We start from the raw sequence: 115,343 nt of genomic DNA, 5'->3' as shown, positions 1-115,343 counted from the left end.
CTCACCAAGAAAAACAATCAGCCTATCAATATCCTGCTTGCCGTAGGAGAATTGGAGCAGCATCATAAAAGCCGGATGAATGATAATGCAAGGAAGCTTTATGAGCGGCTGGCCGTTTTATCTGAACAAGGCATACGGGCAGAATTTTGCGAGTTTTCAGGAGAAGGACATATTTCAGTTCTTCCTGTTTTGGTCAGCAGGGCGCTGCGTTTTGCGCTTCACCCTGACGGACCGCATCTATCAATGGGCTGAGACATACTCAGCCTTGCCTTTAAAAAAATATTTGTCACTGAAATTATATTTGACTGTCACATGACATTTGGATATGATTATTTTTATAATTGATAATGATAATCATTATCAATGGATTGCGTTTTTCAAGGCGCAGCAGTCTTTTTCGCTGGATGTCTGTTCGGCATTTAGAGCGAAGAAAGGAATTGATGATATGAATGCAAAGAGTATAGAGGGAAAAATTGCTTTTATAACAGGGGCTGCCCAAGGAATAGGCGAAGCTGTTGCGCGGACGCTTGCCAGTCAAGGCGCACATATTGCGGCAGTTGATTATAATCCTGAAAAGCTGGAAAAGGTTGTGAGCAGCCTCAAAGCAGAAGGCCGCCATGCAGAAGCTTTTCCTGCGGATGTGAGAGACAGCGCGGCGATTGATGAGATCACGGCGCGCATCGAACGTGAAATGGGGCCGATTGATATTTTAGTGAATGTAGCGGGTGTCCTTCGCCCGGGACTGATCCATTCGCTTAGCGATGAGGAATGGGAGGCGACGTTCTCAGTGAATTCGACTGGCGTATTTAACGCCTCGCGTTCAGTCAGCAAATATATGATGGACCGAAGATCGGGTTCGATTGTAACAGTCGGATCGAATGCTGCCGGTATACCAAGAACATCTATGGCGGCATATGCGTCTTCAAAGGCTGCGGCTGTGATGTTTACGAAATGCCTTGGCCTTGAGCTTGCAGAATACAATATTCGCTGCAACATTGTATCTCCCGGATCAACGGAAACAGACATGCAGTGGTCATTATGGGCCGACGAGAATGGAGCGGAGCAAGTCATAAAAGGATCACTTGAGACATTTAAAACAGGGATTCCGCTCAAAAAACTAGCCAAGCCTTCGGATATTGCGGATGCGGTGCTCTTTTTGGTTTCTGGCCAGGCAGGGCATATTACGATGCATAATTTATGCGTAGATGGCGGCGCGACCTTAGGCGTGTAACTGAATTTAAAGGAGGTTCATGAGAATGTTGGATCAAAACGTTATAACAGAAACAAAAGCGGAGCATTTGCTTCATGAATATCAGCCGGGCGCCTTTTTCTTAGCGTCTCCTCATCGTGTACTGTTAGCGAAAGGCATATGTGAAATCGTACCGGAGGCAGACGGGCAAAACCAAATGGAAACCCTTTCTGGCCGAATTGCAGAGGCGTTACGTCAGGCAAAACAATCAGGGCAAAGCCGGCCGCTTGTTGTCGGGGCCGTTCCTTTTGATCAAGTAAAAGCAGCGCGGCTCGTTGTACCTGAAGAAGTGCGCTGGTCAGGACCGCTTCAATTTGATCATGAGGAAAAGGAACAGCAGGCTGGGCATACATACCACATAAAGCCTGTTCCTGAACCTGAGGATTATAAAAATGGTGTTGAACAAGGGCTGACACGCATTGCCGATGGAACACTCAGCAAAATCGTCCTGTCCAGATCGCTGCATTTGACATCGCCTGAACCGATTCAGACGGATGAATTGCTTCGCCATCTGGCTCAGCATAACTCGCATGGCTACACGTTTGCCGCAGACGTGTCCAGTCAGGAGGAAACGTCTCCCCGCCGAACATTGCTCGGAGCAAGTCCGGAGCTTCTCGTTTCAAGGATGGGAACACAGGTCGTTTCCAACCCATTAGCCGGCTCAAGGCCGCGCAGTAATGATCCTGTTGAAGACCAGCGCCGGGCAGCTGAATTGCTTTCTTCCGCAAAGGATCTTCATGAGCACGCGGTTGTCGCTGACGCGGTTGCGGCAGCGCTGAGACCTTTCTGCCGGACGCTGGAGGTTCCGGAGAAGCCTTCACTGATCAAAACGGAAACGATGTGGCACCTGTCCAGCGTGATTAAGGGAGAGCTTTCCGACCCGTCTGTAACCGCACTTGAATTGGCGGCGGCTCTCCACCCGACGCCAGCAGTCTGCGGAACACCGACTGATCTTGCAAGAGAAGCGATTCTCAGCATTGAACCATTTGACCGCGGTTTCTTTACCGGCATGGTCGGATGGTGTGACGATGCCGGTGACGGAGAATGGATCGTGACCATCCGTTGTGCAGAAGCAGAAGAACGCTCTCTCCGCCTGTATGCTGGAGCTGGTGTTGTGGCCGGTTCAAAGCCCGAGGACGAGCTTCAGGAGACGTCCGCAAAGTTTCGGACAATGCTGCGGGCAATGGGCGTGGATCACATATGAACAGAATGAATTGCTGGAGGGATGCAACATGCTGAAAGGATTTACTCCTTGGCCTGATGAGTTAGCTGAGACCTATCGAAAGAATGGCTGCTGGGCCGGCGAGACGTTTGGAGATTTGTTAAGAGACCGGGCAGCCAAATATGGCGACCGCATTGCGATTACATGCGGGAACACCCATTGGAGCTATCAAGAGCTTGACACAAGGGCTGATCGTTTGGCTGCCGGATTTCAGAAGCTCGGCATTCAACAGATGGATCGTGTCGTAGTGCAGCTGCCAAATATCAAAGAGTTTTTTGAAGTTATTTTCGCGCTATTCCGTCTGGGGGCGCTTCCAGTCTTCGCACTGCCTTCTCATCGAAGCAGTGAAATTACATATTTTTGCGAGTTTGCTGAAGCGGCTGCATATATCATTCCCGACGCTTATTCCGGTTTTGACTACCGTACGCTTGCCAGACAAGTTCAAAGCAAGCTGCCGACTTTGAAACACGTCATTGTCGCAGGTGAGGCAGAGGAATTTTTGCCGCTGGAGGATTTGCATACAGAACCTGTAAAACTGCCTGAAGTCAAATCTTCGGATGTGGCGTTCCTCCAGCTTTCTGGCGGGAGCACCGGGCTATCGAAACTGATTCCGAGGACCCACGATGACTACATATACAGCCTGAAGCGGAGTGTGGAGGTCTGCTGGCTCGACCACAGCACGGTGTACTTGGCCGCGCTGCCGATGGCACACAATTATCCGCTGAGCTCACCCGGCGTTCTCGGCGTATTATACGCTGGAGGAAGAGTGGTATTATCTCCTTCTCCAAGTCCAGATGACGCATTTCCTTTGATTGCACGGGAAAAGGTCACGATAACCGCTCTTGTTCCGCCTCTTGCGATGGTATGGATGGATGCGGCATCCTCACGCCGTGATGATTTATCCAGCCTTCAAGTGCTGCAGGTCGGCGGTGCCAAGTTTAGCGCTGAAGCCGCGCGCAGGGTAAAAGCTGTTTTCGGCTGCACGCTGCAGCAGGTGTTCGGAATGGCAGAGGGTCTCGTCAATTATACGAGATTGGATGATCCTGAGGAGATCATTGTCAACACTCAAGGAAAACCGATGTCCCCATATGATGAAGTGCGTGTTTGGGATGATCATGATCGCGACGTAAAACCTGGTGAAACAGGACATCTGCTGACACGGGGACCATATACAATTCGAGGTTACTATAAGGCGGAAGAGCATAATGCCGCTTCATTTACTGAGGATGGTTTTTACCGTACGGGTGATATCGTCAGGCTGACACGAGACGGCTATATTGTCGTTGAAGGCCGGGCGAAGGATCAAATTAACCGTGGAGGAGAAAAGGTTGCGGCTGAAGAGGTAGAAAATCATCTGCTGGCGCATCCGGCTGTCCATGATGCGGCAATGGTCTCCATGCCTGATCAATTTCTTGGCGAAAGATCTTGTGTGTTCATTATTCCCCGAGATGAAGACCCAAAAGCCGCAGAGCTTAAAGCATTTTTGAGAGAGCGCGGACTGGCGGCATATAAAATCCCTGACCGAGTTGAATTTGTCGAATCCTTTCCGCAGACAGGGGTAGGAAAGGTAAGCAAAAAGGCTCTTCGTGAAGCCATTTCCGAGAAACTTCTTGCAGGGTCAAAAAAATAAATCAACAATTTGAAAGGAAGTGTTCATATGGCTATACCTGCCATTCAGCCGTATCAAATGCCGACAGCATCTGATATGCCGCAAAACAAAGTATCATGGGTGCCTGATCCGAATCGGGCTGTCTTGTTAATTCACGATATGCAAAACTATTTTGTCGATGCTTTCACAGCAGGAGCGTCTCCGGTAACAGAGCTTTCAGCGAATATACGAAAGCTGAAGAATCAATGTGTTCAGCTTGGGATTCCTGTTGTCTATACCGCACAGCCGGGAAGCCAAAATCCGGATGACCGTGCGCTGCTGACAGATTTTTGGGGCCCGGGATTAAACAGCGGTCCTTATGAGGAGAAAATTATAACCGAGCTGGCACCAGAGGATGATGATCTTGTGCTGACAAAATGGAGATACAGCGCGTTTAAGAGAACGAATCTGCTTGAAATGATGCGCAAAGAGGGACGCGATCAGCTGATCATTACAGGAATTTACGCCCATATCGGCTGTCTTGTTACAGCATGTGAAGCATTTATGGAGGATATTAAAGCCTTTTTTGTGGGAGATGCAGTTGCTGATTTTTCATTAGAAAAACATCAAATGGCGCTGGACTATGCGGCTGGACGCTGTGCGTTTACCGTGATGACTGACAGTCTTCTTGATCAGCTGCAGAATGCGCCGGCAGACGTTCAAAAAACGTCAGCAAACACTGGCAAAAAGAATGTGTTTACATGTGAGAATATCCGTAAACAAATTGCTGAGCTTCTACAAGAAACACCGGAAGACATCACAGATCAAGAGGATTTGCTCGATCGTGGTCTTGATTCGGTAAGGATCATGACATTGGTGGAACAATGGCGCCGTGAAGGGGCAGAGGTGACTTTCGTGGAATTGGCTGAACGCCCAACGATCGAAGAATGGCAGAAATTGCTCACAACCCGCAGCCAGCAAGTGCTGCCAAACGCGGATTATTTATAAAAGGAGGGTAAACAAACGGATGCCTGATACAAAAGATCTTCAATATTCTTTGACCGGGGCGCAAACTGGCATATGGTTTGCTCAGCAGCTTGATCCGGACAATCCAATCTACAATACAGCGGAATATATAGAAATCAATGGACCAATCAATATTGCTCTTTTTGAAGAAGCTTTGCGGCACGTGATCAAGGAAGCGGAATCGCTGCATGTCCGCTTCGGTGAAAATATGGACGGGCCTTGGCAGATGATAAACCCGTCTCCGGATGTACAGCTGCACGTCATTGACGTCAGCTCTGAGCCTGATCCGGAAAAAACAGCATTAAACTGGATGAAAGCTGATTTAGCAAAGCCGGTTGATTTAGGGTATGACCCTTTGTTCAATGAAGCTCTGTTTATTGCCGGGCCTGATCGTTTCTTTTGGTATCAGCGCATTCACCATATAGCGATCGACGGCTTCGGTTTTTCCCTGATAGCCCAACGTGTGGCAAGTACATATACTGCGCTTATAAAAGGACAAACAGCTAAAGGCCGTTCCTTTGGGTCTCTCCAGGCCATTTTGGAAGAGGATACAGATTATCGCGGATCAGAGCAGTATGAGAAGGATCGTCAATTCTGGCTGGACCGTTTTGCAGATGCACCTGAAGTTGTGAGCTTGGCTGATCGGGCGCCAAGAACATCTAACAGTTTTCTTCGTCATACGGCATATCTGCCTCCGTCTGATGTAAACGCGTTAAAAGAAGCGGCGCGCTATTTCTCAGGAAGCTGGCATGAAGTCATGATTGCGGTGTCAGCTGTTTATGTGCACCGTATGACCGGCTCTGAGGATGTTGTGCTCGGCCTGCCCATGATGGGTCGGATAGGGTCCGCGTCACTGAATGTACCGGCTATGGTGATGAACCTTCTCCCGCTCCGGCTGACGGTAAGCTCTTCGATGAGCTTTTCTGAACTGATTCAGCAAATTTCCCGGGAAATCCGCAGTATTCGGCGACATCATAAGTATCGCCATGAAGAGCTTCGGCGCGATCTGAAATTGATAGGAGAAAATCATAGATTATTTGGCCCTCAAATCAATCTTATGCTGTTTGATTACGGTCTCGACTTTGCCGGCGCCCTGGGCACAACGCATAATCTTTCAGCCGGTCCTGTTGATGATCTATCAATCAATGTATATGACAGAACAGACGGCAGCGGGCTGCGAATTGATGTTGATGCGAATCCCGAGGTATACAGTGAGTCTGATATTAAGCTTCATCAGCAGCGTATCCTGCAGCTGCTGCAAACGGCTTCTGCCGGAGAGGACATGCTGATTGGGCAAATGGAGCTTCTGTTGCCAGAGGAGAAAGAAAAAGTCATTTCTAAATGGAATGAGACGGCAAAATCCGAGAAGCTGGTCAGCCTTCAGGACATGTTCGAAAAGCAGGCAGTTCTTACGCCAGAACGTATCGCTCTCATGTGTGATGACATTCAAGTCAACTATCGAAAGCTCAATGAAGAGGCAAACCGCCTCGCGCGTCTGTTGATCGAAAAAGGGCTTGGTCCGGAGCAATTTGTCGCTTTGGCTCTGCCGCGTTCCCCTGAGATGGTGGCCTCAATGCTTGGTGTGCTCAAGACTGGTGCGGCGTATCTCCCCCTTGATCCGGAGTTTCCAGCCGACCGCATTTCTTACATGCTGGAGGATGCGAAACCTTCATGCATCATAACTACTGAGGAAATAGCAGCCAGTCTGCCTGATAACCTGGCTGTACCGGAGCTTGTGCTTGATCAGGCTGTTACACAGGAGATTATAAAACGCTATTCGCCGGAAAATCCGGATGTATCGGTTTCTCTTGACCATCCCGCGTATATCATCTATACCTCAGGATCAACAGGAAGACCGAAGGGAGTCGTTGTGACACAGAAGAGCTTAAGCAATTTTCTGCTGTCCATGCAGGAGGCATTTTCTCTAGGAGAAGAAGACAGGCTGTTGGCTGTGACGACTGTCGCTTTTGATATTTCAGCATTGGAGTTATATCTTCCGCTGATTAGCGGAGCGCAAATTGTGATCGCAAAGAAAGAAACGATCCGTGAGCCGCAGGCATTAGCTCAAATGATTGAAAATTTCGATATTAACATCATGCAGGCGACACCGACACTGTGGCACGCTTTGGTAACGAGTGAACCTGAGAAACTTCGGGGGCTTAGAGTGCTTGTAGGAGGCGAGGCGCTGCCGAGCGGTCTTTTGCAGGCGCTTCAAGACCTTCATTGTTCAGTCACGAACTTATACGGTCCCACTGAAACAACGATTTGGTCTGCCGCAGCTTTTCTTGAAGAAGGGCTGCAGGGCGTTCCTCCGATTGGGAAACCGATTTGGAACACGCAGGTGTATGTGCTTGATAATGGATTGCAGCCGGTGCCGCCGGGCGTTGTCGGAGAGCTTTATATTGCAGGCACCGGCTTGGCCAGAGGTTATTTCCATCGCCCTGATTTAACGGCGGAGCGCTTCGTTGCAGATCCATACGGACCGCCGGGAACTAGGATGTATCGGACCGGAGACCAGGCCCGCTGGCGTGCCGATGGGTCTTTGGATTATATCGGGCGGGCGGATCATCAAATCAAAATTCGCGGATTCCGAATTGAACTTGGAGAAATTGATGCCGTGCTTGCCAATCATCCGCACATTGAACAGGCCTCGGTTGTCGTACGGGAAGATCAGCCGGGAGACAAACGATTGGCGGCTTATGTAGTCGCTGATGGTGCTATTGATACTGCAGAGCTTCGTCGTTATATGGGGGCTAGTCTTCCTGATTATATGGTACCGTCGGCGTTTGTGGAGATGGACGAGCTGCCATTAACACCTAATGGCAAGCTTGACCGGAAAGCACTGCCGGCACCAGACTTCAGCACATCTGTCAGTGATCGGTCCCCGCGGACTCCTCAGGAAGAGATATTGTGTGACTTGTTTGCAGAGGTTCTCGGTTTGGCACGCGTCGGTATCGATGACAGTTTCTTCGAGCTTGGGGGCCATTCTCTTCTTGCAGCCCGTCTGATGAGCCGCATTCGCGAGGTAATGGGAGCCGAACTTGGTATCGCCAAGCTCTTTGACGAACCGACAGTAGCCGGACTCGCTGCCCATCTTGATTTGGCGCAGAGTGCACGTCCCGCTTTGCAGAGAGCTGAGCGGCCTGAAAAGATCCCGCTATCATTTGCCCAGCGCCGGCTATGGTTCCTGCATTGTCTGGAAGGACCGAGTCCTACTTATAATATTCCGGTTGCTGTCCGTTTGTCAGGTGAGCTGGATCAAGGATTGCTGAAAGCGGCACTTTATGACCTCGTCTGCCGTCATGAAAGCCTTCGGACGATCTTCCCTGAATCACAGGGGACATCCTATCAGCATATTTTAGATGCCGATCAAGCCCATCCTGAGTTACATGTTACTGAAATTGCTGAGAAGGAGCTTTCTGATCGGCTTGCCGAAGCTGTACGCTACAGCTTTGATCTTGCAGCTGAACCTGCTTTTCGTGCCGAGCTTTTTGTGATCGGTCCTGACGAGTACGTGCTGCTTCTTCTCGTCCATCATATTGTCGGGGACGGCTGGTCCTTAACACCGCTGACCAGAGACCTTGGGACAGCTTATGCGGCTCGCTGCCACGGACGATCTCCCGAATGGGCGCCTCTTGCTGTGCAGTATGCAGACTATGCGCTTTGGCAGCAAGAACTGCTTGGAAACGAGGATAATCCAAACAGCTTGATTGCCGGTCAGCTTGCTTTCTGGAAAGAAACCTTGAAAAACCTGCCTGATCAGCTTGAACTGCCAACCGATTATTCACGTCCGGCTGAGCCGAGTCATGATGGAGATACGATTCATTTTCGTATTGAGCCCGAGTTTCACAAGCGATTGCAGGAGCTGGCTCGCACAAATAGGGTGAGCCTGTTTATGGTGCTTCAATCCGGTCTCGCCGCTTTATTGACAAGGCTCGGGGCGGGCACCGACATTCCGATCGGCAGTCCGATCGCGGGACGGAATGATGATGCGCTGGGCGATCTTGTAGGGCTGTTTATTAATACATTGGTGCTCAGAACTGATACGTCCGGTGACCCAAGCTTTCGTGAGCTTCTAGACAGAGTACGGAAAGTGAATCTGGCCGCCTATGACAATCAGGATCTGCCGTTTGAGAGACTTGTAGAGGTGCTCAATCCGGCTCGTTCGCGTGCGACGCATCCTTTATTCCAAATCATGCTTGCGTTCCAAAACACACCGGACGCTGAACTGCATCTTCCTGATATGGAGAGCAGCCTGCGAATCAACAGTGTCGGTTCTGCCAAGTTTGATTTGACGCTGGAAATCAGTGAAGATCGCCTTGCTGACGGGACACCAAACGGGATGGAAGGACTGCTTGAATACAGCACTGATCTTTTCAAGCGGGAAACTGCTCAGGCTCTTGCTGACCGATTGATGCGCCTGTTGGAGGCTGCCGAGTCTGATCCTGACAAGCAAATCGGAAATCTGGATATTCTTGCACCAGAGGAACGCAGCAGCATGGTGACTGATTGGCAAAGTGTATCTGAAAAGATTCCGCACGCATGTTTGCCAGAGCAATTTGAGAAGCAGGCTGCTTTACGTCCTGATGCCATTGCCGTTGTATATGAAAATCAGGCACTGAACTATGCAGAGCTGAATGAAAGAGCAAACCGGCTTGCCCGAATGCTGATTAGTGAAGGTGTCGGGCCGGAGCAATTTGTGGCATTGGCACTGCCCCGATCGTTGGAAATGGCTGTCGGCCTATTGGCGGTGCTAAAGGCCGGGGCAGCTTATCTCCCTCTTGATCCGGATTATCCGGCTGATCGAATTGCTTTTATGCTAAAAGATGCAAAGCCTGCGTTTATCATGACGAACACTAAAGCTGCAAATCACATTCCGCCAGTTGAAAACGTGCCGAAAATCGTGCTGGATGATCCCGAGCTGGCAGAGAAACTAAACACGTACCCTGCAGGTAATCCAAAAAATAAGGATAGGACTCAGCCGCTTTCGCCTTTGAATACGGCATATGTCATTTATACATCCGGCTCAACAGGTGTTCCAAAAGGTGTAATGATTCCTCACCAAAATGTAACACGTTTATTTGCAGCGACTGAGCACTGGTTCCGTTTCAGCTCAGACGATATCTGGACCATGTTCCATTCCTATGCGTTTGATTTTTCGGTGTGGGAGATCTGGGGTCCTCTGCTGCATGGCGGACGTCTTGTGATCGTGCCTCACCACGTCAGCAGATCGCCAGAAGCGTTTTTGCGCCTGCTTGTCAAAGAGGGGGTGACTGTTCTGAACCAGACACCGTCTGCTTTCTATCAGTTTATGCAGGCGGAACGGGAACAGCCGGATCTCGGACAGGCACTCAGTCTGCGCTATGTCATTTTTGGCGGAGAAGCGCTTGAACTCAGCCGTTTAGAGGATTGGTACAACCGCCACCCTGAAAATAGACCGCAGCTTATCAATATGTATGGGATTACAGAAACGACGGTGCATGTGAGCTATATCGAATTAGACCGAAGCATGGCAGTTTTACGGGCAAACAGCTTGATCGGCTGCGGCATTCCCGATCTTGGTGTATACGTGCTGGATGAACGCCTGCAGCCGGTTCCGCCGGGTGTTGCCGGAGAGCTGTATGTATCAGGAGCGGGGTTAGCACGAGGTTATCTAGGCCGGCCTGGTTTAACATCTGAACGCTTCATAGCTGATCCGTTCGGTCCTCCAGGCACCCGGATGTACCGCACTGGGGATGTGGCCCGCCTCCGCGCTGACGGTTCCCTCGACTATGTCGGCCGTGCAGACCATCAAGTGAAAATTCGGGGATTCCGAATTGAATTGGGAGAAATTGAAGCTGCACTTGTTCAGCATCCGCAGCTTGAAGATGCGGCAGTGATCGTTCGTGAGGATCAGCCGGGAGATAAACGGTTGGCAGCTTATGTCATCCCTTCGGAAGAAACATTTGATACGGCGGAACTGCGCAAATATGCTGCGGAGAGACTGCCGGATTACATGGTGCCTGCTGCCTTTATGACGATGAAAGAATTGCCGCTGACACCGAATGGAAAGCTTGATCGTAAAGCGCTGCCCGCTCCGGATTTCGCAGCGGCAGTGACAGGACGAGGACCGAGAACGCCGCAGGAAGAAATTCTCTGTGACCTCTTTATGGAGGTGCTTCACTTGCCGCGTGTCGGCATTGATGACCGTTTCTTTGATTTAGGCGGACATTCCTTGCTTGCTGTACAGCTCATGAGCCGCATTCGTGAAGCACTCGGCGTTGAACTCAGCATCGGCAACTTGTTCGAAGCACCTACTGTAGCCGGGCTCGCTGAAAGACTTGAAATGGGATCAAGCCAAAGCGCTCTTGACGTTCTGCTGCCGCTCCGAACAAGCGGAGACAAGCCTCCTTTATTCTGTGTTCATCCAGCAGGGGGACTCAGCTGGTGCTATGCCGGTTTGATGACGAATATAGGAACGGATTATCCGATCTACGGCTTGCAGGCACGGGGAATCGGGCAGCGCGAGGAGCTTCCGAAAACACTTGATGACATGGCTGCCGATTACATTAAACAAATCCGAACGGTTCAGCCGAAAGGCCCGTACCATCTGCTAGGCTGGTCTCTGGGCGGGAATGTCGTTCAAGCGATGGCGACCCAGCTGCAAAATCAAGGAGAAGAAGTTTCCCTATTGGTGATGCTGGATGCCTATCCAAACCACTTCCTTCCTATAAAAGAGGCGCCGGATGATGAGGAAGCGCTTATTGCCCTTCTGGCGTTAGGCGGGTACGATCCGGACAGCTTAGGGGACAAACCGCTAGATTTTGAAGCAGCGATTGAGATTCTTCGCAGTGACGGCAGTGCGCTTGCGAGCTTGGATGAAACGGTCATTTTAAATTTGAAGAATACGTATGTCAATTCTGTCGGCATTTTAGGCTCCTATAAGCCGAAAACCTTCCGCGGAAATGTTTTGTTTTTCAGATCAACAATCATTCCTGAATGGTTTGATCCGATTGAACCTGATTCGTGGAAGCCTTATATTAACGGACAGATTGAACAAATTGACATCGACTGCCGTCATAAAGATTTATGTCAGCCGGAACCTCTGGCTCAAATCGGCAAGGTTCTCGCTGTCAAACTGGAAGAGTTGAATAAATAAGGGAGGAGAAATAGAATGGCTAATCCTTTTGAAAATGCGGATGGCACGTATTTGGTGCTGATCAATGAAGAAGGCCAATATTCCCTATGGCCCGGTTTTATAGATGTGCCGAGCGGCTGGACAGTCGTTCATGAGCAAAAAGGGCGTGAAGCTTGTTTGGACTATATCCAATCGCATTGGAGCGATATGAGGCCAAACAGCCTAAAGACTGTTGAAAATGTGTAATCGTATCAAAAAGAGACTGCTCGCCGCAGTCTCTTTTTCTAATCTTACGCAGACGTTTGGGTATGATCACAATCTCTGACCGGGTTTCCGTTTTCATCGGTACACCAAGATTGGGATAAAAACGCTAAAAACACAGCGGCCCACTGATCTGCAAACTGAATCAGAATACCCCCGTCATGCCAAGAGCCGTTGTCTTTTTTCCAGCGCGTATCCATTGCATTCCCTTGATTCATATGGATATTGTGCATTCCGTTAGTCGGGGTAAAGCCGAATATTTTATCTGCAGCCTGTTCAGGGCCGAATTTTGAACCGAATATATAAACCGGCGCTTTCTCATCTTGTGCTTTCTTCATATAGGTTTCAATAAAATCATTTAAATCATTATCAGGTCCTGTGATTTCATGAGGCAAAGGCTTCATTTCCCGCGGGTCAAACAAATTGCCCCGCACATAATCCAGTGCCACTTCACGGTTTGCTTCATTGATCCTTGTATATCCATACGGCATGTTCGGAAGGATGGTAATTGAGCCCGAATCAAACTGATCGTCAGCCAAATACAATACTTCAGATTCCTCAGAACTGGACATCACATTGATGGCGCACCTGTAATACGTATTCTCTTCACCGAGCATTTTGACTTGGAAATGAGGACTGTCATCATCTGTTTCCCGCTTCATGTCTAAGACTATGCCTTTTAACACGCCATATTGCTGAACAGCCATATGAATCCTCCTTTATGATCAACTTCATAGTCATAATTCGTGAAATGGTCTCTTTTTTCCTTTTAAAAAATAAAAAAGCCTGCAGAAATCTTTCTGCAAGCTCAATGTGAATTAAGCACCCGCCACAGATGATTCATCCTGTAAAGCTTTCTCGGCAGGAATATACTCATAGCCTAGATCTCTTGCTACAGCTTCATAGGTCACGTGTCCGTTAGCGGTGTTTAAACCCGCTCTCAGTGCCGCATTGTCTGTGAGCGCTTTTGCTGCCCCTTTGTTCGCGATTTGCAGCGCGTATGGAACAGTAACGTTAGTCAGGGCGATTGTTGATGTACGAGGGACTGCGCCCGGCATGTTCGCTACAGCATAATGCACAACCCCGTGTTTTTCATATGTTGGCTGATCATGTGTTGTGATATGGTCGACAGTTTCGACGATGCCGCCTTGGTCGATCGCTACATCAACAATGACTGAACCGGGTTTCATTTGTTTTACCATTTCCTCAGTGACAAGAGTCGGAGCTTTAGCACCCGGAATTAATACCGCGCAAATGAGGAGATCCGCTTCCGCCACAGCATCAGCAATATTGACCGGATTAGAAATTAACGTTTTAATCTGATGGCCGAAGATGTCATCAAGCTGGCGCAAGCGGTCTGCGTTTAAGTCAATGATCGTCACATCTGCACCGAGTCCGACAGCCATTTTGGCCGCGTTTGTGCCGACAACGCCTCCTCCGATAATTGTTACTTTTCCGCGGGAAACGCCAGGCACCCCGGCAAGCAGAATGCCTTTTCCGCCTTTAGGCTTTTCTAAGAATTGAGCGCCGATTTGCGCCGCCATTCTGCCCGCAACCTCTGACATTGGCGTCAGAAGAGGCAATGTCCGGCCTTCACTGACCGTTTCATATGCGATGGCAGTTACTCCTTTATCCTTCAAGGCCTGTGCAAGCTCAGGCTCAGCTGCTAAATGAAGGTACGTAAACAGCACAAGTCCTTTGCGGAAATAAACATATTCTTCCGGCAGCGGTTCTTTTACCTTCATGACCATTTCGGCGTCCCAGACCTGCTTCGGATCAGCAATGATTTCCGCTCCTGCTGACTCATAGGCTTCATTTTCAAATCCGCTTCCAAGGCCCGCGCCTGTTTCAACCAGCACCCGGTGGCCGTTTGAAATGAGCTGAGAAACGCCCCCGGGTGTTAATGCGACACGGTTTTCATTGTTTTTTATCTCTTTAGGAACCCCTATGATCATATCTGTCTCCTCCTGTATCTGTGATATTTTTAGTGTAGCTTGATATTTTGGAAAATTCTTTGTTTGATTAAGAAAATAAAAAAACATGGATTTGTGAAATTTCACAAATCCATGTGCCGAAGTTTGATATCTAAATAGATGGTGAATTTTTGATTCACATTTTTCAAATCAATTTCAGCGATCTGGCTGATCCGCTTGAGTCGGTAATTCAACGTATTAACGTGTATATTTAACAGCTTGGAAGCGGTATTCACGTTGCTGTCCGCTTCAATAAAGCGCTCTAGCGTCTCTACCAGATTTGACTGGTGATCCCGGTCATATTGTTCCAGTTTGGAAAGCGAGTAATTATAATGGCCCGCCTGTTTCCGTTTTTCATATAAGACATCTAAGTATTGATAAATGCCTAACTCAGAAAAGCTGAAAAGATGTTTGGTCTCTTCAGTGAACCGTTCCTTCGTTTTTAAGACGGACAATGCTTCCTGATAGGAGCGGGAGACAAAAGAAATAGAGTTGTATATTCCGCCAAAAGCGATAGAAACGTCTTCTATTTTATACCGCTCCTTCAGCTGTTTTTGCGTACTTAAAGCAAACTGTTTTAAATCTTGAAAAGGATGATCTGTTTTGGGTGAGGTTAATATAATAAGTTCATTGGAATCTACGGTCGCCAGCAGCACGTAAACCTGCTGGGTCGTTTCCTGTAAATATTGCAGCTGCTGTTCGATTTTTTCAGTCAGCTCGCCATTTATGCGGATGATCATAACGGAAAACTCTGAAGGAACAACCATTCCAAGCTTATGGAACCCATCCGCCATATCATCCTCCTGATGGATGTGTCCGGTCAGCATTTTCCAGAAAAATTCTTGGCTGCGTTCTTCATTTTTCGTTTTTCTGATTTGAAGTTTGAGAAGCTTGTTTTTCACTGCTTTTGCTGCCATTTGCAATGTCAGCAGATCTTCATCGGACAATGTTTTTTGGATCTCAAGCGCCCATATGAAGCCAAGCACTTGATTGTTTTTCCAAATCGAAATAGCGACGCGATTGCTCAGCCCGACTTCATCAATTTGCTTGACTCTGATCGGCTGGTCCGTTTTTAAGAGAGCTGGAATTGTCCCGTCTTTCCACAGCTTGTTAATCACCTTCTCCGGTACCCTTCTGCCAATAATGGTAGACGTCCGGGCAGGGTCTGTGCAGTCGCTGTGTGTACTGTAGGCAAGCAGCTTGTGGTTAACATCCTCTATGGTGATCGGGCACCGCAGAACGTCGCTGATATGATCAGCCACATCTTCAAGTCTGTCAAAACTATATTTAAACGGATCATTCGGCATGGTCATAAATCTCCCTACTTTTCGTGCTTGATTTCTCTTTGACATCTCATCCCCTTCCTTTTATTATGATTGTTGTTGTTTGTGAAAATCAACAACAAAGAACAGAAGCAAAAAAACAATTTCATGAGAGAAACGTTCTATATACAATTGGCGGTGTAATCGCCTTTTTGCAGGACAGTTGTATGCCTCATATAACGACAGCTTATCCTATTAATCTTCTAAGAAAGTCATCGGAGGCGAGACTAATTAAGGAAAGAAAAAACTGAACCTTTCAGAAATGGTGCTGTAGCATCAAATTTTCTGAAAGGTTTTTTTTGGGAGTTGGAGCGTTATTTGGGTCTTTTGGATTATTCGGAGAATGAAGAGAAGATTAAGAAAATAAACCTATTTACTTTACAGTATATGTCATTTTTAAGTGATTCGGGATAAACCATTGGACTCATTTTGTAAAATTAAAACATATTTGTTTGACTATGCCGAAAAACTGTTTTTATAATAATGACGTTCTAAAAATAAGTGAATTAGCCCATATTTAGGCTGATGGCACAGGAGGTAATGAGGAATATGGCAGGATTAATTCGTGTCACACCCGAAGAGCTAAGAGCGATGGCGAAGCAATACGGCGTTGAAAGCCAAGAAGTATTAAATCAGGTTGATCGTTTAAACCGAATGATCTCTGATTTGAAAAGCATGTGGGAAGGTGCTTCAAGCGAAGCGTTCGCAGATCAATACGAGCAGCTCAAACCTTCATTTATCAAAATGTCAGATTTGCTTCAAGATGTGAATCAGCAGCTTGATCAAACAGCAAATACACTTGAGTCTACTGACCAAGACATCGCAAATCAAATCCGCGGATAACAGTATGAAAGGGAAGGAGCGCCTGATTCAAAAGAAGACGGCGCTCTTTCTATGTAAGGGTGATCCTAAATGTATATTGATATTACAATAGATTTGAAACATTATAACGGCAGTGTCTTTGATCTCAGATTGTCAGATTACCACCCGGTGAAAAAAGTAATTGATATTGCTTGGCAGGCCCAAAGCGTATCTATGCCTCCGCGCGAAGGGCACTGGATCAGAGTGGTGAACAAGGATAAGGTGTTTTCCGGAGAATGCAAGCTGTCTGATTGCGGCATTACAAACGGAGACCGGCTTGAAATATTATGAAAGGATCTGGTTGAATGTCAGGTAAACAAAAATCATATTTAGAAAACCAATTAGAAGCTGTTGCCGAGAAAACAGATGCCGGCTATACATTTACCTTTCAACGGGAAAAAATAAAGCTTCTCGACGGTCTTGAAGCTAACGTGATCAAAGATATAAATCCATTTTTTCATAAAGAAATCGATGTGACGGATGATGAAGTAATCATCACAATCCAACCTCCCTCCTCCTATAAAGCATTCCGCTTCATGAAAGCTAAGGATAAAAAAAGTAAATGGCAGTTTGCCTATCAGCTTGTTCAAGCCGTACAGCAGCACAATCTGTCTAGGCTGAATTTGATTGTCGCTCCTGAAAACATTGTATTCGATAAAGGGCTTACGCCTTATTTTCTCCATTATGGAGTAAAAGAAAGCATTCCTCCTTACGAGCGTGATGAGGAAAGAGTATGGCAGGAGCTGAAAGCGGCAGCGGCTTTGGCAGTTGACGGCGCTTTTGCGTTTGAAGACTACCTGAAATTCAATGAAACGCTGACGTTTTCCGCAGAGGCAAAGGCGATATTAGATGCTGAATCCTATGATGATTTGCTCGAGCTGATTCAAACCCATATTGATGAGCTCGAAGCCAAAGCAAAAACATACATACATATCCCGAGAAAGAAGTGGAACATCCAGCGATATATCGGCCTGGGGCTCATTGTTTTGCTTGTACCGGCACTTATTTATTCGATGTACGCCTTATTTTTCGCGCAGCCAAAGCACCAGGCGATAGTGGACAGCAACCGTGCGTTCTTAAACAAGCAGTACAGTGAAGTCATCAGCACACTGTCCAAGTACGATGCGGAAAGCCTGCCTGAATCGGTGCAGTATCAGCTGGCGACGTCCTATGTTGAGGTCGAAAACCTGGGGAGTGCAAAAACCAAAAATATAGAAAATAATTTAGTCACCCTTCAATCAGACCCTCAGCATTTCTTATATTGGATTGATTATGGTCGAGGAGAATACAAAGAAGCGATCAGTATCGGCCGCAAGCTGGAATACAATGATTATATTTACTTTGCCCTAGCTAAATATAAACAGCAGCTTTTATCTGAGGATACAAATGATGAAGACATACAAAAAGAACTTGACTCAGTAAATAGTGAGCTTGAAAAAGCGCAAAAAGAACGTCAAGAAAATAAACAGTCTAATTCTGAAACATCGTTAGTCGATACAAGCGAAGAACAGACACAAACAGACGAAGAAAAACAAGCAGAAGAGAAAGCGGCAGAAGAAAAAGCCGCAGCCGAGGAAAAAGCGAAAAAAGAAGAACAGAAGAAAAAAGAAGACGAGAAAAAAGAAACAGAAAAGAAAGATGAGAAAAAAGATGACAAATAACGTGAGACATGAAGCGCAGGTCATCGCATGCTGCCATTCGGCCGTAAGGGGGTTCGCCATTTGAGTCTATTATGGGTTTTTTACCAAAATAACGTTCAAAAATTAAATCTGTCTAACCTCCCGTCGTCTCATCCGGTGACCATAGGGCCTGATGTGAAGGATTCTGTTACGATCAGCTCCATTCCATTTAATAGCGGAGTCATTTCTCTTCAAAGAAAGGAATCCGGCGGCCAATACGAAGTTTTCCTGGGAAATGATTGTCTCGGCACGATTGAGACGGATATATCATTTACTCTCCAAACGGATCAGCAGGATATACGCTTGATATTGACGGGCAGTGAACCTGAGAAATCCGTTTATTTTACGGGAAATCGGGATGAAATTGTATGTTCCTCAGAAAAAACGAATGCAGATATTTATCTGAATCCGCAAGATTTTGCATTTGCAGAACAAAGCACGTTTTCTTTGCTTCGTGCAGGCGGCAGCTGGTCGGTCCGCCCTGAAAGCGGAACGATCTTCTTGAACGGAGAGAAAATCAACGCCAATACGCCGCTCAAGCCGGGGGATGAAATATTCTGGAACTTCACGCAAATGAGGGTGACGGAACAAGACCTTTTAGAAATTGTTCATTATGCCCAGTTTGAAACAGCGTTAACAGAAACGGTCAAACCGAGTACAGAGATGCAGAAAAAATATCCGCAGTACAGAAGAACGCCGCGGATGGTATACGATCTGCCGGATGACCGCGTTTCTTTCAGTTTTCCCTCTCAGGAGAGCGATCAAACCAACAGAGGGCTGTGGCTCGTCATCCTGCCTCCGCTTGTGATGCTGATCGTGATGGGCGTAGTTGCCATCATCCAGCCGCGCGGCATATTTATACTCGTTTCTTTGGCCATGTTTATGATGACTCTCATTACCTCGACAGTGCAATATTTCCGGGATAAAAACCAGCGGAAAAAACGCGAGGAAAAACGGGAGCGTGTATATAAGCTTTACTTAGACAATAAGCGGAAAGAGCTTCAGGCACTTGCTGAAAAGCAAAAGCAGGTTCTTGAATTTCACTTTCCTTCATTTGAACAAATGAAATACTTAACAAGTGAAATCAGTGATCGGATCTGGGAAAAATCACTTGAAAGCAAGGATTATCTCCAGCTGCGGCTTGGGACGGGAACAGTTCCGTCAAGTTATGAAATCAATATGAGCGGCGGAGACTTGGCGAATCGTGATATCGATGACCTCATGGAGAAATCGCAGCACATGCAGCGCGTCTATAAAGATATCCGCAATGCGCCGGTGACGGTCGATTTGGCAGAAGGTCCGATGGGGCTTGTCGGTAAATCGCAAATTGTGAAAAATGAGATTCACCAGTTGATCGGACAGCTGTCGTTCTTTAACAGCTATCACGATTTGCGTTTTGTATTTATTTTTCATGAAGAAGAGTATAAAGACTGGGAGTGGATGAAGTGGCTTCCGCAATTTCAAATGCCCCATATTTATGCAAAAGGATTTATTTATAATGAGCAAACCCGAGATCAGCTCTTGTCTTCACTTTACGAATTGATCAGAGAGCGTGATCTCGAAGATGACAAAGAAAAACTGCAGTTCAAACCGCATTTTGTATTTGTCATCACGAATCAGCAGCTGATCTCTGAGCATGTCATTCTCGAATATTTAGAAGGACAGCATGAGCATCTGGGCATCTCGACAATTGTCGCGGCGGAAACAAAGGAAAGCTTGTCGGAAAACATTACAACTCTTGTCCGCTACATTAATGAGCATGAAGGCGACATTTTAATACAAAAGAAAAAAGCGGTAAGAATTCCGTTCCGTCTCGATCATCATCAGCGTGAGGACAACGAACGGTTCTCACGCACGCTGCGGACGCTGAACCACCAGGTCGGCATTACGAATTCCATTCCGGAAACGGTATCGTTCCTGGAGCTTTTTCATGCGAAGGAAGTAAAAGAAATCGGCATTCAGCAAAGATGGCTGACAAGTGAATCGTCGAAGTCGCTGTCAGTGCCGATCGGCTATAAAGGGAAAGATGACATTGTGTATCTGAACCTTCACGAAAAAGCACACGGTCCGCACGGCTTGCTTGCGGGGACAACGGGATCAGGGAAAAGTGAATTTCTCCAGACCTACATCTTGTCACTTGCAGTGCATTTTCATCCGCATGAAGCGGCTTTCTTACTAATTGACTATAAAGGCGGAGGAATGGCGCAGCCGTTCCGCAACATTCCCCACCTCCTCGGCACGATCACAAATATTGAAGGAAGCAAAAACTTCAGTATGCGTGCGCTTGCTTCCATTAAAAGCGAGCTGAAAAAAAGGCAGCGCCTGTTTGACCAGTATCAAGTCAATCACATCAATGACTATACAAAGCTATACAAGCAAGGGAAAGCAGAAGTGGCGATGCCTCACTTGTTCTTAATTTCTGATGAGTTTGCCGAGCTGAAAAGCGAGGAGCCTGATTTTATCAGGGAGCTTGTCAGTGCCGCGCGTATCGGACGAAGCCTCGGCGTTCATTTGATTTTGGCGACACAGAAGCCAGGCGGCATCATCGACGACCAGATCTGGAGTAACTCGCGCTTTAAAGTAGCGCTCAAGGTCCAGGATGCCACCGACAGTAAAGAAATTTTGAAAAACAGCGATGCCGCAAACATTACCGTAACAGGCCGCGGCTATTTGCAGGTCGGAAACAATGAAGTGTATGAGCTGTTCCAATCTGCATGGAGCGGGGCGCCTTACTTAGAGGAAGTCTACGGTACCGAGGATGAAATCGCGATTGTCACAGATACGGGTCTGATCCCGCTTTCTGAGGTTGATACCGAAGATAACGCGAAAAAAGACGTTCAAACCGAAATCGAAGCTGTAGTTGACGAAATTGAACGCATCCAAGATGAAATGGGAATCGAGAAGCTGCCAAGCCCTTGGCTGCCGCCGCTTGCGGAACGTATTCCGCGCACTCTTTTCCCTTCAAACGAAAAAGACCATTTCCACTTTGCGTATGTCGATGAACCTGATCTGCAAAGACAGGCGCCAATTGCTTATAAGATGATGGAAGATGGAAATATCGGCATCTTCGGCTCTTCGGGCTACGGAAAATCGATTACAGCCGCAACGTTCCTGATGAGCTTTGCGGACGTATATACACCTGAAGAGCTTCATGTCTATATCTTTGATTTCGGAAACGGAACGCTGCTGCCATTAGCGAAGCTCCCGCATACCGCGGATTACTTCCTGATGGACCAGTCAAGAAAAATTGAAAAGTTCATGATTCGCATCAAAGAAGAAATTGACCGCCGTAAACGTTTGTTCCGGGAAAAAGAAATCAGCCACATCAAAATGTACAATGCACTGAGCGAAGAAGAGCTCCCGTTCATTTTCATCACCATTGACAACTTTGACATTGTCAAGGATGAGATGCATGAGCTTGAATCGGAATTTGTCCAGCTTTCCAGAGACGGACAAAGCTTGGGTATCTACTTTATGCTGACAGCAACGCGGGTGAATGCTGTCCGCCAGTCATTGTTAAATAACTTGAAAACAAAGGTTGTCCATTATCTCATGGATCAATCAGAAGGATATTCCATTTACGGCCGTCCGAAATTCAATCTTGAGCCGATTCCGGGACGCGTCATCATTCAAAAGGAAGAGCTTTATTTCGCGCAAATGTTCCTGCCTGTTGACGCCGATGATGATATCGGCATGTTCAACGAGCTGAAATCAGACGTACAGAAACTTCAAGGGCGATTTGCTTCAATGGAGCAGCCGGCACCGATTCCGATGCTGCCTGAGAGCTTGTCTACGAGAGAATTGTCTATCCGCTTCAAGCTGGAACGCAAGCCTTTATCTGTACCGATCGGGCTTCATGAAGAAACAGTCAGCCCAGTCTATTTTGATTTAGGCAAGCATAAGCACTGCCTGATTTTAGGCCAGACTCAGCGCGGGAAAACAAACGTCTTAAAAGTAATGCTCGAACATCTGATTGATGATGAAACTGAAATGATCGGCCTGTTTGACTCGATTGACCGCGGCTTATCTCATTACGCGAAGGAATCAGATGTTTCATATTTGGAAACGAAAGAAGATATTGAGCAGTGGATTGAAACAGCAGAAGACATTTTCAAAACAAGAGAGGCCATGTATGTAGAAGCCGTCCGCCAAGGAGACACGCAAAATCTGCGATTCTCACAAGTGGTGCTGATGATTGACGGGATAACGAGATTCCAGCAGACGATTGATACGAGAATACAAGACCGTCTCGCTAACTTCATGAAATCATACGCTCATCTTGGGTTCAGCTTTATCCCGGGCGGAAATCACAGCGAATTCTCAAAAGGCTATGACTCCTTGACGACTGAGATGAAGCAAATCCGCCACGCGATTCTGCTGATGAAAAAATCTGAGCAAAATGTCATTCCTCTCCCGTACCAAAGACAGGAGCCTGAGATTCAGCCGGGCTTCGGATATGTTGTGGAAAACGGGAAGGAGCAAAAAGTTCAAATTCCTTTATGTTCTGCTGAAAGGGAGAGTGCTAGATGACAGAACAACGAAAAAGCTTGATCAAGTTAATTTCCGCCGTCATCATCATTTTGCTGCTGCCGGTGTTGTTTTTCCGATTTATCGGAGACGACCCAACGAAAAAAGCAGTCAATTCCACCCGGCAAATCGCGGTGGTGAATGAAGACACAGGCGTATTGAGTGATGAGGTAAAGTCTGATGAAGAGGACAAATCCGCCCAGTTCGGCAAGGAAGTAGCGGCCGTTCTGGGTGAACGTCCTGATTATTCGTGGACGGTCGTAAACCGAAGCGCGGCCGAGACCGGTCTCGCTTCAAAGAAATACGATGCGATTGTCTACATTCCCTCAGACTTCTCAAAAAACATTTTGAGCTATGACAAAGACCATCCTCAAAAAGCAACGCTCGAATTCAGCATTCAAGATAACCTTAATGCGGTTAACAAAGAAAAAGTTCAGCGTGAGCTTGAGGATGCCCAAAAGACAATGAACAAAAAAATGTCGGCCTTATACTGGAATTTTGTTTCACAAAAAGTGGACAACATCAGAGGAGAATTTGACAAGATCGTCAATAAAGAATCTGAATTCCAGAATGTCATGTACAACTTTTACAAACCAAGCTCTAATGATTTAGCAGGTGAAATCAAACAGCAAAAAGACTTAATCGATGAGCTGAAGAAATCAATGAATGAAGCGCAAGGCACGACAAAAGAAAAAGCTTCTACAGCGGAAGAAGCCAAAAATACGCTGAAAGAATTCATTGATACAGTTGAAAGATACAAAGAATATCAAGAAAATCAGAAAAAGCTGCTTTTGGCAGCCCAAGATTCAACACAGCAGCAAATCCGGACAGGTCTGGATGCCATCCAGGCACAGCAAAAGGCGAATCAGTTCAGCGAACGCATGAGCGGATTGGCAACTGGGATTGGCCAAGCGAAGTCACAGCTCGGACAAACCAGCAATGTGCTGGCAAACGCCCAGCAAATTAGGGAAGGGCAAGTGTCCCAGCAGGAACTTGGCATGGCAAAAATCCAAAGTGATTTAATCGAACAATATCAGGCCGCATCAAGACAGGCTGCACTAAATCAGGTGTATGAATTGCTTGTCCCGGCACGTCAGGCATTGACAGTTGCGAAAGGGGACGACCCAGTCATAGACGATGGTTCTGACAACAATGATAAAGATAAAGACCCTAAAGAAGAAGATCCTGAAGAACTCAAAATTGATCTTGAAAAACAGCGTGAAGAACTGAAAAATATAGCTGCTGATGTTCAGGATATTTCAGACAATCTGAAGGAGCCTGAAAAAGAGGACCCGGGAACAGACAATCCATCGACTGACAACCCGAACAATCCCGATGACGGAAGTAACACAAATCCCGATGATACAAAGGGAGACACCGGAAACAATGATAACAGCAGTGATACCGGTAATGACGGACAAACGGACGGCAGTACTCAGGATCAAGACCAGCAGAAGGGAACTGACGGTCAGGTGCAGAACGGCGATGCCTCTGATGGTGCGTCCGACAGCGGACAAACCGAAACGGGCACATCTGCCGAACAGACTGCTTCATCTGACTCAGCCCTTCAATTTATCAAGCTAGCAAATGAAGGCGGAACCGGAGATACGGGAGATACGATGGAGCCTGGTGACCAAGATCAACCAGGAAACGACGACATTTCTGATATCGCCAAAGCAAAAGAACAGCTCAGCAAAGCGTCTGAGCGAATCAAGCAAATTGAAGAAGAGCTCAAAGAAAAAGAAACTGCTCATAATGAAGAGTTGAAAAAGAAGTTAGAGGAACTAACAGAGCAAATGAATGGTCTCACTGATGAAATTGATGACCTGAAAGACAAAGTGAAAAAGCTCGAAGGTAAACTTGAAAATCTCGAAGCGAAACGGAAGCGGGAGTTTGAAGGGATTTACAGTGCGATTCGCGAGCTTGAAAATAAAGATCAGCTTCAATTCTCAGGAGAAATCAATACAGAAAGCATCTCCGCTTTAATGAGATACTATAAATATTTGTCTGTTTATGACTCTGTATTATCCGGTACGATTGACAGTGCTGCAAAAGCCGGCGCCATTAACGGCCAGCAGGGCAACGTCAAATCAGTCCTGGCTCTCTCACCTGAAGAATCAGCCAGCTGGGAAGCTCTCAAAAACAACACGATGCAAACTGATGAAGACATTAACAGCTTCATCGACGGAATGACCAAATTTGCGGATGACTACAGCGGCTTTATTCGTGACTCTCAAGCAGGTGTTCTCGACGAACTGACGAAAATCTCTGAAAGTGCCGCAAAAGCGTCAGAACAGCTTGTAACGGGCGCAACACAGGAATCTGCGACGTTCAGCAACGATGGGCTGTCTGGCACCATGGCACTGAGTGTCCAAGATACGGTCGGCCAGGAAGTGCTGCAAATGTCAGACATGATGGGTTCATTGTCTGATCGCCAGTCAGGCATCATTGATTACACAACCAACATGCAGCAAAGCGTCAATGATGTTCAAGCGAAAGCCGACACCTTAAACAACAACTGGGGGAAAAATGTAGCCTCCACTAAACTCGTGCGAAATGACGTATACGGCATACTCGGAAACACATTAGTAGACGGGCAAAACAATGGCTATGTATATGATTACTTAGCGAATCCGCTTAAAATCAGCGGAGAGGTTCCGGAAGAAAAAATTCAGACGGTACCTCCGGTTGTCATCCTTGTCATTGTGTTGATCAGCAGTCTGTTAATCGGCTATTTCAGCTCGTATTACCAAAACGCACCGCTTCTCGTCAAAGGAGCGTTATTCGGAATTCTGAATATCCTTGTCGGACTTATGATCAGCTTGTTCGGTTTGAATATTTATTCACTGCCGGACGATCAGACGATTAAGTGGTCGGTGTTTACGATTCTATTGCTGGTCGCAAGCTCTGCCTTCATCCGGACGGCATTCAGATTCGGATCAATCCCTGGCTGGGTTGCTTCAGCGGCAATGATTCTATTCTATGTCGCACCGCTTATTGATTTGATCATGCCGAACTTTACATTTGAAGATCCGGTTTCGAAAGTATATATCGACATCCAGTACGGTACTGGGCACTTGTTTACAATGGGAATAACAGTTCTGCTGATCATTACGGTGATTGCCGCGGCTCTGCCGCTGATTATCCGGCTGATGGCTGAACACACAGTAGAAAGCGATGAAACGTATGAAGCGTAATCGCAGCATGGAAAAGGGGATCATGATTTGTATGCTCTCCTTTTCCCTTTTCATACCCTCTGCAGCTGCTGCCCAAACTGAAGAAAATACAGATGTCGCGCCAAACCAGTATGAGAAAAAAGACATTGAAATCGATACGAATTATTTGCATGAAGATACCTACTATGAAGAAAAAACAGAACTGCCTGAGGAACAGAAGGATATCACTTTTGATAAACCGAAGGACAAGGATGCCGAGCTGATAAAAGATTTGTTTACATCAACAAATGCCGAGGATTCCAACACGATTGCGGCCCAGTCGAAACAGCTTGGAATTACATTTGCAGAAAAACCAATAACAAAGACATCATCAACGGAAACAGAAGATGAACAAGAAACATCATCATTGCTGCTGCCGATGATCTATGTCTTACTGATCCTGCTCGGAATTGCAGGCATCGTGTTCCTCATCCCAAAAGTCACAGCGCAGGAAAACAAGAAGGCGTAGGCCGCGTGCTTGTGTTGTGTAAAAGAGGTGCCGTACAATAATAACGGAAAAGGAGGTTTCCAATGGAACTTTATATCATCACCGGAGCGTCAAAAGGGCTGGGTCAAGCCATTGCATTACAGGCTTTAGAAAAGGGGCATGAAGTCCATGCCTTATCCAGAACGAAAACGGATGTCTCTCATGAAAAACTAACGCAGCATCAAATAGACCTCATCAATCTCGAAGAAGCTGAACAGCAATTTGAAACATTGCTCTCATCCATCGATCCAGATCGTTATTCTGGTATTACCCTTATTAATAACGCCGGAATGGTAACGCCGATCAAACGTGTCGGCGAAGCGTCTCTTGACGAGCTTCAGCGCCATTATCAGCTGAACCTGACTGCGCCCGTGCTTTTGAGTCAGCTGTTTACAAAACGGTTTGCTTCATACAGCGGCAAAAAGACGGTTGTCAACATTACTTCAGGAGCCGCCAAAAATCCATATAAGGGATGGAGCGCGTATTGCAGTTCAAAAGCCGGGCTCGACATGTTTACGAGGACATTCGGATTTGAACAGGAGGATGAAGAGCTGCCGGTGAACATGATTTCGTTCTCACCTGGAGTGATGGACACTGAGATGCAGGCCGTCATCCGTTCTTCATCGAAAAAGGATTTCCACCACATTGAACGATTCCGGAAATTAAATGAAACAGGAAGCCTTCGCAGTCCGGACTTTATTGCCGGCACGCTGCTTTCTTTACTAGAAAAAGGGACGGAAAACGGCCGCATTTATGATATTAAAGAGTTTTTGTAGAGCAGATATTTTCTGCTCTTTTTTTTATACAAAAGGCTGCAGCCAGCGCATTTTATTGAACAGCCGCATATACTGACTGAAACGCTGCTTTTAGGGTATAACAATGATGATAAGAAGATCAAAATGATGTGACATAAGAATTGAGTTTCTCTTCAAATTATGTTAGGATTCTAAAAATATCTAAAGGAGGGGTTTCCATGAGAAAGGTTACATTAATGGATGTTTTCACCCATCCAATTGCACAAAAATATCTTCAGCGTTCCGGCGTGGCACATGCGATTGCCTGCGCTTATCATGCATACAGGCTGTCTGTGAAGGCTGACATTAATCCTGATTTAGCAGCAAAAGCGGCACTGCTTCATGACATCGGCCATTATGAATGGTATACAGACGGAAAGTGGGATTATGAGAAATACAAAAGAAATGACATTCATGCCATTAAAGGGGCGGAACGCGCGCATAAGCTTCTGATTCGGCTTGGCGAGGAACCGAAAGCGGCAAAAGAGATTGCACTAGCCATTTTGCTTCATACAGATTCCTATTTGCCTGAAGGCGAATTAGATAAAAACACGCTGCAGCAGATTGTCAAAAAAGCGGACGAACTGGATGAAGAGCCGGGCGGCCACCATCATTACCGCCAAATTGATCCTTCAACCGCACGAAAAAAAATAGAAAAGCTGGACCAATTAATCGATCAAGCCCAGACATCCGTGATAAAGCCTGTATAAGTACGGAACAGCGCCCAGCTTTCTTCGCTGTCTCCGCTTCATCGATACTTCCTTTACACCCGCTTCCAAACGTATTCTCCTAAAATCTCCGCACCCCTTTGTTTTATCAGGTAAGCCTGTGTCATTATCCATAAGCGCGGCATAAGCTGAGATAAAACACACAAAGGGGATAAAAGTATGGTCAACCAAGGTAGTCCGCAACTGGTCTCTTTAGTCGATCCTTATGTCTATCAGACCATTAAAAAGCTCATCGGCTCAAGGTTCGTTATACAGACAGTACGAGATACGGTCAGAGGCAGACTGATCGATGTAAAACCTGACCATATCACAATTGAAGGAGCCCGAAATTCTGTTTGTTTGATCAGAATCCAGCACATGATTTCCGTCACCCCAGATTACAGTGAGCGGGTCTAACAGTGCTTGCGCATGAAAAATAGGCGTACACCGGGACGTCCTATTTTTCAGTTAAGCGCTGTAAAAACGCACTATGATACATTGTTCCATCAAGGTCAAAGCCGGCAAATTCCTGATAGTCACCATCTGAAAAACAGAAAGTGACACCGTACACCGTATAGCAGGAACGGACTGAAGCATGCTGGCAGACCCGAAAATGATAACCGTCTGAATCTTTTACATATAGCCGGGATTTCCCGGCAAATGGGGCACAGAGGTGTGCTGCCTCACCAAAACATTCGAATCCGGCGATTTTGCCGTCTTGGCTGATATCCAGCAGGAGACAATCATTGACTCTGAGCTCCTCAGTCCGTACATTCCTGTTCTTTTTCGGAGGAAGAACATAGATATAAGCCAGTTCTGAATTTGTATCGTATGTCACGGCCTTCATCACCAACACTCCTTTCATTATATTAAGAGTTCTGATATGAGTTCATTTTTGTTACAATGATGGGGTATAAGTTCTTTTATCTGACAGACAAAGAAAAACTAGGAGGAACAAAGCTTGTTGAAATCAAAAGTCCATTTTTGGACATTGCAGATTTTATTTGTTTTGCTGATTATTTTTGTAGCAACAAAAGTTTCATTTGTATTTCAGCCGTTTATTGTTTTTATCTCAACATTGTTTTTCCCGATGCTAATTGCGGGAATTTTGTATTTCATATTTAATCCGGTGGTCCGCCTGCTTGAGAAAAAAATTCCGCGGACATTATCCATTCTATTGATCTATTTACTGTTTATCGGTTTGCTTGCATTTATTTCAGCGTCAGTCGGACCTATCATCACCTCACAGGTGACAGGGCTGTTTAACAACCTTCCTGATTATATAAAACAGATTCAGGCGCTGACAAAGGATTTGTCCCATTCTCAATGGTTTACCTGGATGATGAACCAGGATTATGTATCGATATCAAAAATTGAACAGTCATTGACAAGTTTTCTCCAAAACCTGCCGCAAAATATCACGTCCAGTTTATCTGCGGTGTTTGGCGTCGTGACAAACATCACGCTTGTTATTATTACTGTTCCATTTATCCTTTTTTACATGCTGAAAGACGGACACCGCTTTCCGCATTTGGCAGTAAAAATTCTACCGGCTTCTTATCGGACAGAAGGCTTAAAGATTTTTAAAGATTTATCCGATACGCTTGCGGCATATTTCCAGGGGCAGCTGTTAATCTGTCTTTTTGTCGGAACAGCGTGTTTTATCGGCTATTTAATTGCCGGACTGCCGTATGCCCTGATTCTTGGGATTGTCATGGCGATTACCAATATCATTCCCTATGTCGGGCCTTTTCTCGGTGCCGCGCCGGCTGTCATTGTCGGTTTTATGGACTCGCCGGCCAAAGCGCTGTTTGCGATTATTGTGGTCGTCATCGTTCAGCAGCTGGACGGAAACCTGCTGTCTCCTCTTGTGATCGGAAAGCGGCTGAATACCCATCCGCTTACGATTATTTTGCTATTAATCGGAGCGGGAAGCTTCGGCGGAATTCTCGGCATGATTTTAGCGGTGCCGGTTTATGCGGTAGTGAAGGCGTTCTTCCTGAATATTGTCCGCTTGATCAAGCTGCGCCAGCGGTCACGACTCGAGGAAAACGCAAAGCCAGCTGAATAGGCGGGCACCATTAGCGGCTCTTTGCATATGATGCTGTAAATCAATGCGGAGGTGGGGAAATGCCTGCAATTGTGGGGCCGATTTATATCATGTCAGTTACGGGTAATGCCGCGGCAAGCTTTGGAGACGTATTTGCGATTTCGCCCAAAAGCGTCGCTCATTCAGGGGCGGGGTCAGGCGCTTTTCAGCTTGGTGATTTTGTGAAGATTAACAACCAAACGAGTAAAACTCTTTTCAAAGATGCCGATATCACTGATGAAACAGTTTCGTTTAACGGGTAACAGCCTTTTCACAAGAGGCTGTTGCTTTTTTATTGTATAATATGGGTAGTCTTTGAATAGAGAGGTCATGTTATGAAAATCAGAAAAGCAAATATCAATACGCAAACCGGAATGATCACGGACGTGTATCTGCATGAAAACAGAAAAGAACTGCGCACGCTTGTAGCGGTACCGCAGCTGGAGTGGAGCACGATCATTTCCTATGAAGAAGATAAAGCAACTCTGCCTGAACGGCTGGAAGCGTCGTTGCGCCGGCATACAGAGGAAACCCCTGCTGGTGAGCTGGCCAAAAAAATCATTCATTGGGTAACAGAAATGTAAGCGGCGCTTGAAAGTTTAGCTCCTGCCTGATCAGGTGATAATGAAGACAAACAAGACGGGAGGACAGGCTTTTGAGTGAAGATAAAATGGATCTGTATTTGCAGCAAGGAATGTATGGGCCTTTGGAGACAAAGCCTGACGAGCGCCATTTGTTTTTAGGCTCTTTAAGAGAAAGAGTCGTTTTGGCACTGACGAAAGGACAGGTGCTTAGAAGTAAACCGTATAAAGAGGCGGAGCACGAGCTGAAAAACAGCCATAACGTCACCCTTTTGGTTAATGGAGAGCTTCAGTATCAGTCTTACTCTCCTTATATCCAAATGGCGAACCGGTACGGAGTGCCCTTCAAGATTGTATCTGATCTTCAGTTTCATACGCCTTTAGGTCTCGTTATTGCGGCTGACATCGCTGTGAATCGTGAATTGATATATATTCAGGACGACATTTATAATCGGTCAGTGCTGAAATCTTAAGAGACAAACGGACCGTTTGTCTTTTTGTTCATGGCAATTCACTTACAACTGGAGATAAGATATAATGTTCTCATACTGATGGCGGGGAGGCCGGCTATGAAAAAAGCACTTATTTGTATTGATTATACGAATGATTTTGTGGCGAGTGACGGAAAATTGACCTGCGGGGAGCCCGGCAGAATGATTGAAGAGGCGATCGTCAATTTAACTGAAGAATTCATCACAAACGGTGATTACGTCGTATTAGCAGTAGATTCTCATGATGAAGGGGATCAATATCACCCTGAAACCCGTCTTTTTCCTCCGCATAATATAAAAGGCACGGAAGGAAAAGATCTGTACGGAAAGCTTTTGCCTCTATATCAGAAACATGAACATGAACCTAATGTTTACTACATGGAAAAAACGAGATATTCTGCTTTTGCGGGAACTGATTTAGAGCTCAAACTCAGAGAGCGGCAGATTGGCGAACTGCACCTTGCCGGTGTCTGCACAGATATTTGTGTGTTGCATACAGCTGTTGACGCATATAACAAAGGTTTTCGGATTGTTGTGCATAAACAAGCTGTTGCCAGCTTTAATCAGGAGGGGCACGCATGGGCTCTTTCCCATTTTGCAAACAGCATCGGAGCGCAAGTGGCAGAGTAAGGAAGGGGAAAAACAGTGTTAGAGTACGGATTTAAAGATGACAGCCTGTCATTACATACAGACCTTTATCAGATCAATATGGCGGAAACGTACTGGAGAGACGGCATTCATGAAAAGAAAGCGATTTTTGAGCTGTTTTTCAGAAGGCTTCCGTTTGAAAATGGCTATGCCGTATTTGCGGGCTTGGAAAAAGCCATTGAATACTTGGAAAATTTCAAGTTTACGGATAGCGATTTGAGTTATTTACAGGATGAACTCGGGTATCATGAAGATTTTATTGAATATTTGCGCGGCTTATCTTTTACAGGTTCACTTTACTCCATGAAAGAAGGAGAGCTCGTTTTTAACAATGAGCCGATTATGAGGGTGGAGGCACCCCTGGTAGAAGCGCAGCTGATTGAAACAGCTTTGCTCAACATTGTGAACTATCAAACATTAATCGCAACAAAGGCTGCCCGGATTAAAGGCGTCATTGGTGATGAAGTTGCGCTTGAATTCGGAACAAGACGGGCACACGAAATGGATGCGGCCATGTGGGGAGCGAGAGCAGCCTTAATCGGCGGCTTTAGCGCGACAAGCAATGTAAGAGCCGGAAAGCGCTTTAATATCCCGGTTTCCGGCACACATGCGCATGCGCTTGTGCAGGCTTACCGCGATGAATATACAGCTTTCAAAAAATACGCGGAAACACATAAGGATTGCGTTTTCTTAGTTGACACGTATGACACGCTTCGTTCAGGCATGCCGAACGCGATTAGGGTTGCCAAGGAATTCGGCGACCGCATTAATTTCATTGGCATCCGTCTGGACAGCGGCGATTTGGCGTACCTGTCAAAAAAAGCCCGGAAAATGCTTGATGAAGCAGGATTTACAGATGCGAAGGTGATTGCTTCAAGCGATTTGGATGAGCACACCATTATGAATTTAAAGGCTCAGGGAGCGCGCATTGATGTCTGGGGTGTCGGTACGAAGCTGATCACTGCCTATGACCAGCCGGCTCTCGGCGCAGTTTATAAACTCGTTGCCATTGAAGAGGACGGGAAAATGGTTGACACGATCAAAATTTCGTCCAATCCTGAAAAAGTGACGACACCGGGCAGAAAGAAAGTCTACCGCATTATTAATCAGTCCAACCATCATTCTGAAGGCGACTATATTGCGCTTTATGATGAGCAGGTGAATGATCAGAAGCGGCTCAGAATGTTCCACCCGGTTCATACATTCATCAGCAAATTTGTCACGAATTTTTATGCGAAGGATCTTCATGAGCTGATTTTTGAGAAGGGTATTCTTTGCTACCAAAACCCTGAGATTTCAGACATACAGCAGTATGTGCAGGATAACCTCAGCCTTCTTTGGGAGGAATATAAGAGAATCAGCAAGCCGGAGGAATACCCGGTTGATTTAAGCGAGGACTGCTGGAGCAATAAAATGCAGCGGATCCACGAAGTGAAAAGCAGAATTGAAGAAGAGCTTGAGGAAGAATAAAGAAAAACTGGCCTTTCATTCGCGAAGGGCCAGTTTTCTTTATGTATATATTATTTTTCATGTTTAGACAATTTTCGTCAAATTATTTGATATACTTAGGGGTGAAAGCCGCGCGTATTGTAAGGGGGATAAATCAATGAGGGTGTTTGTTGCAAGACAGCCTATTTTTAATAGAAAAGAACAGGTTGTTGCTTATGAACTGCTGTATAGAGAAAGCGAAGAGAACGTGTATAGCGCTAAAGACGGCGATCAGGCAACAACAGATTTGGTGATCAACAGCTTTTTAAACATCGGAATTGAGAAGCTGACGGAAGGGAAACGCTGTTTTGTTAATTTTACGGAAAGCCTGATGTTTTCAAATCTTCCCACCTCCTTCAATCCGAAACAGCTTGTCATTGAAATCCTTGAAGATATACCGATCACGCCGGCCCTCATTTCTAGATGCAAAGAATTGAAAAAAATGGGGTATATGCTGGCGCTTGATGATTTTTATGCAATAAACCCGCAAGATGAGGACTTACTGGAAAAACTCATGAGCTATATTGATATATTGAAAATTGATTTTCTCAAAACAACACGAATGGAACGCAGAACAATTTTGCAAACCTACGGCTGCCGCGGCCTGATTTTTTTAGCGGAAAAAGTAGAGACCCGAAAAGAATATAAACAGGCGGTCCAAGACGGCTTTCAATTATTCCAAGGCTACTTTTTCAGCGAGCCGCGCATCATCAGCGGGCATGACCTATCGACTCATTTCTATTCTTACTATGAACTGCTTAACGAACTGAGCAAAGAGCAGCCTAACATAAAGCGTGTGACAGAGTACATAGAGCGGGATTTATCACTGTCCTATCAGATTTTAAAATTTTTAAACTCATCCCACAGCCGTTTGAGCCAGAAAATTGAAAGCATTCAACAGGCCATTATGTTGCTGGGATTTAATGAAATCAAACGGTGGATATATATCCTTTCCTTTAAGGATTTAAGCAGGAAAGGCCATTCCAGCAAGCACGAAATCATTAAGATTTCTTTGATAAGAGCAAAGCTTTGCGAACTGCTGGCGAGAAAGACATCCCGGCCGCAGCCTGCTTCTTATATGCTGATCGGAATGTTTTCTCTCATAGACACCCTCCTGCATAGAGAAATAGAGGAAATTGTTCAAGAATTGCCTTTAAAAGATGAAGTCGGGCAAGCATTATTAGGCCATCAAAACGACTACTACCAAATGCTTGAGCTTGTGAAATTAATTGAAAGCAACAACTGGGACACTTGCTCGGAATTAGGCAATCAACTCGACAAAGAAGAAGCGTATGAATGTTATTTAGAGGCTCTGGAATGGTGTCATAATCTTATGGACGCAAAATGATTGCGGTCCTCTGACCACCGCAAAGCAAGAATCATTCGGCTTTGCGTTCCGATAAGGCTGATATAGATGCCGTCGGGATTAAAGACCGTATCTACTTCATGCCGGACGCCCATTTGTTTGATCAGGCGCTTAATGGTTTGTTTATCGGACTGCTCGGCTGCGGTCAGAATGCGGCGCGAGAGCTCCCGCGAGCCCGCAATGCGGCCGAGAACGAGCTGGGCATCCGCAAATATCCCTGCGGCCTGCTTCGCTGAACGGATAAAGGTATCAATATTGTTGGCAGGAGCGGGCGGACGGCGTACCTCATACGGATACACGTAAAACCAGGGATAACGATATCTCATGGGAGCACCTCACAAAAAAAAGGATGTTTCTATATGTATAGATCCCTAATTGCCGAATATGACAAAGCGAAAAGGCCACAACTTTAGCGTTGCGGTCTTTTTCGGTGTTTGTCGGTCAGGAAACGCCAAGAATCGCATATTCAATTTTGAAAATACGGTATGAAGGACTATAGTCTTACTTAGTAAAAATGCGAAACACGTTAAAATCAAGGGAATTAAGAATCTTTCTCAATTTGAGCACATATAAACGCTCTTTCGCATAGAAAGATAGTCCCGTTCTTGTTGTGATTCCTTTGAGTATAAGGACCTATTGATATTTGCGGTGTCACGCAGGACTTTTTTGCATACTTTTCGGTGAAAAATAAGCCGAAAGCAGATACACTATTAGTAACAGATCAAATACCTAGGACTCGTTCACCATACACAATTCATTGATCTTTCAAAAAAAGGAGTGTGGAAACGATGGAAAAGAAACTTGAAGAAGTAAAACAATTGTTATTCCGACTCGAACTTGATATTAAAGAAACGACAGATTCATTACGAAACATTAATAAAAGCATTGATCAACTCGATAAATACAATTATGCAATGAAAATTTCGTGAAAAAGACTTGGAAACAAGTCTTTTTTTTCGTTCTACCGATACAATAAATGGATAAAGTATTATATGATTGTTAAAAAACGAAAAACCTGCTGTCCTTTAAATGTCCCATTTAGTAAAATGGAATGGGAGGGGGGAAGTCGTTATTGAGCAGATATGTTTAGATTCTGTCCGGATCAAGGAGAAAATGAAGGAGATTGTAAGCCAAAAAATAATGAATCAGGACTTGGAACGATATCTTCAGAATTTTATTGAGTCTAAGGATACGTTTGAGTTTGCCGATTTGGCTCTTCATCATTATTTAGCTTTTAACGGTCAGGACCAAAAAGCAATCGAATTGCTAGCTGCCGGAATTGAATTGCTTATACTCTCATTCGATATTTATGATGACTTAGAGGATCAAGATAATGGAAGTGCTGTCTGGATGAAGATTGACTCGTCAATCGCTTTAAATGCAGTTACAGCTCTTTACACCCTAAGTATACAAGTGATGTGTCAAGCTAGTCATGAACCAGAATTTTCACAAGAGATATTGAATTTTGCGTTACAATCAATTCAAGGCCAGCATGATGATATTGTGAATGCGCCGCAAACGGAAGAAGCCTGTCTTGAAATGATCAAAAATAAATCAGGAGCGCTAACGGCATTGCCCTGTGTAATGGGAGTAATGCTGGCAACAGGCAAATACCATCCCATTGTAGCTTCATATTCTTATGAACTTGGGATTATTGCACAAATCGAAAATGATTACCGAGGTTTATATTATTTAAATAACGATTTTATTCAGAAGAAAAACACATTGGCATACTTATACTTAAATAAACGTTTTAATGCAGCTTCTGCAGAAATCTTGAGTTGGTATGAAAATGCTGAGTTGTTCTTATCATTGAATCCCAAACATATAAAAGAAAAATTAACTGAGGCAGGCGTCGTGCAATATTTACTTGTAATGAAACACTTGTCATTACAAAAACTAAAGAAAGAAATTGCTAGATTAGAATTGCAAGAGAATAAAATAAAAAAATTACTAACAGGAATCATAAAATAAAGGAGGATTTATATGCAGGAAATAGTCGGATACTTAGTAAAAAATCCAGAAGTTTTAGATGAGGTCATGGAAGGCAGAGCCTCTTTATTAAATATAGATAAGGATCAATTGAAAAGTATAGTTGATGCCTTTAGAGGGCTGCAAATTTATACTAATGGTAATTGGGTTCCTTCGTGAGGCTTTATTAAATGAAGGCATGGTACAACAAAGTTTCAATTTTTTTGATTTTAGTTAGTTTAGTCTATGTAACTTATTTAACGTATATAAGTTCGAGTAAACTTTTAGTTGGTGCAGCAGTAGCCGAAAATCAAGACAATGAAGTTGTCATAACAAATATTGAGGAATTTTCTACGGCTTATTACTCAGGCATACAAAAAGGGGACGTCATCAAAAGTATCAATAATCATAAAGTTAAGCGTCCTCTTGAAGTTCAAAAATATAATTCAAACCATGTGAGATCAATAGTCGTCGAGAGAGATGGAGAAAAGGTTAAAATTAAGCCTGATTTAATGAATGATGGGAATTTTACTACTTTTGTGATCCCATTAATATTTTATATAGCCTGTCTATTTTGTTGTTTCTTCATTCTAAAAATAAATGAATCGAAAAAACTACTCTCTGCTTTGATTTTAATCATTTTCTTGTTATCTGCTTCTTTAGCATACTTAAGTGCGGGTGGATCTGCAAAGGGAGATTGGTTAAGCAGATGTATAATGGTATTCACTTTAACATCTGTAATGTTTAATTATCTTCTTTTCTTGTATCAGTATTTTAAAGAACTGGGCACTGTGTTATTTAACAAAAAAGTTTTTATATTATATGCAATTCCAGTACTAAATCTAGTTTTTGAATTGTTGCGAACTCAACTTTTTTTTAGACATTATGTGCCTAAAATAAATTTACTTTCGTTCTTTATTTCATTTATAATTGTGAGCGTATATTTTGGATCTATTTTAATTAAAAGTAAGGATACTGAACAAGCACATATTTTAAAAGTTCTTACCATAATTAATATCTTATCTTTTTCGCCGTTTTTGTTTTTATATATAATACCTTATGTATTCTTAAGCACTGATGGGATTTCTTCTTTTGTAGCTGCTTCATTTATGTTCCTAATACCATTTTCTTTGGTTTATCAATTTATGACAAATAAAATTTATAATGTGGATTTTATTTTAAGCAGGTTAAAATATTATGGAATATTAGCATTAACGCCCACAATTATTTTAGTTACGGTATTCGAGTTAATAGGAAATCCAGCTGGAGATTTCTATTATTTCAGACTGGCGATTCTTATGTATATTATTATGGTGGCGGTCTTTTATTATAAAGAAGTACTTGATTTCAGATTTAGATTAAAAAGGGTTTCGGAAAAATTCAATTATCAAGACAGTATATATAAATTTACGCAGTTGATTAGAGATTCAACTTCTTTGACCCAAGTATTTGAGGAACTGAAAACCACGATACTTGAGGTTTCGCTTGTAAGCCGAGCCCATATTTATGAGGTTTCAGTTGATGGAAGTATTAAACTCTATGAAGAACTTAATCAAAATTCATTTGAAAAAGTCTATGAAAAAGAATTTAGAAAAGTAACATCCGAGATAGGGAAAATCGTTGAATTTAATAAAGGTTTTGTCATGAAGATAGGTGAACGCGGTGGTAAATCATTTGTGATGCTTTGTTTATCTAAAATGAATACGCCTCGTCTCACACTCGAAGAACTTTCTTGGCTGAAAACTTTGGCTTTTTATACAAACGTATCGATCGAAAACGTCATGAAAATCGAAGAACTGATGAGTCATTTAGAAGAAATAAAACAACAAGAATCCAACCCCGTATGGCTCAAAAAACTCATGTACACGATCGAGGAAAAACAACGCTCGGATCTCGCCCGCGATCTCCACGATTCGGTTCTTCAGGATTTGATTTCCTTAAAACGCCAGTGTGAGCTGTTTTTGGGTGATTTCAAGAAGGATGATAATCCGTGCCGTGAAGAGGTGCAGGACAAGCTTGTACAGATGAATGAGCAGATGTCTGATGTGATTTCGATGACGAGGGAGACGTGTCATGAGCTGCGGCCGCAGCTTCTGTATGATCTTGGATTGGTGAAGGCGTTGTCGAAGCTGGTGGCGCAGCAGCAGGAGCGGGTTCCGTTTCATATCCGTTTAAATACCGGCAGATTTACGGCTTCCCTTGATCTGGATTCGCAGCTGAATTTATACCGGATCATTCAAGAGTTTCTGTCTAATGCGGTTAAGCACTCTCAGGCGACGGATGTGCTGATTATGCTCATTAGTATTCAAAACAAAATCGTTCTTCATTATGAGGACGATGGCGTTGGGTTTGATCAGGAAAAGAATACTGAGCATTCCATGAGCATGGGGCTTTCTGGCATTAAGGAGAGAGTCAGGGCTTTAGATGGGCGCCTTCGGATTGAAACAAGTGAAGGAAAGGGCTTTAAGGCTGATATTGAAATCGAATTGTAATGGATTTATAACGGAAACGACTTGGCACAGGCCAAGTCTTTTTTATAAAATGGAAAAGAGTGAGTAAAAGGGAGGAAAACATGAAAAAGATACTAGTGATTGATGACCATCCGGCTGTCATGGAAGGCACCAAGACAATTTTGGAAACGGATTCGAATTTGTCTGTTGATTGTCTCAGTCCTGAACCGAGCGAACAGTTTATCAAGCAGCATGATTTCTCGTCATATGATCTCATTTTAATGGATCTGAATTTAGGCGGCGAGGTCAATGGGATGGAGCTTTCTAAACAGATTTTACAAGAGAATCCTCATTGTAAAATTATCGTGTATACCGGTTATGAGGTCGAGGATTATTTCGAGGAAGCGATTCGTGCGGGTCTGCACGGTGCCATCAGCAAAACGGAATCTAAAGAAAAGATCACCCAATACATATACCACGTACTCAACGGAGAAATTTTAGTCGATTTTGCTTACTTTAAACAGCTGATGACTCAGCAAAAAACAAAGCCGGCTCCTTCCTCTCAAAAAGAACAAGATGTGCTCACACCTAGAGAATGCCTGATTCTTCAAGAAGTTGAAAAGGGATTTACAAACCAAGAAATCGCAGATGCCCTTCATTTAAGCAAGCGGTCCATTGAATACAGCTTGACATCGATTTTCAATAAGCTGAATGTCGGTTCACGGACGGAAGCGGTTTTGATTGCGAAATCAGACGGTGTACTTTAAATGTTGGGGGTGTAGATGATGGATACGAAACACACATTGCTTGAAGCGCTTGGTATAGAGATTGTTGAAAACACAGCGGAACGATGCGTTGCGGTCATGCCGGTGGATCATCGGACGGTTCAGCCGTTCGGATATTTGCATGGGGGCGCTTCAGTGGCCCTGGCGGAAACAGCGGCGAGCGCAGGTGCACAGAACTTGATTGATCATTCAACACAGGCTTGTGTCGGTTTGGAGATTAACGCCAACCATTTAAAATCTGTAAAGGAAGGAACGGTAAAGGCGATAGCCGAGCCCGTTCACATAGGCAGAACGACGATTGTCTATCACATTCACATATATGACGAGCAAGAGAGGCTGATCTGTATATCCAGATGCACGCTGGCTGTCATCAAGAAATAAAAAAACAGCCGGAACTCTGCCTGTCCGGCTGCTTATTTTTATAAATAAGAATCCTCTTTTCGTTTAATCACAAAGTTTCTGATTCCGTTATAGTCATCCTGTACGCTTCTCTCATCAAGCTTGACGCCGGAGTTATACGCAGCACGGCAGATCAAGTGCCCGCCGATCGGCGACGTAATAAAGATAAAGAGAATCCCAAGCAGGATTTTAGCGGAGAGCTCCCCCGTCACAAACCACAAATAGAAGAAGACACCGAGCAGAATCATATTGACACCTAATGTTGAGCCTTTAGAAGCAGCATGAGCGCGTGTAAACACATCGGGAAGGCGAAGTACGCCAAATGAAGCAATGAGGCATACAAGAGCTCCCAGCAATATGAATACAGCCACAACAACTTTAGCGGTTTCGATCATTTTCGATAATCTCTCCTTTCTCCAGGAACTTGGAAAATGCTATCGTTCCGATAAACGATAAAATCCCCAGCAGCAAAATAATATCCAAAAACGCACTTGTTTTCAGCAAAATGGAGACAAGCGCCGTGATTGCGATCAGATTGATGCCGATTGCATCCAGAGCCACGACCCGGTCAGGCACAGTCGGCCCTTTAATGACACGAATGACATACAAAAAGGTAGACACTGCCATAATGCCGAGCGCGATTTGCAGGATCAGCGTAAACATCACCGGCTCACCTCCTGTATGGCTTTTTCAAATGACTCCCGAATGTCAAAAATCGCTTTTTCCGCATCCTCGATATCCATTGCATGAATATAAAGTATTGTTCTGTCATCTGAAATATCCATCACCAAGGTTCCCGGCGTTAATGTAATGAGCAGAGAAAGCAGGGTGATTTCCCAGTCCTTCGTCAGTTCAGTTTTAAAAGCAAAAATACCCGGTCTGATATTCAGTTTTGGAGATAAGACTGATTTCATCACACTGACATTGGCAAGGTACAGTTCCTTTATAAAAATGAAACAGAGCTTGATGATAGAAATCAATTTCCATAGATAAAACTGGCGAGTGAAAAAGCGCCGGAAGAAAAAGAGAGAGAGCATGCCCAGAATATAGCCTGTAATGAATCCTGCGGCGCTTGGACTGTTGCTTAAGAACATCCAGCAAAAAGCGAGAAACACATTTAATAAAATTTGAAATGCCATGCGATCTACTCCTTCAGAACAGCTTCGATATATTTTTCCGGATTCAGCAGCGTCTCGGCCGCTTGATCAACGTAAGGCGACACCCATTCTGTACCCAACCCGAAGAGAAGAGACAGCAAGAGAAAAATAGCTGCCGGATAAAGAAGTCCTTTAGCTGTTCGATGATTTGGTTTTGGCGTTTCTTTTTCTTCGCCCCAAAACGCATGTATAAAGATCCTCAGCACAGAGTACAGTACAAGCAGACTCGAAAGCAGAATCAGCATGGATATCGTAAATTCACCTTCTGCGAAGCCGCCCTCTGCAATTTTAAATTTGCCGACAAATCCGCTCAGTGGCGGAATGCCTGCAAGAGAAATAGCGGAAATGAAAAACATCCATCCAAGAACAGGATAGCGTTTGATCAGCCCGCCCATTTTATGCAGGCTCGCGGTTCCAGTCAATGCGATCAGCGTACCTGCCAGCATGAACAAAGCGCCCTTAATCAGCATATCGTGAATCAGATAGTAGATCGCGCCCTGAATGGATGCGGGGGTGTGTACTGCCACACCGAACAAAATCACGCCGACAGCGGTAATAATGTTATAGATCACAATTTTCATGACATTCGAATAAGCGAGTGAACCGATCACACCGAAAATCACAGTCAGCGCCGCCAGCCAAATCATCAGCTGATGGGTAAAGGCTGTATCGTGAATAAAAATCAATGTGAAAACCCTCGCAATCGCATATAACCCGACTTTTGTCAGCAAAGCCCCGAACAACGCGGAGATTGCTGCCGGTGGCGCGTAATAAGAGCCTGGAAGCCAAAAGTAGAGGGGGAAAATCCCGCCCTTCATGCCAAATACCAAAAGCAGCAGGACACCAATCACAGTGATCAGCCCGGTTTGTCCTGTTTCACTGATTTTCACGCTAAGATCCGCCATGTTTAACGTGCCGGTTACAGCGTATAAAAAGCCGACCCCTATGACAAACAGGGCAGACGACACGATATTAAACACAATATATTTAAGGGATTCCCGCAGCTGAATTTTTGTGCCGCCTAATACAATCAGCATATAGGAAGCAATAAGCAGAAGCTCAAAAAATACGTACATATTAAATAAATCGCCTGTTAAAAACGCTCCGCTGACGCCGGCAAGCAAGAACTGAACGCCGGAGTAGTAAAAGGAGCGCTCCCGTTTTTCACCGACAGAACGGAAGGAATAAAGCCCAACCAATAAACCGATGACCGCTGTTGTGAGAACGAGAAGGCTGGCGAATTGGTCTGCGGCAAGCACAATGCCGTACGGCGCTTTCCATCCGCCTAGGCTGAGTGTCTGGATGCCTTTTGTGAAGACAGTCTGTACAAGTATGCCGCTAATCACAATCCCGATGGCCGATGCCGCCGTGCTGAAGATTCTCATGAGCATAAGATTCTTCGTCATGAAAATCAGAAGAATAGCCGACAAAAGCGGAATCAGGATTGGCAAAATAACAAAATTATTCATGTTGATCATTTCCCCTCATTTGATCCATATCGTCCGATTTCAATTCCTGATAAGCGCGAAAGGCCATGACGAGGATGAATGACGTAACGCCAAAAGAAATGACAATTGCGGTCAAAATCAGGGCTTGCGGAAGCGGATCGACAAATGATTTGGCATGCTCGCTCAAAATCGGAGCGGCGCCTTTCTTTAATCCTCCCATAGTCAAAAGCATTAAATGAACGCCATGGCTTAACAGTGCTGTTCCGATAATGACACGAAGCAGGCTTTTAGACAGCAGCAAATACGTAGCAGCCATAAAAATAATACCGGCTAATACAGCCATTAAGATTTCCATTATTCTTCCTCTCCAATCGTTTGAATAATGGTCATCGTTATGCCTACGACAACAAGATAAACGCCTAAATCAAATATCGTCGCTGTGGCGAGCTCCGTTTTCCCAAGGATCGGCAGCTGAAAGTATCCGAATGTGTGGGTTAAAAAAGGAGCCCCGAAGACAAAGGAGCCAACGCCTGTTAATACAGCGAGCAGAAGGCCGGCTCCCGCGACATAAATGAAATTGACCGGCAAAAGGGAACGCACGGTTTTTAAATCATATGCCAGAAGCAAGAGAACGATGGAAGAGGACGTGATCAGTCCGCCGACAAAGCCTCCTCCGGGCGCGTTATGCCCTGATAAAAATAAATAGAAAGAGAAAAGCAAAATGATAAAGGATACAAGCTTTGTCGCAGTTTGAAGAATCAAGTCATTTGTTTTTTGTTCATTCACCGCTTTTCCCCTCCTCTTTTACTTTTGTTTTAATCATGCTGTAAATGCCGAGAGCGGCTATCGTTAATACCGTAATTTCAAACATTGTATCAAATCCCCTGAAATCAACAAGAATGACATTGACGACATTATCCCCTCCGCCGAGATCGTGGCTGTGTTTGACAAAGAAGGACGCAATGCTGTCTTTTGTCCGCTGGCTTGAGGATGCGATACCGAGCAGAGTAACAATAATACCGACGCCTAAAGAAATGATAAAATTCGTCATCCGGAACGTTCTCGTTTTTGTTTTCAGCCTCAGTTTCGGCAAATGGTAGAAGCAAAGCAGAAACAGTGCCACAGAAATCGTTTCAATGACGAGCTGAGTCAATGCCAAGTCCGGCGCTCTGAAAATGACAAAAAACAATGCAAGCGTATAACCGACAACACCGAGTGCAATGATCGCCGTCAGTCTTGACCTAGCAAAAACAGTCGCCACTGTGGCGCTGATCATGACAAGCGTCAAAATGATTTCGTATACACCGATTTTAGCCATGCCTTCCGTTTTAAATGAAAATCCGCCTTTAATGGCAAAAGCTCCGCCTATCAGAATGATGAAACCAGCGAAGATATACAGCAAATAATCTCTTAAAAACCCGGTCATATATTGTTTTGTGACCCGGTAAGAGCCTTTCTCCATCAGAGTCAAAAGCTTATCGTATAACCGGTTGAGTGTGAGTTTCGAAGGAAACAGTTTATAGATTCCTTTCCACTTATTCAGCGACAAATAACCAATTGTTCCGATCACAACAATACCCGCAGTCATGAGCAATTCCGTTGTAACCCCATGCCACTGTGAAATGTGAACGTGGAATTTCTCATGGCCGGCAAGCAGTGTCGGATAGATTGAGTTCATCGCAGGCTCTATCAGGCTGTACGACAATATATTCGGGAAAAAGAAGAGACTGACAGCCAAAGCGACAAGAATGACTGGTGGTACGAGCATGCCGACAGGCGCCTCGTGAGCCGGTTTTTCAAGCTGCTCAGGCTGGTAATTTCCTCTGAATGTTTTAAACAGCAATTTCATGCTGTAGATAAACGTAAATACACTTCCGATCCAGGCGAAAAGAGGGAACAGAATGCCCCATGTCTGCACGTTGAACAGGTCAAAATGTGTCACGCGAAGCATGCTTGTGAAAAACATTTCTTTACTCAAAAATCCGTTAAACGGCGGTAAGCCGGCCATTGAAAATGTCCCGATTAAGGAAATGGTAAATGTAATCGGCATAATCGCCATCAGGCCGCCTAGCTTCCGGATATCCCGTGTGCCTGTTTCGTGATCGATAATCCCGACTGCCATAAACAAGCTTCCTTTAAAGGTTGCGTGGTTGATCAAATGGAAAATGGCAGCCATAGCGGCAACTGTATAATATTCTGTATGTCCGTAATGAAGGGCCGCAGCACTGACTCCGAGCATGGAGATGATCATGCCGAGCTGGCTGACGGTTGAAAACGCCAAAATCGATTTTAAATCAGTTTGTTTCACGGCATGGAATGAACCCCAAACCATCGTAAAAAGGCCAACGAGGGACACGATCCAAAACCACTGAGCTGAAAAGGCGAAAATAGGACTGAATCTCGCAATCACATAAATGCCGGCTTTTACCATAGTAGCTGAATGGAGATAAGCGCTGACAGGCGTCGGAGCTTCCATCGCGTCAGGGAGCCAGATGTAAAAAGGAAATTGCGCTGATTTCGTAAAAGCCCCTAATAAAATGAGAATCATAGCCGGGATAAACAATTCGTGGCCGGCAATTAATTGAACCTGATGAACCATCTCTCTAATACTGAAGGAATCCGTTATCAAATAAAGGAGAATAAATCCGCCGAGCATGCACAGCCCGCCGCTGACCGTAATCAAAAGTGATTTGGCTGCGCCATAGCGCGACTTTTCCCGCTTATACCAATAGCCGATCAGCAAAAAGGATGAAAGGCTTGTAAGCTCCCAGAACATGTAGAGAACCATGACATTGTCTACTAGAACGACGCCGAGCATGGCGCCCATGAACATCAATAAGTAGACATAAAAGGGCCCAAGCTGTTCTTTTTCTTTCGATAAATAAAAAATGCTGTAAAGAGTGACCAAAGAGCCAATGCCTGTGATCAGTAAAGCGAATAATAACCCGAGGCCGTCTATATAAACGGTAAAGTTAATGCCGAGTGACGGAATCCACTCTAATACCGATCGAAGTGTTTCTCCAGATTGTGTCATCCTGATCATTGGGAGAAAGTATATAAACAGCAAGACGGGCAAGATCAACACAAACCAGCCCGTATGCACTCTTTTTGCGTATTTTGCCAAGAAGGGAATGATAAAAGCAAATAAAAAAGGCGATAAAATAGCAAGATGTAAGAGCTGCAAAGATAAGACCTCCTTTTCTCGTTCTCAATTGAAAAATGCGCTATGTATGAAATATACGGTCAAACGACCTAGTCCAAATTATATCGCACTTTTCTGCAAGCTGCCACGCTTCGAACTGCTGTAATGGGTTTTTATGAGTTCTTTTGACCTCAAAATAAGTCTAACAAAAAAGAGGTTATTTGTATATTTAAAATCAATCCTGATCAAGCTGAAGGAAAGGAGCTGGTCATGTGAAAAGAAAAGTCGTGATGTGCTCAGGTTTATTCTGCTCAGTATTTGCAGGGGCATTCATGTTGAATCAATATGACGGGCGCAGCGGTGTGGCGGCTGGTGATGAGTGGGAGCTGTATTTACTGGAGCACCACCTGTCAGCCAGAATGAGTGAGACGGAATCAAAGGATCTGCCGTTTGGTCCCCGAGAGTATATTCGGATTGTGAATAAATAAAAAAAGAGTTCCGCATAAAACGGAACTCTTTCTGTTTATGAAGTGAAAAAACGAAGCAGCACTGTCGCGCAAATAACTGTGCCTGCACCGCCGAGACGGGTTGAAATTTGGGCAAACGGCATAAGGCCCATTCTTCCTGATGCCGATAAAATGGCAACATCACCCGTTCCGCCGAGGCCGCTGTGGCAGCAGGTAACGATTGCGGATTCAACCGGATACATGTTCATCAGCTTGCCTACGAAATATCCAGAACCAACCATCGCGATAACAACTGAAATACAGATGATGACAAACGGAATAGAAATCACAGACGCTACGTCATCCAACGGAATAAAGAGGATGCCGAGACCGACCATCAGCGGCCATGTAAAGCTTGAAGAAATAAACTTATAAAGCTGGTAAGCGCCTTCTTCCATTTTTTTCGGAAGAATATTCGCATACTTGACAGCCGCAGCTGAAATAATCATTAAGATCGCGCCCGGGATGAAGATGAATTTCTCCAATAACCCGCCAAAAATAAAGAATGTACACGCGAGCAGAACTCCCGCTCCCATTAGCTTAAAATCAATTTTTGCTTCGGCTTCTTTTTGATTGAAAATCTCATTTGCTTTTTTAGATTTTACGAGACGTCCGTTCCCATTTAGATCTGGACGCTTATCGCCAAGCTTTTTCATTAAGGCTGCACATATGATAGCAAAAACGTTTCCTATAATTGCGGCTGGCACCAGCTGAGACACAAATACATCAGCCGATGAGCCCAGTATTTGTGAATAGGCGATTGAAAGCGGCAAAATTCCTTCACCTATTCCCCCGGCAATAATCGGGACAACAACAAAGAAAAAGGAATCATAGGCACTATAGCCAAAAATAAATCCGACAAGGATGCCGGCTGCAACGGCCGCGATCGTTCCTGCAACCAGTGGAACGAACATTCTGATAAACCCCTGTATTAAAACAATTCTGTTCATACCGAGGATACTTCCCACAACAAGGCAAGCGATATAGAAATAAAGGAAGTTAGACGTTTTCATCAAGTTGGTTACAGCGTCTAAAGATGTTGAATTCAGTACATTGTAAAAGACTAAAAATGAAGGAACAAACAAAGATAAAATAGCAGGGCCGCCAATATCCTTCAATATCGGTATGCGTTGGCCTATGTCTCCGAGAAACACACCAAGAATCATAATGATGGCAAACCCGCCAAGCATATTTGCCGGCAGCTCATTGTAATAGGCTGCAAGAATAATAATAACAGCTAATACTGTGTATAAAGGCAGAGGAATCACACCGATTTCCCAAGACCAGATTTTTTGAAACAGGTTTTTCCCCTGTGAGTCTTTTTGCTCAGGTGAAATTGTCCCCGTTTTTGGAATTGCTCCCATGTCATACACCCCCATGTATTGTTTGTTACAGTCTACAAGAAAGCGTTAACACTTCATATTTTTTTAAGTTAAAAAACTAATAAACAATTAAATTAAGGGGGTCTTTTGGATTAGAAAAAAATCCCTGAGAATCGTCTTCCCAGGGGAAAATGTTTTATCTTTTTCCTTTAATATAGGGCACGCCATTGGCTTTTGGCGCATCTGCCCGCCCGATAAAGCCGGTTAAAGCGAGAATCGTTAAGACATAAGGAGCCATCAGCATATACACATTTGGTATGTCTTTAAAAAGAGGGAGCAGCGATCCAATGATGCTTAAGCTTTGGGCGAATCCGAAAAACAGGGCGGCCCCCAGTGCTCCGATCGGATGCCATTTTCCGAATACAAGCGCTGCCAGGGCGATAAAGCCTTGCCCGGAGATGGTAGAGTGCGTGAAATCAAGCGCAATTGTGGAGGCATATACGCCGCCGCCGAGACCGCCGAACAATCCGCTGATCATCACGCCGATGTAGCGCATTTTATATACGTTGATTCCCATCGTATCGGCCGCCATCGGATGCTCTCCGACAGAACGGATACGAAGGCCGAACGGCGTTTTGAACAAGATAAACCAGGAAATAAAAGCAAGTGCTATTGCAAGAATAGACGTATAATAGACATCCGAAAAGAAGATCTTTCCCAAGACGGGAATATCGCCCAAACCGGGGATTTTCGTCTTATAAAAAGGCTCTGGAATTTTGTCTGTCTGCGCTTTGCCGTAGATCAGTTTGACGATAAATAAAGTTGCCCCAAGCGCCAGCATGTTAATGGCGACACCGCTGACTGTCTGGTCGGCGCGAAACGAAATCGCCGCTGCCGCGTGAATCAGTGAAAACAGGGCGCCTGCTGCCATGGCGGCAAGGAGCGAAAGCCAAGGTGCGGCGGCACCTAATTCCGGACCAAAAAATAAATTAAATAACACGCTGGTGAACGCCCCGATAATCATGAGGCCTTCTAGGCCGATATTCACAACACCTGATCTCTCGGAAAACACGCCGCCGAGAGCAGTTAAAATAAGCGGGGCCGCATAGACGAGTGTGGCAGGGACAATGATAGATAAAATCTGCACAATGTCCACTTAGTTCCCCCCCTTTTTCTTCAATTTGCCCATGACGAAACGAATCGCATAGCTTGAAGCCACAAACAGAATAATAATGGCAATCACAATATCAACGACCTCTGATGGAACGCCTGATTCAATCGGCATATTTAATGCGCCGATTTTCAGCCCGCCAAGCAGGCATGCCGCCAGTACAACGCCGACGGCTGTGTTTCCCCCGAGAAGAGCGACAGCGATACCGTCAAAGCCTACGCCGGTAAATGCGCCTTTCACTGCTGCGTATTCGAATGTCCCTAGGCCCTCCATGGCTCCGGCAAGGCCTGCAAAAGCGCCGGAGATAAGCATGGAGGTCATGATATTCTTCCGCACGCTCATGCCGGCATACTGGGAAGCGTGCTGGTTAAACCCGACCGCCCGGAGCTCAAATCCCTTTGTAGTTTTGTTGATGATAAACCACATGATAACTGCTGCGAGAAGGGCAACGATGATTCCCAAATGCAGCCGTGAGTAATCGGTGATCTGTTCAAGAAAAGGAGAGCGGAGGGAGGCGGATTCGTGAATTTTCCCCGTCTTGTCCTGATGATCTGTCAAGACGTTTGAAATGATGTAATTGGTCATGTGCAGCGCGATATAATTCATCATAATGGTGACAATGACTTCATGAACGAAAAATCGCGCTTTCAAAATACCGGGAATAAACCCCCATAATCCTCCTGCAGCTGCTGCTGTAATCAATGCGAGCGGCAAGTGAATATATGCCGGTCCGTCAAACGCCGTACCGACCCAAACCGCTGCTGTCCAGCCGACGAGCAGCTGGCCCTCGACGCCGATATTAAAGAGTCCGGTTCGGAATGCAAAGGCGACAGCCAATCCGGATAAAATATAAGGCGTAATTTGCCGGATGGTTTCTCCGACATAATAGATCTCTCCGAATATCCCATTCCACAAAGCCGAATATCCGCTGGCCACACTGTAGCCGCTCACAAGCATAATCAACGCGCCGGCCGCAAGACCAAGTATGATTGCGATGAGCGGCACGAGTAAATGAGAGAGTCGTTTAACCATTTGCTTTCCCCGCTTCCTTTTGCGTGCTTCCTGCCATCAAGAGACCAAGCTCCTGTTCAGTGGTTTCCTGCGGATTAACGCTGGCGATAATGCGTCCTTCAAAAATAACGGCGATTCTGTCACTGAGATTCATAATTTCTTCAAGCTCAAACGAGAGGAGAAGAACGGCTTTCCCGGCATCACGCTGCTCAATGAGCTTTTTATGGACAAATTCAATCGCTCCGACATCAAGGCCGCGAGTCGGCTGGGCGGCAATTAATAAATCAGGATTTCGGTCTATTTCCCGCCCGATAATCGCTTTTTGCTGGTTTCCGCCTGACAATGCCCGAGCGTGTGTATATTCATCCGGCGTTCTGACATCGTACTCAGTGATCAGGCTGCGTGCTTTTTTGTACATTTCGCCTTTATGTAAAACGCCCAATGCTGAATACGGCTTTTTGTAATAGCTTTGCAGCAGGATATTCTCTCCGATTGGAAAATCAAGGACGAGACCGTGTTTATGGCGATCCTGAGGGATATGGCCGATCCCGGATTCAGTGATTTTTCTTGGCGTCAGGTTTTGGATCTGTTTTCCGTTTAAGGTGATTGTTCCTGAATCTGTTTTGCGGAGTCCTGTCACCGCTTCGATCAGCTCAGATTGCCCGTTTCCGTCGACGCCTGCTATGCCGACTATTTCTCCCGCTTTGACTGAAAGAGACAAATCTCTGACTGTCTCTATTCCGCGGGTATCCTTTACAGTTATGCCGTCAATCGCAAGCACTTCCGCTCCCGGCTGAGCAGCTCTCTTTTCGGTTTTGAACGATACCTCACGGCCGACCATTAGACTGGCGAGTTCGTCTTGGTTTGTATCACGGACATCAAGGGTTTTGATGCCTTTTCCTTTACGGATAACCGTAACGCGGTCACAAATCTCCATAATCTCTTTCAGCTTATGGGTGATTAAGATGATGGACTTCCCTTCTTTGACCAGGTTCTTCATAATTTGCATCAGTTCCTTAATTTCATGAGGCGTCAAAACAGCCGTCGGTTCATCAAAAATCAGAATGTCGGCACCGCGGTAGAGGGTTTTTAATATTTCCGCGCGCTGCTGCATACCGACTGATATGTCAGCTGCTTTTGCTTCAGGATGGATCTGCAGGCCGTATCGATCGGAAATGTCCTGCACCTCTTGGCCAGCACGCTTCCGGTCAATTCTGCAAAACTTCTTTGGCTCCTTCCCGAGAATAATATTTTCAGCAACTGTAAAGGTGTCAACAAGCATAAAGTGCTGGTGCACCATTCCAATTCCAAGGTCATTCGCTTTGTTCGGGCTGTTGATGTGCACCTTCTCGCCGCGCACCCGAATCTCACCCCGCTCCGGCTGATACAGCCCGAAAAGGACATTCATCAATGTTGATTTCCCCGCTCCGTTTTCACCGAGCAACGCGTGTATTTCGCCTTTTTTGACTTGAAGATTGATATTGTCATTGGCGACGATACCTGGAAACGCCTTGCGGATATTGAGCATTTCAATGACATATTCCATTGATTGACCGCTCCTTTATTTCAAAATAAAAGAAAAACAAGGGATAAGGGCTCGACCTCCTTATCCCTGCGATTCTTATTTAGCTTTAAAGGTTTTCAGCTCTTTCTCAGTTGCCGGGACTTCCAATCCGTCGATGATTTTTTTCTTCCATTTATCGACCGCTTTGATCACATCATCCGATAGATTTTGTTTAGATGGAGAAATGCCGACTCCGTCTTGATCAAGCCCGTAGGTAAGTGTTTCGCCGCCCGGGAACTTTCCGTCACTCGCTTTTTTCGTTACATCTTCAACGACTGTATCTACTTTTTTCACCATGGAAGTGAGGGTGACGTTATCATCTGTTCCTTCTACCTGGCCTTCTGCGTATTGGTCTTTATCGACACCGATGACCCAGACATCGCGTTTTGGATCTTCTTTCTTCAGGTTTTTCGCTTCAGTAAAGACGCCTGTGCCAGTGGCGCCCGCAGAGTGATAAATAACATCTACGCCTGATTTATACATGCTTTCGGCGGTTGCTTTGCCGACATCGGCTTTATCGAAACCCCCTGCGTATTTCACTTCTACAACGGCTTTAGGGTTAACTGCTTGCACGCCGGCACGGAAGCCGACCTCGAATTTTTTGATTAACTCTGATTCCATGCCGCCTACAAAGCCGATTTTTCCTGATTTGCTTGATAGGGCTGCGGCCACTCCGACGAGAAATGAGCCTTCCTGCTCTTTAAACGTAATACTTGCGACGTTGTCTTTATCGACAACAGCATCTATAATCGCAAAGTTTGTATTTTTGCGCTGGTCAGCAATTTCGCTGATTGAATCCTCCATTAAGTAGCCGACGCCGTAAATTAAGTCAAAATTCTCACGCGCCAATTTATTTAAGTTCGTTGTATAGTCTGCATCTGATTTGGATTGAAGATAGTCGTAACCGTTTTTGCCTTTTTTCAGCCCATTCTCTTTCCCAAAGGCTTGGATGCCTTCCCAGGCTGATTGGTTGAAGGATTTGTCATCCACTCCGCCTACGTCAGTAACCATCGCCACACTGAATTTGTTTTTGCCTTCGCCGGAGCCGCTGCTTTTTTCGCTGTTTCCGCATGCTCCTAATATGGTGCCTGCTGCGATCACAAGTGACATCGCCAATCCGATTTTTCGTTTATTCAAGATATAACCCCCCAGAAAAATTTGGTTCAAAGCTGATCCGGCCAGTCATATGATGGGCTGTCCTGAACAATTTCTTAGAATCGATAAAATTTTCTGATAATAACAAATGGAATGCGCTGAGACAGTTCTATTCTTCCCTGAATAAGCGTGGTGTGAGTATTTCCTTCGAAAGGTGGGGAAGAGAAGGATGCGGAAGGCGTTCCGGGCGGAAAACCGTGACATCGTTTTCTGAAGTAAGACTTATGACTTAGTTTTTCGGGATCAACTTACCAATCATAATTTATCATTTAACTAATAAGAAATAAATAGAATTTCGCATAATTTTTTAAAAAGTATCTATTTTTAGAATTGTTTGCTTAAAAATGTTGAAAGGCCTTTTGTTATTCTTGTATAACTTATCAACAATAGAATCAAGCATCTTGGCAAGAGATATGACAGAAAAAATGCACTGCTCAAAGCAAGCAGTGCGTTTTCTTATAGATATTGCTTTATTCCGTTAAGGTTACTGTTGTTGACGTTGTACTGAAACACAGGTCTTCCGATCGTTCCGTACGCCATTTCTACATTCAGAACCTGTATATCTTCAAGAAACTTTAAGTATTTTCGTATGGATACTTGAGAGATTTCAGTGTGCTTTGCCAAGTCTTCTGTCGTAAAAGATTCATTTTCAAATGACTGGATACTGGACCAGATCAGCTTCAGCGTGCTTTTTGTCAGGCCTTTAGGAAGCTGCACTTTTTCTGTTGCTTCTTTCTTTTGAAAAAGCTCGGCGTCCAGTTCTTTTTGGCTCATGTTGCGATGGGTTGAATACACCTTTTGTTTTCGTCTGTAATCAGACAGAGCCGTTTGGAATCGTTCAAATTCAAACGGTTTGATTAAATAATCAACAGCTCCGTACCGAAGTGTTTTCTTGATCACGTCAAGCTCGCTGGCCGCTGAGATGACAATCACGTCAACCGCTTCATTTTGGGCTCTCAATTCCGTCAGCAGTTCCAGCCCGTTTTTTCCCGGCATATAAATATCAAGCAAAATGAGGTCGATATGATGCTCGCCTAAAATATGCAGAGCGCTTTGAAAGGAAGAAGCGATGCCTTTCAGCTGAAAGCCATCTATTTGGCTTAAGTATCGTTTATTTAATTCACCCACCATGGGGTCATCTTCAACTATTAGTACATTAATCATGATTTTCCTCCTTCGGTTCGTACGGGATGCGAATACTGAATGTCGTTCCTTCATTCTTTTCGCTTGTGAGGATCATTTGGCCTTTTAAATTTTCGATGCTTTGCTGTGTGAAATAAAGGCCGAATCCCCGGTTTTTGCCCTTTGTTGAATAGCCTTGTTCAAATACTTTGGCTTGGTCTTCTTCAGACATGCCTGCTCCAGTATCGGTAATTTCAATATCAAGTATGCTGTTATGGAAGCGCATGGACATGGTGATTTGTTTTTTCGGCATATCGGCAACAGCGTCTAAGCCATTGTTGATGAGATTTCCGATGATTGTAATAAGTTCATGGATGACAGAAGGGTCTGCCGCGTTCGGGATGACACCGTTGCATTCAATATCAAGATTTGCGCCCTGCTCACGTATAAAGCTTTGCTTTCCAAGCAGAAAACCGGCCAGTACGGAGCTTTTGACATCATTTATAATTTCACTTGTTTCTGATTTTTGCTGTATGGCTATATCTTTAATATAATCTCCAAGATCATCATACTCTTTCAGCTGGACGAGACCTAATATCACATGCAGTTTGTTCATAAATTCATGAGACTGCGCTCTCAGTGCGTTTGCATACATTTTAACACCGGAAAGCTGTTCAGCTAAATGTTTTACCTCGGTCTTGTCGCGGAATGTTGCAATCGCTCCGACAGTTTGTCCTTTCAGCTGGATAGGAACTTCATTAAACACAAGCTCCAGCCCGTTAATGCGGACGTCTCTGTCTTGAAGAGGTTTTTTTGTCTCAATGACCTTTTTCAAGCGGCTTTTCGGCAAGATGTCATCTACATCCTGATCAATGGGATTTGTGTTGATGCCCATTTTGACGAATAGACGCTTTGCTTCCGCGTTGGCAAGTTTAATTTTGCCATGTTCATCGACAGCGAGTATTCCTTCCTTCGTCGATTCCAGCATCGCGCTCCGTTCTTCAAGCAGAGTCGCAATTTCATAAGGTTCAAGTCCGTACATGATATTTTTCACCGTACGGGCGACGATAACAGCTCCGATCACACCGACGAAGATGCTGACGCAAATAATAAAGTAAAGCGGCCGTAAGCTATGGCTGATCACTTCATCAATTTCATTTACGGTGATGCCGACCGCGACTGCACCGACCTGTTTTCCATTCCCTGCGTAGACAGGGACGAACGCTCTCTGCGATTTCCCGAGCGTGCCAGAGGCTGTGCTGATATGGACATGCCCTTTTAATACCTCGGACTCATCACCGCCCCTGAATTTTTTCCCGATTTTGCTCGGGTCAGGATGAGTTTTGCGGATACCGTTCATATCCATGACGACAACAAATTCCGTGCCGGTGATTTTCTGAACCCGCTTTGTGTAGCTCTGCAGTTCCTTTTGTTTTTTTCCGTTTTCTAAAGCAGCGGCTGTCATCGGCGCCTCAGCTACCATTTCAGCAGTCTGCAGCGCAGTGGCCTTTTCCTGATCTCTAATTCGTTTAGTGGTTTGGGCACCGACTGTAAAAAACGTAATGAGCAATGCGATTAATACAACGATACAAACAAATATGGTGAGTCTGGTTTGCAGTTTTAATGTTTTTTTCATATAAAACTTCCTTACGTTTTATGATTCCTGCGTACTACTTTACTCTCAAAATGCTGCTTTGTGAAGATTTGGGACCGTAATTCGTAAAAAGGAGAAAAAATGGAATAATTTATCTTGTCAATGTGTTTTAAGTCCTCCATAATAAATGAGGTAGATTATAGAAAGGGACTTTTTTATATGAAAAATACTTATTTGACAGGATATTTTCCGCTGATTGCGATCCTGCTTTTTAGTTCGTCCTTATCCATCTCAACTTCACTTTATGCGTTGAAGATGCTGTCTTCATTTGGAATGTATGATGGAATGCTCGATTATTTTTCAGAGAAAGGAATCAGGCTTGCGTTATTTGCTGCCTTTGCACTTTTATATTTTATGGTTCTGTCCGCTCTGAAATTGATTGCAAATACCGTGACCGAGCTGTCATTGCTGTTTTTTGCTAATGATCCGGAAGGGAACAACCTGAAAAAACTCAGAATGGGTTCCATGATTTATTTGGGCGGCGGGATTTTATCCTTTGTGCTCTTGCAAAATGTCATTTGGATTGTGATCTGGTTTGCGGTTGTCACGCTCGCTTACTTTGTGTTTACCGTATACCGGATTTATTCGACGCTTTCTCTCATGTCATTAGTCGGGTTCATTCTATTGGAACTGCTGTTTTGGTTTACCTTTGTTATCGGTATTCTGTTCATATTTATCAAGCTTTATAATAGCATAATGGCTAGCTTACCTGTGTAAGCTAGCCATTTCAGCGTTTGGTGGTCAGATTTGCGCTTCGTGCTCTATACGCAATAAAACGGCGGCTACATTCTCTGGTTTATGCCGTTTCACATCCAATGCTCGCTCTTCATCGACTTCAAAAGTTTTCAATCATGCTGAAAAGATGACAAAATCCTAAAACGAAGCCGTTTTAGGATTTTGTCAACAATCTGTGATGGCTAGCTTCCTAGCCATTTTTTATTTACGGTAAAAATCTTTTTTTAATAGAAGGGGAGGGGAGCATACATTCATTTTTTTTGCCAAACCACTTATAGCGGTTGTTGGCAATGAAAGAATAGACCATATCTCTGACAGGCTTCGGCACTGCGAAAAACAGGACGAAGAGCCGCCATGGGCCTCGCAGATGCCTGAAAACCTTAATGGCTGCAGTTGACTTTGTGTGCACTTGGCCGTCTTCAATAAAGACAAAGCTGTCAAACTGATCAGTCGGGAGCCCGCTTTTTTTCAGCAGGCTCTGCCCTGTTTCCGACTGCAGCGATGTGAAAGAAATCAATCCGTCCGGATCACGTTTAATGATAAATTGCACGGCGCCATTGCATAAATTGCAGACACCGTCAAACAGCAAAACGCGATTTGGAATTTGTTCTGAAGTCACCCCATATCCCCTCCGATCCTTTAATAAGCCGCTTGCAGCGTTCCTTTCCAGATGGAAAGCTGAGGGCTGATGCTGTGAAGATATTCAACGCTGGTCGGTGTATCCTTTCCGACCCAGACACCCATTGTATACGTATCAGTCAGGCCGACAAACCACATATCGTGATAATCATTTGATGTTCCGGTTTTACCGCCGATGTAAGGCGCATTGAAATATGCTTTTTTCCCTGTTCCGCTTTTCACAACGGAAGACATCAGTTTTTTCAGCTGCATGTTCGTGCGGACGCTGAATATTTGAGTCGCTTTATCATTCCATTTATAAAGCGTTTTTCCTTTAAGGTCTGTCACCTTTGTAATCGCATGGCTCGGCGTATAGCTTCCGCTGTTGCCGAATGTCGTATAAGCCTTTGTCATCTCAAGAGGCGTCATGCCGTTTGTAAATCCGCCAAGCGCCGCCGGAAGAAGATAGTCGCTGTCGACAAGTTTGGCAAAATGATACGGCTCAATATAACTGAATGCCTTTTGGATGCCGACGCGGTCGAGCATTCTAATAGCTGGGGTATTATATGAATTTTTAAACGCCGTATCAAGCGTCACTGTGCCGTAAGTGCGGTTATTGTAGTTTTGCGGACAGTAGTCTTTGCTGCAAAACTTGCTGGCATCAATGGTGCTGCTTGTTGTCGCGCCGGTTTGTTCAATATAAGGGCCGTAATCAAGAAGCGGCTTAATGGATGAACCCGGCTGCCTGTACGCCTGGTAGGCGCGGTTAAAGTCATATTTTTGATAGTTTTTCCCACCGGATAGAGCGATGATTTGATGCGTCTGGTGATTAATCACAGCCGCTCCGCCCTGTACGTCCGCATATGGGAGCTTGGAATTCATTTGTGCCACAACTTGATTTTGCATGTACGGATCAAGCGCAGTATAAATTTTCACGCCGTCTTTCATCAGCGTGCTGACTCTTGCGGACAGCTCGTTCTCGATCTTTTCTTTTTGTTTTCCTGATGCTTTTTGAAGGCGTTTATCAAAGCCTTCTGATTCAGACACCAGCTGAGTGAATTCATCATTGACGTAGGAAACGTAGTCAGGATATTTGTCTTCTCTTTTTTCAACATCCAGTTTGATTTTTTGTTTTACGGCTTTTTTCAGCTCTTTGTCCGTAATGACCCCGGCATCTTTTAGCCCTTTAAGCAAACGTTCTTGACGGCTTTTCGTGTAGTCAAAATGCTTGAGAGGATCATATAATGTAGGGTTATTAGGTATAGCACAGATAAAAGCCATTTCTCCCACTGTGAGAGATTTCAGCGGTTTGCTGAAATAGAATTGAGCTGCTGAACCGACGCCGTAAACACCGTTGTTGAAATAAATGGTATTTAAGTAAGCTTCAAGAATTTCATTTTTCGTATATTTTTTCTCCAGCTGATAGGAATACGCGAGCTCTGTCAGCTTGCGGCTGAAGGAGCGTTCGTGGCTCAAATACAAGTTTCTTGAAAGCTGCTGTGTGATGGTGCTGGCACCCTGGTCAATTTTCTTGTCTTTTACGTTAGAAGCAGTAGCCCGCACCATTCCCATAAAGTCAAAGCCTTTATGCTCGTAAAAATGGCGGTCCTCAGATGTTAAGAAAATCTGTTTGACTTCCTCGGGAATCTTGTTAAATGGAACGAGCACACGGTTTTCGTGGTCGCTAACGATTTCCGAGACAAGGGAGCCGTCCCTGTCATACATGTAGCTGTTCTGAACAAGGCTGATATCTTTCAGATCAATATTTTTATCAAGCACCTGATCCAGGGACTTCATTTGTTTTACTTCTTTTCCGGAAGCGATAACTGTAAATGCAAACAATGGGATTATGCAAAGGAGCAAAATCCATCCGATTATTTTTCGTAACATGGTCACTCTCTTTTCTCCTAAATTCTAGCCATATCGTACCATTCTTTTGAGATTACGAGAAGGTTAAATTTAGAAGATTCCTCAGTTTTTTCTCGGAATCAGCTTGCTTTGGCATAAGAATCTTTCCGAAGTTTCTGCATGATCCAAAGCATGCAGGCGCCGGCGAAAAAGAGAAACGCCGTGACGTAAAAGGTGGCCGAAATGGTAAAATGGCTCGATATGATTCCGCCGAGCAGAGGCCCAAGCACGTTTCCTAAAAAGCGAAAGCTGACATTGTAGCCGAGAACTTCACCTTGAATGCTGCCGGGAGCCTGAACGCGGATCGCTGCCGTAATGCATGGCAGCAAACCGCCCATCGCCATTCCGAATAAAAATCTGAAAACAAGGAGCACGCTGAGTGAGGACGCGAGCGCCTGCGGAATAAAAAAGAAAGAGGCGGCGAGCAAAAGTCCGATTAAAATGCGGCGATGGCCGTAGCGGTCGCCCAGATCACCCCATTTTCTAGCCAGCAGCAAACTTCCGAGCCCCGTTGCTGAAAATGCCATGCCGGAGAAAAAGGCAAGATTGACAGGTCCGTGCAGCTCATTTACATATAAAGCGAGCAGAGGCTGGATACTGAAATTGCCTGTTTGAATCAGCATGGTTAACAGCATCATGACCCACAGTGCGGGCTGGTGAAAAATATAGGAGAGCACTTCTTTTCTCGAGTAAGACGTACGTTTGGCTGTTTTCTCTGCAAGAGGCTTTTCTTTGACACCAAATAACACGAGAAGAACAGACGAGAAAATCACAAAGGATGTGATAAAAAAGGTATACGTAAAGCCGAAACGATCAGCAAGCATGCCTCCCAAAAGCGGGCCGAACAAGCTTCCGGACACTTGCCCCATTTGCAGCGTGCCAAGTGTTTTGCCGGCTGAGCTCTTCGGAGTCTGTGCCGAAATCATCGCAAGAGAAGTCGGGATGAATCCGGTTACAAGACCCATTGCCATACGCAGAAAAAACAATTGGTACACCGATGTAACAAAGCCCATGAAGAAAATGCTGAGGGCAATGCCCGTTCCGGTTGCCATAAGGATTTTCTTGTATCCGCGTTTGTCTCCGAACCGTCCCCAAAACGGGGATACCAAAAACGCCATGAGAAATGTAATGCCGAACACATAGCCGCTCCACCTTTGCACAAAGCCGTTTGAAAAAGAGCTGAGCGTCTCAATGTATAAGGAGAGAAAAGGAACGATCATCGTTGTGCTAGCGGAGACAAAAAAGTTCGCCAGCCACACAATGACAAAGTTTTTCTTACGGATAGAAATAACATCACCTTCTTATTATTTCGGGTTCCTTACTAATTATAAAGAAACGATTCACAATTTAAAAGAAACGAAGCGGCTGGGAAAATTCATTATTTTTAGAAAATGAAGAAATGTCGAGAAGGGGAATTGATATACTATAAAGATAGCATTTTCTGATCGGAGGAAAGGCAGGTGTAAAAAGGTGACGACAAACAGCTTACTCATTATTGATTTCGAATTTACAATGCCTGATGGAAAGTACAGTCCTCAAAACTTCTTCCCGGAAATCATTGAAGCCGGAATTGTAAAGTCGATTGATGATGAAGTGGTTGAGACGTTTTCTAGCTATGTTAGACCGAAAAAGTTCCCGAAGCTTACGAAACGCTGCAAATCATTTTTAAAAATAACCCAAAAACAGGTAGACGAAGGAATGAGATTCGAGGATTTCATCCGTAAACTAAACGAGCTGGATCCTGAGAAAAACAGCACAATTATTACGTGGGGAAACATGGATATGAAAGTGCTGAAGCAAAACTGTATGTTTAACCATATCCCTTTCCCGTTTAAGGGAGAAATGAGAGATTTATCGCTTGAATACAAAAACTTTTTTGGAGACCGGACATTGACGGGTTTATGGAAAGCTGCCGAAGAGTATGGAGATTCCGGAACCGGCACCCATCATAAAGCGCTTGATGATGCTCTCACAGCATATAAACTTTTTAAGCTTGTTGAGCAGGATAAGCAGTATCTCGAAAAGCCGAAACCGCCCACAATCGGCGAAAGAATCGATTTAACCGAACTGTTCAAGCGCGCGACGTGAAAAACCCAATCTTTTGTCAGACTGGGTTATGGCCGGTTAAAATATTCTTTTTCTAAAATGTCCAGATTATGAAGGGAGCGCTTTGCCCACTCCGAACCATCCTCATTCAATTTGGCTCTCAGCTGTACTGTCGCCTCCCGCAGAGATTCGGTATAATCCGGCACTTCACCGTCATAAGGCTTCACCATATGGTGGGGGATATTGGTCTGTTCACCATATGCGAGCGCTTTTCTCTCATGAAAAAATGGCACATCCGCCTGTTTTGGATGATGAAGGTCTCCTTGAGAGGGATGGGTAAGAACCGCTTTCACTTTCACTAAATAGTGCTGCGGCCTGCAAGCCGTGATTTCTCCTATGTATACACCTGTTTTGTAAAATCCTTTAACGATAGAGCCTGTCTCAAACGTGCTCATCTGTCATCACCTCGCATTCATTCTATTAAAGTTCCAATCGATTTGCTAGTGAGGAAGATCAGCGGGAAGCTTAATGGTCACCGTAGTGCCTTTTTGGAAGCTGCTGTTAAATGAAATGGTCCCGTGATGATGTTCAATAATGGAAAAGGTTACGGTGAGGCCGAGTCCCGTTCCGTTCGTTTTTAAGGAATAATAAGGTTCGCCGAGTTTTTGCATTTGATGGTCTGTCATCCCGACCCCATTGTCTGTGATGTTAATCATGATCGTATGGCCGTTTCTTTTGGCTGATATGTGGATCACACCCTTCCCGTGAGGAACCGCTTCAATACTGTTTTTCATCAGGTTGATGACAGCCTGCTTCAGCTTTGTTGCGTCTCCGTATATCAAAAGGTCCGGTTCTGTTTCAGCCTCGACGGTTACTGACTTGTAATTGGCGTACGACACCATAAGGGAGCTTGTCTCTTTGATAAGGGCTGATAGGTCAAAAACCTCTTTTTCGTATAATTGCTGTTTGGCCATATCGAGATAGTTTGTAATAATGCCTTGCGCCCGGTCAAGCTCTGACAGTACAAGCTTTTTGTAATCTGCACTCGACTTGTTTTGTAGGGTTTCATCATTAAAAAGCAGCTGGACAAACCCGCGGACAACTGTCAGCGGATTCCTGACCTCATGGGCGACGCTCGCTGCCAGTTCACTCACAATCGTCATTTTTTCAGAATGGATAAGCTGTGAGCGCAGGGCGATATTTTCGGCGATGCTTTCGATAATATAGATGCTTAATAGAAGAACAATGGAGCGGAAAAGCCCTGAGACTGCCGCCTCGCAAACGAAAATTCCTGATTTTTGAAAATTTAAAATATTCAAGGCGGAAAGGATCCAGCTTGAGGCGAAAAATAGGAAAATCTCCACGCAGCTGATCAATAAAGACAGCAGCAGTTTTTTCGCTTTGGACATGAATGGCCATTTTTTCTGAAATAAGATTGGGATAATGATAAGAAAAGGCAGCAAAGTGAAAACAAACATTGCGGAAGGTTCGTAAAAAAGCAGTTCAAAACATAGGACAGATGCGGCGACTGTAAGTCCGGAAGCGGTACTAATGTAAAATAAACAAATGATAACGGGAATCATCTGAAGGCCGTATTGTATGTAGTCCATTTCATGAATCGGGAAAATAATGCATAAAACGGAGGCGCCGCAGGCGAAGAGCGTGACCAAACCGCTGTTTATTTTTGGCACAAGAATCGCAGGTTTTCCAAGCCAAAACACTTGGTAAAGAAGAATAGGAAACAAAATAAAGCAGATGTGCAGAAGATAGTCTTTTAGAATTTCCATTCGTGTGAAATCCTTTCGTATAAAATATGAATCTATTATAACACTAAATATTAGAAGTAAAATATAAAATTCCTTTATTAAGAACGCCTTTACAAGTGAAGACGTAAAGGCGTTTACAGCTATATTTACGATAATGCGGCTTTGATGCGGCGCAGACCGTCCTGCAGGGTTGCAAGAGAGCATCCCGCGTTCAGGCGCATAAATCCTTCTCCGCCAGGCCCGTATTTCGTCCCGGGCTCTAAAATAACTTTTCCTTTTTTTAGCATTCTTTGCTGAAGCTCTGCATCGGACAAGCCGTAAGCGCTGAAGTCGAGCCAAATCAAGTATGATGCATCCGGCTTCATCATTTTGACCTTTGGCAGCTCGGTGCTCAAAAAGGCTTCCGCTTCGTTCATGTTTTTCTCAATGTAAGTGATCAATTCATCAAGCCACGGTCCGCCTTTTGAATACGCGGCTTCGATTGCAGTGACGGCAAACGCGTTCAGTCCGCCTAAACCATTTCGCTGAAGGCTTGCGGAAAACTTGGCGCGCTTCAGGCGATCCGGAATAATGATCGCTGAAGCCTGCAATCCGGCGATATTAAATGTTTTGCTTGGAGCAGCACATGTCACGGAAATATCAGCGAAATCGTCAGAGAGCGAAGCGAACGGCGTGTGTTTATGTCCGTACAGCATTAAATCGGAATGGATTTCATCCGATACAACTGTGACGCCATGCTCAAGGCACAATTCGCCTAGCTTCAGTAAATCTTCCCGGCCCCATGAACGCCCAGAAGGGTTATGAGGATTGCATAAAATAAACAATGTAACGCTTGGGTCACGAAGCTTCGTCTCCAAATCTTCAAAATCCATTGCATATGCGCCGTCTTTTTCTAGCAGCGGATTATGTAAAATGTGCCGGCCGTTTTTCTCCACCATATGGTAAAAAGGCGTATAAACTGGAGGCTGAACAACTACTTGATCGCCAGGCTCCGTAAAAGCTTGTACCGCCATGCTCAAAGCTGTTACAACGCCGGGGCTGAATGTGATGCTTTCCGGATTTACCTTCCAGCCGTGCCTGTTTTGCATCCATCCGCACACAGCATCCTTCGTTTTTTGATCTGGAGTTGTATAACCAAAAATACCGTGGTCAAGACGCTCTTTTAACGCTTCAGTTATCGCTTCCGGGGCGCGAAAATCCATATCTGCCACCCACATCGGGAGGGCGTCTGTCACGCCAAATAATTCGCCTGTTTTGTCCCATTTGACCGATTGGGTGCCAAGGCGTTCTTCTCGTTTATCAAAGTTCATTCTGTTACCCCCTCATGTATGTTTATTCTTCTAAGCTTCACTATGATAAGATAGAACTGCAAATTTTATTATAAGCGGTGATGAATATGGAAGAAAGTCAAGCGGTCAGGGAAATGATTAAGATTATTGCCAAATGGGACCCGTTTAAATATGGAGAAGAGTTTTACGAAACGGAGGCTGTTGATGTCGTGCAGGCAGTCTATGATGAAAACGATCCCGACTTGCTGGCGAAAAGCATTCAGCAAATATTTGAAACTTCTTTTGAACAAACGCTGCCGATCGCCAGCTGCCGGGAAGTGGCAGGTCAGCTTTTATTCATTAAAAACAGCAGCTCCTGCACGCCTTAAAAAACCGGTTCAGCACCGGTTTTTTTAATTGATAAAATGAGCAATGTGTTCAGAAACAAGTTCAGGCCGTTCTTCAGGCACCAGATGTCCGGTCTGGCCAAGTGAGTACAGCACGGAATTAGGCAAATCTGCGTGTAGCCGTTTACCGATCTCCATTGGGACAATTCGATCCTCCTCGCCCCAAATCAATAGAGCAGGCTTGTTCATTTTCTTCAATTGCTCGGGTTCTAAATCTCCTTCTCTGTGGCGGATAAACCTTGTCATGGCTTTGAAAATCTGCTCGTCCTGAAACGGTCTGCCATAGCCGTCAATCATCTCCTCATCAATCAGCGATTTGTCATGCACCACATTTAATAAATTTTTCATCACGCCTTCTTTCGAGAGCCAGCGTTTGATGTAAAGATGAAAATACGGGATATGGGTCCCGAAAATAATCGTCGGGTGTGAACGTTTTAAATACCCTGAACTGCAAAGCAGCACAACCTTTGAAAAAAGCTCAGGTTTTTGGAGAGCAGCAGACAGCGATATCTGCCCGCCCATAGAATGCCCGACAAGCACAGCCTGTTTCACTTGCAAGTGCTCCAAAATCCCAATGACAAGCTTAGCAAGGTTTTGATAGGTATAGATAAACGTTCTTGATTTTTCAGATTGGCCGAAAGGAGGCAAATCAAGCGCGATGATGTCGTACTTGTCCCGAAGGAGAGGAATTACTTTTCTGAAGCTGAATGCAGATGATAAAAAACCGTGTACGCAGACCAGCGTTTGCCTGCCGGGATTTTGATAATGTTCGTAGTATACATTGACTCCATCGACCGTAAACCGCCTTATTGGTGAAACCGCCTCCATTCTGTGTCACTCCCTTTTTTTGATGGTTGTATTATGCCCTGAAATTGTCAATTCTAGCGGAAGTTTCTCCTCGTTTTTTCTTAGCATTCGTCAAAAAACGTGATATAATGTCATGAGATTTCTTGACATTGCAAAGGTGTGAATCAAATGAAATTGACAGAAAAAGAAACAGAAATATTAGAAATTTTAGACGAAAACAGCCGCGCCGATTTAGAAACAATCGCAAAGATGGCGGGCATCCCTGTAAATGAAGTGAAAACAATTATTGACAAACTGGAGAAAGAAAAGGTTATTATCGATTATTCCGCTATGATTGACTGGCGAAAAGTCGACGGACATGAGGGCGTTACGGCCATGATTGACGTCAAAGTAACGCCGAAGCGGGGCGTCGGTTTTGATGAAGTGGCGGAACGGATTTACCGATTCCAAGAGGTTGAATCAGTTTACCTGATGTCAGGCGTATACGATTTGTCTGTCGTGATTCGCGGCAATTCGATGTCTGACGTAGCGCGTTTTGTTTCGGATAAACTCTCAACGCTTGATTCAGTTGTATCTACGACAACCCATTTTATCCTGAAAAAATACAAGCATGACGGCAAAGTGTTTGAAACAGGAGACGACGACAAAAGAATCGTGGTGTCACCGTAAATGACTTCGTATTTATCAGACTATGTACAACAAATAAAGCCATCCGGCATCCGCAAATTCTTTGATTTGGCGGCAACGATGGAAGGCGTCATTTCTTTAGGCGTCGGCGAGCCTGATTTTGTTACCGCGTGGAATGTCCGCGAAGCAAGCATTCTCTCTCTTGAACAAGGATATACGTCATACACGGCCAATGCGGGTTTATACTCATTGCGGGAGGAAATCAGCCGTTATTTGAGCAACAGGTTTGATCTTAGCTACTCGCCAGATAATGAGCTGATTGTGACAGTGGGGGCAAGTCAGGCTTTGGATATTGCGATCCGCGCCATTGTGAATCCAGGTGAGGAAGTCATCATTCCTGAGCCGTGTTTTGTGGCGTACGATGCGCTTGTTTCTTTGGCAGGCGGTATCCCGGTTCACGTTCATACAACGGCAGACAAAGGATTTAAAGCAACGGCTGCTGATTTTGAAGCGGCAGTCACTGAAAAAACAAAGGCCATTCTCATCTGCTCACCATCGAATCCGACAGGTTCGGTTTATTCGAAGGAAGAGCTGAATGAGATTGCTGAGTTTGCCAAAAAACATGATGTCATCGTCTTAGCCGACGAGATCTACGCGGAGCTGACATATGATGAGGAATTTACAAGTATAGCGGCATTACCGGGAATGAAGGAACGGACGGTAGTCATCTCAGGCTTTTCAAAAGCATTTGCAATGACGGGCTGGAGGCTCGGTTTTGCCGCGGCACCATCCTTGCTTCGGGATGCCATGCTTAAAATTCATCAGTATGCGATGATGTGCGCGCCTGCAATGGCGCAGTTTGCCGCCCTTGAAGGCCTGAAGAACGGCATGGAAGACGTAGAAAAAATGAAAAAAAGCTATCGAAGAAGACGGAATCTGTTTGTAGAATCGCTCAATGAAATCGGTCTCAGCTGTCATCATCCGGGCGGCGCTTTCTATGCTTTTCCATCTATTAAAAGCACGGGAATGAGTTCAGAACAGTTTGCCGAGGAGCTACTGACGCAGGAAAAAGTGGCCGTTGTTCCTGGAAGTGTGTTTGGTCCGAGCGGTGAGGGATATATCCGTTGTTCATACGCAACCTCGATTGAACAGCTTCAAGAAGCGTTAGTCAGAATAAAACGCTTCCTGCACAAAACAACATAAAAAAAGATACGAACCTTTTGTTCGCATCCAATAAAAGGGGGGAATACTAGAAAGCCTTTGGTATTTTCAGTTTACCCCCTTTTTGCTGTGCATAAACCTGATTTTTTATAAAAAAGTTTTCTTTGCGGAAATAAGACATGTGTGATATAATTTTAAATTGCGTATAAACAGATATTTAATTTAACTTAGGAGTTGTTATGAATGGCAGCAAAATTTGAAGTGGGCAGTGTTTACACTGGTAAAGTTACAGGATTACAAGCGTATGGTGCGTTTGTTGCATTAGATGAAGAAACTCAAGGTTTAGTACACATTTCTGAAGTGACTCACGGTTTCGTAAAAGATATCAACGAGCACCTTTCAGTTGGCGACGAAGTACAAGTAAAAGTACTTGCTGTTGATGAAGAAAAAGGCAAAATCAGCCTTTCAATTCGTGCGACACAAGCTGCGCCTGAGAAAAAAGAAAGCAAACCAAGAAAACCTAAAGCTGCTCAAGTAAGCGAAGAAGCTTCTACACCACAAGGTTTCAACACATTAAAAGATAAGCTTGAAGAGTGGATCGAAATGTCCAACCGCAAAGACCTTATCAAAAAATAAGCATGAAAAAAGCACCGGACAGGAATGTTCGGTGCTTTTGATTTCATGCAAAATCCTATTTCAGCGTGATTGATATCCTATCGCATTTCAGGATTTGCTGCTTCTTCACGTGATCTTTCCTCGTTTGGCTTAAATAGCAGACCGAGGTTGATTAAGCCGGCGATTCCGACAAGTCCGTAAATGATTCGGGAAAGAGCTGACCCTTGGCCGCCGAAGATAGCCGCTACTAAGTCAAATTGGAAAAATCCGATCAGTCCCCAGTTAATGGCGCCAATGATGGTTAATACAAGACAAATTCTTTGAATGGTACTCATGTTTTGCAACCTCCTCCATGAATTATTAAAACAGTTATAGATTGTGACATATTGGAGAATCTATACATGCATTCTCCATATGAGGGAAGCTGGCCTGCCCTCGCTTATATCAGCTTCTTTCCCAGCATCTTGCAAAATAAAACCATCTGGTATGCTGATCGGTGAGAGCTGATTGCTTTACATGTGGTGAGGACATTCTGCATAATAAAAAATCTAAGGAGGAGATGTCATGCAAAACTTTACATACTGGAATCCGACCAAATTAATTTTCGGGCGCGGCGAAGTGGAAAGACTTCCGGAGGAACTCAAACCTTACGGAAAAAACGTATTGCTTGTGTACGGAGGCGGCAGCATTAAACGCAGCGGCCTGTATGATCAAGTGATTGAACAGCTGAATAAAGCCGGAGCGACCGTGCACGAATTAGCAGGTGTGGAACCGAATCCTCGTGTGTCGACTGTTAATAAAGGTGTTGCCATCTGTAAAGAACAAAACATTGATTTCTTGCTGGCTGTCGGAGGCGGTAGCGTAATCGACTGTACAAAAGCGATTGCCGCAGGAGCGAAGTATGATGGTGATGCGTGGGATATCGTTACGAAAAAGCATCAGCCAAAAGATGCTTTGCCATTCGGAACGGTATTGACTCTCGCTGCAACTGGTTCAGAAATGAACTCAGGATCTGTTATTACAAACTGGGAAACAAAAGAAAAATACGGCTGGGGCAGCCCGCTCGTATTCCCTAAATTTTCGATTCTTGATCCGGTGAATACATTCACCGTACCTAAAAACCACACGATCTACGGGATGGTTGACATGATGAGCCACGTATTCGAACAATACTTCCATCATGTATCAAACACGCCGTATCAGGACCGCATGTGTGAATCACTTTTGCGTACAGTCATTGAAACAGCGCCTAAGCTGATCAATGATCTCGAAAATTACGAATTGCGTGAGACGATCCTGTACACAGGAACAATCGCATTAAACGGCATGCTTTCTATGGGGGCAAGAGGGGATTGGGCTACTCATAATATTGAACATGCAGTATCAGCCGTTTATGATATTCCGCATGCCGGCGGACTGGCGATTCTGTTCCCGAATTGGATGAGACACACATTGTCTGAAAACCCTGCCCGCATGAAACAGCTTGCAGTTCGCGTGTTTGATGTTGAAGAAGCAGGTAAAACGGATGAAGAAATTGCCCTTGAAGGTATCGATAAGCTGTCCGCATTCTGGACAAGTCTTGGCGCTCCGAACCGTCTTGCTGATTATGATATTAATGATGAGCAGCTTGACACAATCGCTGACAAGGCAATGGCTAACGGTACATTCGGCCAATTTAAATCACTCAACAAAGAAGATGTGCTGTCAATTTTGAAAGCATCACTATAAAAAAAGGGGAAATAGCCGTTTGGCTACTTCCCTTTTTCTTTTTTGTCAACTTATGTTACAATGGAAAATCTGTTTTTTACCAGCATCATTTGGAGGTTTTACTATGGAAAATTTCACTTATTATAATCCGACAAAGCTGATTTTTGGAAAAGGTCAGCTTGAACAATTAAGAAAAGAATTCAAACGATACGGCAAGAATGTACTGCTTGTTTACGGGGGCGGCAGCATTAAACGCAACGGCCTTTATGATCAAGTCACAGGCATTTTAAAAGAAGAGGGCGCTGTTGTTCATGAGCTGTCAGGTGTAGAGCCGAACCCGCGTCTTGCGACAGTGGAAAAAGGCATAGGACTTTGCAGAGAGCATAACATTGATTTTCTGCTTGCTGTCGGCGGAGGCAGTGTGATTGACTGTACAAAGGCAATCGCAGCTGGCGTCAAATACGATGGCGACGCTTGGGATATTTTCAGCAAAAAAGTAACAGCGGAGGATGCGCTGCCGTTTGGCACTGTTTTAACGCTTGCTGCGACAGGCTCTGAAATGAACCCTGATTCCGTGATTACAAACTGGGAAACAAACGAGAAATTTGTATGGGGCAGCAATGTCACTCATCCGCGTTTCTCTATTTTAGACCCTGAAAATACGTTCACCGTTCCAGAAAATCAAACAGTATACGGCATGGTTGACATGATGAGCCACGTATTCGAACAATACTTCCACAATGTTGAAAACACGCCGCTTCAGGATAGAATGTGCTTTGCTGTTTTGCAGACGGTCATCGAAACAGCTCCTAAGCTTCTTGAAGATCTGGAAAACTACGAACTTCGTGAAACGATTTTGTATGCTGGTACTATTGCTTTAAACGGCACGCTCCAAATGGGATACTTCGGTGACTGGGCTTCTCATACAATGGAACACGCTGTTTCAGCTGTATATGATATTCCGCACGCGGGCGGTTTGGCAATACTGTTCCCAAATTGGATGAGATACACGCTTGATACAAATGTAGGCCGCTTCAAAAACCTCATGCTCAACATGTTTGACATTGATACTGAAGGCAAAACAGATAAAGAAATTGCGCTTGAAGGAATCGATAAACTGTCTGCGTTCTGGACAAGCCTCGGTGCACCTTCTCGTCTTGCTGATTACAATATTGGAGAAGAAAAGCTTGAGCTGATTGCTGATATCGCAGCCAAGGAAATGGAACACGGCGGCTTCGGCAACTTCCAAAAATTGAACAAAGATGACGTGCTTGCCATCCTTCGCGCGTCTCTATAAACTCAAAGGGCGGAATCCAGTCATTCCGCCCTTTCTTCTTGACTTGATTTCACAGATAAGTTCATATAAAGTGAAAGATGAAAACATTATACCGTTATGGAGGGACAAGCAATGACGCATGTACGCTTTGACTACTCAAAAGCGTTGACTTTCTTCAACGAACATGAACTTACATATCTGCGGGACTTTGTAAAAACAGCACACCATAATATCCATGAAAAAACAGGCGCGGGCAGCGATTTTCTAGGCTGGGTGGACCTCCCTGAACATTATGATAAAGAAGAATTCGCGCGCATCAAAAAAAGTGCGGAAAAAATTAAATCTGACTCTGATGTCTTGCTTGTTGTCGGCATTGGCGGTTCTTATCTTGGAGCGCGGGCAGCGATTGAAGCGCTGAATCACGCGTTTTATAACACTTTGCCAAAAGCAAAACGCGGCAATCCGCAAGTGATTTTTATCGGGAACAACATCAGTTCATCTTATATGAGAGACGTCATGGATCTTCTTGAAGATGTTGACTTCTCTATTAATGTGATTTCTAAATCAGGTACGACAACTGAACCTGCAATCGCTTTCCGTATTTTCCGCAAGCTTCTTGAAGAGAAATACGGTAAAGAAGAAGCGAAAGCGCGGATTTATGCAACAACTGATAAAGAGCGCGGCGCATTAAAAACGCTTTCTAACGAAGAAGGCTTCGAATCATTCGTTATTCCTGACGATGTCGGCGGCCGTTATTCAGTTTTAACAGCTGTAGGTCTCTTGCCGATTGCTGTCAGCGGCGTCAACATTGACGACATGATGAAAGGCGCCCTGGATGCGAGCAAAGATTTTGCAACATCTGAACTGGAAGATAACCCAGCATACCAATATGCGGTTGTTCGCAATGTCCTTTATAATAAGGGCAAAACAATTGAAATGCTCATCAACTACGAACCGGCGCTTCAATACTTTGCGGAATGGTGGAAGCAGCTGTTCGGAGAAAGCGAAGGGAAAGATGAGAAGGGCATTTATCCTTCTTCAGCGAACTATTCAACAGACCTTCATTCTTTAGGCCAGTATGTACAAGAAGGCCGCAGAGATTTATTCGAAACGGTCCTGAACGTAGAGAAGCCTAAACATGAACTGACAATTGAGGAAGCGGATAACGATCTTGACGGCTTGAACTATTTAGCCGGTAAAACTGTTGATTTCGTTAACAAAAAAGCATTCCAAGGTACAATGCTTGCCCATACAGACGGAAATGTTCCGAACTTAATCGTTAACATTCCTGAGCTGAATGCATATACTTTTGGATACCTTGTATATTTCTTCGAAAAAGCCTGCGCGATGAGCGGTTACCTCCTTGGCGTCAATCCGTTTGACCAGCCTGGTGTAGAAGCGTATAAAGTCAATATGTTTGCGTTACTCGGCAAACCTGGCTTTGAAGAGAAAAAAGCAGAGCTTGAAAAACGTCTGGAAGATTAATGTGAGAAAGCTGACTGGCATTTGCCGGTCGGCTTTTTATAAAATCAGAAAGGTGCTGATGTTCATGAAACAATTGGTTAAACATCTCATCATTGCCGGTTTTTCTGCAGCTATTTTAAGTTTCCTTATCTCCTTTGATGCCGTGTATACAGAGTTTTCTTCAAGCTTTGGCGGCACGCTGTCACATTTTTTCATCCACGCCTTTCTTCTCATTGGTTTGCCGCTTGCCCTTTTTACCGATGCGGTACATCGGATTTTGCATTTAAAACGAACCCATACTCTTTTCACTAAATTAGGACTCTATGCAACGGTTGTTTATGTGTCTTGGGATTCAGCTGTATGGCTTGCAGCGGCAATGGCTGTTTACTTCTTAATTGAATGCGCTTTCTTTTCTGTTGGCCGCGCGAAAGAAACAACGATTTCCATGTAGGCGCTCTGAATGAAGTCTTGTTCGGCGGGACAGGATAAGTGAAAAAAGGGGCATTCTGATGATACCAATACCTTCCGCGATAGATGGGCAGTCTTTTCTGCTTCAAGAACTGGAACAAGTGATGAAGCCGCTCGGTTATGTGATAAACGGCGGCTGGGAATACGATCATGGCTACTTTGATTATAAAATTGATGATAGAGACGGCTATTTATTTTTAAGAATTCCCGTCAATGCGGTACAGGGCAGTCTCGATGAACGAGGGGCGGCCGTCCGGATCGGAACGCCATTTATGCTGAGACAGGTGTTTCAGGCGGATGTTGACGATCACGCCGAGGGAGGGCCTTTCCAATCACTGTTTAATCAATTTTCCGAACCGGAAAGGCGGGACGCGGAAATTGATCCGGCATTTTTGGATATCGGCGCCTCTCTCGTGAAAGAATTGGAGGATGTTCTGTTACACTAAATGGCAAGGAATTGATCTGTTTCGAGCACCTTGTATGTAAGAGGAGGGGAAAGCATCGGCCCCTCCTTTTTTTGTACGCCTATAATTGTTGTGTTGTGATCAAGGAAATAGAGAACACAGGTTTTGTAAGCCGCTCCCTTTAGTTCGTCAGGAACAGCAAGAAGCTCCACATGCTGATCAAGTGTGAGCTTGATTCCGTTCTGCTGTTTAGACGGCCGTAACTTGACTTGGTAATGCTGCAGCATCGCCCGGCTGATAAATTCTGAAGTTCCGATGATTTGGTTTGCGCCTGCCCGTTCCGCATTGGTGACAAAACGGTCAGTTAAAATCTCGACGATGCAGTAAGCAAGGGGATTAAGACCTTTAACAGATAAAAGAGTCAGCACTGACAGCATATCAGCATCAGTTTCACTTTTATACTGATCGGCAGTAATCATCACTGATTCCGCTTCAGTAATATTGGCCCGTTTCAGTGTCCCATCATCGGCAGCGTGCCCGCGTATGAAATGAACGTTTTCAATAAGCGGGCCTTCTGTTAAGGATTCATCGATTAGTACGACTGTTTTGGAAGGGGCGGCAAGCTGAAGGTCCTTCAAAAGCCGGTTTGTTTTTTCATTCCACCCGATCAGAATGATGTGGTCCCGGCCTTTGTAAGCAACTTTTCCTTCAATGTAGCGATGCTGTCTGCTGAATGCGGCCGCTGATAACGTAGCGAAATACGCTGTGACAAAGCTTGCTCCGCTCAAAATCAGCAGTATTCCGGCTGCCTGTCCCAGCGGCGTGTGCGGCACATAGTCTCCATAACCGACTGTAGAAACCGTAACGACAGCCCACCAAATGCCTTCGAATACCGAAGTGAACTGCTTAGGCTCAAGTATATAAATGATTTGGCCGAACAAAAGAATCAGACATAAAATAATAACCCCGATTCGGATAAATAACGGCCACCTGAGCCATGAAATAAATATCCGATTTGATTTCATTCTTTTTCTCCTTCTTCAGATACTGAGATGGATAAAATCTGTTTAATAATTGTATTTAATTTCTCATTTAGCTTTTCCTGGCCGTACTTATCTCGGGCCTGCTTCATTAACTCGGCTGTATCATCATCAAGCTGAATAAGCGGTTCATCAATTTCCGATTCATTATACAGCTGGATAAACGCGTCCAGTCCTTCATTCATTCGGTCGATTGCTGTGCTCAGCTGTTCCTTTTCCTCACTCGTCACTTTCATAGCTTCCATCACACCCGTGCTTTTTTCTAACAGTATGTCCCACTTCCGGTGATGTTTTTCAAAAAATGTACAAAACATATAAAACCGGATTTCTCCATAAACTAAAACAAAAAGGATGAAAAAGATGACGATCTTTCAAAGAACGATCGTGGTTTTAATCGGTACGCAGCTGGCGGCATCCGCGGTGATTTTGTTTATTTTCGATTTGAATTCCTATAATCACTTTTCCGGAAGCTTCTCCTGGCTTCATTTTCTGAAAGAACTGGCCGGCAGTTTCGCCTTTTATTTGTTTTCAGCAGGCCTGTTCTTTTTGCTGATTGGATTGTGTGCTCCAAGCCGGAAGAAAAAGCGCATTTCTGTACACGGGAAAGAAAACTCATTAAAATAATCGTAATAGAGAAATGATCATGGAAAAAGGATGATGAAAAAATGCTGTTTATATTTTTAACAATAGCCGCATTGGGATTGTCGTTTTGGGCACAATTTAAAGTAAAGAGCAACTTTGAAAAATATTCAAAAGTGGAAGCCTCAAGCGGACGTACAGGGGCAGAAACGGCAAGACGGATTTTAGATATAAACGGTCTTTACGACGTGCCGGTCGAACCGGTAAGAGGCACTTTAACAGACCATTACGACCCGACAAGACGGGTGGTGCGTTTATCTGAGCCGGTCTATTACGGCCGCTCAATTTCCGCCATATCCGTAGCTTCCCATGAAGTCGGACATGCCTTGCAGCATCAGGAGTCATATGGTGCGCTTGTGCTGAGACATAAAATCTTCCCAGTCGTGAATTTTGCATCCGGTGTAGCTCCTTTGCTTTTCTTAGGAGGCATGCTTCTCGGCAGCCTGAATTTGATCGGGCTTGGCATCATACTGTTTTCAGCGGCTGTCTTTTTCCAGCTGATTACATTGCCTGTCGAATTCAATGCAAGTTCACGTGCGAAGCAGATTATTGTGTCAGAAGGATTCATCCGAAACAATGAAGAAAATGGGGTAAATAAAGTGCTGAGTGCTGCTGCCTTAACGTATGTGGCCGCCGCCCTGGTTTCCCTGTTTGAACTACTTCGTTTTGTGATGATTTTCTTAAACGGTCGTGATGAGAATTAACGTTAAGGAGGTGGCCCCTTACCATTTATGGTAAGGGCTTTTTTTGCTTATTTTACAATTGATCGCCATTTTTGTTTTGATTGGCATTACGGCTGTTTTCGTTGCAGCGGAATTTGCGATTGTCAAAATCAGAGGTTCAAAAATCAATCAGCTCATCGAAAGCGGTGACAGCCGAGCACTAGCCGCACATAAAATCATCTCCAATCTTGACGAGTATTTATCAGCCTGCCAGCTCGGGATTACGATTACAGCCCTCGGCCTTGGGTGGCTTGGTGAACCTACATTTGAACGTTTTCTTCATCCCTTATTTACAATGACAGGCATACCGGAACCGTTTAACCACATTGTCACATTTGTAGTTGCATTTATCATCGTCACTTTTTTGCATGTGGTGATGGGGGAGCTTGCCCCGAAAACGGTTTCTATTCAAAAAGCTGAAGCTGTAAGCTTATGGATTGCAAAGCCGCTGATCTGGTTTTATAAAATCACGTACCCGTTTATTAAAGCATTAAACGGCTCTGCAAGTTTTCTTGTGAAATTGTTTGGCTTTCATTCGGTAAAGGAGCATCAGGTTGTCATCAGCGAAGAGGAACTAAGGCTGATCCTTTCTGAAAGCTATGAAAAGGGAGAAATCAATCAGTCTGAATTCCGCTATGTAAATAAGATTTTTGAATTTGACAACCGGGTAGCGAGAGAGATTATGATTCCGCGGACAGAAATTGCGGTTATCTCTCTGGAGCAGTCGCTTGAAGAGGCAATTCATCACATCATTAATGAACGGTATACACGCTACCCTGTCATCAAAGATGACAAGGATCATATTTTAGGGATCATCAACAGCAAAGATATGTTTAAAGCTTATTTTCTCGGCCAGCCGATAAAGCTGAATCAAATCATGAGGCCCGTTATCAGAGTCATTGAAAGCATTCCTGTTCAGCAGCTTTTAATCCGCATGCAGAAGGAGCGGATTCACATGGCGATTCTCGTAGATGAATACGGGGGAACGGCGGGGCTTGTCACTGTAGAGGATATTATAGAGGAAATCGTCGGGGAAATCCGCGATGAGTATGATCAGGATGAAACACCGCACATCCTGAAAAAGGGCGAGCACCATTATGTGATGGATGGAAAAGCGCTAATAGACGAAGTGAATGACCTTCTCGACATTGCGATTGAAAATGAAGAAATTGATACGATTGCAGGCTGGCTTCTAACGCAAAAAATGGAGCTGAAAGCAGGGGATGTGATACATGCGGAGGGCTGTGAATTTAAAATCCTCGACGCCGAAGATCATCACATCCGTTTTGTAGAAATTAAAAAAACTGATTTTTAATAAAAAACAGCCGGGGAACGAACGGCTGTTTTTTATGTCATCAAGTCATTTCTTAAAAAGCAATGCTGTGTAGCCTTTTTTCTACATAGGATATATAAGACCGGTACACTGGGAAGGAGTGGCTGTATGAAAAAGGCTTGGTGGAAGGAAGCCGTTGTTTACCAAATTTACCCCCGCAGTTTTAAAGATTCAAATGGCGACGGAATTGGGGATATTCAAGGAATCAGATCCAAGCTTTCTTACATAAAAGAGCTGGGCGCTGACGTCATATGGATTTGCCCGCTGTATGACTCACCGAATGCTGATAATGGCTATGATATCCGGGATTATCAAAACATATTAAGCGAGTTTGGCACCATGGAAGATTTTGATGAACTGCTTGGTGACATTCATGATCTGGGGATGAAGCTGATTATGGATCTCGTTGTGAACCACACAAGCGACGAACATCCATGGTTCATAGAATCCCGTTCATCCATACACTCGGAAAAGCGCGACTGGTATATTTGGAAAGACGGCAAAAACGGAAAAGCGCCCAACAATTGGGAAAGCATTTTCGGCGGGCCGGCTTGGGAGTATGATCAAGAGACAAGCCAGTATTATCTGCACCTTTTTGATAAAAAACAGCCTGATTTGAATTGGGAAAATGAACAGGTGAGGAATGCCGTTTATGACATGATCAATTGGTGGCTTGATAAAGGAATTGACGGATTTCGGGTGGATGCCATTACGCATATTAAGAAAAAAGAAGGGCTTCCCGACATGCCGAATCCAAAGGGGCTGGACTATGTCCCTTCCTTTCCTTATCATATGAATGCTGACGGCATTATGGATTTGTTAACAGAGCTGAAGGAAAACACATTTTCCCGCTATCCGATTATGACAGTTGGTGAAGCAAACGGCGTCGCTGCAAAAGAAGCAGCTGATTGGGCTGGAGAAAAAAACGGCATATTCAGCATGATTTTTCAATTTGAGCATCTCGGCCTGTGGGATGTAGAGATCAATGAAAGTATTGATATCGTTGCATTTAAACGAATTTTAACTGACTGGCAGGACAGTCTGGAAGGGATCGGCTGGAATGCTTTGTTTATGGAGAATCACGACCAGCCCCGTTCAGTTTCTGTGTGGGGAGACGACGGAGTGTACCTGAAAGAAAGTGCAAAAGCGCTTTCCGCTGTTTATTTTCTCATGAAAGGCACACCGTTTATTTATCAGGGACAGGAACTCGGGATGACGAACGTGGCTTTTCCATCTATTGAGGACTATGATGATGTCGCGATGAAACGCCTGTATGAAACAAAAACAGCGAAAGGCACATCACACGAGGATGTGATGAAGATTGTCTGGAAAAAGGGAAGAGACAATTCGCGAACGCCGATGCAATGGAATGCTGGTCCATACGCCGGATTTTCTGAGGCCAAACCGTGGATCGGAATCAATGAGAATTACAAATGGCTGAATGCCGAGGCGCAAAAAAACGATAAAACATCCGTTTACCATTTTTACAAAAGCTTGATCAAGCTGCGCCAAACATATGATGTTTTTATTAACGGGACATACGAGCTCATTTTACCGGAAGATCAGCAAATCTTTGCATATCTTCGGAAAAACGAGAGCCATACTGCACTGATTGCGGCCAATCTGACAGGAACACCGGCGTTGTTCAGGCACTCTGGATTGCCATTGTCATCAGATGCACTCGTCTTGTCAAATATTGAAACAGAGCCGCACAAGCATATGACATCAGTACTCTTAAAGCCGTATGAAGTAAGAATATATCTATGGTGCTAAACTCCAGCCTTAGACTGGAGTTTTTTTGTTTTATCGGGTTTATGAGAGCGGTTTAACAGGAAAAAAAAGAACACAGAACGAATTAAGCGATGAGAGCGGACAAACGAAAGGAGAAACAAATGCTGAAAACACTGCAAATCAAAACAACCAAACGAGATGAAATGATTGATATCACCCGGGAGGTGGAAGCATTTCTTCAAGAAACAGGTATAACGAGCGGCGCAGCGCTGATTTACTGTCCGCATACGACTGCGGGCATTACAATTAATGAAAATGCCGATCCGGACGTCAAAAAAGATATGCTCAGAAGGTTTGATGAGGTATATCCGTGGGAACATGAGCTGGACCGCCATATGGAGGGCAATACAGCTGCACACATGAAGTCGAGTACGGTCGGAGCTTCACAGCATGTCATTGTGGAAAACGGCCGGCTCATTCTTGGAACGTGGCAGGGCATTTATTTCTGCGAATTTGACGGCCCTCGTACCCGGACATGCTATATCAAAATAATGGGATAATAGGCTGTTTTTTATGACAAAAGCATGATCGCTGAACAAGCGCCGATAGCCGGAGCCGGAGGGCTTGTCACAATGCGAAATAAAAAGCGAGGGAAAGAGACACGCGCCTCACCCTTTGTTTTCAGGAAAGCCTGCATGAGGGATAGTCAATCAATGGATGTAAACGTACCGAGCTTTGCCGAACGTAACTTGATAAACTGAGGTGACAGATATGAACATTCTTCAATATTCTTATAAAAAAAGAGGGAAAATTGAGTTTGTATTTGAAGGCTGGCCTCACTCAAAAGTTACAATGGTTCCTATCAAAGGCTACTATTTTGTCCGCTTTATCAAATGGAGCAGCCAGGATCCAATCGTGACAAGAAATGACCTTGAAAAAATGGAGTGGGCTGCGAACCAATATTTCGGCACAGCCCCCTTCTATCGAAAACGAAAGGCATTTGAAACCCCATCGTCCGGAAAATAGGCGATGGGGCTTTTTAGCGGACGATGCGGAAAAGAGACGGAACATCCAGTCTGGTCGCCTGAGACAGAAGGTAGGCTGACTGTAAGGCTCCTTTTTTCCTAAAAGAATTCAGCTTATCAATAATTTGCTTTCCGTTTAAGATTCCAAGACCATGGGCAAAATATTTATCTTCCCCCAGTAAAATCACATTTTCGCCTCTCCATTGCGCCTTTTGCGGATCAAATTCAGGATTCTTAAAATACAAACAATCTCCAAGGAAAAAGTGGTGTCCTGTTTCCGTATAGATCGGCAATTTCTCATAATGCCAGTCATATAAAATAATTCTGTCAAAGCTGGCATTGAATTTATCTTCTCCGATTGTATCGATTAAGGCCAAGTAATAAATGATAACGATTGCGGTTGCGCATTCAAACGCATAAAACGGGCCGTTCTCTGCAATGTCACGAATCGCTTTTGAAGGCGGCATTCTGTATTTCAGCTCCAAGGCGCCCTCCGGTGAAACCCTCCAATACGTTGTATTCCCGTATGTTTTTAAAAAAGTGGCAAACTTCGCCCCGCTTTTGTGCAGCGTCTTTGCCGCTGCTACAATATTCATCCGCAGTTTAAGCTCAAACATCAGTTCAGCAATTGAATGATAATCAAACTGAACAGGCGTCTCAATCATCTCTTTTAAGAGCGGATTCAGATTTTGATCAATCTGCCAATTTTCAATATCCTGGGGACGGAGCAATTGTCCTGATACAATAATCATGTTTAGCCCCCCTTGTTTTTTATAAGATATGCAAAGAGCTTGGGCAATGAAAGTTAAAAAGGCAGAAGACAGCCAAAAAGAACTTCTTCCATTTTTTATTTTAAAACTTTTTTAAGCAGCCGATATATACTGTATCAAACCTGAAGGAGCAAGTGACATGAAGACTTTTATCAATTGGCTGAAGAAACCGTCTATTTCAAAGAAATTAATCGTCTCATTTATTGCGATTCTCATTATCCCTATTCTTATATTAGAATTTAGCTCTTACCGAAGCGCCAGCGGAAAGCTGGATCAGGAAATTATGGGAAATGCGAAAAACAGTGTCGATACATTTAATACAACTGTTACAAATGATCTGGGAGAAAAAGCGAAAGCAGTCACCTTTTTCAGTGAATCTCTTAAAAGATCCGCATTCAAAGGGAAATCGAATCAAGAAGAGATCAAAGCTAAATTTTCACAATATGTATCTATTAATCAAGGAGTAGCCAGAATTTATGGGGGCGCAGATAACGGCACTTATGTACAAGCGCCAAAAGAAAAATTGCCGGAAGGATACGACCCGAGACAACGGCCTTGGTACCAGGATGCGATGAAGGCCGGCGGTGAAATTGTCGTGACAGATCCTTACGTGGCTGCGAGTGACGGAAGCATGGTCATTACCATTGCACAGGAGCTGAAGGACGGATCTGGCGTTGTCGCCATGGATATTACCATTGATAAATTGTTAGAACAAATGAAACAAATCAAGGTCGGAAAAGAAGGTTATGCTTTCATAGCAACAAAAAACAAAACCTATGTCGCTCACAAGAACCATAAGGCTGGAGAAAAGCTTTCAGGCGACTGGGTAGCCAAAATGTATGCGAATGACAGCGGTGAACTCCAGTATACTCTTAATAACGAAGATAAAAAGATGACCTATACTACAAACGAACTGACTGGTTGGAAAATAGCCGGCACAATGTATATGGATGAAATTAAGGATGCCTCAAAGTCTGTGCTGACAACAGGAATGATTGTGCTGATTGCTTCCATTGTGGCAGGCGGAATTTTAATTCTATTTATCGTTCGTTCGATTACAAAACCGTTAAAACGTCTTGTTCAATCATCGAAAACGATCAGCAGGGGGGATCTGACCGAAACGATCGAAATTCATTCAAAGGATGAGCTAGGGGAGCTTGGGGAAAGCTTCAATGAAATGGGACAATCTCTCCGCTCTCTGATCAGCGCTATTCAGGACTCGGTGAACAATGTGGCCGCATCTTCCGAACAGCTTACCGCATCTGCCGGGCAGACGAGTAAAGCCACCGAGCATATTACGATGGCGATTGAGCAGTTCTCAAACGGAAACGAGGAGCAAAGCGAAAAGGTTGAATCCAGCTCTCATCAGCTGAACTTAATGAATGAAGGACTCCAGCAAGTCTCACAAACATCGTCAGATATTACAAAGGCATCTATCCAATCAACGGAAATCGCCGGAACGGGTGAGAAGTTTGTGCAGCAGACAGTCGGACAAATGAACTCGATTAATCAATCTGTTCAGCAGGCTGAAGCTGTTGTCAAAGGCTTAGAAGGAAAATCAAAAGACATCACAAGCATTTTGAGAGTCATCAACGGAATCGCTGACCAAACAAATCTGCTTGCACTAAATGCAGCCATTGAAGCGGCGCGTGCCGGAGAGTCAGGACGCGGCTTCTCTGTCGTAGCGGAGGAGGTGCGCAAGCTGGCTGTCCAATCAGCCGATTCAGCGAAAGAAATCGAAAAGCTGATCCAAGAAATCGTCGCAGAAATCGACACCTCTCTTCACATGTTTAAAGAGGTCAATCAGGAAGTACAGTCCGGACTTGTTGTCACAGACAATACAAAAGATAGCTTCCAGAGCATTTTCAGCATGACAAACGAAATCGCGGGCAAGCTGCAGACGATGAATTCCACCGTCGAGCAGCTGTCAGACCGTTCACAGCATGTTTCAGCAGCAGTCAGCGGCATTGCAGACGTGTCGAAAGAAAGCTCGGCAAGCATCCAGGACATTGCCGCATCAGCTGAAGAACAGCTTGCTTCCATGGAAGAAATCAGTTCCTCAGCGACGACTCTTGCGCAGATGGCAGAAGAGCTTCGCGATCTGACGAAACAATTTAAAATCGAGTAAAAACCGAAAAACAGCGCTATCAAAGCGCTGTTTTTTTATATGGTAAACAATAATAAAGTCCTAGTTTAACAGGTGAATTTAGAACTATTTTTCATTTTTTCCTCCATTTTCAATGTAATTTAAAGGAAGATCCGCCGATATAATTTGTAAATTATTGAAAGAAGGTTCAAAAGGAAATGAAAAAAACACTCACCACTATTCGCAGATCATCAATTGCAAGGAGACTTATTATTTCTTTCCTGCTGATCTTAATTGTTCCGATAACCGCCCTTTCGGTTAGCGCTTATCAATCAGCAGTTGCCTCACTTGATGTACAGATGACGCAAAGCGCAAAGGAAAATGTTCAGATATTAGATCACATCATTGATGATAAAATCAGCACGACTGAAAAAAGCCTCGCATATTTCAGCGATTGGGCTACAGCAGAAAAATTTCAGGATAAAAAGAAAACAGAGCTGAAACAGGAATTTAAACAATTTATCCAAATGAATGATAATGTCGCTGCGGTATTTTCAAGCGGCAAAGACGGGGACTTCACACGTTATCCGTACGCTGACATGCCAAGCGACTTTAATGCTTTGGAACGAGATTGGTACAAAGAAGCAATGGCCAATAAAGGCAAAACAATTGTCACTGAGCCTTATGAATCGATTTCATCAGGAAAAATGGTCGTCACCATCGCCCGTCAAACGGTGGATGGGTCAGGCGTTGTCGCCATTGATATGAAAATTGATGACTTAGTCACTACCGCGAAAGGAATCAATATCGGAAAAGAAGGCTATGCTTTTATTTTGAGCCAAAACAAGAAAGTCATCGCCTACTCCGGAGAAAAAGCGGGAACAGAGCTAAAAGGGGACTGGGTTGATAAGCTCTACAAGGATAAAAGCGGGGACTTTGAATATACGTACAAAGGCAAAAAGAAAAAAATGGCATTTGCAACAAGCCAAACAACAGGCTGGAAAATCAGCGGCACGATGTATGCAAACGAGATTCACGATGCTGCAAGCAGGGTTCTGATCATGGCTTCAATCGTTCTGGCGATTGCCATCGGAGCTGGAATGACGGCGATTTATTTTGTGATTCGATCCATCACAAAGCCATTGAGACGCATTGTCGCATCCGCTGAAAAAATTAGTGAAGGCGATCTAACCGAAACGATTGAAATCAATTCAAAAGATGAACTCGGCGTTCTGAGTGAGAGCTTCAATCATATGGCACACTCGCTTCGCTCGCTCATTCACGGGATCAAAGACTCAGTAGAACACGTTGCCTCCTCGTCTGAAGAGCTGACTGCATCGGCAGACCAGACAAGCAGAGCCACTGAGCACATTACGATGGCTATCGAGCAATTTTCAAACGGCAGTGAAAGCCAAAGCGAGAAAATAGAAACGACAACCGAACAAATTAATGAAATGAATGACGGATTGGCAGAGCTGGCGCGGGCTGCAGCAGTGATTACAGAAACATCCGCAGATTCAACCGAAGTGTCAAGCAAAGGGGAGACACTCGTCCAGAAAACAGCCGGCCAAATGAACACAATTGACCATTCCGTAAAAGCAGCGGAACAAGTGGTGAAAGGGCTGGAGATCAAATCAAAGGATATCACGAATATTTTGCGTGTCATCAACGGCATTGCGGATCAAACCAATCTTTTGGCTTTAAATGCCGCCATTGAAGCTGCCAGAGCGGGTGAATACGGCCGGGGCTTCTCAGTCGTCGCTGAGGAAGTGAGAAAGCTCGCGGTACAGTCGGCTGACTCAGCAAAAGAAATTGAATCGCTGATCAGTGAAATAGTAAAAGAAATTCACACATCACTGAACGTGCTTCAGTCCGTAAACAAAGAAGTTGAAACAGGGCTTGTCATGACGGATGAAACTAAACAGAGCTTCAAACATATATCGCAAATGACCAATCAAATTGCTTCCGAGCTGCAAAACATGAATGCGACGGTTGAGGAGCTGTCAGCGGGAGCTCAAGAAATTTCCGCAGCTTCAAATGATATCACAGCCATTTCTAAGGAAAGCTCGGATGGCATCCAAGATATCGCCGCTTCAGCTGAGGAACAGCTGGCTTCCATGGAGGAGATTAGTTCATCTGCACTGACGCTTGAAAGAATGTCTGAAGAACTCCGTGATCTGACAAAACAATTTAAAGTAGATAAATAATAGGTCTAAAATACTATTTATTTATGGGAAATTAGTTACTTTTGTTAAATTTCTTCTTTTTTGCTGTATATATTTACCCATTTCCAGCCGATATGAAGGGTAGCATAAAAAAGGAGAAATGAATGATGAAAAAAATACTCCAACTCATAAAACAAAGATCAATTACACGGAAGCTTCTCGTTTCCTTTCTGTCGATCCTCATCATACCGGTTGTCATATTGGCGATCTTTGCGTATCAATCGGCTAGCAGCTCACTCGACAGACAGATGATGGGGAGCGCATTGGAAAATGTACAGCAATTAAACGAAATCATTAACACCAGCATCGGCGAAAAAGAAAACAGTGCTGATTATTTCAGCGAATGGCTGACAAAAGAGAAATACAATGCAAAAAGCAATGCAAGCATTGCAGAGAAATTCTCACAATATATCAGCCTTAACAAGGATGTAGAATCCATTTATACAAGCGACACAAAAGGACACTTTACCCGCTATCCGGATCTTCCGATGCCAAGCGGCTATAATCCGGTTGAACGCGACTGGTACAAAAAAGCGGTTGCAAATAAAGGGAAAGTCGTGATCACAGACCCTTATAAAACCGCGTCGACAAATACGATGGTTGTGACAATCGCCCAGCAGACAAAAGATGGTTCAGGCGTTATCGCAATCAACATGACGATTGAAAATCTGCTGAAAACAACCAAAAAAGTCAACATCGGCACACAAGGCTACGCATTTATCATGACGAAGGACAAAAAAGTTGTCGCACACCCGAATGAAAAATCAGGAACTGAATTAAAAGGCGACTGGCTCGATAAGATGTTGAGTGCTGATAAAGGCGATTTTCAATACACCATGGATGGCGATAAGAAAAAAATGGCCTTTGACACAAACAAGTTGACGGGATGGAAGATCGGCGGCACCATGTATTTGGATGAAATCCATGAGGCAGCCCAGCCTGTCCTACACCTTGCTTTAATTGTCTTGGCCGCAGCTATTATCATAGGGATTATCGTCATGACTTTGATCATTCGGTCGATTACAACACCGCTGAAACAGCTTGTCGGTTCCTCTAAGCGGATCAGCGAGGGAGATTTGACGGAAACCATTGATATCCGTTCAAAAGATGAATTGGGCGAGCTTGGCAAAAGCTTTAACAATATGGCATCGTCACTTCGTTCTCTCATACACGCCATCCAGGATTCCGTAGATAATGTTGCCGCTTCCTCTGAGGAGCTCACTGCATCAGCTGCGCAAACGAGCAAGGCAACAGAGCACATTACATTGGCGATTGAACAATTTTCTAACGGCAATGAAAAACAAAACGAAAACATTGAAACGGCAGCAGAGCACATTTATCAAATGAATGACGGGTTGACGAATATGGCTCAAGCTTCTGAAGTGATCACTGATTCATCTGTTCAATCGACAGAAATTGCAAGTGAAGGCGGCAAGCTTGTTCATCAAACCGTCGGCCAAATGAATGTCATTGACAAGTCCGTTAAAGAAGCGGAGCAAGTCGTACGCGGATTGGAAACGAAATCGAAAGATATTACAAACATTTTGCGTGTGATCAACGGCATCGCAGACCAGACGAACCTGCTTGCCTTAAACGCAGCAATTGAAGCAGCGCGCGCAGGCGAGTACGGCCGCGGCTTCTCCGTTGTAGCGGAAGAAGTAAGAAAACTGGCAGTACAGTCAGCAGATTCAGCAAAAGAGATTGAAGGATTAATCATCGAAATTGTGAAGGAAATCAATACATCACTCGGCATGTTCCAATCTGTCAATCAAGAGGTGCAGACAGGACTTGACATCACAGATAAAACAGAAATGAGCTTCAAACGCATTTCTGAAATGACGAACCAAATCGCCGGCGAACTGCAAAATATGAGTGCGACGGTTCAGCAGCTTTCTGCCAGCTCCGAAGAAGTTTCGGGAGCGTCTGAGCACATTGCATCGATTTCAAAAGAAAGCTCAGCGCATATACAAGATATCGCGGCGTCAGCTGAAGAGCAGCTAGCTTCCATGGAAGAAATTAGCTCATCTGCAGAGACCCTTTCCTCTATGGCGGAAGAGCTTCGGGATATGACCAAACGATTTAAAATCGAATAATAAGCCTTAACACCCAAGCTTGTTGCGCTTGGGTGTTTTTTTTAGTTTTTTTATTAAACCTTTTATCCTAGTTTGACGATATTAGATTTATCTTAAAGGAGGAGTCAATAAGAATGGGAAAATTCATACAATGGATCAAACAGCCATCGATCAGCAAACCGCTAATCGCTGCGTTTCTGGCAGTGCTTATTTTGCCGGTTGGGGTTTTAGCATATTTCAGTTATCAATCAGCTTGGAACGCGTTAGACAGAGAGCTCATAAGCAGTGCGAAGGGAAATGTTGAAGAACTAAACAGTACGCTGCAAAATAAATTAGAAGATAAAGTAAAAGCAATAGATTATTATAGTGAGACAGTTGATAAAGACATATTGTTAGGCAAAAACAAAACATTACTGAAAGAGAAATTTAAGCAGTACACGACACTTAACGACGATGTAGGCGCAATCTATGCTGCCTCAGAAGATAAGAAGCTTTATAAATATCCGGATAGCGGTGTTCCGAAAGGCTTTGATCCGACAGGACGTGACTGGTACAAACAGGCGGTTGCGGAAAAAGGACAAGCTGTTTTCTCAGAACCGTATACCGATGAAGCGACAGGAGATATCGTTGTCACAATTTCAAAACAATTAAAAGACGGTTCAGGGGTTATAGCGCTAGATTTAAACCTGGATGAAGTGCTTACTGCATCAAAAAGAATCAAAATCGGAAAAGAAGGCTTTGCATTTATTACGACAGGCAACAAAAAATATATCGCCCATCCGACCATTAAGCCGGGGACAACCGGTTCCGGCGATTGGACAAACCAAGTATATTCCAAAAAAGAAGGCTCATTTGAATATACATTCGAAGGCAAAGAAAAGAAAATGGCCTTTACGACAAATAAACTGACTGGCTGGAAAATCGCGGGCACATATTTTGTCAGTGAATTGCAAGATGCTTCAAGCCCGGTGCTGAACACTGCGGTTATCATTCTATGCGTGTCAATAGTAATCGGCGGCATACTCATACTCTATATTATCAGTGCTATCACCAAGCCGTTAAGAAAACTTGTCTCAACGTCTGCAAAAATCAGCAGCGGAGATCTCACAGAAGTCATTGACATTCACTCGAAAAACGAGTTTGGCCAGCTTGGCGAAAGCTTTAATGAAATGTCTGCATCATTGCGTTCTGTAATCGGCGTTATTCAAACGTCTGTAGAAAACGTCGCTTCATCTTCTGAGGAGCTGACAGCAAGCGCAGCCCAAACAAGCAAGGCAACTGAACATATTACACTTGCCATCGAACAGTTCTCAGATGGCAACGAGGCACAAAGCGAGAAACTGGAAACAAGCTCAAATCATCTTTCTCAAATGAACGAGGGGATTTCAAAAGTGGCTCAAGCCTCTTCAACCATTACGAAATCATCGATTCAGTCCTCTGAGGCAGCGGGCAGCGGAGAAAAGCTGGTGGAGCATACAGTCGGCCAGATGAAAACAATTGACCAATCCGTTCAAAAAGCGGAAGCGGTTGTGAAGGGCCTTGAAACAAAATCGCAAGACATCACAAGCATCTTGAATGTGATTAATGGCATTGCTGATCAAACCAACCTGCTTGCATTAAATGCTGCGATTGAGGCGGCAAGAGCGGGAGAATACGGAAGAGGTTTCTCAGTAGTTGCGGAAGAGGTTAGAAAACTTGCTGTACAATCAGCAGACTCCGCCAAGGAAATTGAAGGATTAATTCAAGAGATTGTCAGGGAAATCAGCACCTCACTTTCAATGTTCCAATCCGTGAATCATGAAGTGAAAGAAGGCTTGCAGATTACGGATCAAACAGCAGAAAGCTTTAAACAAATCTATGAGATGACAACCCAAATTTCCGGCGAATTGCAAAACTTGAACGCGACGGTTGAACAACTGTCAGCCGGATCACAGGAAGTGTCAAGTGCTGTTGAAGATATTTCTGCAGTGGCGAAAGAAAGCTCAGCAGGCATTCAGGATATCGCAGCTTCGGCGGAAGAACAGCTTGCGTCCATGGAAGAAATCAGCTCTTCAGCGGAAACGTTGGCAAACATGGCGGAAGAACTTCAGGACATTACGAAGAAATTTAAAATAGAATCATAATGAAACGAGAAAGCGGCATATCTGCTGCTTTCTTTTTTTTGTTAAAAATCAAAAATAAACAAAAACGATTCAAAAACAAACAGAAATCATATATAATGAAAACGGATACAAATAAAAGGGTATGGAGGAATATCAAATATGGTGAAACATATATGGGATTCAGAGCGAGCTGCACAGCTGCCTAAAGGTGTAGAGGAATTGGTGTACAGGTCCAATCTGATCGGGTCAGACCGCACTGTCTGCAACTGGGGCGGGGGGAATACATCTATGAAAACAACGGAAAAGGATTTTAGAGGCCGTGAAATAGAAGTCATGTGGGTAAAAGGAAGCGGTTCGGATTTGGCAACAATGAAAGCGCATAACTTTTCCGGTTTGAAATTAGATGATATCCGCCCGCTGATTAAAAGGGACCAAATGCCCGATGAAGAAATGGTAGACTACCTGTCTCATTGTATGACAGACAGCAAACATCCCCGCCCTTCAATTGAAACGCTATTACACGCTTTTTTGCCATACAAACATGTTGACCATACCCATCCAGATGCGATTATCAGCATATGCTGTGCGGATAATGGAAAACAAATCGCTGAAGACATTTACGGAAATCGGTTTGTATGGGTGCCATACGTCCGTCCTGGATTTACTTTGTCTAAAATGATCGCTGAAGGCGTAGCAAACAATCCCCACGCCGAGCTTGTATTAATGGAGAAACACGGCTTAGTCACTTGGGGAGAGACGTCTGAAACATGTTATCAAAAAACGATATCCATCATTCAAGAAGCCGAGCAGTATATTAACGATCGTATCAATCAGCATGAGGTATTCGGAGGCAAAAGGTATCAGCCGCTGCCGGAGGATAAAAGAAAACAAATCTTGGCAGGCATCATGCCTGTGATCAGAGGAGCAGTAAGTGAAGAAAAGAAAATGATCCTTTCCTATGATGATCATGACGATGTCTTGGAATTTGTAAACAGTGTCCAAGCGCCAGCACTTTCGCAAATCGGTGCGGCATGCCCGGATCACCTTGTTCACACAAAACGGGTTCCGCTGTACATTGATTGGAATCCGGAAACTCAAGATGTGCACAAGCTTGCAGATCTGATCAAGTCAGGAGTCGAGACCTTTACATCAGAGTACCAGGCTTACTTTACACGCAATCAGCAGGATGGGGATCAAATCTTTGAATCCGCCCCGCGGGTGATATTGATTCCTGGAATCGGAATGGTGAATACAGGAAAAAGTTATGCGATGTCTAAAGTAAGCGGGGATTTATATCGGAGGGCCATCGCCGTAATGAAAGGAGCAACCGCTCTGGGGCAATTTGTTTCTTTACATGAAAATGAATCCTACCATGTCGAATATTGGCCGCTCGAACTATATAAACTCACGCTGGCCCCGCCGGAAGCAGAATTTTCCCGAAAAGTAGCGTTGATAACTGGAGGAGCCGGCGGAATCGGCAGTGCAGCATGCCGCCGATTTGCAGCTGAGGGAGGGCACGTGATCGTAGCTGATCTGAATATAGAAGGTGCACAGAAAATTGCCGGGGAAATAAACGATGCGTACGGAGAAGGGCGTGCAATGGCTGTCAAAATGGATGTGACAAAGGAGGAAGACGTACAGTCAGCTTTTGAACGAGCGGCGCTTGCTTACGGCGGCATTGATATCGTCGTCAATAATGCCGGGCTGGCCACATCAAGCCCATTTGACGAAACAAGTCTAAAAGAATGGAATCTTAATATGAATGTTTTAGGAACAGGCTATTTCCTTGTAGCCCGTGAAGCGTTTAAACAGATGAAACATCAAAATAGAGGCGGAAGCATGGTATTTGTCGGATCGAAAAATTCGGTTTATGCGGGAAAAAACGCCTCTGCCTACAGCTCTGTTAAGGCGCTTGAAACCCATTTAGCAAGATGCATCGCAGCAGAAGGCGGAGAATTCGGCATTAGGGTCAACTCCGTTTTGCCTGATGCAGTTCTTCAAGGATCGGCAATCTGGGGTTCAAGCTGGCGTGAGGAACGAGCCGCGGCGTACGGGATTGAACCGGATCAGCTGGAGGAGCATTACCGGAAACGGACAGCATTGCTCGTCAATATTTACCCGGAGGATATTGCCGAAGCCATTGCATTCTTCGCTTCTTCCAAAGCCGAAAAAACAACGGGCTGCATGATCACGGTAGACGGCGGCGTCCCTGCTGCTTTTACGCGTTAGATATATGCTATGATAAAAATATAAGACGGACTACGATATGAGGAAGGGCGTTACCGATGCTAGTAGCAGAACGGCAGCAAAAAATAGTGGAAATAGTAAATATGCGTTCAAGCATCCGCGTTTCCGAATTAAGTGACATATTTTCAGTCACAGAGGAAACCATTCGGCGTGATCTTGAAAAGCTTGAAAAAGAACATAAACTCAGCCGGAGCCACGGAGGAGCGGTCAGTATTCAGCAGAAGGAATCAGAAATTCATTTTTCTGAACGGGAAATCACGAATGTCATCGAAAAAAAAGCCATCGCTCACGAAGCGGCCAAATATGTAAAAAGCGGAGACCGAATCATTCTCGATGCAAGCACAACCGCTTGGTACATGGCAAAAATACTCCCTGACATTGAGCTCACCGTGATTACAAACTCAATGAAAGCAGCTATTGAACTCAGTAATAAAGAAAACATATCAGTCATTTCAACAGGCGGCATTTTGCTGGAAAAATCATTATCATTTGCCGGCCCGTTAGCAGAGCGTTCACTTGAGACCTATCATGTCAATAAAACCTTTCTGTCATGTAAGGGATTTGACGTACACAACGGGATGAGTGATTCAAATGAGTGGCAGGCGCTGCTCAAAAAACGGATGATCGAAAGGTCGGACCAGACCATTTTGATGGCCGATTCAAGCAAATGGGGGAACCGCGAGTTTTCACATATAGCCTCGCTGCAAGATGTCAGCCGCCTTATTACGGATTCTGGACTTGATCCGGCATCGGTAAAAGCTCTTGAGGACAAAAAGGTGAAGGTGACAGCTGTTCCTCTTTCGAAGAGAGGGTGAAAAAATGATTTATACTGCCATTGATATAGGCGCATCAAGCGGGAGAATCATGGTAGGTGAACTGAATGAAGGGAAGCTTGACATACAAGAGATTCACAGGTTCGCTAACGGTTTCAGTCAAAGAGACGGGCATTGCTTTTGGGATATTGATCATTTGCTAAAACAAATCCTGCAAGGACTGCAAAAAGTAAAGACGCTTGGGTATGAACACTGCACCGTAGGCATTGATACATGGGCAGTCGATTATGTCTTACTGGACGAAAAAGGAGATCGGTTGCGGGAAGCAATCTCCTACCGTGATAGAAGAACAGATCACACAATAGACAAACTGGAACATACCCTCTCAAAAGCCGCAATTTATCAAAAAACAGGAATACAATTTCAGCCTTTCAACACGATCTATCAATTGTTTGAAGAAGACCGTGAGCTGCTGAAAAAGACAGACAAAATTATGATGATTCCTGATTATTTAGGCTATTGTTTAACCGGAAAAGCTGTAACGGAAATCACAAACGCGTCCACAACACAGCTTTTAAACGTCTCAACGGGAAATCTTGATCCTGAATTGCTTGAAGCCGTGTCTGTTCTGGAACAGCAATTTGCGCCGCTCACTGAACCGGGGTGTGAACTCGGGAAGCTAAGAAATGAGTGGTTCCCGGATTATGATCTCCCGGCGTGCAAGGTGATGACAGTCGCAACACATGATACGGCCTCGGCCGTCATCGCGGCGCCTGGTGTAAGTGATGGCTGGGCGTATATCAGCAGCGGAACATGGTCGTTAATCGGGGTTGAAAACAAAACACCGATAATAACTGATCTTGCTTTAGAAAACAACTATACAAATGAACGCGGCGCAAACAACACCATTCGCTTTCTCAAAAACATTATCGGCATGTGGGTGATACAAGAAGTCAGACAGCAGTTACAAGCAGATTACTCTTTCCAGCAGCTTGCAGAAGAAGCCGAAAAAACAGAACCATTCCAGCAATTTATAAACTTAAATGATAAACGTTTCCTGAATCCAGAAAACATGATAAAGGAAATACAACATTATTGCGGACAAACCCGCCAAAAGATTCCCCGTACTGCAGGCGAACTTGCCTGCTGCATCTACAGCAATTTAGCCATCATCTATGCGATAGCCATCAAAGAGCTCGAAACAATCACAGAAAAACCGATCGAGCAATTTCATATCATCGGCGGCGGAGCCCGGAATGATTTCTTAAATCAATTAACGGCAGACATGAGTGGAAAAGCGGTATATGCAGGGCCGATAGAGGCAACTGCCACCGGAAATCTTTTGATGCAAATGATTGCTGCCAAAGAAGTCAAAGACATAAAAGAAGCCCGGCAAGTCGTCAGAAATTCCTTTCCGATCAAAGTGTTTACACCTAAAGACATTGACAGAAGCACCATCATTCAGTCCTTTCAGCAAACCGTTTTGAAAGCGCTATCTAAATGATGAAGAGGTGAAAAGGTTTGAAAAGAAAAGCCAGTATCATGTTTGTCCATCAAGACAAGTACGAAGAATACAACCAGCGGCATGATGACATTTGGCCAGAGATGGCAGAAGCACTCAAAGCTCATGGAGCACACCATTATTCCATTTTTCTAGATGAGGAAACAGGCCGGCTTTTTGCATATTTAGAAATAGAGGATGAAGAGAAATGGAGAAAGATGGCGGACACGGAAGTTTGCCAAAGATGGTGGAAATCGATGGCGCCATTAATGAAAACAAATTCGGATTTCAGTCCTGTTGCGATAGATCTAAAGGAAGTTTTTTATTTGGATTAAAAAACTGATAAAGGGAGAGAGCCGTATGACCATAAAAGCCAATTATGACAGTGCAAAACAGGCATATGAAAAATGGGGAATTGATGTTGAAGAGGCGCTTCGGCAATTAGAGCAAGTGCCCATTTCGATCCATTGCTGGCAGGGTGACGACATTGAAGGCTTTGAAGTAAATAAGGGCGAGCTTTCAGGCGGAATTGACGTGACTGGCAATTATCCCGGAAAAGCGCAAACTCCTGAAGAATTAAGAAGAGATTTGGAGAAGGCTCTTTCTCTCATTCCTGGAAAGCACCGCGTAAACCTGCATGCGATATACGCAGAAACAAACAGGGAAGCGGTAGAACGTGACGAATTGAAGCCGCAGCATTTTGAAAACTGGGTGAAATGGGCAAAAAACCTTGGTCTCGGTTTAGATTTTAATCCAACCTTGTTTTCGCATGAGAAAGCGGCTGACGGACTCACCCTTTCACACCCTGATCCGGACATCAGAGAATTTTGGATCAGGCATTGCATCGCTTGCCGCCGTATCGGGGAATACTTCGGGAAAGAATTAGGAACACCTTGCTTGACGAATATTTGGATTCCCGACGGCTATAAGGATATCCCGAGTGATAGGCTGACACCGCGTAAAAGACTAAAAGAATCACTGGATCGGATCTTCTCAGAGGAGATCAGTGAACAACATAATCTTGATTCAATCGAGAGCAAGCTGTTCGGGCTTGGCTCCGAATCATATGTTGTCGGATCTCATGAATTTTATTTAGCTTATGCTTTGACGAATCATAAGCTTTGTTTACTTGATACAGGCCATTTCCATCCGACTGAGACGGTATCGAACAAAATCTCGTCCATGCTGCTTTACACAGACAAGCTTGCCTTGCACGTATCGCGGCCTGTTCGTTGGGATAGCGACCATGTAGTGGTTTTGGATGATGAATTGAGAGAAATCGCTCTTGAAATTGTACGAAATCATGCTCTTGAGAAGGTCGCCATCGGTCTGGATTTTTTCGATGCCAGCATTAACCGTGTAGCCGCCTGGACCATCGGAACGAGAAATATGATCAAAGCTTTATTGTATGCCTTGCTTCTCCCGAACGGATATTTAAAACAATTGCAGGAAGAGGGCCGCTATACAGAAAGGCTGGCCCTGATGGAGGAATTCAAAACATATCCTTTCGGAGCCATCTGGGATTCCTACTGTGAGCAAATGGGCGTTCCGGTAAAAGAGGCATGGCTTCATGACATCAAAGAATATGAGCAACAGGTGCTTTTAAAAAGGAAGGCATCTTCTCCGATTGTCTAATAAAAAATCCGCCGCGGCATTTGCACGCGGGCGGATTTTTTTAAGCTTGATCAGCAGGGTATACAATCCCCATTTGCTTTCTTGCTTCTTCCATAATTTTTGCGGTGGTCAAAGACCGTTCAAATGTATTTTCTTCAGATTCCAGCTTATTCTCTTTTATGAGCGTGACAAATTCTTCTGCTTCATAGAACATCGCCGGTTTAGGATCAGGGATCGCGATGTTTTCAAGGCGGCCGTCCCGGTAGCGGATTTCAACACGTTCAGGCCGGTGAATCGTATCGATTACAATCGTCCCGTCTTCACCCTGGATTTCAGCCGGGGCATAGGAAGTAGAGATTTTGGAATGCATCAGAACAGCTTCGAACCCGTCGTAAGACAGAATGACAGTTCCTTCTCCGTCCACTCCGGAGGATAAAGCATATCCGTTTGCTTTTACATCCTTCGGCTCGCCAAACAACACAACAGCCGGATAAATACAATAGACGCCAATATCCATTAATGACCCATTGGAAAGCTCAGGCTGAAACGCATTCAAAACAGTTCCGCTTCTGAACGCGTCATATCGTGAGGAATACTGGCAGTAGCTTGCGGTAAATCTGCGGACAGTGCCGATTTTATGCAAGTGTTTTTTCAGCTCTTTGAAATTCGGCAGGAAAGTGGTCTTCATTGCTTCCATGAGAACAACGCCGTTTGCCTTAGCCGCTGAGATCATCTCTTCTGTTTCTTTTGTATTCGAAGCAAACGGCTTCTCACAAAGCACATGCTTGCCATGGTTCATAAAGAGAACGGCTTGTTCCTTGTGAAGAGCGTTCGGGCTCGCTATGTATACGGCATCAAAGCAATCGCTCGCCGCCATTTCCTGAAGGTCTGAGAAGGCATGCGCAGCGTTGTGTTTAGCAGCAAACTCGCCAGCGCGTTCAGCCGATCTTGAATAAACAGCAGTCAGCTGAAAATCTTCGATATCCGCTGCTGACTCAAGAAAGCGGTCTGTAATCCAGTTGGTTCCTATTATTGCAAAACGTATCACTCGTATCGCTCCTTTTGTATGATATAGCTAAATTATAGCTTAAAAAGAACAAAATCACATGATAGATATAAATAGAATGTTAAAACCGAGAAAGCTTTTCCAGCAATTAACGGTTTTTATTTTTCATTATAGGGACGATAGTGTACAATTTAATTAAACTATGTATGACGGAGGAACGATAGTGGAGACGTTGCAAACATGGAGCGGCAGATTCAAGCGATTCTTCTTGGATAATAAGTTTGTTTTATTTTTGCTTGTGCTGCTGCTGATTGGTTTAAATATTCTAGTATTTACAAAAACATCATTTATTTTCACCCCGATTATTGTTCTGCTCAAAACGATATCACTTCCGATTATTTTGACAGGCATTGTTTTTTATCTGTTAAACCCAGTCGTCGATTTTCTGGAGAGAAGAAGAATAAGAAGAATCTATTCTATATTGCTGCTATACCTATTGGTTATCGGGCTGATCACGATCACGATCGTGTCGATCATTCCCTTCTTAAAAGAACAAATTATGAGTTTGATTGACAATATCCCGAGATATGTGGACGTCGTAGAAAATCAGACGAAACAGCTGATTGGCAGCAACTTCGTCAATCAGGCCCAGCAAACGATGAACATTAATATATCTGATCTTGCTACAAAGGTTTCGGATCAGGCAGCGACGATCGTGAACAGCACCTTTACCGGTGTTGGGAATTTTATCGGCGCACTGACTGAGATTATCATTTCGATCGTCACGGTTCCGTTTATTCTATTTTATTTGCTAAAAGACGGAAGAAAATTACCGGTCTACATACTGAAGTTTGTGCCGACTCGATTGAAAGAACAGACATATACAGTCTTAAGCGAAATGAATCATCGGTTAAGCTCTTATATCAGAGGCCAGATCATTGTCAGCTTCTGTATCGGGTTTTTGCTGTTTATCGGTTATTTGATTATCGGGCTGGATTATGCTTCATTGCTTGCAGTCATTGCGGCTTGCACAAGCATCGTTCCATATTTAGGGCCAACGATTGCCATTACGCCTGCGATTATCATTGCCATAGTGACATCGCCGCTCATGCTGCTTAAGTTGGTGATTGTTTGGACCATTGTTCAGCTGATTGAAGGGAAGCTGATCTCTCCGCAAATTATGGGAAAAAACCTTCACATCCATCCGATTACGATTATTTTTCTGCTGTTAACAGCCGGCAAGCTGTTTGGTGTTGTTGGAATCATTCTTGCCATTCCTGGCTATGCAGTTGCCAAAGTCATTACGACACATTTATTTGACTGGTTTAAAATGCAGTCACATTTATACGATGAAGAAAAAAATGAAAATACGCCGGGGCATAAAGTGTGATTTTCGTTTATAGTTATATAAGACGGGCTTTCCATTTATGGGAAGCTCCCGTTATGTAAAAAAATAAATGTCTAATGGGGAGAATCAAAATCATGACTCTATGGGAATTGTTTGTAGCCGCCATTTTAGGAATCGTAGAAGGATTAACAGAGTACGCGCCGGTTTCTTCGACAGGACATATGATCATAGTAGACGACATCTGGCTTAAATCAAGTAATCTGATGTCAGAAGAAGCTGCTAACTCATTCAAGGTGGTTATTCAGCTAGGCTCCATTTTAGCAGTAGCTATCGTGTTTAAAGACCGAATTTTAAATTTACTGGGCTTGAAAAAAAATATTACAAGCGACCAGGAGCAGGGACATAAATTAAGCATTGCCCAAATTGCCGTCGGACTCGTGCCTGCAGCTGTTCTCGGCTTTTTGTTTGAAGATTACATTGATGAATATTTATTTTCCGTTAAAACTGTGGCCATCGGTTTAATTGCCGGGGCAATCCTGATGCTTTTTGCTGACTGGGTCAATAAACGGAAAACAGCGACAGACACACTCGACCGCATTTCCTATAAACAGGCGATAGCCGTCGGCTTATTCCAATGTCTTGCCCTTTGGCCGGGTTTCTCGCGTTCGGGTTCAACCATTTCCGGCGGTGTTATTCTCGGATTAAACCACCGAGCTGCAGCCGACTTTACGTTTATTATGGCGATGCCGATCATGATGGGAGCCAGCTTTCTAAGCCTTGTGAAGCATTGGGACAGCTTAAGCTCGGATCTGATGCCGTTTTTCATCGTCGGCTTTATCTGTGCCTTTGTGGTCGCACTGTTTGTCGTCCGTTTCTTCTTAAGGCTGATTAACAAAATCAAACTTGTCCCATTTGCAATCTATCGAATTATTCTCGGTGTGATTTTACTTTTGATCATGATGTAAGTCGAAAATAAGGCTCTTTTACGAGCCTTATTTTTTCTGTCAATTCAAGAGGAAACAGCTTGTTTTTCAAAATAAAATCATCTATAATAAACATGACGTTACATACGGGGCCATAGCTCAGCTGGGAGAGCGCTACGCTGGCAGCGTAGAGGTCAGGGGTTCGAGCCCCCTTGGCTCCATACCTGTAAACCCTTATTCTATAAGGGTTTTTTTGTTTTGAGGAAAAGGTTTCATTCTCTGAATCCTCCAGTTGAGCGAAGTCAAAGTGAGCAGTTTATCTGTCAATCATGAATTTTCCAATACCTCCTTTTGTTCCTCAAAGACCGTCATGTCTTCCAAAGGAGGGGAGTAGACATGAAGAGACACCATTCGTTCGGATGTTGGATTGGACATTTTGTGAATTAAACCTTTGGTTGAAATAAGGCATTCTCCTTCGTGGACAAAGTATGAATTGGAGAGTTCTGCGTGTTCGCCGGCTGAACGATAAATAGAATTAAGAAGCTTTCCTTCTAACACCATTGCACAACCAATGGATTGACCATGATCGTGTACTGTTGTCTCCTTGTTTGGCGGAATGTTAATCACGATAATTTCCAATTCATTATTTCGATAGATGGCATTTCGGCCGTAAGCGTATTGGTCTGGTTCCTTAATATACGGTTGACTCAATTTTGCTGCGTTTGGAATTTGTTTTAAAGACGTTGCTAAATCTTTAACCGATGGATTTTTCAAGCCGCTAAAAATGTCTTGGATACACTCATACAGTTCCATTCGTTTTTGCCTCCCGGAATATTTAGAATTTCCTTACATTGGTATTTCATAGGTTAATTCATGGTATTTACCCATATACAATTTAGAGGCGGCAAACGCCCAGTAAACACAAAAAAATGTGCGGCCAAAATGTTGTCTTATCACCAACTTATCCGAGTTTATTAGTGGGAATAGTGGGTTGAAAGGGTTAAAACGGCCTGCTTTAATTCGCTTGAGGGAACGAGCAGGGATTCATAAGTGCAGTTCTAGACACAATATCGGGGAAAAGCTTTCAAGATTTCTATGTTGTGCTTGAAATTTACTCCATTGACAAAACACAATCGATTTGAAATAATATTTGATTATATGCTCATTCATTCACATAATTATAATAAAATAATATCATTTCCCCTGAAAGGGAGAATATTAGAATGAAAGCTAATGGTATGCAAAATCTATTAGCTTCTTTTGTTTTCAAAAAATGATGTGTTTCGCATGTATTCATATAGGAAGGGATGACAACATGAAGACAAAACACTATTGGGTGATTTCTTTGCTCGCCGTCTTAGCGGTCGGGCCGGGATTGATGTCTAACACGGCATTGTCGTCAGTTCAAGGCCTTGTTCAGAAAGCGGTTGGAACAAGTGTCTTCACATCAGTAAATCCGATATTGATCGGCAATATGGCCTTTGCCTTGTTAGTTCCGGCAGGACCGTTGCTGAGGAAAAAATTCGGTGCTCGTCCCGTCTATCTGGCTTCATTACCTGTCTTTATACTAGGTTCACTGCTCATCGCATGTTCAAGCGATGTTGCATGGATGGCGGCAGGACGCTTTTTACAGGGAGCGGCAACAGGTGTCATGCTGATGATTATGATTCCAATGCTTGTACTGTCATTCCCGATTGAACGCAGGAACTATGCACTGCTTGTACTGATCGGGGGATTCTATGGTTCTGTTATCATCGGCACAATCCTTGGAACCATTGCAACAAGCTGCGGGCATTGGAGATGGCTGTTTTTCATCTTTGGCACCTTGTCCCTGATCGGTGTCGCGGTGAGCTATTTCTTTCTTCATGACGAGCATCACGGGGCGACGGATCAAGAACAGCCGCTTGATCATGCGGGAATTCTTTTATCTGTCTTCCTTGCCGCAGCCTCAGCGGTTTCATTCATTTTTCTGCAAAAATGGGGGCTGTCATCGGGTTATGTATGGATTGGTTTCGGGGTGACGTTATGTTTGCTCATTGGTCTATTGATTGTGGAATATAAAGTGAAAAACCCATTCATATCTATTAAACTGATGCTGCTGCCAAAACCGGTGCTTGGCTTATTGATCATAGCTGCAGGGACGATAACGGTAGCTGTCAGCCTGTCTGCTTTTCAAGGCTTGCTCCGTCAAATGTATGATATTTCTCAGGAGCATCTCATTCTTTTAAACTTGACTCTTTTAATCGGAGTGGCGATCGCGGCCATTTTGAGCGCTCTGTTTTATGATAAAGTCGGACCAGGGATGCTCGGTATTATCGGCGGACTCATTCTCGTCTTTGTGAATTTTCAATGGCTGCATATGCAGGATCGATCATCTCTTTATATGTTCGCGGCACTGTTTATCATGCTTGCAGCGGGAACAGGCCTGACAGTCGCCGCAGGGCTGATGGGAGCTGCCATGGGAGGCCCGCTGCCTGATTTGGTCAAGAGAATGACAGCTGTTCAGTTTTTAAGATTGTTTGTCTATATGGGAGTTCCTATTCTCATCGGCTTTTTCACGAAAAAAGATGCTGCCAGACAAAGCGGTTCGGTACAGGATTCTATGATGACTGCTTATCATGATCTCTTCTTCATTTCTTTTATCCTTAGCGTGCTGCTCGTCTGCCTGTCATTTTGTATGAATGCCACTGGAATGGGGCACAAGCTGGCACATAAACCACATGATAAAGCGAAAACAGCTCCGGAAAAACCGGCCGTTTCAGCAGAAGGTTTGTCGAAGGCAACTGTCAAATCATATAAAGTAATAAATGATACGGAATATCGTAATGCACTCAGAAATTTACAAAAATAGAAACATGGTAAAAACCTTTTCATTGAGCGAAAAGGTTTTTATTTTGCAATCTTTTCCCAACTTTATCCCTAAAGAATTGAAAAATATTAGAAGTGCAAGTAAAATTCTAAAAGGTAGATTCTTTTACATTCGTAATCTTTTAATTCGAAGGAAGGTTTTCATGGCCCGTAAAAAACTTAAAAAACGTAAACTCTTGATTTCACTATTTTTCATTGTATCGATTCCGCTAGCTCTGTTTGTTTTAGCGACAACTTTATCAAAACCGATTGAAACATCCAAAGAAACTGAAGAAATCGATGAACAGCAAGTATTTATAGACAGTCTGTCCGGACATGCCCAAATTTTGTATGAAAAATACCATGTTCTCCCCAGCATCACAATTGCTCAGGCCATTCTCGAATCGGACTGGGGGAACAGTGAACTGGCTGCTAAGGCCAACAACCTTTTTGGCGTAAAAGGGAATTATAAAGGCCATCATGTCACGATGGAAACGGACGAAGTTGAAAAAGGGAAAAGAAAAACCATTCGCGCGAAGTTTCGAAAATACAGCACGTTTTTTGAATCTATGGATGATCACGCCCGATTGTTCGTCCGTGGCACATCGTGGAATAAAAAGAAGTATAAACCGGTGCTTGAGGCAGGGAATTATAAGGAAGCGGCAACCGCCCTGCAAACATCAGGATATGCTACAGATCCTGACTACGCTGACAAAATCAGCGCTATTGTGGAAAAATACGATTTAGATGAGTACGATGAGGTAAATCCATCCCTCAAATCTGTGGATTTAAACGCCTCTATTAAAGACAGTGCCGTTCAAGACGTATGGTCCAAGCCTTCTACTGATGATCGGTCCATAAGGCTTACCTCTGCCCAATCTTACGTCGGCAAAGACATAAAGGTTGTGTCTAAAAAACAGAAAGGCCAGTCTGTATGGTACCAATTCCAAATCAATGATAAACTTATTGGCTGGATTGATGATTCAGCTGTTGAAATAAAGGAGGCAACCTAAGCCCTTTTTACTGGTATTTTTAATTCTTTGTTCCATTCCGGGGAATTTGAGGTATAATATTCCACGGAAGTTATCACTTTTTAACTATGCTTTCGGGAGGGAACAAAGGTGCAGAAATATAGACGCAGAAACACGGTTGCCTTTACAGTATTAGCTTATTTTACTTTTTTTGCGGGAGTATTTTTGTTTAGTATCGGACTCTATAATGCTGATAACCTGGAACTCAATGAAAAAGGTTATTACATCGCTGTTATGATACTTGTAGCAGTTGGTGCGATTCTTACACAAAAAGTGACCCGTGATAACGCGGAGGATAACGAAATCATCGCGGAACAGGAAAAAAGACAAAATCAATCTCATATCGAATCATAAAAAATCCGGCGACTGCACGCCGGATTTTTTTGATATCACCCTGTAAACACTTCGCCATCAGGATAACGGATATTTGATTGCTCTGTTTTTGCGAATGAAAACACGAACGTTAAAGGACCAATTCTTCCGATAAACATGATGACAATGATGATACACTTGCCAGCTGTTGTCAGTTCAGGAGTAAGCCCCATCGTAAGGCCGACAGTTCCGAATGCGGAAAAGGTTTCAAACACAATTTGAAGAAATGGCGCTTGTTCTGTGATCGTCAGGGCGAAAATCCCTAAAAACACGATGAACAAACTGGTGACGCTCACAGCTAAAGCTTTAATGATAATCGGATATTTGATGGAACGGCGGAAAATAACCGTTTCTTTTTTACCTCTCAAGTAAGCAATAACAGATGTTAAAATCACGATGAACGTAGTCAGCTTAATGCCGCTCGCCGTTGATGCGCTTCCTGCTCCGATAAACATCAATAATAAAGTAAATACAATTGTTCCTTCTCTCATGCTTCCGAAATCTAGAGAATTGAAGCCTGCGGTTCTCGGCGTCACTGCCTGAAAATAGGACGCCCACAGTTTATCCACTATATGCAGGTGGCCGAGCGTGCCGGGGTTGCTGTATTCTAAAATAAAGACCGTAAGCATAGCAATCGCATTCAACATCAGCGTTCCTGTAAGCATGAGCTTTGTATGTAAAGAAAAAGCTTTAAAACGCCGATTTTTCATCACATCAAACAGAACCGTAAATCCGATCCCTCCTGTAATAAATAAGAAAGTAATCACGAGGTTCACTGTAGGATCGCCAACGTAGCTCATCAAATTATCAGGCCACAACGAAAACCCGGCATTGTTAAAAGCAGATATTGCGTGAAACAAACTTGCAAACAAGCCGGATGACCAGCCGTATTGAGGTACAAGCCGGATGGATAAAATGAGTGCTGCTATCAATTCAATACTGATCGAAAACAGAAACAGGACTTTGACAAGGCCAATGACACCGCCGATTGTCGGCTGGTTTAAGGCTTCCTGGACGAGCATTCGTTCTTTTAAGCCGATTTTTTTTCCTAATATCATGACGATCAAGACCGCAAATGTCATAAATCCAAGCCCGCCAATCTGAATCAGCCCCATAATTACTGTTTGCCCGAATACCGTAAATTGAGTACCGGTATCGACAACAGCAAGCCCTGTAACAGTTGTAGCGGAAGCCGCAGTAAAAAGGGCATCTATCCACGACAATGGCTTCGTAGTGGAAATCGGAAGCATTAATAGGACAGCCCCGATGATAATGGTAAGGAAAAAACCAATGGCAAGCACTTGAGGCGGTGTAAACCGAACCCATTTGATCACTTTATCCTTTTGAAGTGTCACCTTTGTCTACATCCCTTCGTTTTCAAAACGTTTAATATCCTTTTTGTGGCCCATGATCACCAGGCAATCTTGCTCGTGAATGATGTCTTCAGGCGCGGGGGAAAGACAGATATCTCCATGATGTTTGATGGCCAGGATCGTGCAGCCGTACTTTGCTCTTACATTCAGGTCAATAATCGATTTTGAATCTAGCTTGCGCGTAGCCAGCAGCTCGACAATACTGTATTCATCAGATAGATCAATGTAATTCAAAACATTTTCGTCTGAAAGGCTTTGTGCGATTTTAACCCCCATATCTTTTTCAGGATGAATAATGCGGTCAGCGCCGATTTTTTCAAGCACCTTGTGATGATAATAGTTTTGAGCCTTTACCCAAATATTTGGAATATCAAGCTCCTTTAATAATAGGGTGGTCAGCGTACTCGCTTGAATATTTGCTCCGATGGCAACAATCACATATTCAAAATTGCGTATTCCTAATGAAAGCAATTCGTTTTCTTCGGTGGCGTTGGCAATTACCGCATGAGTGGCGTAAGAAGCATATGCATTGACCTTTTCTTCGTTGATATCAACCGCAAGGACCTCATGCCCCATTCTATGAAGTTCTTTACAAATGCTGCCGCCAAACCGGCCCAGCCCGATCACGGCAAATTGCTTATTTTTAATTCTTCCCAATGTTCATATCTCCCTTAGTGAATTAACGTTTTTGAAACAAAAAAGACCATTGCAAAGAATGGCCGATAATAGACCTCCTCTCTGTATACGCCTACGAGGTTAGCTGTCGGATTAGGGATTCAGAGTACCCCCTCTTACTTAGTAAGATTCACCCCAAGGCTGTTAATAAAACAGCCAATCGTTGGTTCCCCCGTTCGTGTTTGATTAAGCGGTAAAAGAGACTGTATGAAATTGAACACTCAAGAATTTACTCCTGTTTCTAGTGTTTGTCAATTTAAATTTTAAACCAGAAAAAAGATAACGGGGATTAGAGAAAAAGGGGAGGGTAAAACGCAAAAAAGACCGGCGTTAACCGGTCTTTTACATTAGTTGCAACCGCAAGGCTGAGTCGGAGGAGTGCTGCGCTTAGCCACGTCAATGCTGGCTTCTGCGTAAAATTTATTTCCGATGCTTAATGATTTATTCTCCGCACGGAAAGTATATGTACCAGCGGCAGGAAGTGTTTTGTTATTCAGTTTTAATTTGAATTCGCCAGCTCCTAACAAATCAAGTGCCAAAGGAACTCTTACTGTTTTCCCGTTATTGAGGATCTGTGTTGTACGCAAGGCATTTCCGTTCAATGTGTCTTTCGTGTTTGCAGTAAATCCGCTTGGCAATGTAAACTCCATAACGCCAAGGCTGAGAAGCGTGTTTGGACGGTAAGTCAATTCGATATCTGAGAAAGACCATTCCGTTTTGCTGGCGCCAGTGATTGTTGCGAACAATGAAGCTGTAGACTGTGTTCTCATAGTGGATTCAGTATGAGCTTTAGTTGATGTAGATTCAGCCGCGAAAGAAGCTGTAGGTGCAGAAACGAGTAACCCGAGACTTAATGCACTAATTGCCAAAGAAGATAATAATTTGCGTTTCATAACAAAATTCCCCCTAAAAAATGATAAATTAAACAGGCCTGCCCGCTTTTCACCTCCTCTGAAAGGCCAAATACAAATTTTACCTACATAAAATTACCATCAAATATTTTGGAAGTAAATGGGGTGTTTTTCCCGTATTTTTCAAATTTGTAGTAGTTACATCAAAAAAACGCCTGGTTTCCCAGGCGTTTTCTGCTTTACTTTGTTTCGATCGGTATAAATTTAAAAATTTCTCCGGTCTGCACCGATTCAGCAAGCCGTTTCAGCCAGTCATAGTAAGCTTTAGAGCTTTCCAGCTGATCATATAACTGCAGTGCTTCATTTTTGATATCCTCATCGAGATCTTCCTTGCTTAAAACCTTTTGTAAATCAGCTTGTGCTTCCTCGATCGCTGTTACATTCACTTGAACCTCCCGCTCCCATTTAGGTGGAAAGAAATTTGTGAAAAATTTAAAGAAATCCTTCTCAGCCACAAATGTATGCTTGCGGATGCCCCGGTGAAATGTTTTTTTCACTACATTTAAGTCTTGAAGCTTTTTGACGCCAGTGCTCATGCTTGGTTTGCTCATTTGCAACTCCTCACGCATTTCGTCAAGCGTCATCTCATCCCTCATATACATCGTCCCATATAAAATCCCGACACTGCGGGTAATTCCATAAAGATCCATCGTTTCAGCAATGGAGTCAATAACAAGATCCCGAGCCTGTTCTATAGCTGCAAATTCTGGATTTTCATCCATACTGACCCTCTTTTCCTTTAGAAAATTAAATTCGTTAAGTTATTTCTTTATGTTCTTTATCTTAACGAAACATGAGGAAAAGTCAAAAAGAAAAATCAAAATGGGACTTTGACAGTTTAAAAACCATATGTTAGATTAAGGTTGTTAAAAACATTAAATTTTTATTTAACAAACTTTATTTACGTCAAGGAGGCTTATATGAGTCAAACATTATTCATTGACGGAGAATGGATCAGTGCCGAAAAAGAACAGATCCGCAGTATTATCAACCCCTTTAATCAAGAAGAAATTGCAACTGTAAGCGAGGGAGGGCGAGAGGACGCCATCAAAGCAATCGCAGCCGCACGCAGAGCATTTGACAAAGGAGAATGGTCATCGCTATCCGGGCTAGAACGCGGAAAAATTGTTCTGAAAATTGCGGAATTAATCAGACGCGATCTTGAGGAGCTGGCTGAGCTTGAATCTCTTGATACAGGAAAAACACTCGAAGAAAGCAAGGCCGATATGGACGATATCGCCAATGTTTTTCAATATTACGCCGGCTTGGCAGACAAAGATGGCGGAGAGATCATTTCATCTCCGATTCCTGATTCAGAAAGCAAAATTATTAGGGAGCCAATCGGGGTTTGCGGCCAGATTACTCCATGGAATTATCCGCTCCTTCAAGCGAGCTGGAAAATCGCCCCTGCACTGGCTGCAGGAAACACAATCGTCATGAAGCCGAGTGAGATTACGCCGCTGACGACAATCAAAGTCTTTAAGCTGATGGAAGAAGCCGGTGTTCCAAAAGGTGTCGCAAATCTTGTTCTTGGACCGGGAGCCACAGTGGGCGACGAGCTTGCCGTAAACAAAGACGTCGATTTGATTTCATTTACGGGCGGAATTGAAACAGGCAAAAAAATCATGCGGGCGGCAAGCGGAAACGTCAAAAAAATCGCCCTTGAACTTGGCGGGAAAAACCCAAATATTGTTTTCAAGGACGCGGATTTAGAAGTTGCGGTTGATCAGGCCTTAAACGCTGTATTTTTCCACGCCGGCCAAGTATGCTCTGCAGGTTCTCGCTTGCTTGTTGAGGATGCCATTCATGATCAATTTTTGGCGGAGCTGGTCAAACGGGCAAAACGCATAAAACTCGGAAACGGTTTTCATGCTGAGACAGAAAGCGGTCCGCTTATTTCGGCGGAGCACAGGGCAAAGGTAGAAAAATATGTTGAGATCGGAATAGAGGAAGGCGCGAAGCTGGAGACAGGAGGCAAACGCCCGGAAGATCCTGAGCTTCAAAACGGCTTTTTCTATGAACCTACTATTTTCTCAAACTGTAATTCTGACATGAGAATCGTTCAGGAAGAGGTTTTCGGTCCTGTATTGACAGTCGAAACCTTCAGCTCTGAAGAAGAGGTAATCGAGCTTGCGAATGATACTATCTATGGCTTGGCTGGAGCGGTATGGTCAAAAGACATTGAAAAGTGCGAACGGGTAGCAGCCCGCTTGAGAATGGGAACCGTTTGGATCAACGATTTTCATCCGTACTTTGCACAAGCGCCATGGGGCGGATATAAGCAATCCGGGTTCGGACGCGAGCTTGGAAAAATAGGCCTTGAAGAATACACAGAAGTCAAACATGTATACCGCAATACAAAACCGGCAGCGGTTAACTGGTTTAATTCATAAGAGGGGGAGATTGATGATGACATTAAATATGAAGGTAGAAAGCATGCAGAAATTCCACACATTTGAAATTCCGACTGTGATTAAGCATGGAATCGGAGCCATCAAGCATACGGGTGAGGAAGTAGCTGCTCTGGGCGTTTCAAAAGCTCTCCTTGTCACAGACCCAGGGATTTATAAAGCCGGTGTTGCTGATCCTGTCATCGAATCACTTAAAGAAGCAGGCATTGAAGTGGTGCTCTTTCATAAAGTTGAGCCAAACCCGCCTGTCCGTCTGGTGAATGAAGGATCTGAGCTTTACAAAAAAGAGAACTGTAATGGTTTGGTGGCAGTCGGAGGCGGAAGCTCCATGGATACAGCAAAAGCAATCGGAGTAGAAGCAACTCACGAAGGAAGCGTGCTTGATTATGAAGCGGCAGATGGGAAAAAACCGCTGGAAAACCGCATTCCTCCGCTGACGACAATTCCCACTACAGCTGGAACAGGATCAGAAGTAACCCAATGGGCGGTTATCACAGATGAAGAAAGAGAATTCAAATTCAACACGGGCGGTCCGCTGATTGCAGCATACTTGACCATCATTGATCCTGAGCTTCATGTTTCAATGCCTCCGCATGTAACAGCTATGACGGGAATTGATGCGCTCGCCCATGCCATTGAGTGCTATACAATGAAATTTGCACAGCCAATCACGGATGCGGTTGCCTTAATGGCGATTGAGTATGCCGCTCATTACATTAAGAGGGCATTTGCTGACGGAGAGGATCTGGAAGCAAGGTACGGAATGGCGCAGGCTGCGATGCTTGCCGGTCTTTCTTACGGAAGTGAATCAGCGGGCGCGGCTCATGCGATGAGCCAAACGCTTGGCGGTATTATCCCAGTCGCTCACGGCCAATGTGTAGCGGCGATGATGGGCCCTGTCATGGAATACAACTGGAAGGGCTATCCTGAGAAGTTTGCGCGTATTGCGAAAGCGTTCGGTATTGATACAAGCAAGATGACAACTGAAGAAGCTGCGAAAGCATCTGTCAATTGGATGTATGATCTGGTCGAAGATTTAGAAGTGCCGACTTTAGAAGAGCAGGGAGTATCACCTGATATGATCGAACGCTTGTCTAAAGAAGCTATGAAAGATCCGCAAACCTTCGGAAACCCTAGAGATTTAAATGAAAAAGCATACAACTGGATCTACAAGCGCTGCTTTAACCTTACGCCTAAAACGGTATAATCAAAATCCCGCTCCTTTACAGAGCGGGATTTTTTGGGATAATGAAGCATAGGTGGAAATTTAGATAAGAAAGAAGGTGCCAGCTGATGTGGAAGCGTATGACTGCAAAAGCGGAAGGCTTATATATCGCAGATACAGAAAGCTTCGTAACAAAGCAAATGGACAAGCTTGATTTTGATTATGGCGGCATCCCCGGCGATTTGCATTTTGGCCTGACCAAAAAAGCGGGAGCCAGAGAACCAATGTTTTCAAGAGGGACTGAAATTTTCAACCGCAGACAAATTTCAATTGTTTCAATAGAGGAATGCAACGAAATCGCTTTAAAAATGGGAGTGCCGAGGATTTTGCCGGAATGGCTCGGGGCGAATGTGGCAGTCAGCGGTATGCCAGATCTTACTTCATTAAAAGAAGGAAGCCGGATTATTTTTCCGAGCGGAGCGGCTCTGCTGTGTGAGGGCGAAAATGATCCGTGTATCCAGCCGGGAGAAGTCATTCAGTCTTATTATCCGGACCAACCGAAGCTGGCGCCGGCTTTCGTCCGCCACGCACTGGGCATTAGAGGGATTGTATGTATTGTGGAAAGACCTGGTGCTGTTTACACAGGTGATGAAATAGAAGTTCATTCCTATCAGCGAAAAGTCAAACGAAAAGCAGAAAGGGTCTGATGAAATCAGGCCCTTTCTATCTTTTCTTTAATTTCTTTCATTTGGCTGAGGTGCCGTTTTTCATGATGGCCGATAAAATCGATCCACTGTCTGACAGTCAGCTCTTGAAACACAGGATGCGGAAGCACTCTTTCAAAATCTTCTTCTTTCAGAGAGGCAATCGCAGCAGTCAGCTGCTCTCTTACCACATCAAGCTCACGTTTCATTTGGCTGCCTGAAATAAAATCATGCGCAGGCTCAAGATGACTCGGGGCTTTCCGTTTATTATTTCTGTCCTGTGCTACCTCAAGCGGTTTTTCTTCAATTTCTTTAATCGGAGCGTCCTTTACACGTTCCTTCAACATTTTTTGTGCGGTCATATCGATTTTTTTCAAATGGTCAAGAACTTCCCGTATGCTCCATTCTTCAGCAGAAGGCTTTTGGTTCAGCTTTTCGTCAGAAAGTCCTTTCAATTCGTTCCACGTTTCTAATCTGGCTTCATTAAAGATACTCATCATATCTCCTCCTAAAATGACATTACCATATATATAAGCAATTATCATTTATAAAGCACTTCAAATGGGTTATTTGTCTTAAAATTTTGAAACCTTTCCCGTGGTGTCTCGTATAAATGGTAACGGCGGCCGTTCATCAATGCATTGATGAAGAAAGGATGAGGAAATTGGAGTTATTTGGAGTACCTATACAAACAATTTATCTTTATACGCTTATTATTGCGGGCAGCCTTACGCTATTATTCCTGTTTTTCGGAGATGTATTTGCAGGACTGTCAGAAGGCATTCCGTTTCTTAATCCGACATTAGTGCTCTCATTTTTCACATGTTTTTCAGCGGGCGGATATATAGGTGAACTTGTATTGCCTCTGTCAAGCTTGCTGATTGCGCTTTTATCTTGCATCCTTTCGATCATGCTGGTGGTATTGCTTCACATCTTTGTACTGGTACCATTATCATCTGCAGAAGAATCATTGGCATATAGAGAAGATGATCTCAGAGGAAGACTCGGTAAAGTGATTACAGCTGTGCCGGTTGACGGGTTTGGTGAAGTGGTCATAGAAGGGATAGGCGGGACCATTTCAAAGTCAGCGGTCAGTTTTGATAATCAGCAGATCAGTTACGGGACAACGGTGTTAGTCGTAGATATTAACAACGGAGTTCTTTCGGTTACTCCGCATGAACCCATTTAATATACAAGGAGGAATTTGATATGACAATGCCGATTATAATGATCATCGGAGTTGTATTCTTTTTATTAATTGCACTAATAGCTGTGTTTATTACGAAGTATCGTACAGCAGGGCCTGATGAAGCGTTAATTGTAACGGGGAGCTATCTGGGCAATAAAAATGTTCATGTCGATGAAGGCGGCAACCGTATTAAAATCGTCCGCGGCGGAGGAACCTTTGTCCTTCCCGTCTTCCAGCAGGCAGAGCCGCTAAGCCTATTATCAAGCAAACTCGATGTTTCGACACCTGAAGTCTATACAGAACAAGGAGTGCCAGTAATGGCCGATGGAACTGCGATTATTAAAATCGGCGGTTCTATAGGAGAAATCGCTACAGCAGCCGAACAATTTTTAGGGAAATCAAAAGACGACCGTGAGCAGGAAGCGCGGGAGGTTTTAGAAGGCCACCTTCGTTCCATTCTCGGCTCAATGACAGTAGAAGAAATCTATAAAAACAGAGAAAAATTCTCTCAAGAGGTGCAGCGTGTCGCTTCACAGGATCTCGCGAAAATGGGGCTTGTAATCGTCTCGTTTACCATTAAAGATGTTCGTGATAAAAACGGTTATCTTGAATCATTAGGGAAACCAAGAATTGCCCAAGTAAAACGCGATGCTGATATCGCAACAGCAGAGGCTGATAAAGAAACCCGAATTAAGCGGGCAGAAGCCGATAAAGACGCAAAAAAATCAGAACTTGAACGGGCGACGGAAATCGCTGAAGCTGAAAAAATCAATCAGCTCAAAATGGCTGAATTCCGCAGAGAACAAGATACGGCAAAAGCGAATGCCGACCAAGCATATGATTTAGAGACTGCCAGAGCGCGCCAGCAAGTCACAGAGCAGGAAATGCAGGTTAAAATTATCGAACGCCAAAAACAAATAGAACTAGAAGAAAAAGAAATTCTTCGCCGTGAACGTCAATACGACTCAGAGGTAAAGAAAAAAGCCGATGCAGACCGTTATTCTGTTGAGCAGTCCGCAGCAGCTGAGAAAGCCAAACAGCTCGCGGAAGCCGATGCCAAGAAGTACAGTATAGAAGCAATGGCAAAGGCTGAGGCGGAAAAAGTAAGAATTGACGGGCTAGCAAAAGCAGAAGCGGAAAAAGCGAAAGGAGAGACAGAAGCAGAGGTTATCCGCCTGAAAGGTCTTGCAGAAGCGGAAGCAAAAGAGAAAATTGCGGCTGCCTTTGAACAGTACGGGCAGGCGGCGATTTTCGATATGATTGTCAAAATGCTTCCGGAATACGCGAAACAAGCAGCCGCACCTCTTTCAAATATTGATAAAATCACCGTTGTCGATACAGGAGGAAGCGGTGAATCAAGCGGAGCAAACAAAGTAACCAGCTATGCGACGAACTTAATGTCAAGTCTGCAAGAAAGTTTAAAAGCATCCTCGGGAATTGATGTAAAAGAAATGCTTGAGAACTTTTCAGGAAAAGGAAACGTAAAACAAAGCATTAATGAATTAACAAATGAAATCAAAGAAGCCAAAACGATCCAAAAATCAGAGTAAGGAAAGGGCAGAACCGTATGGTAACTGTACGTGAAGCGAAGTTAGAGGATATAAAGGACATTGCAAAAGTGCATGTAGACAGCTGGAGGACAACATACCACGAAATTATCCCGATTGATTATTTAAACAGACTGAACTATAAGGAATTTGAAGACAAATGGAAAAGTCGCTCGTTAAAGGGAGTATTTGTTGCTCAGGACGAAAAGGGTTCAGTATTCGGCTTTGCTTCATTTGGACCTATTCGCTCTGAACAAGAAGGCTATGACGGCGAGTTATACGCTATTTATCTTCTGGAAGAGCGCCAGCGGCAAGGTGCAGGCAGGGCGCTCTTAGCAAAAGGAGCAGAGTTTTTGCTTCAACATGGTTTTTCAAGTATGTTTGTTTGGGTTATTGAGCAGAATCCCTCGATTATATTTTATCAGGCCTATTCACCTGAAAGAGTAGCGGAGGACAACTTTGAAATTGCCGGAGTAAGGCTGAAAGAAGTAGGTCTTGGCTGGCCGGATCTTTCAGCTTTAAAAACACTTCTTAACAGATAACGAAAAATCCCCCAGCGGAATTCGCTGGGGGATTGTTACTTTTACGCTTTGTCACTTTTAAGCAGACGGGGTGCTGTCATAAATAATAAACATAGGACAATTGCACAAATAATGAATGAAGGAACCATGTAAGTCGCATTATAAGTTAAAGAATAAATCCATACCGGTGTTCCTTTTGGAGCAAAGCTGCCGAAAAACACAGCTCCTGAAATGACATGCGCGGCATAGCGCAGCAAACTGCCGATAAAAACTGCGCTGACCACTGAAACAATCAATTTCCCTTTTGTTTTTGATACAGCGGCTTTACGGACAGAAGAAGCGAAACAGCCGCTTATGCCGATTGCTGCGAAAGCGACAATGTAATCTAACAATAGCTGTACAGGATGTTGAGCAAACAAGTTTCCGATTGCTATTTGTACTAGACCTGTCAACAAACCTGTAGTAAGACCTGCTTTGACACCCCAGCGAAACGAAATTAAAAAGATCGGAATCATCATGATGGAGACCGAGCCTCCTTGAGGCATGCTAAGAAACATTCCTGAGACAATGTCTAAAATAACGGCTGCTGCTGTCATAATGGCAATTTCAATAAGGCGAACCAGTTGCTTAGATTGATTCATATCTATCTCCTTCCATTGACAGACAACCAAAAGGACAACAAAAAAGCAGCACGCGGAAGGATGAGAAAAGTTCCACGCACTGCTTTACGATCTGCAATTCATTTGACTTTGCCACATCCCTACGCCAGCGTTAACTAACAGGTTCAAAGGGTCAGAACGAAACCGCTCACTCTCAGCTTTAATGCTCCCCTTGTGGTCATCAGTATTTAGTTCGTTTCTACTATACAAGAAAATGAAAAAAACAACAAGATCACATGACTGATGTATATGTTCTTTTAAGAAAGTTATATGATACACACGCTTTAGAAATCATGGCGAGGATTATAGTTTATTTGTTTTATAGATTTTTTAAAAAAACTATTGCAATAAATAAATAGAGGTGTTATATTATTAAACGTCGCTGATGCACAGCGGACACAAACTAGATGCTTCAAAACAACTTGAAAAAAGTTGTTGACAAAAAAGAAGCTGAATGTTATATTAGTAAAGCTGCTTCATTGAGAAGTGACGAAATGATCTTTGAAAACTAAACAAGACAAAACGTACCTGTTAATTCATTTTTATAAATCGCACAGCGATGTGCGTAGTCAGTCAAACTAGGGCCTGCACGACGCAGGTCACACAGGTGTCGCCGCAGGATGCGGTGAACTTAACCTGTGATCCATTTATCGGAGAGTTTGATCCTGGCTCAGGACGAACGCTGGCGGCGTGCCTAATACATGCAAGTCGAGCGGACAGATGGGAGCTTGCTCCCTGATGTTAGCGGCGGACGGGTGAGTAACACGTGGGTAACCTGCCTGTAAGACTGGGATAACTCCGGGAAACCGGGGCTAATACCGGATGGTTGTTTGAACCGCATGGTTCAAACATAAAAGGTGGCTTCGGCTACCACTTACAGATGGACCCGCGGCGCATTAGCTAGTTGGTGAGGTAACGGCTCACCAAGGCGACGATGCGTAGCCGACCTGAGAGGGTGATCGGCCACACTGGGACTGAGACACGGCCCAGACTCCTACGGGAGGCAGCAGTAGGGAATCTTCCGCAATGGACGAAAGTCTGACGGAGCAACGCCGCGTGAGTGATGAAGGTTTTCGGATCGTAAAGCTCTGTTGTTAGGGAAGAACAAGTACCGTTCGAATAGGGCGGTACCTTGACGGTACCTAACCAGAAAGCCACGGCTAACTACGTGCCAGCAGCCGCGGTAATACGTAGGTGGCAAGCGTTGTCCGGAATTATTGGGCGTAAAGGGCTCGCAGGCGGTTTCTTAAGTCTGATGTGAAAGCCCCCGGCTCAACCGGGGAGGGTCATTGGAAACTGGGGAACTTGAGTGCAGAAGAGGAGAGTGGAATTCCACGTGTAGCGGTGAAATGCGTAGAGATGTGGAGGAACACCAGTGGCGAAGGCGACTCTCTGGTCTGTAACTGACGCTGAGGAGCGAAAGCGTGGGGAGCGAACAGGATTAGATACCCTGGTAGTCCACGCCGTAAACGATGAGTGCTAAGTGTTAGGGGGTTTCCGCCCCTTAGTGCTGCAGCTAACGCATTAAGCACTCCGCCTGGGGAGTACGGTCGCAAGACTGAAACTCAAAGGAATTGACGGGGGCCCGCACAAGCGGTGGAGCATGTGGTTTAATTCGAAGCAACGCGAAGAACCTTACCAGGTCTTGACATCCTCTGACAATCCTAGAGATAGGACGTCCCCTTCGGGGGCAGAGTGACAGGTGGTGCATGGTTGTCGTCAGCTCGTGTCGTGAGATGTTGGGTTAAGTCCCGCAACGAGCGCAACCCTTGATCTTAGTTGCCAGCATTCAGTTGGGCACTCTAAGGTGACTGCCGGTGACAAACCGGAGGAAGGTGGGGATGACGTCAAATCATCATGCCCCTTATGACCTGGGCTACACACGTGCTACAATGGACAGAACAAAGGGCAGCGAAACCGCGAGGTTAAGCCAATCCCACAAATCTGTTCTCAGTT

107 protein-coding genes, 1 tRNA gene, 1 rRNA gene, 1 pseudogene and 2 riboswitches (2 of these 112 only partly in view) are annotated in these 115,343 nt (G+C 44.3%); of the genes and pseudogenes, 71 read left to right on the top strand and 39 right to left on the bottom strand.

From position 1 onward, the window contains the following. The 7 genes from besA to M1D65_RS15780 form a co-directional block, all read left to right on the top strand. Positions 1 to 252, top strand: partial view of a ferri-bacillibactin esterase BesA gene (gene besA / locus M1D65_RS15810; protein ID WP_070547713.1) — the 3' end only. 618 nt of this gene lie to the left of the window's left edge; 252 of the gene's 870 nt are visible here — the last part of the coding sequence; its start codon lies beyond the left edge, outside the window; its stop codon occupies positions 250 to 252. Positions 253 to 445: 193 nt separating this feature from the next. Next, positions 446 to 1,231, top strand: a complete 786-nt coding sequence (locus M1D65_RS15805; RefSeq protein ID WP_031315322.1) for a 2,3-dihydro-2,3-dihydroxybenzoate dehydrogenase — start codon at positions 446 to 448, stop codon at positions 1,229 to 1,231. A 25-nt stretch (positions 1,232 to 1,256) separates the two neighbouring features. Further along, positions 1,257 to 2,453, top strand: a complete 1,197-nt coding sequence (gene dhbC, locus M1D65_RS15800; protein ID WP_021480516.1) for an isochorismate synthase DhbC — start codon at positions 1,257 to 1,259, stop codon at positions 2,451 to 2,453. Positions 2,454 to 2,481: 28 nt separating this feature from the next. Further along, positions 2,482 to 4,101, top strand: a complete 1,620-nt coding sequence (locus M1D65_RS15795; RefSeq protein WP_456270621.1) for a (2,3-dihydroxybenzoyl)adenylate synthase — start codon at positions 2,482 to 2,484, stop codon at positions 4,099 to 4,101. Between the two features lie 27 nt (positions 4,102 to 4,128). After that, positions 4,129 to 5,067, top strand: coding sequence for an isochorismatase (locus M1D65_RS15790; protein ID WP_029318480.1), 939 nt, complete (start codon positions 4,129 to 4,131; stop codon positions 5,065 to 5,067). Between the two features lie 19 nt (positions 5,068 to 5,086). Beyond that, positions 5,087 to 12,223 (top strand): non-ribosomal peptide synthetase DhbF, encoded by a 7,137-nt coding sequence (gene dhbF / locus M1D65_RS15785; RefSeq protein WP_456270620.1) that lies wholly within the window; start codon positions 5,087 to 5,089, stop codon positions 12,221 to 12,223. Between the two features lie 15 nt (positions 12,224 to 12,238). Further along, positions 12,239 to 12,448, top strand: coding sequence for an MbtH family protein (locus tag M1D65_RS15780; RefSeq protein WP_003228753.1), 210 nt, complete (start codon positions 12,239 to 12,241; stop codon positions 12,446 to 12,448). A gap of 44 nt (positions 12,449 to 12,492) precedes the next feature. On the opposite strand, the gene M1D65_RS15775 is transcribed toward M1D65_RS15780, so the two are convergent. The 3 genes from M1D65_RS15775 to adeR form a co-directional block, all read right to left on the bottom strand. Then, positions 12,493 to 13,170, bottom strand: a complete 678-nt coding sequence (locus M1D65_RS15775; protein WP_003228755.1) for a YukJ family protein — start codon at positions 13,168 to 13,170, stop codon at positions 12,493 to 12,495. Between the two features lie 111 nt (positions 13,171 to 13,281). Beyond that, the gene (gene ald, locus M1D65_RS15770) at positions 13,282 to 14,418 is read right to left on the bottom strand and encodes an alanine dehydrogenase (RefSeq protein WP_041352154.1); all 1,137 of its coding nucleotides are present in this window, start codon (positions 14,416 to 14,418) and stop codon (positions 13,282 to 13,284) included. Positions 14,419 to 14,519: 101 nt separating this feature from the next. Next, a complete protein-coding gene (adeR, locus tag M1D65_RS15765) occupies positions 14,520 to 15,788 on the bottom strand; it encodes a sporulation transcriptional activator AdeR (protein ID WP_456270619.1) in 1,269 nt (422 codons plus the stop codon). A 519-nt stretch (positions 15,789 to 16,307) separates the two neighbouring features. Here adeR and M1D65_RS15760 point away from each other — a divergent pair. The 9 genes from M1D65_RS15760 (at position 16,308) to M1D65_RS15720 (ending at position 28,445) form a co-directional block, all read left to right on the top strand. Then, positions 16,308 to 16,601 carry a WXG100 family type VII secretion target gene (locus M1D65_RS15760; protein WP_003220661.1) on the top strand — a complete coding sequence of 98 codons (294 nt, stop codon included), beginning with the start codon at positions 16,308 to 16,310 and terminating at the stop codon, positions 16,599 to 16,601. Between the two features lie 69 nt (positions 16,602 to 16,670). Further along, complete coding sequence (yukD, locus tag M1D65_RS15755) at positions 16,671 to 16,910, top strand: ESX secretion system protein YukD (protein ID WP_003228763.1); 240 nt, start codon at positions 16,671 to 16,673, stop codon at positions 16,908 to 16,910. Positions 16,911 to 16,924: 14 nt separating this feature from the next. Next, the gene (gene essB, locus M1D65_RS15750) at positions 16,925 to 18,280 is read left to right on the top strand and encodes a type VII secretion protein EssB (RefSeq protein ID WP_024573120.1); all 1,356 of its coding nucleotides are present in this window, start codon (positions 16,925 to 16,927) and stop codon (positions 18,278 to 18,280) included. Between the two features lie 60 nt (positions 18,281 to 18,340). Then, a complete protein-coding gene (gene essC / locus M1D65_RS15745) occupies positions 18,341 to 22,828 on the top strand; it encodes a type VII secretion protein EssC (RefSeq protein WP_456270618.1) in 4,488 nt (1,495 codons plus the stop codon). Next, positions 22,825 to 26,022 carry a type VII secretion protein EsaA gene (gene esaA, locus M1D65_RS15740; RefSeq protein ID WP_456270617.1) on the top strand — a complete coding sequence of 1,066 codons (3,198 nt, stop codon included), beginning with the start codon at positions 22,825 to 22,827 and terminating at the stop codon, positions 26,020 to 26,022. Before essC ends, esaA begins: the two co-directional genes overlap by 4 nt. Before the next feature lie 31 nt (positions 26,023 to 26,053). Then, positions 26,054 to 26,509, top strand: coding sequence for a type VII secretion protein EssA (gene essA, locus M1D65_RS15735; protein WP_080332201.1), 456 nt, complete (start codon positions 26,054 to 26,056; stop codon positions 26,507 to 26,509). A gap of 62 nt (positions 26,510 to 26,571) precedes the next feature. Further along, a complete protein-coding gene (locus tag M1D65_RS15730; RefSeq protein WP_128473220.1) occupies positions 26,572 to 27,303 on the top strand; it encodes a (S)-benzoin forming benzil reductase in 732 nt (243 codons plus the stop codon). 197 nt (positions 27,304 to 27,500) lie between these two features. Beyond that, a complete protein-coding gene (locus tag M1D65_RS15725) occupies positions 27,501 to 28,031 on the top strand; it encodes an HD domain-containing protein (RefSeq protein ID WP_021480502.1) in 531 nt (176 codons plus the stop codon). A 177-nt stretch (positions 28,032 to 28,208) separates the two neighbouring features. Next, positions 28,209 to 28,445, top strand: coding sequence for a YuzF family protein (locus tag M1D65_RS15720; protein ID WP_003220677.1), 237 nt, complete (start codon positions 28,209 to 28,211; stop codon positions 28,443 to 28,445). A 40-nt stretch (positions 28,446 to 28,485) separates the two neighbouring features. On the opposite strand, the gene M1D65_RS15715 is transcribed toward M1D65_RS15720, so the two are convergent. Further along, positions 28,486 to 28,875, bottom strand: coding sequence for a DUF2283 domain-containing protein (locus M1D65_RS15715; protein WP_015714629.1), 390 nt, complete (start codon positions 28,873 to 28,875; stop codon positions 28,486 to 28,488). A gap of 114 nt (positions 28,876 to 28,989) precedes the next feature. Between M1D65_RS15715 and M1D65_RS15710 the strand changes: the two genes are divergently transcribed. From M1D65_RS15710 to pdeH, 7 genes are all read left to right on the top strand, one after another. Then, on the top strand, positions 28,990 to 30,099 hold the full coding sequence (locus tag M1D65_RS15710; RefSeq protein ID WP_014480712.1) for an AI-2E family transporter: 1,110 nt from the start codon (positions 28,990 to 28,992) through the stop codon (positions 30,097 to 30,099). 59 nt (positions 30,100 to 30,158) lie between these two features. After that, entirely contained in the window at positions 30,159 to 30,380 is a 222-nt protein-coding gene (locus M1D65_RS15705) for a spore germination protein (protein WP_015384524.1), read from the top strand. Between the two features lie 72 nt (positions 30,381 to 30,452). Then, positions 30,453 to 30,701 (top strand): YueH family protein, encoded by a 249-nt coding sequence (locus M1D65_RS15700; protein WP_003228783.1) that lies wholly within the window; start codon positions 30,453 to 30,455, stop codon positions 30,699 to 30,701. 71 nt (positions 30,702 to 30,772) lie between these two features. Then, complete coding sequence (locus M1D65_RS15695) at positions 30,773 to 31,171, top strand: YueI family protein (RefSeq protein WP_014480710.1); 399 nt, start codon at positions 30,773 to 30,775, stop codon at positions 31,169 to 31,171. Positions 31,172 to 31,267: 96 nt separating this feature from the next. Beyond that, positions 31,268 to 31,819 (top strand): cysteine hydrolase family protein, encoded by a 552-nt coding sequence (locus tag M1D65_RS15690; protein WP_014477836.1) that lies wholly within the window; start codon positions 31,268 to 31,270, stop codon positions 31,817 to 31,819. 15 nt (positions 31,820 to 31,834) lie between these two features. Next, entirely contained in the window at positions 31,835 to 33,307 is a 1,473-nt protein-coding gene (locus tag M1D65_RS15685) for a nicotinate phosphoribosyltransferase (RefSeq protein ID WP_003228788.1), read from the top strand. 136 nt (positions 33,308 to 33,443) lie between these two features. Continuing rightward, the gene (gene pdeH / locus M1D65_RS15680; RefSeq protein ID WP_003243525.1) at positions 33,444 to 34,673 is read left to right on the top strand and encodes a cyclic di-GMP phosphodiesterase; all 1,230 of its coding nucleotides are present in this window, start codon (positions 33,444 to 33,446) and stop codon (positions 34,671 to 34,673) included. Here the strand turns inward: pdeH and M1D65_RS15675 are convergent. Together M1D65_RS15675 and M1D65_RS15670 are read right to left on the bottom strand one after the other, a co-directional pair. After that, positions 34,649 to 35,017: a hypothetical protein gene (locus tag M1D65_RS15675; RefSeq protein WP_017695529.1), complete on the bottom strand. Its 369-nt coding sequence runs from the start codon at positions 35,015 to 35,017 to the stop codon at positions 34,649 to 34,651. The genes pdeH and M1D65_RS15675 overlap by 25 nt on opposite strands. 178 nt (positions 35,018 to 35,195) lie before the next feature. Further along, a pseudogene (locus M1D65_RS15670) lies at positions 35,196 to 35,258 on the bottom strand (hypothetical protein); the annotation flags it as partial. Between the two features lie 221 nt (positions 35,259 to 35,479). Here M1D65_RS15670 and degQ point away from each other — a divergent pair. From degQ to M1D65_RS15640, 6 genes are all read left to right on the top strand, one after another. After that, positions 35,480 to 35,620 (top strand): degradation enzyme regulation protein DegQ, encoded by a 141-nt coding sequence (gene degQ / locus M1D65_RS15665; RefSeq protein ID WP_003220708.1) that lies wholly within the window; start codon positions 35,480 to 35,482, stop codon positions 35,618 to 35,620. A gap of 184 nt (positions 35,621 to 35,804) precedes the next feature. Further along, complete coding sequence (locus M1D65_RS15660) at positions 35,805 to 36,665, top strand: polyprenyl synthetase family protein (protein ID WP_064671628.1); 861 nt, start codon at positions 35,805 to 35,807, stop codon at positions 36,663 to 36,665. Between the two features lie 12 nt (positions 36,666 to 36,677). Further along, the gene (gene comX, locus M1D65_RS15655; RefSeq protein ID WP_015384519.1) at positions 36,678 to 36,842 is read left to right on the top strand and encodes a competence pheromone ComX; all 165 of its coding nucleotides are present in this window, start codon (positions 36,678 to 36,680) and stop codon (positions 36,840 to 36,842) included. A gap of 11 nt (positions 36,843 to 36,853) precedes the next feature. After that, a complete protein-coding gene (locus M1D65_RS15650; RefSeq protein ID WP_456270616.1) occupies positions 36,854 to 39,154 on the top strand; it encodes a histidine kinase in 2,301 nt (766 codons plus the stop codon). A gap of 80 nt (positions 39,155 to 39,234) precedes the next feature. Further along, a complete protein-coding gene (comA, locus tag M1D65_RS15645) occupies positions 39,235 to 39,879 on the top strand; it encodes a two-component system response regulator ComA (protein WP_003220716.1) in 645 nt (214 codons plus the stop codon). Positions 39,880 to 39,897: 18 nt separating this feature from the next. Then, positions 39,898 to 40,278 (top strand): hotdog fold thioesterase, encoded by a 381-nt coding sequence (locus M1D65_RS15640; RefSeq protein WP_017695528.1) that lies wholly within the window; start codon positions 39,898 to 39,900, stop codon positions 40,276 to 40,278. A gap of 38 nt (positions 40,279 to 40,316) precedes the next feature. Here M1D65_RS15640 and mnhG read toward each other — a convergent pair whose 3' ends face one another. The 7 genes from mnhG to M1D65_RS15605 are packed head-to-tail and all read right to left on the bottom strand — an operon-like array spanning position 40,317 to position 46,085. Continuing rightward, the gene (gene mnhG / locus M1D65_RS15635; RefSeq protein WP_014477830.1) at positions 40,317 to 40,691 is read right to left on the bottom strand and encodes a monovalent cation/H(+) antiporter subunit G; all 375 of its coding nucleotides are present in this window, start codon (positions 40,689 to 40,691) and stop codon (positions 40,317 to 40,319) included. Further along, the gene (locus M1D65_RS15630; protein ID WP_003228814.1) at positions 40,675 to 40,959 is read right to left on the bottom strand and encodes a Na(+)/H(+) antiporter subunit F1; all 285 of its coding nucleotides are present in this window, start codon (positions 40,957 to 40,959) and stop codon (positions 40,675 to 40,677) included. Before M1D65_RS15630 ends, mnhG begins: the two co-directional genes overlap by 17 nt. Further along, complete coding sequence (locus tag M1D65_RS15625) at positions 40,959 to 41,435, bottom strand: Na+/H+ antiporter subunit E (RefSeq protein WP_003228815.1); 477 nt, start codon at positions 41,433 to 41,435, stop codon at positions 40,959 to 40,961. Before M1D65_RS15625 ends, M1D65_RS15630 begins: the two co-directional genes overlap by 1 nt. A gap of 5 nt (positions 41,436 to 41,440) precedes the next feature. Then, complete coding sequence (locus M1D65_RS15620) at positions 41,441 to 42,922, bottom strand: Na+/H+ antiporter subunit D (RefSeq protein WP_043940184.1); 1,482 nt, start codon at positions 42,920 to 42,922, stop codon at positions 41,441 to 41,443. Next, the gene (locus M1D65_RS15615; protein WP_003220730.1) at positions 42,915 to 43,256 is read right to left on the bottom strand and encodes a Na(+)/H(+) antiporter subunit C; all 342 of its coding nucleotides are present in this window, start codon (positions 43,254 to 43,256) and stop codon (positions 42,915 to 42,917) included. Before M1D65_RS15615 ends, M1D65_RS15620 begins: the two co-directional genes overlap by 8 nt. After that, positions 43,256 to 43,687: a Na(+)/H(+) antiporter subunit B gene (locus M1D65_RS15610; protein ID WP_003228819.1), complete on the bottom strand. Its 432-nt coding sequence runs from the start codon at positions 43,685 to 43,687 to the stop codon at positions 43,256 to 43,258. The genes M1D65_RS15615 and M1D65_RS15610 overlap by 1 nt, the downstream gene beginning before the upstream one ends. Then, entirely contained in the window at positions 43,680 to 46,085 is a 2,406-nt protein-coding gene (locus M1D65_RS15605) for a Na+/H+ antiporter subunit A (protein WP_161621288.1), read from the bottom strand. Before M1D65_RS15605 ends, M1D65_RS15610 begins: the two co-directional genes overlap by 8 nt. Before the next feature lie 230 nt (positions 46,086 to 46,315). On the opposite strand from M1D65_RS15605, the gene M1D65_RS15600 reads away from it, so the two are divergent. Continuing rightward, positions 46,316 to 46,531, top strand: a complete 216-nt coding sequence (locus M1D65_RS15600) for a hypothetical protein (RefSeq protein ID WP_041052857.1) — start codon at positions 46,316 to 46,318, stop codon at positions 46,529 to 46,531. Between the two features lie 35 nt (positions 46,532 to 46,566). Here the strand turns inward: M1D65_RS15600 and maeN are convergent, their stop codons facing one another. The 7 genes from maeN to maeL all read right to left on the bottom strand — a co-directional run bounded on the left by maeN (position 46,567) and on the right by maeL (position 55,530). Beyond that, entirely contained in the window at positions 46,567 to 47,913 is a 1,347-nt protein-coding gene (maeN, locus tag M1D65_RS15595) for a sodium/malate symporter MaeN (protein ID WP_153529876.1), read from the bottom strand. Positions 47,914 to 48,067: 154 nt separating this feature from the next. Further along, the gene (gene nupQ / locus M1D65_RS15590) at positions 48,068 to 49,027 is read right to left on the bottom strand and encodes a guanosine ABC transporter permease NupQ (protein ID WP_014480697.1); all 960 of its coding nucleotides are present in this window, start codon (positions 49,025 to 49,027) and stop codon (positions 48,068 to 48,070) included. Continuing rightward, on the bottom strand, positions 49,028 to 50,074 hold the full coding sequence (nupP, locus tag M1D65_RS15585; RefSeq protein ID WP_153529874.1) for a guanosine ABC transporter permease NupP: 1,047 nt from the start codon (positions 50,072 to 50,074) through the stop codon (positions 49,028 to 49,030). Next, positions 50,067 to 51,599, bottom strand: a complete 1,533-nt coding sequence (gene nupO, locus M1D65_RS15580) for a guanosine ABC transporter ATP-binding protein NupO (RefSeq protein WP_456270615.1) — start codon at positions 51,597 to 51,599, stop codon at positions 50,067 to 50,069. The genes nupP and nupO overlap by 8 nt, the downstream gene beginning before the upstream one ends. 75 nt (positions 51,600 to 51,674) lie before the next feature. Then, on the bottom strand, positions 51,675 to 52,754 hold the full coding sequence (gene nupN / locus M1D65_RS15575; protein ID WP_021480490.1) for a guanosine ABC transporter substrate-binding protein NupN: 1,080 nt from the start codon (positions 52,752 to 52,754) through the stop codon (positions 51,675 to 51,677). 474 nt (positions 52,755 to 53,228) lie between these two features. Continuing rightward, positions 53,229 to 53,936, bottom strand: a complete 708-nt coding sequence (gene maeM / locus M1D65_RS15570) for a two-component system response regulator MaeM (RefSeq protein ID WP_014477821.1) — start codon at positions 53,934 to 53,936, stop codon at positions 53,229 to 53,231. Then, complete coding sequence (maeL, locus tag M1D65_RS15565) at positions 53,929 to 55,530, bottom strand: two-component system sensor histidine kinase MaeL (protein WP_032726788.1); 1,602 nt, start codon at positions 55,528 to 55,530, stop codon at positions 53,929 to 53,931. Before maeL ends, maeM begins: the two co-directional genes overlap by 8 nt. A 177-nt stretch (positions 55,531 to 55,707) precedes the next feature. Between maeL and M1D65_RS15560 the strand changes: the two genes are divergently transcribed. After that, a complete protein-coding gene (locus M1D65_RS15560) occupies positions 55,708 to 56,265 on the top strand; it encodes a YufK family protein (protein WP_003228837.1) in 558 nt (185 codons plus the stop codon). 223 nt (positions 56,266 to 56,488) lie between these two features. Here M1D65_RS15560 and M1D65_RS15555 read toward each other — a convergent pair whose 3' ends face one another. From M1D65_RS15555 to M1D65_RS15545, 3 genes are all read right to left on the bottom strand, one after another. Beyond that, the gene (locus M1D65_RS15555; protein ID WP_014477819.1) at positions 56,489 to 56,902 is read right to left on the bottom strand and encodes a thiol-disulfide oxidoreductase DCC family protein; all 414 of its coding nucleotides are present in this window, start codon (positions 56,900 to 56,902) and stop codon (positions 56,489 to 56,491) included. A gap of 20 nt (positions 56,903 to 56,922) precedes the next feature. Continuing rightward, positions 56,923 to 58,797: a transglycosylase domain-containing protein gene (locus M1D65_RS15550; protein WP_010886602.1), complete on the bottom strand. Its 1,875-nt coding sequence runs from the start codon at positions 58,795 to 58,797 to the stop codon at positions 56,923 to 56,925. Between the two features lie 92 nt (positions 58,798 to 58,889). Beyond that, positions 58,890 to 60,098, bottom strand: a complete 1,209-nt coding sequence (locus M1D65_RS15545; RefSeq protein ID WP_220562392.1) for a multidrug efflux MFS transporter — start codon at positions 60,096 to 60,098, stop codon at positions 58,890 to 58,892. On the opposite strand from M1D65_RS15545, the gene M1D65_RS15540 reads away from it, so the two are divergent. Together M1D65_RS15540 and kapD are read left to right on the top strand one after the other, a co-directional pair. Continuing rightward, positions 60,001 to 60,204 carry a hypothetical protein gene (locus M1D65_RS15540; protein WP_003243502.1) on the top strand — a complete coding sequence of 68 codons (204 nt, stop codon included), beginning with the start codon at positions 60,001 to 60,003 and terminating at the stop codon, positions 60,202 to 60,204. The genes M1D65_RS15545 and M1D65_RS15540 overlap by 98 nt on opposite strands. Positions 60,205 to 60,279: 75 nt before the next feature. Then, complete coding sequence (gene kapD / locus M1D65_RS15535; RefSeq protein ID WP_014480688.1) at positions 60,280 to 60,897, top strand: 3'-5' exonuclease KapD; 618 nt, start codon at positions 60,280 to 60,282, stop codon at positions 60,895 to 60,897. A gap of 26 nt (positions 60,898 to 60,923) precedes the next feature. Here the strand turns inward: kapD and kapB are convergent, their stop codons facing one another. From kapB to patB, 3 genes are all read right to left on the bottom strand, one after another. After that, complete coding sequence (kapB, locus tag M1D65_RS15530; protein ID WP_141949152.1) at positions 60,924 to 61,310, bottom strand: kinase-associated lipoprotein KapB; 387 nt, start codon at positions 61,308 to 61,310, stop codon at positions 60,924 to 60,926. A gap of 45 nt (positions 61,311 to 61,355) precedes the next feature. Next, positions 61,356 to 62,642, bottom strand: a complete 1,287-nt coding sequence (gene kinB, locus M1D65_RS15525) for a sporulation sensor histidine kinase KinB (protein ID WP_456270614.1) — start codon at positions 62,640 to 62,642, stop codon at positions 61,356 to 61,358. A 125-nt stretch (positions 62,643 to 62,767) separates the two neighbouring features. Beyond that, a complete protein-coding gene (gene patB, locus M1D65_RS15520) occupies positions 62,768 to 63,931 on the bottom strand; it encodes a cystathionine beta-lyase PatB (protein WP_072173681.1) in 1,164 nt (387 codons plus the stop codon). Positions 63,932 to 64,017: 86 nt separating this feature from the next. On the opposite strand from patB, the gene M1D65_RS15515 reads away from it, so the two are divergent. Then, positions 64,018 to 64,278, top strand: coding sequence for a YugE family protein (locus tag M1D65_RS15515; RefSeq protein WP_032726785.1), 261 nt, complete (start codon positions 64,018 to 64,020; stop codon positions 64,276 to 64,278). 24 nt (positions 64,279 to 64,302) lie between these two features. Here M1D65_RS15515 and M1D65_RS15510 read toward each other — a convergent pair whose 3' ends face one another. Further along, positions 64,303 to 65,124 carry an alpha/beta fold hydrolase gene (locus M1D65_RS15510; protein WP_032726784.1) on the bottom strand — a complete coding sequence of 274 codons (822 nt, stop codon included), beginning with the start codon at positions 65,122 to 65,124 and terminating at the stop codon, positions 64,303 to 64,305. 147 nt (positions 65,125 to 65,271) lie between these two features. Between M1D65_RS15510 and M1D65_RS15505 the strand changes: the two genes are divergently transcribed. From M1D65_RS15505 to yugI, 3 genes are all read left to right on the top strand, one after another. Next, positions 65,272 to 65,772 (top strand): Lrp/AsnC family transcriptional regulator, encoded by a 501-nt coding sequence (locus tag M1D65_RS15505; protein WP_009968070.1) that lies wholly within the window; start codon positions 65,272 to 65,274, stop codon positions 65,770 to 65,772. Continuing rightward, positions 65,773 to 66,933: an aminotransferase gene (locus tag M1D65_RS15500; RefSeq protein ID WP_116315929.1), complete on the top strand. Its 1,161-nt coding sequence runs from the start codon at positions 65,773 to 65,775 to the stop codon at positions 66,931 to 66,933. It begins immediately after the preceding gene. 201 nt (positions 66,934 to 67,134) lie between these two features. Beyond that, a complete protein-coding gene (yugI, locus tag M1D65_RS15495; protein WP_003228864.1) occupies positions 67,135 to 67,527 on the top strand; it encodes a S1 domain-containing post-transcriptional regulator GSP13 in 393 nt (130 codons plus the stop codon). 77 nt (positions 67,528 to 67,604) lie between these two features. On the opposite strand, the gene M1D65_RS15490 is transcribed toward yugI, so the two are convergent. Next, complete coding sequence (locus M1D65_RS15490; protein WP_003220771.1) at positions 67,605 to 67,841, bottom strand: DUF378 domain-containing protein; 237 nt, start codon at positions 67,839 to 67,841, stop codon at positions 67,605 to 67,607. Positions 67,842 to 68,070: 229 nt separating this feature from the next. On the opposite strand from M1D65_RS15490, the gene M1D65_RS15485 reads away from it, so the two are divergent. The 5 genes from M1D65_RS15485 (at position 68,071) to M1D65_RS15465 (ending at position 72,867) form a co-directional block, all read left to right on the top strand. Then, positions 68,071 to 69,234, top strand: a complete 1,164-nt coding sequence (locus tag M1D65_RS15485) for an iron-containing alcohol dehydrogenase (RefSeq protein WP_003228869.1) — start codon at positions 68,071 to 68,073, stop codon at positions 69,232 to 69,234. Between the two features lie 103 nt (positions 69,235 to 69,337). Next, on the top strand, positions 69,338 to 70,510 hold the full coding sequence (locus M1D65_RS15480) for an iron-containing alcohol dehydrogenase (RefSeq protein WP_032726782.1): 1,173 nt from the start codon (positions 69,338 to 69,340) through the stop codon (positions 70,508 to 70,510). Positions 70,511 to 70,621: 111 nt separating this feature from the next. Further along, complete coding sequence (locus M1D65_RS15475) at positions 70,622 to 71,974, top strand: glucose-6-phosphate isomerase (RefSeq protein WP_003243401.1); 1,353 nt, start codon at positions 70,622 to 70,624, stop codon at positions 71,972 to 71,974. Positions 71,975 to 72,032: 58 nt separating this feature from the next. After that, the gene (locus tag M1D65_RS15470; RefSeq protein WP_015251349.1) at positions 72,033 to 72,404 is read left to right on the top strand and encodes a hypothetical protein; all 372 of its coding nucleotides are present in this window, start codon (positions 72,033 to 72,035) and stop codon (positions 72,402 to 72,404) included. A 58-nt stretch (positions 72,405 to 72,462) separates the two neighbouring features. After that, positions 72,463 to 72,867, top strand: a complete 405-nt coding sequence (locus M1D65_RS15465; RefSeq protein ID WP_003228878.1) for a YugN-like family protein — start codon at positions 72,463 to 72,465, stop codon at positions 72,865 to 72,867. On the opposite strand, the gene kbfO is transcribed toward M1D65_RS15465, so the two are convergent. Beyond that, entirely contained in the window at positions 72,864 to 73,850 is a 987-nt protein-coding gene (gene kbfO, locus M1D65_RS15460; protein WP_003228881.1) for a potassium channel protein KbfO, read from the bottom strand. The two genes, M1D65_RS15465 and kbfO, sit on opposite strands and share 4 nt — an antisense overlap. Continuing rightward, entirely contained in the window at positions 73,847 to 74,179 is a 333-nt protein-coding gene (mstX, locus tag M1D65_RS15455; protein ID WP_021480479.1) for a biofilm formation protein MstX, read from the bottom strand. The genes kbfO and mstX overlap by 4 nt, the downstream gene beginning before the upstream one ends. A gap of 46 nt (positions 74,180 to 74,225) precedes the next feature. On the opposite strand from mstX, the gene M1D65_RS15450 reads away from it, so the two are divergent. From M1D65_RS15450 to M1D65_RS15420, 7 genes are all read left to right on the top strand, one after another. Beyond that, a complete protein-coding gene (locus M1D65_RS15450) occupies positions 74,226 to 74,489 on the top strand; it encodes a membrane protein (RefSeq protein WP_015483620.1) in 264 nt (87 codons plus the stop codon). A 41-nt stretch (positions 74,490 to 74,530) separates the two neighbouring features. Continuing rightward, positions 74,531 to 75,208, top strand: a complete 678-nt coding sequence (locus M1D65_RS15445; RefSeq protein ID WP_003228889.1) for a zinc metallopeptidase — start codon at positions 74,531 to 74,533, stop codon at positions 75,206 to 75,208. 43 nt (positions 75,209 to 75,251) lie between these two features. Then, positions 75,252 to 76,541, top strand: coding sequence for a hemolysin family protein (locus M1D65_RS15440; protein ID WP_009968059.1), 1,290 nt, complete (start codon positions 75,252 to 75,254; stop codon positions 76,539 to 76,541). Between the two features lie 126 nt (positions 76,542 to 76,667). Further along, complete coding sequence (locus M1D65_RS15435; RefSeq protein WP_032726780.1) at positions 76,668 to 78,332, top strand: glycoside hydrolase family 13 protein; 1,665 nt, start codon at positions 76,668 to 76,670, stop codon at positions 78,330 to 78,332. Positions 78,333 to 78,357: 25 nt separating this feature from the next. Then, positions 78,358 to 78,492 carry a hypothetical protein gene (locus M1D65_RS15430; RefSeq protein ID WP_003243642.1) on the top strand — a complete coding sequence of 45 codons (135 nt, stop codon included), beginning with the start codon at positions 78,358 to 78,360 and terminating at the stop codon, positions 78,490 to 78,492. After that, a complete protein-coding gene (locus tag M1D65_RS15425) occupies positions 78,452 to 78,850 on the top strand; it encodes a secondary thiamine-phosphate synthase enzyme YjbQ (protein ID WP_032726779.1) in 399 nt (132 codons plus the stop codon). The genes M1D65_RS15430 and M1D65_RS15425 overlap by 41 nt, the downstream gene beginning before the upstream one ends. Before the next feature lie 211 nt (positions 78,851 to 79,061). After that, a complete protein-coding gene (locus M1D65_RS15420) occupies positions 79,062 to 79,316 on the top strand; it encodes a hypothetical protein (RefSeq protein ID WP_003244393.1) in 255 nt (84 codons plus the stop codon). Between the two features lie 13 nt (positions 79,317 to 79,329). Here the strand turns inward: M1D65_RS15420 and M1D65_RS15415 are convergent, their stop codons facing one another. Further along, entirely contained in the window at positions 79,330 to 80,067 is a 738-nt protein-coding gene (locus tag M1D65_RS15415; RefSeq protein ID WP_003228904.1) for a protein-glutamine gamma-glutamyltransferase, read from the bottom strand. A gap of 157 nt (positions 80,068 to 80,224) precedes the next feature. Here M1D65_RS15415 and mcpB point away from each other — a divergent pair, with 157 nt between their 5' ends. From mcpB to rhaA, 9 genes are all read left to right on the top strand, one after another. After that, on the top strand, positions 80,225 to 82,213 hold the full coding sequence (gene mcpB, locus M1D65_RS15410) for a methyl-accepting chemotaxis protein McpB (protein ID WP_456270613.1): 1,989 nt from the start codon (positions 80,225 to 80,227) through the stop codon (positions 82,211 to 82,213). Positions 82,214 to 82,389: 176 nt separating this feature from the next. Continuing rightward, positions 82,390 to 84,378, top strand: coding sequence for a methyl-accepting chemotaxis protein TlpA (tlpA, locus tag M1D65_RS15405; RefSeq protein WP_003243846.1), 1,989 nt, complete (start codon positions 82,390 to 82,392; stop codon positions 84,376 to 84,378). 122 nt (positions 84,379 to 84,500) lie between these two features. Beyond that, a complete protein-coding gene (gene mcpA / locus M1D65_RS15400) occupies positions 84,501 to 86,489 on the top strand; it encodes a methyl-accepting chemotaxis protein (protein WP_456270612.1) in 1,989 nt (662 codons plus the stop codon). Between the two features lie 113 nt (positions 86,490 to 86,602). Further along, entirely contained in the window at positions 86,603 to 88,591 is a 1,989-nt protein-coding gene (gene tlpB / locus M1D65_RS15395; protein WP_456270611.1) for a methyl-accepting chemotaxis protein TlpB, read from the top strand. A gap of 138 nt (positions 88,592 to 88,729) precedes the next feature. Further along, positions 88,730 to 90,799, top strand: coding sequence for a bifunctional aldolase/short-chain dehydrogenase (locus M1D65_RS15390; protein ID WP_456270610.1), 2,070 nt, complete (start codon positions 88,730 to 88,732; stop codon positions 90,797 to 90,799). A 56-nt stretch (positions 90,800 to 90,855) separates the two neighbouring features. After that, the gene (gene rhaR / locus M1D65_RS15385; RefSeq protein ID WP_009968057.1) at positions 90,856 to 91,632 is read left to right on the top strand and encodes a rhamnose catabolism operon transcriptional regulator RhaR; all 777 of its coding nucleotides are present in this window, start codon (positions 90,856 to 90,858) and stop codon (positions 91,630 to 91,632) included. A gap of 4 nt (positions 91,633 to 91,636) precedes the next feature. Continuing rightward, positions 91,637 to 93,094 carry a rhamnulokinase gene (gene rhaB, locus M1D65_RS15380; RefSeq protein WP_456270609.1) on the top strand — a complete coding sequence of 486 codons (1,458 nt, stop codon included), beginning with the start codon at positions 91,637 to 91,639 and terminating at the stop codon, positions 93,092 to 93,094. 17 nt (positions 93,095 to 93,111) lie between these two features. Next, positions 93,112 to 93,426 (top strand): L-rhamnose mutarotase, encoded by a 315-nt coding sequence (gene rhaM, locus M1D65_RS15375; RefSeq protein WP_021480470.1) that lies wholly within the window; start codon positions 93,112 to 93,114, stop codon positions 93,424 to 93,426. Between the two features lie 25 nt (positions 93,427 to 93,451). Then, a complete protein-coding gene (rhaA, locus tag M1D65_RS15370) occupies positions 93,452 to 94,726 on the top strand; it encodes an L-rhamnose isomerase (RefSeq protein ID WP_043940183.1) in 1,275 nt (424 codons plus the stop codon). A gap of 40 nt (positions 94,727 to 94,766) precedes the next feature. On the opposite strand, the gene iolU is transcribed toward rhaA, so the two are convergent. Next, on the bottom strand, positions 94,767 to 95,753 hold the full coding sequence (gene iolU, locus M1D65_RS15365) for a scyllo-inositol 2-dehydrogenase (protein ID WP_041850599.1): 987 nt from the start codon (positions 95,751 to 95,753) through the stop codon (positions 94,767 to 94,769). Positions 95,754 to 95,934: 181 nt separating this feature from the next. On the opposite strand from iolU, the gene M1D65_RS15360 reads away from it, so the two are divergent. The 3 genes from M1D65_RS15360 to M1D65_RS15350 all read left to right on the top strand — a co-directional run bounded on the left by M1D65_RS15360 (position 95,935) and on the right by M1D65_RS15350 (position 98,203). Next, entirely contained in the window at positions 95,935 to 97,101 is a 1,167-nt protein-coding gene (locus tag M1D65_RS15360; RefSeq protein WP_003244365.1) for an AI-2E family transporter, read from the top strand. A 92-nt stretch (positions 97,102 to 97,193) separates the two neighbouring features. Further along, the gene (locus M1D65_RS15355) at positions 97,194 to 98,024 is read left to right on the top strand and encodes an undecaprenyl-diphosphate phosphatase (protein ID WP_014477785.1); all 831 of its coding nucleotides are present in this window, start codon (positions 97,194 to 97,196) and stop codon (positions 98,022 to 98,024) included. A gap of 106 nt (positions 98,025 to 98,130) precedes the next feature. After that, positions 98,131 to 98,203: transfer RNA gene (locus M1D65_RS15350), tRNA-Ala, on the top strand. 106 nt (positions 98,204 to 98,309) lie between these two features. On the opposite strand, the gene cdoA is transcribed toward M1D65_RS15350, so the two are convergent. Next, positions 98,310 to 98,795, bottom strand: coding sequence for a cysteine dioxygenase (gene cdoA, locus M1D65_RS15345; RefSeq protein WP_021480465.1), 486 nt, complete (start codon positions 98,793 to 98,795; stop codon positions 98,310 to 98,312). Positions 98,796 to 99,297: 502 nt separating this feature from the next. Between cdoA and M1D65_RS15340 the strand changes: the two genes are divergently transcribed. The 3 genes from M1D65_RS15340 to M1D65_RS15330 all read left to right on the top strand — a co-directional run bounded on the left by M1D65_RS15340 (position 99,298) and on the right by M1D65_RS15330 (position 102,214). Then, complete coding sequence (locus tag M1D65_RS15340; protein WP_456270608.1) at positions 99,298 to 100,833, top strand: MFS transporter; 1,536 nt, start codon at positions 99,298 to 99,300, stop codon at positions 100,831 to 100,833. Between the two features lie 160 nt (positions 100,834 to 100,993). Then, a complete protein-coding gene (gene lytG / locus M1D65_RS15335; protein WP_456270607.1) occupies positions 100,994 to 101,842 on the top strand; it encodes an exo-glucosaminidase LytG in 849 nt (282 codons plus the stop codon). Positions 101,843 to 101,950: 108 nt separating this feature from the next. Then, positions 101,951 to 102,214 (top strand): YiaA/YiaB family inner membrane protein, encoded by a 264-nt coding sequence (locus M1D65_RS15330; protein ID WP_003222348.1) that lies wholly within the window; start codon positions 101,951 to 101,953, stop codon positions 102,212 to 102,214. A 35-nt stretch (positions 102,215 to 102,249) separates the two neighbouring features. On the opposite strand, the gene ktrB is transcribed toward M1D65_RS15330, so the two are convergent. The 4 genes from ktrB to gbsR form a co-directional block, all read right to left on the bottom strand. Continuing rightward, positions 102,250 to 103,587: a Ktr system potassium transporter KtrB gene (gene ktrB, locus M1D65_RS15325; RefSeq protein WP_003228940.1), complete on the bottom strand. Its 1,338-nt coding sequence runs from the start codon at positions 103,585 to 103,587 to the stop codon at positions 102,250 to 102,252. 6 nt (positions 103,588 to 103,593) lie between these two features. After that, positions 103,594 to 104,262, bottom strand: coding sequence for a potassium uptake protein KtrA (gene ktrA / locus M1D65_RS15320; RefSeq protein WP_003228942.1), 669 nt, complete (start codon positions 104,260 to 104,262; stop codon positions 103,594 to 103,596). Positions 104,263 to 104,334: 72 nt separating this feature from the next. Continuing rightward, positions 104,335 to 104,483, bottom strand: a riboswitch (cyclic di-AMP (ydaO/yuaA leader). Positions 104,484 to 104,627: 144 nt separating this feature from the next. Next, positions 104,628 to 105,173, bottom strand: coding sequence for a biofilm surface layer hydrophobin BslA (gene bslA, locus M1D65_RS15315; protein ID WP_003243556.1), 546 nt, complete (start codon positions 105,171 to 105,173; stop codon positions 104,628 to 104,630). Positions 105,174 to 105,370: 197 nt separating this feature from the next. Beyond that, positions 105,371 to 105,913, bottom strand: a complete 543-nt coding sequence (gbsR, locus tag M1D65_RS15310) for a transcriptional regulator GbsR (protein WP_015251366.1) — start codon at positions 105,911 to 105,913, stop codon at positions 105,371 to 105,373. Between the two features lie 198 nt (positions 105,914 to 106,111). Here gbsR and betB point away from each other — a divergent pair, with 198 nt between their 5' ends. The 3 genes from betB (at position 106,112) to M1D65_RS15295 (ending at position 109,474) form a co-directional block, all read left to right on the top strand. Beyond that, complete coding sequence (gene betB / locus M1D65_RS15305; RefSeq protein ID WP_003243430.1) at positions 106,112 to 107,584, top strand: betaine-aldehyde dehydrogenase; 1,473 nt, start codon at positions 106,112 to 106,114, stop codon at positions 107,582 to 107,584. 16 nt (positions 107,585 to 107,600) lie between these two features. Then, positions 107,601 to 108,809 carry a choline dehydrogenase gene (gbsB, locus tag M1D65_RS15300; RefSeq protein ID WP_064671665.1) on the top strand — a complete coding sequence of 403 codons (1,209 nt, stop codon included), beginning with the start codon at positions 107,601 to 107,603 and terminating at the stop codon, positions 108,807 to 108,809. Between the two features lie 86 nt (positions 108,810 to 108,895). Further along, positions 108,896 to 109,474: an MOSC domain-containing protein gene (locus M1D65_RS15295; RefSeq protein ID WP_014477775.1), complete on the top strand. Its 579-nt coding sequence runs from the start codon at positions 108,896 to 108,898 to the stop codon at positions 109,472 to 109,474. A 5-nt stretch (positions 109,475 to 109,479) separates the two neighbouring features. On the opposite strand, the gene M1D65_RS15290 is transcribed toward M1D65_RS15295, so the two are convergent. Beyond that, positions 109,480 to 109,968 carry a DinB family protein gene (locus tag M1D65_RS15290; RefSeq protein WP_003242867.1) on the bottom strand — a complete coding sequence of 163 codons (489 nt, stop codon included), beginning with the start codon at positions 109,966 to 109,968 and terminating at the stop codon, positions 109,480 to 109,482. Positions 109,969 to 110,135: 167 nt separating this feature from the next. Here M1D65_RS15290 and M1D65_RS15285 point away from each other — a divergent pair, with 167 nt between their 5' ends. Genes M1D65_RS15285 through M1D65_RS15275 form a run of 3 tightly spaced genes read left to right on the top strand, consistent with a single transcriptional unit; the run spans position 110,136 to position 112,749 of the window. Then, positions 110,136 to 110,660: an NfeD family protein gene (locus tag M1D65_RS15285; RefSeq protein WP_032727091.1), complete on the top strand. Its 525-nt coding sequence runs from the start codon at positions 110,136 to 110,138 to the stop codon at positions 110,658 to 110,660. Between the two features lie 20 nt (positions 110,661 to 110,680). Beyond that, positions 110,681 to 112,210: a flotillin lipid rafts scaffold protein FloT gene (gene floT / locus M1D65_RS15280; RefSeq protein ID WP_003228960.1), complete on the top strand. Its 1,530-nt coding sequence runs from the start codon at positions 110,681 to 110,683 to the stop codon at positions 112,208 to 112,210. Between the two features lie 17 nt (positions 112,211 to 112,227). Further along, positions 112,228 to 112,749 carry a GNAT family N-acetyltransferase gene (locus M1D65_RS15275; RefSeq protein ID WP_032726760.1) on the top strand — a complete coding sequence of 174 codons (522 nt, stop codon included), beginning with the start codon at positions 112,228 to 112,230 and terminating at the stop codon, positions 112,747 to 112,749. Between the two features lie 41 nt (positions 112,750 to 112,790). Here the strand turns inward: M1D65_RS15275 and thiT are convergent, their stop codons facing one another. Further along, entirely contained in the window at positions 112,791 to 113,369 is a 579-nt protein-coding gene (thiT, locus tag M1D65_RS15270; RefSeq protein WP_003228966.1) for an energy-coupled thiamine transporter ThiT, read from the bottom strand. Between the two features lie 99 nt (positions 113,370 to 113,468). Then, a riboswitch (TPP riboswitch) is annotated at positions 113,469 to 113,570 on the bottom strand. A gap of 464 nt (positions 113,571 to 114,034) precedes the next feature. Between thiT and M1D65_RS15265 the strand changes: the two genes are divergently transcribed. Then, positions 114,035 to 115,343: ribosomal RNA gene (locus M1D65_RS15265) — 16S ribosomal RNA — on the top strand (it continues 241 nt past the right edge of the window).

It is taken from the genome of Bacillus sp. JZ39 (assembly GCF_053903145.1).
Note: the sequence above shows the minus strand (reverse complement) of the source record. Positions and strands in the feature narration are given on the sequence as shown.

Coding starts and splice junctions, on each gene's coding strand:
- M1D65_RS15705 (WP_015384524.1), top strand. CDS start 30,159: ATGCCTGCAATTGTGGGGCCGATTTATATCATGTCAGTTACGGGTAAT.
- M1D65_RS15420 (WP_003244393.1), top strand. CDS start 79,062: ATGAACATTCTTCAATATTCTTATAAAAAAAGAGGGAAAATTGAGTTT.
- mcpB (WP_456270613.1), top strand. CDS start 80,225: ATGAAGACTTTTATCAATTGGCTGAAGAAACCGTCTATTTCAAAGAAA.
- kapB (WP_141949152.1), bottom strand. CDS start 61,310: ATGAGCACGTTTGAGACAGGCTCTATCGTTAAAGGATTTTACAAAACA.
- M1D65_RS15805 (WP_031315322.1), top strand. CDS start 446: ATGAATGCAAAGAGTATAGAGGGAAAAATTGCTTTTATAACAGGGGCT.
- M1D65_RS15730 (WP_128473220.1), top strand. CDS start 26,572: ATGGAACTTTATATCATCACCGGAGCGTCAAAAGGGCTGGGTCAAGCC.
- lytG (WP_456270607.1), top strand. CDS start 100,994: ATGGCCCGTAAAAAACTTAAAAAACGTAAACTCTTGATTTCACTATTT.
- mcpA (WP_456270612.1), top strand. CDS start 84,501: ATGATGAAAAAAATACTCCAACTCATAAAACAAAGATCAATTACACGG.
- degQ (WP_003220708.1), top strand. CDS start 35,480: ATGGAAAAGAAACTTGAAGAAGTAAAACAATTGTTATTCCGACTCGAA.
- M1D65_RS15425 (WP_032726779.1), top strand. CDS start 78,452: ATGCTGAAAACACTGCAAATCAAAACAACCAAACGAGATGAAATGATT.
- maeM (WP_014477821.1), bottom strand. CDS start 53,936: ATGATTAATGTACTAATAGTTGAAGATGACCCCATGGTGGGTGAATTA.
- M1D65_RS15470 (WP_015251349.1), top strand. CDS start 72,033: ATGTTCATGAAACAATTGGTTAAACATCTCATCATTGCCGGTTTTTCT.
- mnhG (WP_014477830.1), bottom strand. CDS start 40,691: ATGATCGAAACCGCTAAAGTTGTTGTGGCTGTATTCATATTGCTGGGA.
- M1D65_RS15630 (WP_003228814.1), bottom strand. CDS start 40,959: ATGTTTACGCTGATCCTGCAAATCGCGCTCGGCATTATGGCAGTGTCT.
- M1D65_RS15780 (WP_003228753.1), top strand. CDS start 12,239: ATGGCTAATCCTTTTGAAAATGCGGATGGCACGTATTTGGTGCTGATC.
- M1D65_RS15795 (WP_456270621.1), top strand. CDS start 2,482: ATGCTGAAAGGATTTACTCCTTGGCCTGATGAGTTAGCTGAGACCTAT.
- M1D65_RS15355 (WP_014477785.1), top strand. CDS start 97,194: ATGACTCTATGGGAATTGTTTGTAGCCGCCATTTTAGGAATCGTAGAA.
- M1D65_RS15500 (WP_116315929.1), top strand. CDS start 65,773: ATGACTTCGTATTTATCAGACTATGTACAACAAATAAAGCCATCCGGC.
- thiT (WP_003228966.1), bottom strand. CDS start 113,369: ATGAATCAATCTAAGCAACTGGTTCGCCTTATTGAAATTGCCATTATG.
- rhaR (WP_009968057.1), top strand. CDS start 90,856: ATGCTAGTAGCAGAACGGCAGCAAAAAATAGTGGAAATAGTAAATATG.
- mstX (WP_021480479.1), bottom strand. CDS start 74,179: ATGTTTTGTACATTTTTTGAAAAACATCACCGGAAGTGGGACATACTG.
- M1D65_RS15540 (WP_003243502.1), top strand. CDS start 60,001: ATGTATAAGGAGAGAAAAGGAACGATCATCGTTGTGCTAGCGGAGACA.
- pdeH (WP_003243525.1), top strand. CDS start 33,444: ATGAGGGTGTTTGTTGCAAGACAGCCTATTTTTAATAGAAAAGAACAG.
- dhbC (WP_021480516.1), top strand. CDS start 1,257: ATGTTGGATCAAAACGTTATAACAGAAACAAAAGCGGAGCATTTGCTT.
- M1D65_RS15715 (WP_015714629.1), bottom strand. CDS start 28,875: ATGAAGGCCGTGACATACGATACAAATTCAGAACTGGCTTATATCTAT.
- comA (WP_003220716.1), top strand. CDS start 39,235: ATGAAAAAGATACTAGTGATTGATGACCATCCGGCTGTCATGGAAGGC.
- kinB (WP_456270614.1), bottom strand. CDS start 62,642: ATGGAAATTCTAAAAGACTATCTTCTGCACATCTGCTTTATTTTGTTT.
- M1D65_RS15700 (WP_003228783.1), top strand. CDS start 30,453: ATGAAAATCAGAAAAGCAAATATCAATACGCAAACCGGAATGATCACG.
- M1D65_RS15515 (WP_032726785.1), top strand. CDS start 64,018: ATGGAAGAAAGTCAAGCGGTCAGGGAAATGATTAAGATTATTGCCAAA.
- M1D65_RS15775 (WP_003228755.1), bottom strand. CDS start 13,170: ATGGCTGTTCAGCAATATGGCGTGTTAAAAGGCATAGTCTTAGACATG.
- M1D65_RS15560 (WP_003228837.1), top strand. CDS start 55,708: ATGAAAAATACTTATTTGACAGGATATTTTCCGCTGATTGCGATCCTG.
- gbsB (WP_064671665.1), top strand. CDS start 107,601: ATGACATTAAATATGAAGGTAGAAAGCATGCAGAAATTCCACACATTT.
- bslA (WP_003243556.1), bottom strand. CDS start 105,173: ATGAAACGCAAATTATTATCTTCTTTGGCAATTAGTGCATTAAGTCTC.
- M1D65_RS15615 (WP_003220730.1), bottom strand. CDS start 43,256: ATGGAAATCTTAATGGCTGTATTAGCCGGTATTATTTTTATGGCTGCT.
- M1D65_RS15650 (WP_456270616.1), top strand. CDS start 36,854: ATGAAGGCATGGTACAACAAAGTTTCAATTTTTTTGATTTTAGTTAGT.
- esaA (WP_456270617.1), top strand. CDS start 22,825: ATGACAGAACAACGAAAAAGCTTGATCAAGTTAATTTCCGCCGTCATC.
- M1D65_RS15760 (WP_003220661.1), top strand. CDS start 16,308: ATGGCAGGATTAATTCGTGTCACACCCGAAGAGCTAAGAGCGATGGCG.
- comX (WP_015384519.1), top strand. CDS start 36,678: ATGCAGGAAATAGTCGGATACTTAGTAAAAAATCCAGAAGTTTTAGAT.
- M1D65_RS15690 (WP_014477836.1), top strand. CDS start 31,268: ATGAAAAAAGCACTTATTTGTATTGATTATACGAATGATTTTGTGGCG.
- M1D65_RS15445 (WP_003228889.1), top strand. CDS start 74,531: ATGCTGTTTATATTTTTAACAATAGCCGCATTGGGATTGTCGTTTTGG.
- M1D65_RS15290 (WP_003242867.1), bottom strand. CDS start 109,968: ATGAGTATCTTTAATGAAGCCAGATTAGAAACGTGGAACGAATTGAAA.
- M1D65_RS15510 (WP_032726784.1), bottom strand. CDS start 65,124: ATGGAGGCGGTTTCACCAATAAGGCGGTTTACGGTCGATGGAGTCAAT.
- nupP (WP_153529874.1), bottom strand. CDS start 50,074: ATGGTTAAACGACTCTCTCATTTACTCGTGCCGCTCATCGCAATCATA.
- cdoA (WP_021480465.1), bottom strand. CDS start 98,795: ATGGAACTGTATGAGTGTATCCAAGACATTTTTAGCGGCTTGAAAAAT.
- essB (WP_024573120.1), top strand. CDS start 16,925: ATGTCAGGTAAACAAAAATCATATTTAGAAAACCAATTAGAAGCTGTT.
- tlpA (WP_003243846.1), top strand. CDS start 82,390: ATGAAAAAAACACTCACCACTATTCGCAGATCATCAATTGCAAGGAGA.
- M1D65_RS15725 (WP_021480502.1), top strand. CDS start 27,501: ATGAGAAAGGTTACATTAATGGATGTTTTCACCCATCCAATTGCACAA.
- tlpB (WP_456270611.1), top strand. CDS start 86,603: ATGGGAAAATTCATACAATGGATCAAACAGCCATCGATCAGCAAACCG.
- adeR (WP_456270619.1), bottom strand. CDS start 15,788: ATGTCAAAGAGAAATCAAGCACGAAAAGTAGGGAGATTTATGACCATG.
- M1D65_RS15625 (WP_003228815.1), bottom strand. CDS start 41,435: ATGGCATTTCAAATTTTATTAAATGTGTTTCTCGCTTTTTGCTGGATG.
- maeL (WP_032726788.1), bottom strand. CDS start 55,530: ATGAAAAAAACATTAAAACTGCAAACCAGACTCACCATATTTGTTTGT.
- nupO (WP_456270615.1), bottom strand. CDS start 51,599: ATGGAATATGTCATTGAAATGCTCAATATCCGCAAGGCGTTTCCAGGT.
- M1D65_RS15450 (WP_015483620.1), top strand. CDS start 74,226: ATGACGATCTTTCAAAGAACGATCGTGGTTTTAATCGGTACGCAGCTG.
- betB (WP_003243430.1), top strand. CDS start 106,112: ATGAGTCAAACATTATTCATTGACGGAGAATGGATCAGTGCCGAAAAA.
- M1D65_RS15480 (WP_032726782.1), top strand. CDS start 69,338: ATGGAAAATTTCACTTATTATAATCCGACAAAGCTGATTTTTGGAAAA.
- yugI (WP_003228864.1), top strand. CDS start 67,135: ATGGCAGCAAAATTTGAAGTGGGCAGTGTTTACACTGGTAAAGTTACA.
- M1D65_RS15485 (WP_003228869.1), top strand. CDS start 68,071: ATGCAAAACTTTACATACTGGAATCCGACCAAATTAATTTTCGGGCGC.
- rhaA (WP_043940183.1), top strand. CDS start 93,452: ATGACCATAAAAGCCAATTATGACAGTGCAAAACAGGCATATGAAAAA.
- M1D65_RS15475 (WP_003243401.1), top strand. CDS start 70,622: ATGACGCATGTACGCTTTGACTACTCAAAAGCGTTGACTTTCTTCAAC.
- M1D65_RS15435 (WP_032726780.1), top strand. CDS start 76,668: ATGAAAAAGGCTTGGTGGAAGGAAGCCGTTGTTTACCAAATTTACCCC.
- M1D65_RS15505 (WP_009968070.1), top strand. CDS start 65,272: ATGAAATTGACAGAAAAAGAAACAGAAATATTAGAAATTTTAGACGAA.
- M1D65_RS15390 (WP_456270610.1), top strand. CDS start 88,730: ATGGTGAAACATATATGGGATTCAGAGCGAGCTGCACAGCTGCCTAAA.
- M1D65_RS15675 (WP_017695529.1), bottom strand. CDS start 35,017: ATGAGATATCGTTATCCCTGGTTTTACGTGTATCCGTATGAGGTACGC.
- M1D65_RS15415 (WP_003228904.1), bottom strand. CDS start 80,067: ATGATTATTGTATCAGGACAATTGCTCCGTCCCCAGGATATTGAAAAT.
- rhaB (WP_456270609.1), top strand. CDS start 91,637: ATGATTTATACTGCCATTGATATAGGCGCATCAAGCGGGAGAATCATG.
- M1D65_RS15275 (WP_032726760.1), top strand. CDS start 112,228: ATGGTAACTGTACGTGAAGCGAAGTTAGAGGATATAAAGGACATTGCA.
- M1D65_RS15620 (WP_043940184.1), bottom strand. CDS start 42,922: ATGAATAATTTTGTTATTTTGCCAATCCTGATTCCGCTTTTGTCGGCT.
- kbfO (WP_003228881.1), bottom strand. CDS start 73,850: ATGAAATCAAATCGGATATTTATTTCATGGCTCAGGTGGCCGTTATTT.
- maeN (WP_153529876.1), bottom strand. CDS start 47,913: ATGGGAGCAATTCCAAAAACGGGGACAATTTCACCTGAGCAAAAAGAC.
- floT (WP_003228960.1), top strand. CDS start 110,681: ATGACAATGCCGATTATAATGATCATCGGAGTTGTATTCTTTTTATTA.
- M1D65_RS15720 (WP_003220677.1), top strand. CDS start 28,209: ATGGTCAACCAAGGTAGTCCGCAACTGGTCTCTTTAGTCGATCCTTAT.
- M1D65_RS15295 (WP_014477775.1), top strand. CDS start 108,896: ATGTGGAAGCGTATGACTGCAAAAGCGGAAGGCTTATATATCGCAGAT.
- M1D65_RS15340 (WP_456270608.1), top strand. CDS start 99,298: ATGAAGACAAAACACTATTGGGTGATTTCTTTGCTCGCCGTCTTAGCG.
- M1D65_RS15660 (WP_064671628.1), top strand. CDS start 35,805: ATGAAGGAGATTGTAAGCCAAAAAATAATGAATCAGGACTTGGAACGA.
- M1D65_RS15790 (WP_029318480.1), top strand. CDS start 4,129: ATGGCTATACCTGCCATTCAGCCGTATCAAATGCCGACAGCATCTGAT.
- gbsR (WP_015251366.1), bottom strand. CDS start 105,913: ATGGATGAAAATCCAGAATTTGCAGCTATAGAACAGGCTCGGGATCTT.
- M1D65_RS15640 (WP_017695528.1), top strand. CDS start 39,898: ATGGATACGAAACACACATTGCTTGAAGCGCTTGGTATAGAGATTGTT.
- essA (WP_080332201.1), top strand. CDS start 26,054: ATGCTCTCCTTTTCCCTTTTCATACCCTCTGCAGCTGCTGCCCAAACT.
- dhbF (WP_456270620.1), top strand. CDS start 5,087: ATGCCTGATACAAAAGATCTTCAATATTCTTTGACCGGGGCGCAAACT.
- patB (WP_072173681.1), bottom strand. CDS start 63,931: ATGAACTTTGATAAACGAGAAGAACGCCTTGGCACCCAATCGGTCAAA.
- M1D65_RS15465 (WP_003228878.1), top strand. CDS start 72,463: ATGATACCAATACCTTCCGCGATAGATGGGCAGTCTTTTCTGCTTCAA.
- ald (WP_041352154.1), bottom strand. CDS start 14,418: ATGATCATAGGGGTTCCTAAAGAGATAAAAAACAATGAAAACCGTGTC.
- M1D65_RS15490 (WP_003220771.1), bottom strand. CDS start 67,841: ATGAGTACCATTCAAAGAATTTGTCTTGTATTAACCATCATTGGCGCC.
- yukD (WP_003228763.1), top strand. CDS start 16,671: ATGTATATTGATATTACAATAGATTTGAAACATTATAACGGCAGTGTC.